We start from the raw sequence: 110,855 nt of genomic DNA, 5'->3' as shown, positions 1-110,855 counted from the left end.
TGAAGTTGGCATATTCGCGCTGGGCTTTTTTGACACGTGCAACTAGCTCGTTCAGTTCAGCGACATTTGTTACAGCCATAATGCTCTCCTGATAATGTTAAACTCTTTCAGTAAATCAGCCGTGCGAGCAACTAGTATAGACAGATCGGTGGAAAATGCTGTTTTAAAAACAAAGGTTTCCCATCTTTTTGTGCTGCATGTTGCTGATTTGCTTAAAGAGCTTTACCCGATGCTTCAGCAGGAGAAGACAGCGGGCCGAACAGAGATGCCACTTTTTCCTTAACCTGTTCTACTCCCTGACTACGACTAAGAGCTTAACTACTCTTGGGTAGTGATTATGTGATTTAAATCAAAAAAATCGCATGCTGACACCATTCAGCTATGGTTTTTGAGAATCATTCTTAATAACTGCGATGTCAGGCACTTTTTTCAACATAAAAAATCATAAACCGTACATTACGTTAACAATGGTGATTTGCTTTATCAATACGCGCATTAATAGATAAAAATCCTGCTGATGACCAATGGATAACCCGTGGCAATTCCATTACATTAGCGCGCGTAGGCAGTGTCACTTTTAAAGCTATTAAAGCGGAGTCATTTGTGGGCCAATCTCTGTTGGATTTTTCCGGCTACATTAAATTTTTTGTCGGCCTGTTTGCGCTGGTGAACCCGGTGGGCATTTTGCCGGTATTTATCAGCATGACCAGCTACCAGGCAGCTGCCGGGCGCAACAAAACCAACCTGACCGCCAATCTGTCGGTCGCCATTATCCTGTGGACCTCGCTATTTTTGGGGGAGGGGATTTTGCGCATGTTCGGCATCTCAATCGATTCCTTCCGCATTGCCGGCGGCATCCTGGTGGTTACCATTGCGATGTCGATGATCAGCGGCAAACTGGGGGAAGACAAACAGAACAAACAGGAAAAATCAGAAAGCGCGATCCGCGAAAGCATTGGCGTCGTGCCGCTGGCATTACCGCTTATGGCCGGGCCGGGTGCGATCAGCTCCACCATCGTTTGGAGTTCCCGCTACCATAGCTGGCAGAACCTGTTGGGCTTTACTCTCGCTATCGCGTTGTTTGCCTTTTGTTGTTGGCTGTTGTTCCGGGCCGCGCCTTTGTTGGTGCGTTTATTGGGGCAAACCGGCATTAACGTCATCACCCGAATCATGGGTTTATTGCTGATGGCTTTGGGTATCGAATTTATCGTTACCGGTATTAAGGCCATATTCCCGGGACTGTTGTAATCCGGCGACGGAGTCGTGAATAGGGCGATTCGCGACTCAAATTAATTTTAAAAATTAAAATCAATTATTGGTTCGCATTAATATAGTGCGCAATATGAATGAATTTTATTCACTTGCACCAGGATGTGGCATAAATCTCAATTTGTTGCTCAATAAAAACGCTAAGCGTTGTTTTTACCCCTTATCCTCCCCAGTTTTTGCCCTTTTTCTGCCTCCTAACATCAAATCCGCTGTTAATTTAATCACATCATTCTGTAGGGCTTGTCTCGCTTTCATCCAGGTGTTATTAGTGATTAACCGCACATAAGCAGGTGTTTGTTCTTTGAACGGCTGGTTTGTTAACTGAATGTTTCTTTGTCTGTTTTGCCAGTTTGCTTCGTGCCGTCAGGATAAAGCTTGCTTTATTTTATCTGATTAAAATCAATTGGTTATGTTGTGTAACTGTCACCCTCGTCCGGGGGGTACAGATCGGGCTTGATGCAATAAAAGAGAATTGCTTAACATTTCTGTAAAAATTATTGGCTATGGAATTTGCCTTCTGCTAATTTCCGAGCAACTTTCTACGCGCAATTAACGCGATTGCGTCGTCAAAGTGGGAATGATTTTTGCTGGTGTCTGTTTATTTAGAATTCTTATAAATACTTCACGAATATCGATAAGCAATGCTTGTTGGTGAAAAGGAGCCTCGACCATGCAGCAAACCCGAAAGCGTACTCCATTGGCTATGTTCATTGCCGGCTTGCTGAGTATCAGCGCCGTATATTCTGCTCAGGCGGCCGACGTTCCGGCCGGAGTGCAATTGGCTCAGCAGCAGAACATTGTAATTAACAACGGCACGGAAGTGGCTTCGTTGGATCCGCAAAAGGTCGAGGGGATACCGGAAAGTAATATTATTCTTAACCTGTTGGAAGGGCTGGTCAGCACCGATGCCAATGGGCATGTGGTACCGGCGGCGGCAGCCCAATGGGAAAATCAGGATTTCAAAACCTGGACTTTCCACCTGCGTCCGGACGCGGTGTGGAGCGACGGCTCCCCGGTTACCGCACAGGACTTCGTTTATAGCTGGCAGCGCCTGGCCGATCCGAAAACCGGCTCGCCTTACGCCAGCTATCTGCAGTACGCCAAAATTGAAAATATCGACGACATCCTGACCGGCAAGAAAGGGCCGCAAAGCCTGGGCATTAAAGCCATCGATGATAAAACGCTGCAGGTCACGCTCAGCGAACCGGTACCTTATTTCATCAGCATGCTGAGCCGTACGGCATTAATGCCGGTAAAACGCGCAGTAATCGAGAAGTTTGGCGAGAAATGGACGCTGCCGGCGAACTATGTCGGCAATGGAGCCTATCGCCTGAAAGAGTGGGTGGTGAATGAGCGCATTGTGCTTGAACGCAGCCCGAGCTATTGGAACAACAAGAAAACGGTGATCGATAAGGCGACGTTCTTGCCGATCGCCTCCGAGGTCAGCGACGTTAACCGCTTCCGCAGTGGTGAAATTGATATCACCAACAGCGCCATCCCGCCGAACCTGTTCGCGAAGATGAAGAAAGAGATCCCTGAGCAACTGCACGTTAACCCTTATCTGTGCACCTTTTATTACGAGATTAACAACCAGCGTGCGCCCTTTACCGATCCGCGAGTGCGCGCTGCCGTGAAACTTACGCTGGACCGCGACATTATCGCCAACAAAATCATGGGCCAGGGGCAGATCCCGGCGTTCAGTTTCACCCCAACCTTTACTGAGGGCGCCAAATTCACCGCGCCGGCGTGGGCGAGTTGGAGCCAGGAACAGCGCAATGCCGAGGCCAGGAAGCTGCTGGAACAAGCCGGTTTCAGCGCCGCCAAACCGCTTAAGTTCACGCTGCTGTACAACACTTCCGACCAAAATAAGCAGCAGGCCATCGCCGCCGCTTCGATGTGGAAGAAAAACCTTGGCGCTGAGGTGACACTGCGCAATCAAGAATGGAAAACCTCGCTTGAAAGCCGCCATCAGGGGCAGTACGACATAGCGCGTGCCACCTGGTGCGGTGACTACAACGAGCCGAGCGCATTCCTCAATCTGGTGCTTTCCAACAGCAGCATCAACACCATTTTTTACAAGAGCCCGGCGTTTGACGCCCTGATGGCCGGCACGCTAAAAGCGCCGGACGAGGCTGCACGCGCCGCCCTTTATCAGCAGGCAGAGGCTCAGTTAGATAAAGATTCGGCGTTGATTCCGGTGTATTACCGCGTCAGCGCCCGCCTGATCAGACCGTCGGTGGGGGGCTTTACCGGTAAAGATCCGCTGGACTACACCGATGTGAAAAATCTGTACATCATCAAGCAGTAACGAGGGGTATTACGCCACGCCATCAGCGGTGGAGTAATACAGGGAAGGCCGCCTGCCGTATTCGTTCAGCGGCAGCCGGTATAACAAGGTCCGCTCACGGGCAACGCAGGCTCCACGATGAGCCTGTGATAATAAAAACTGGAGTATACACATGACCAACATCACGAAAAAAACCATCCTTGCGGCCGGCATTATTGCCGCGCTGGGTATCACAGCAACCGGAAGTGCTTTTGCGGCCGACGTGCCGGCGGGCGTGCAACTGGCGGACAAACAAGAGATCGTTAAGAACAACGGTTCGGAAGTGCAATCGCTCGACCCGCATAAAATCGAGGGCGTGCCTGAAAACAACGTAACGCGCGATCTGATGGAAGGCCTGGCCAACAACGGCCTGGATGGTTCCATTGTCCCGGGCGTAGCGGAAAGCTGGGATAACAAAGATTTTAAAGTCTGGACCTTCCATCTGCGTAAAGACGCAAAATGGTCGAACGGCAAGCCGGTCACGGCGCAAGATTTCGTGTATAGCTGGCAGCGCGTGGTGGATCCAAAAACCGCATCACCTTATGCCAGCTACCTGCAATATGCCCACGTAGAAAACGTGGATGACGTCATCGCCGGCAAGAAAGATAAGTCTACCCTGGGCGTGAAAGCCATTGATGACCATACCTTCCAGGTGACTCTGACCGAGCCGGTGCCATACCTGGTTGAAATGACGCCGCACTATGCGATGAAGCCCGTATATAAAGAAGCCGTCGAGAAGTTTGGCGAGAAGTGGACCTTACCGGCCAACTACGTCAGCAACGGCGCTTACAAACTGAAAGATTGGGTGGTTAACGAACGTATTGTGCTGGAACGTAACCCGGAATATTGGGATAACGCGAAAACCATCATCAACAAAGTGACCTTCCTGCCAATTTCTTCGGAAGTGACCGACGTTAACCGTTACCGCACCGGCGAAATCGACATGACCTATAACAACATGCCGATCGAACTGTTCCAGAAGTTGAAAAAAGAGATCCCGAAAGAGGTTCACGTAGATCCTTATCTGTGTACCTACTACTACGAAATCAACAACCAGAAAGCGCCATTTACCGACGCACGCGTGCGTGAAGCGCTGAAATTGGGTCTGGATCGCGACATCATCACCAATAAAGTGAAAAACCAGGGCGATCTGCCGGCTTACAGCTTCACACCACCATACACCGACGGCGCCAAACTGACTCCGCCTGAGTGGTTCAGCTGGACGCAAGAAAAACGCAATGAAGTGGCGAAAAAGCTGCTGGCCGATGCAGGCTATGGCCCAGGCAAACCGCTGACCTTCTCCCTGTTGTACAACACTTCAGATCTGCATAAGAAGCTGGCGATTGCCGCAGCCTCCATCTGGAAGAAAAACCTGGGTGTGGATGTGAAGTTGGTGAACCAGGAGTGGAAAACCTTCCTGGATACCCGCCATCAGGGGACCTACGACGTTGCGCGTGCCGGCTGGTGTGCAGACTACAACGAACCTAGCTCGTTCCTGAACATGATGCTGTCTGACAGCAGCAGTAACACCCCGCACTATAAGAGCGCCGAATTCGATAAGCTGATGGCCAATGTGCTGACGGCGAAAACCAAAGAAGAACGTGCCGAGCTGTATCAGAAAGCCGAAGTTCAGCTGGATAAAGATTCTGCCATCGTTCCGGTTTATTACTACGTGAATGCCCGTCTGGTGAAACCTTATGTTGGGGGTTACACCGGTAAAGACCCGCTTGATAACGTGTACGATAAAAACCTGTACATCATCAAGCATTGATACGGTAAGTGCCGGCGGTGTTAACCGCCGGCCCATGTTGTGAATAATAAGCCGTTATCAGGCTGCAACACAGGGTTAGGGCAATGCTTAAATTTATATTTCGTCGCTTATTGGAAGCGATCCCGACGCTATTTATTCTGATCACCATCTCCTTCTTTATGATGCGCCTGGCGCCCGGCAGTCCATTTACCGGCGAACGCGCGTTGCCGCCGGAAGTGATGGCCAACATCGAAGCCAAATATCATTTGAACGATCCTATCTGGAAACAGTACGGCCATTATCTGGCCCAGCTGTCGCAGGGCGATTTTGGCCCTTCATTCAAATATAAAGATTATTCGGTCAACGATCTGGTGGCTGCTTCATTCCCGGTCTCTGCCAAACTGGGCCTGGCCGCATTTTTGCTGGCGGTGATCCTGGGGGTTAGCGCCGGTGTGGTGGCTGCGCTGAATCAAAATACCAAATGGGACTATACGGTGATGGGTTTTGCCATGACCGGGGTGGTGATCCCCAGTTTCGTGGTGGCGCCGTTACTGGTACTGATCTTTGCCATCACGCTGAAATGGCTGCCGGGAGGGGGCTGGAACGGCGGGGCACCGAAATTTATCATCCTGCCAATGGTGGCGCTGTCGTTGGCCTATATCGCCAGTATCGCCCGTATCACGCGTGGCTCGATGATTGAAGTGCTGCATTCAAACTTTATCCGTACCGCGCGCGCCAAGGGTTTGCCTATGCGCCGCATTATATTGCGCCATGCGTTGAAGCCTGCGTTATTGCCCGTGCTTTCCTATATGGGCCCGGCGTTTGTCGGCATCATCACGGGGTCAATGGTTATCGAAACCATTTACGGCCTGCCGGGTATCGGCCAGCTGTTTGTTAACGGCGCGCTTAACCGCGACTACTCTTTGGTATTGAGTCTGACCATTCTGGTTGGCGCTCTGACTATCCTGTTTAACGCGATCGTGGACGTGCTGTACGCCGTTATCGATCCAAAAATTCGTTATTAAGCTGGAGCACGCAAATGATGTTGACGAAAAAGAACAGCGAGGCTCTGGAGAACTTCAGCGAGAAGCTCGAAGTGGAAGGACGCAGCCTGTGGCAGGATGCCCGTCGCCGCTTTGTGCACAACCGGGCGGCGCTCAGCAGCCTGTTCGTATTGGCTTTGATTACTCTGTTTGTGATTGCGGCGCCGTGGCTGTCGCAGTTTGCCTATGACGATACCGATTGGGCGATGATGTCGGCCGCGCCAAGTCTTGAATCGGCTCACTACTTCGGTACGGACTCGTCGGGGCGCGATCTGCTGGTGCGCGTGGCAATTGGCGGGCGTATCTCGCTGATGGTTGGCGTGTCGGCTGCGCTGGTGGCGGTGATTGTCGGCACCCTGTACGGCGCAATGTCGGGTTACCTGGGCGGTAAAATCGACTCGGTGATGATGCGTCTGCTGGAGATCCTCAACTCCTTCCCGTTCATGTTCTTCGTGATCCTGCTGGTGACCTTCTTCGGGCAGAATATCCTGCTGATCTTTGTCGCTATCGGTATGGTGTCGTGGCTGGATATGGCGCGTATCGTGCGTGGCCAAACTCTGAGCCTGAAGCGTAAAGAATTTATCGAAGCGGCGTTGGTGTGCGGGGTTTCGAGCCGCAACATCGTGCTGCGCCATATCGTGCCGAACGTGCTGGGTGTGGTGGTGGTTTACGCCTCACTGCTGGTACCGAGCATGATCTTGTTCGAATCTTTCCTCAGCTTCCTGGGGCTGGGTACGCAAGAGCCGTTAAGCAGCTGGGGTGCATTGCTGAGCGATGGCGCCAACTCGATGGAAGTTTCACCGTGGTTGCTGCTGTTCCCGGCGGGTTTCCTGGTTGTCACTCTGTTTTGTTTCAACTTTATCGGCGATGGCCTGCGTGACGCCCTCGACCCGAAAGATCGTTAAGGAGTGCAATCATGAGCACCATTGAAAATCCGCAGTTGCAAACCGCCGGCAGCGTGAAGTCGTCGCTGTTGCTGGATGTAAAAGATCTGCGCGTGACCTTCGGCACCCCGGACGGTGACGTGACGGCAGTGAACGATCTGAATTTTGATCTGCGCGCCGGTGAAACGCTGGGCATCGTGGGCGAATCCGGTTCCGGCAAATCCCAGACCGCCTTCGCGTTGATGGGACTGCTGGCCAGCAATGGCCGCATTGGCGGTTCGGCCAAATTTAACGGTCGTGAAATCCTCAACCTGCCGGAAAAACAGCTCAACAAGCTGCGGGCAGAAGAAATTTCGATGATTTTCCAGGACCCGATGACCTCGCTCAACCCTTATATGCGCGTTGGTGAGCAGCTGATGGAAGTGCTGATGCTGCATAAAAACATGAGCAAAAGCGAAGCTTTCGAAGAGTCGGTTCGCATGTTAGATGCGGTCAAAATGCCGGAAGCGCGCAAGCGCATGCGCATGTACCCGCATGAGTTTTCCGGCGGCATGCGCCAGCGCGTGATGATCGCCATGGCACTGCTGTGCCGGCCCAAGCTGCTGATTGCCGATGAGCCGACCACCGCATTGGATGTGACGGTGCAGGCGCAGATCATGACGCTGCTGAACGAGCTGAAGCGCGAGTTCAATACCGCGATCATCATGATCACCCACGACCTGGGCGTTGTGGCCGGTATCTGTAATAAGGTCTTGGTGATGTATGCCGGGCGTACCATGGAATACGGTAGCGCACGGGATGTCTTCTATCACCCGAGCCATCCTTATTCCATTGGTTTGCTGAATGCGGTACCGCGTCTGGACGCCGAAGGCGAAGCGCTGATGACCATCCCCGGCAACCCGCCGAACCTGCTGCGCCTGCCGAAGGGCTGTCCGTTCCAACCGCGTTGTGCGTACGCGATGGCGCAATGTTCGAGCGCTCCGCCATTGGAGCAGTTTGGTGAAGGGCGCCTGCGCGCCTGCTTTAAACCGGTGGAGGCGTTGGTATGACTGCGGTAACCGACAAGAAAGTGCTGCTCGAAGTGGCCGATCTGAAAGTGCACTTCGACATTCATGATGACAAACAGTGGTTCTGGCAGCCGCCAAAAACGCTCAAGGCCGTTGATGGCGTGACGCTGCGCCTGTTTGAAGGGGAAACCCTGGGCGTGGTGGGCGAGTCAGGCTGTGGCAAATCGACGTTCGCCCGCGCCATTATCGGCCTGGTGAAGGCTACCAGCGGCCGCGTGGCCTGGTTGGGTAAAGACCTGCTTGGCATGAGCGACGTCGACTGGCGCAAAACCCGCAGTGATATCCAGATGATCTTCCAGGATCCACTGGCTTCGCTGAACCCACGCATGACCATCGGTGAAATTATCGCGGAACCGCTGCGCACCTATTACCCAAAAATGCCGCGTCAGGAAGTGAAAGACAAGGTAAAGGCGATGATGCTGAAGGTTGGTCTGTTGCCTAACCTGATCAACCGCTATCCGCATGAGTTCTCTGGCGGTCAGTGCCAGCGTATCGGCATTGCGCGCGCCTTGATCCTCGAACCTAAGTTGGTGATCTGCGATGAGCCGGTCTCGGCATTAGACGTGTCGATTCAGGCGCAGGTGGTGAACCTGCTGCAGCAGCTGCAGCGTGAAATGGGCCTGTCGCTGATCTTTATCGCCCACGATCTGGCGGTGGTCAAACACATCTCCGACCGTGTGTTGGTGATGTATCTGGGCCATGCGGTGGAGCTGGGTACGTATGATGAGGTGTACCACAATCCACAGCATCCTTACACCAAAGCGTTGATGTCGGCGGTGCCGATCCCGGATCCGGACAAGGAGAAGGAAAAGCAGATCCAGTTACTGGAAGGGGAACTGCCTTCGCCGATCAACCCGCCCTCTGGCTGCGTGTTCCGCACCCGCTGCCCGATCGCCGGGCCGGAATGTGCCAAGACGCGTCCGCTGCTGGAAGGCAGCTTCCGCCATGCCGTGTCCTGTCTGAAGGTCGATCCGCTGTAAACGGCCATTTCATTCCATTTTGTTGCCTGAAGGGTTCATGTTTGCATGAACCCTTTTTTTATGGCATTTCCTCCACAAGGAAAAACCAACAAAAACCACAAATAACGCACGCGGCTAAAAATGAAACTCAGCGTATTTATTTAAAATAATAAATACAATTCAATGGGTAATTCTGTTTTTCTATGATTTTTGCTTTCCTCTTTACGACTTTAATGTGTGGTTTTGGTGTTGTAATGGTGTGGTTTATGTGGTTTTATTATCACATGTTTCGTGGTGAGAAAACGCGTATGACACAGCTAAATGAAAATGTTGATGTGGTAGTTATCGGAGGCGGCGTAGTGGGATGCGCCGTTTTCCGACGTTTCACCCTGATGGGCGCGAAAACGTTATTGCTGGAGCGTGGCGGCGATATCTTGTCCGGCGCCAGCAAGGCCAACAGCGCGATCCTCCATACCGGTTTTGATGCGCCGACGGGAAGCCTGGAGCTGCAATGCATGCAGGCGGGTTACGACGAGTATTTGGCGATCAGAGAAAAGATGAACCTTCCGCTGTTGCAGACCACGGCCATCGTGGTGGCCTGGAACGAAGAACAGCTCGCGGCGCTGCCTGGCATAGTGAAACAGGCACATGAAAATGGGGTGACGGACGTGGCGCAGATTTCTGCCGCCGAAGTTTACCAGAGAGAGCCAAAATTAGCGGAGGGCGTGCTGGGTGGGGTATTAGTCCCCGGTGAATATGTCATCGATCCCTGGAGTGCGCCGCTCGCTTACGTTACGCAGGCCGTGATGCACGGTGGGGCTTACCGTTTTAACTGTGAAGTGACCAAGGCGACGCGCGATGAGCAAGGTTGGTTATTGCAGACTAGCCAAGGCAGCGTGCGTACTAAGTTGGTGATCAACTGTGCGGGTAACCATGGCGATTTGATCGATGGCCTGTGGCGGAAACCGGATTATGAAATCCGCCCAAGGAAAGGGCAGTTTCTGGTCTATGACAAAGCCGCCGCGGCGGATATCAATGCCATCATCCTGCCGGTTCCAACGCCCACCACCAAAGGCGTTCTGCTGTGTCGAACCATTTTCGGCAATATGATCCTGGGGCCGACGGCTGAAGAGCAAACCGACCGTAACCGGGCCGATGTCGATGAATCGGTGCTCAAAGGGCTGATTGAAAAAGGCAGCCGGATGTTGCCGACTTTGACGCAATACGGCGTGACCGCCACCTACGCCGGGCTACGGCCGGCAACGGAAAAGAAAGAGTACCGAATTTATCACTATCCGCAGGAAAATTGGATCAGCGTGGGCGGGATCCGTTCCACCGGGCTGACGGCTGCGTTGGGGATTGCCGCCCATGTAGAAACACTTTATCGCGACCATTTTAATCCGCTCTTTACCGATCAACCGCCTGCTGAGCTCCAGTGGCCGGTGATGCCGATGCTGTCTGATTATCAGCCGCGTGATTATGCCTGTTCGGGCAATGGCGGCATTGTCTGTCACTGCGAATTGGTCACGCGGCGTGAGCTGGAGGCGGCATTCCACTCGGCGGTACCGCCTGAATGTATCGGTGGTTTGCGTCGCCGTACCCGCGTCATGATGGGACGCTGCAACGGCTTTTTCTGCAGTAATCAGGTTGCCGAAATCGTGGGCGATCGTCTGGACAACACGCTGGTCGTTGGGAGGGTGGAATGAGTCAGTCATATGACGTGATTATTATTGGCGCCGGGCCGGCCGGTTTGGCCGCCGCCCGCGCTTTATGGGATGAAGGCGTAAATCGCGTTCTGCTGTTGGAAAGAGAAAAACAGGCGGGTGGCGTACCGCGCCATTGCCGTCATCCTACGTTCGGCATGCAGACGTTCTACCGGCCGATGAAAGGGCACCTCTGGGCCGAGCGCATTCTGAATCTGGTGCAAAACAATTGTGAAATCAGAACCGGTACCACGGTGGTAAATATCAAGCCCGGCGGTGAGGTAATCATCTCTGGCGATCGGGGCCTTGAAACCTTGCGTGCCAAACGCGTGATTATTGCCACGGGCGTGCGCGAAACGCCACGCCATGCCAGGCTGGTCAGCGGCGTAAGGCCGCAGGGGGTTCTGACCGCAGGGGCGTTACAGCAGTTTATCTATCTGAAAAAACTCAAGCCGGGCATTAAGCCGGTGATCGTCGGGTCTGAGCTGGTCAGCTTTTCCACTATCTGGACGCTGCGCAATGCGGGCATCAAGGCGCTGGCTCTGATTGATGAAAACCCCCGGCCAACGGCGTTCCGCGTGGCCGCGTTATATGCCCGTATTATGGGCGTTAAGCTCCATCTGGGTGCGCACATCACTCAAATCAATGGCGGCGAGCGGGTGGAAAGTATCGAATTTACCGCCGCGGACGGCAGCTCACAACAATTGGCCTGCGACAGCATTATTTTTACCGGACGCTTTACCGGCGAGTATACGCTGATCCGTAACAGCCATTTGGCCTATGAGCCTGAGACTGGCCGCCCATGGTTCGACCAGCACGGTCGCTGTTCCGATCCGGCCTATTATGTTGCAGGTAATATGACGCACCCCGCCGATATGGGCGATCAGTGTTACCAGGAAGGGTTGCGCGTAGGTCGGCAAGTTGCCCGATCTCTGCAACAGGATGACGCCGTGCGATTTGAGATTCCTATTCAACTGGACGAGGTATTCCGTCTTGCTGCGCCAAATCGGGTTTCCGTGTCAGCACCGGCCGCCGATCGCGTCACGCTCAATGTCCGTGTTAACCGTTACCATAAAGGCGAAATCATCGTACGCGACGGTGAAAAAGAGCTTTACCGCGGAAAGCACCGCTGCTTGCCTGAACGTCGCATTCTTCTTAAAAATATCGATATTTCCGATCTCACACCGAACAGTCACTTGACCGTTATCGCCCGATAGCGATTTTCCCCACTCAGCACAATGAAAAAGCCTGCATATGCAGGCTTGGTTTATTCTGATGCCCAGAGAGCTATTTGAATTCGTGTTCAACCTCTGACCACAGACTTACGCGTTGATTACGCGATTGATAGAACTCAATTTCTCGTTTAATGCCTGCGCTTTGATCCCAACCGGGAAGATCCAAAATAATCAACTCTTCCATCATGGCTAAAAACAGCGCATCCACCGGCGCCCACATTTTGCCAATCTCTGCTTTATCGGTGTTTTGCAACTGCAAATTAATTGGGTGCGACATGGTGACCTGGCTGAAAACCGCATGACCGGCCTCGATGATGTTGGCTGCCACTTTATTGCAGGCGAGAAATCGCTCCTGCACCACGTTCTCATCGGCATGGCTGTAGGGGCAGGCAAGGAATATCTTACGCATGGTGAACCTCATAGGATTACATAAAGAAAGCAGTGCCTGGTTACCAGGCACTGCTGGGGAATTAAGCGGGAAATTAAACGGCCAGGGGAACGGTCGGCCGATCGTTTTGCGCTGCCGCCTCTTCGCGTGCGTCGCGCTGCTCCATCCGTTGCGCCTCCGGGACGGAAATAAAGATTGCGATGGTCACGGCAATGGCACCGGCAAGGAATTTACCGACCATAATCGGCAGGACCAGGGTGGGCTGGAAGTTGGCGGTAAAGGCCAAATGGTCGCCTAAGGTCGCTTGAGCACAGATGCCAAAGGCCACGCACAGCACTTTGTCACGGGCACGCATATCTTTGAACAGGTGATAAACGGCGATGATGTTGGCCAGCACCATGACCATGCCAATGGCCCCGGCATCCGTGAGCCGAAGTTGTCGGCCGATAAACTTCATCGGGCGCTGGCAGTACTTCTGGAACAGGTAGCAAATCGGGAAGGTGCCCGCCAGCATGATGCCGATATAGCCGGCAATCTCAATCGCCCGGTAAAGTTCTTTTTCGTCGGCGAAAAGAGGATCGAACACCCAACCGCCAAAAACTTTGCTAAAGACCCCGGTGAAGTGCTGAATAATACAGGCTGCCAGCACCATTTTGATAAAGGCATCCATAATCTTGCCAAAGAACAGAAAGCATTTGACCATCCATAGGGTTCGGTATTTCAGCCCAAACGCCAGCAGGATGCAAAAAACGAACAGGGGGGAAAGCAGTTGCAAGGCATTGAAGAAGTCGATGCTTAAATAGTGGTTGGCGGGGGACGCTGTAGAAATGATATCCCGTACCGGAATATTATTAAGCGTGATGATCATCAATGAAATCAGTACGCCAAACGGAATGCTGATTAAGCCTGCCATGGCGCCCAGCGCCAGATATTTGTGGTCTTTTTGCTGTAGCATGACCAGGCCGACCGGAATTAAATAGACGATACTGGCACCGGAGGTGTAGCCAACCAACATGGCTGTGATCCATTGATCACGATTAGCCGCGATCGCGTCTGCCAACTGATAGCCGCCCATATCAACGGCGATAATCGACAGGGCGGCAATGGATGCATCCGATCCCATTGATTGGAACAGAGGGCCGACGGTGTAGGTAATAGCGTAAGAAAGAATCGGGATCGCCGCCATAATACCGGCCTGGGCCAGAAATACCGGGCCAATGGAATGAATACCATTGACGAATTCTTTGCCCAATCCGCTTTCGGGTTTGATCACCGAAGCCATGGCGCCGAGCAGGGGCCCGGCCATAATGATATAGATAATGATGTTGCCAATCTCAGACATAATTGCCTCCGTTTTCTTATTATTTATTCGCCGCGCAGGTTGCGGGAACGGGAAATAATGTCCTTATATTTTGCAAAATAAGGAGACAGATCGCGTTCTGCAGGCTCAGTGGTGACGTGTTGTGTTCTGACGTTCATCGGGTGGGTGTTGCCTAAGCCCTTGCGAGCCAGCAAAGCGACACCCTGCGCGGTAATTTCCCGGTTGGCAGGGGTAACGATGCGTTTTTGGATCAGGCTGGCAAGGAACTGCTTAAAGTAGAGGTTGGCCGATAAGCCACCGTCCACCGAAATGGTGTCGCCAATGGGCCGAACTTTGTCCATGGCGTAGATCACCTCGGCCGAGCGCATGGCGATCCCTTCAAGAATGGACTGCAGCATGTCTTTGCGTTCGGTTTCCAGCGACAGCCCAGCCCATAATCCGGCTGCCGAGCGATCCCAATAGGGGCAACCCAAGCCGGAGAGTGCAGGGATAAAAGCCAAGCCGCGAGCGATGGCCGGTTGATCCGGGAAATCGGAGAACTCCTCGATATCGCTGTACAAGCCGATCTTTTTGGCCCAGTTAATGGCCGATGCCGCGTTATAGACGCCGCCATCCAGGCCGTAGAGCGGAGGCTCGCCCGGTAATTTCCAGCATAATGTCGGGAGCAGCCCTGAGCCTTGCGCGTCGGGAACCTTGGGTCCGGTAATCGATTGCAAAAACGCGCCGGTGCCGAAAGTGATTTTCATCTGACCGGGCTGCAGGCAGCCATGACCATAAGTGCCGGCAAACTGATCGACGATGCAGGCCGTCAGCGGCGTGGTATTGCCGGCATAGGTCACGTCGCCAAAATGGCCGGTATTGTCGCGAATGTTTGGCAATGCTTCGATTGGAACGCCAAATAACCGACACAGTTCTTCGTCCCATTGCAGGGTATGAATATTGAATAACGAGGTTCGGGAAGCCGAGTTGTAATCGGTGATATGTGTCCCGCACAGGTGGAACATGAAAAAACTGTCCATCGTACCGAGTCGCAAATGGCCGCGGCGTGAAAGCTCACGGGCACCGGGCACATTGCGCATGATCCATCCCAGCTTGCTTCCGGAAAAATACGTATCCAGTGGCAGGCCGGTCTTCGCCCTGATGGTCTCTTCAAAACCTTCATTGCGCAGTTGGCGGATAACGGATTCGGTACGCTGGTCTTGCCAAATAATGGCGTTATAGAGCGGCAGGCCGCTCTGGGCATCCCAGGCGACGACGCTTTCGCCCTGATGCGCCAGGCCAATGGCATCCACCACCCCACACTGGCTAAGACAGGTGCGAATATTGCGCAGGATCTCCATGGGATCATGTTCAACCCAACCAGGATTGGGCGTTAATTGTTTGTGCGCGATGGCGGCGGGGGAAAAATGTTTTCCGTCCTCGCCGAACACCACGACGCGTGTTCCTGTTGTTCCTTGGTCAATGGCTGCATAGCGTTGGTTCAGCATAAAGCCCTCAGGTCTATTTTGTGGTTTATATGTTGTCATTGTGCCCGTTTATATTATTTAGTATCATCACTACACATTAAATCAACATCAAACTCACAATTTTCGATTTAATTGTGACCAACATCTTGGTTTTGGCTTCTGGCAGTGTGGTTATGCTGTGGTTTTAGCCCTGTGAAAAGTGAAATGGGCAGTTGCTTCACGTGAGGAGTTGGTAAACAATTGTCGACCAAGCAATAAAATGCCCCGCAAACCCACACTTTTTATAATGTTAAAAACAGCATAATGGATCAGAAGATGGATTACTCAAACGCATTAGAACGAAGGAACATCATTCTCGATAAGTTGAAAAATAGTGGGCAGGTGTTCGTCAATGAATTGGCTGATGACTTTAATGTTTCTCAGGAAACCATTCGCAGAGATCTGAATAAGCTTGAAGAGCTGAAACACATCAAGAAAATCCATGGTGGGGCGGTTATCGCTCAGTTTGGGTTTGAGCTGGAATTTAATCAGCGGGCCAAATTGGCTGAAGACGACAAAAAGGCCATTGCCATTAAGGCGGCAGAATTGATCAAGCCCGGGGACTCGCTGTTTATCGACTTCGGGACTACGACGCTGGAGTTTGCCAAGCAGATTGCCGGTATTAATCAGCTTACCGTCATCACCAATTCTCCGGTGATCGCCAATCTGTTCCATGACAATTCAACGATTAACCTGATCCTGATTGGTGGCCAGTTTGGCCTGTCGAAAATGGAGTGCATTGGCCCGGTGGCATTGCAGGGGATCAGCGCTTTCTATGCGGATTACGCGGTCATCGGTGCCGGGGCGGTGAGCCCAAAGGCAGGGGTGATGGATCAGGATTTGAACGAGGCCGCCATTGCCCGTCAGATGATCAAAAACAGCAACAAAACCATTGTCCTTGCCGATGGGCACAAGTTGAATAACCATGCGACAGGGCTGGTGGCAGAGTTAAAAGATATCTCGTGGTTGGTGACCAGCGATCCGGAGAAGAAACTGAAGAATCTGGTTTTCCCGGCGAATCTTCAGGTGATTGTGGCCTGAGGAGGGTAAGCAACCCTGCCGGTCGCGATGACCGACAGGGTTATATGAGTATCAGAAGGTTACTCTTTCCACAGGATGTGGCAAAGCTTGTGGTCTTTCTCGCGGCACAGCAGCACGCGGGCAAAAACGTCGTTGATTGGCTCGCCATCGCTGTCTGCCAGACCAATCACTACCTCGGCAAAGAAGTCCGGGTTCAGGTCAAAATCCACATGTTCCGACCAGTCTTCCGCAGGGTCATACAGTTCTGCGCCACCGCGCTCCTCAAACTGCAGATTGAACAGCAGAATATCCGCCGGATCCAGATTGTCGCCGGCCAGTTCCAGAAAGATGTCGTAAGCCTGTTCCAGCGTTTCGTCTTCAGTAAGGCGGTTATTCAAATCCATAATTAAATCCCGATCACAAATGATTTGGCGTTATTAAACCATGCCCGCTACGGCATTTATAGCAGCGGGCTGAAAAAGTAGAACAGGCGCTCGACAATCCGATGCCAGAACGGCCGTTTCTGCCACTCCTGTGCGTTCAGCAACTGCGATCGGGCAATGTAATCATCCTGCACACAGGCCAGATCGCTGCCGAAACCGTCATCGTCGATCACCAGCGTGATTTCGAAGTTCAGCCACAGGCTGCGCATGTCCAGGTTCACCGTACCCACCAGGCTGAGCTGACCGTCGACCAGCACGCTCTTGGTATGCAGTAGACCACCTTCGAACTGATAGATTCGAACCCCTGCCTCCAGCAGTTCGGAGAAGAAGGAGCGGCTGGCCCAGCGTACCATCGTCGAGTCGTTGTCGCGTGGGACAATAATGCTGACCTCCACCCCGCGCAGGGCGGCGGTGCAGATAGCATGCAGCAGGTCATCGCTTGGCACAAAGTAAGGCGTGGTCATGATCAGCTGTTCGCGCGCAGAGTAAACGGCCGTCAGCAGCGCCTGGTGGATCATCTCTTCAGGGAAGCCGGGACCGGAGGCGATAACCTGGATCGTGTGGCCGCTTTCCTGTTCGAACGGCATGATATTGACGTCCGGCGGCGGCGGCAGGATGCGTTTACCGGTTTCAATCTCCCAATCACAGGCATAAACGATCCCCATGGTGCTGGCGACCGGGCCCTCCATGCGCGCCATCAAATCGATCCATTGGCCGACGCCGGCATCCTGTTTGAAATAGCGCGGGTCCACCATGTTCATGCTGCCGGTGTAGGCAATATAGTTGTCGATCAGTACCACTTTACGGTGTTGACGCAAATCCATTCGACGAAGGAACACACGGAACAGGTTGACCTTGAGTGCTTCCACGACTTCGATACCGGCATTACGCATCATGCCGGGATAGGGACTACGGAAGAATTGCAGGCTACCGGCAGAATCCAGCATCAGGCGGCAGTGTACGCCCCGGCGCGCAGCGGCCATCAGCGACTCGGCGACCTGATCCACCAATCCACCCGGCTGCCAGATATAAAACACCATCTCTATATTATGGCGAGCCAGCTCAATATCGCGGATAAGCGCTTCCAGCGTTGAATCCGTCGTGGTCAGCAGCTGAAGTTGGTTGCCTTTGACACCATCAATCCCCTGACGGCGATCGCACAGTTGAAACAGCGGTCTGGCAACCTCGCTGTACTCCGTAGCGAAGATCCGCTGGCTCTCTTTTAATTCGCTCAGCCAGCGTGCGGTAGAGGGCCACATGGCCTTGGCGCGTTCGGCCCGGCGTTTGCCCAGGTGCAATTCGCCAAAAGATAAATAAGCCACAATACCAAACAGCGGCAGAATGTAGATAACCAGCAGCCAGGCCATCGCTGACGGTACGGCACGGCGTTTCATCAGAATACGCAGGGTCACACCGGCGATAAGCAGCCAGTAACCAAACACCATGAGCCAACTGATTACGGTATAAAATGTTGTCATAAAGGCGAAAAATCCCGTTCGCAAACCACCAACGATGAGTGTACGCACAGAATGGTAAAGGGGAAACCTTTTCTCCGCGCTTATGTTGCAAAAATATGATTGTCTTAAGGCACTTGCTGTAAACGAAAAGGACATTTTGGGCTAACTACCGCGTTGTCGGGCCAGAGTAAAATACGAAAAACTGAGGCTTGGATCGCACGGTGAAAGGGCTATAATGCCCGCCGTTGGCTTTTGACGAATGAGTGACGAAACGATGAGACGCAGTAGAAACGAAGTGGGCCGCTGGCGGATGTTGAGGCAGAGCCAGCGCCGCAGGCATCGCTGGTTGGAACGCCAGTCATGCAGCAATCGGCATATCATTCGGGTGCGGCGTCGCCTGGACGATCAGCACCGACGTTCGTTGCTGTTTGTGGTGTCATACGAGTGGTAAAACGAAAACAGTCCCTGAGGGGACTGTTTTGTTAGCGGAGACTGGGGGTTATTTACCCAGATAGGCGTTAAGCATCCACACCTGTTTTTCCTGCTCTTTGATGTAGTCGCTCATCAGGGAAGCAGTCCCTTCATCACCGGCATCTGCGGCCAGCGTCAGCAGTTCACGCTGTTGTTGCAGCAGCACCGAATAGCCGTGCAGCAACCCGCTTAGCGTTCCTTTATCGTCGGTGACGTTGGTGTCTTCCTTGATGTCGGAAGTTTTCAGATAATCGCTAAAAGCATGACGCGGTTGTGAACCCAGGGTCAAAATACGCTCCGCCAATTCATCGACTTTGGTCAGCAGGTCGTTATAGGTTTCTTCAAATTTGACGTGCAGCTCGAAGAAGTGCGGGCCTGAAATGTTCCAGTGGTAGCCGCGTACGTTCATATACAGCACCTGATAATTCGCCAGCAGCGCATTCAAGGCTTCCGAGAGCTTCGCCGATTGTTTGCTGTCCAGGCCGATATGGTTTTTTGCTGCTTTCTTCGTCGTTGCCATAATAATCTTCTCCTGATTATTTGATTCGATGATTTACACAATATCCATAACAAACACAGTAACCGGATTTATCGCAGGGTTAAAGACGTTCAAAAGCATCAATGCAATCGTCAAAACCAATATCGATAAATCCGCGAAGCAAATTGCCAAATCAGTTTAAGCAGAATGCGTTAACAACAACAGCAGCTTTCGACCATTACTTGCGCAATGCCATTTTTGCCACGCCGGCGCCCAGTGCCATCAGCGTAGCGGCTGCAATCAGCACGACGATAAATGCGCGGTCGAATGCCAGGCGCGCCAGCTGTTTAAGCTGTTCGGCCTGATCGGCTGCCAGATTGGCGGCCAGCCTCAATGCCTCGTCGATGCTGTCGTAGGCGATATCACTTACCGGCAGGCTGTCAGGCAGAGCCAGGCTGTGGCTATAGATGGCGGTCATCAATCCGCCAAGCAAGGTGATGCCCAGAACCCCGCCCAATTCATAGGAAACGTCTTCGATCGACGCTGCCATACCTGACTTCTCTTCCGGCGCGTTAAGCATGATGGCGGTTGAGGCTGCGGTGATCACGCCGCCAAGACCAAAACCGGCGATGAACAGGCAAATCAGCTGCAACACCAGGCTGCTTTGGTAAAGCAGAGCCAGGCCTGCGATACCCAAGCCGGTCAGAATAAATCCGCCGAGTATCATGCTGCGCTCACCGAAGCGCGGCAGCAGTAAGCCGGTTAACGGGCCTGCCAGCGCTGACGCCAGCGGGATCGGCAGAATAAACAGCGCGGCCTGCAAAGGGCTAAGTTCAAGCACCAGCTGCAGCCGTTGAGTCAGTACCAGTTCTACGCCGACTAACGCAATCATCGACACTAACGCTACCCCGACGCCACCGGCAAACAGCCGATTCTGGAACAACGAGAAGTCGATCATCGGATAGCGTGCCCGCCGTTGGCGGCGAACAAACAGCCAGAGCGATACAACGCCGATCGCGGCGGCAATCGCCAACGCGGTAAAGGAGGGGGCCGCTTTGCTTAGTTCCTTTAACGCATAGATACAACCAACCAGACCGGCCATGATCTGTACCGAGCCGATGATATCGTAAGGGCTTTTGTTTTCGCCGCCGCAGTGTGGAATTAAACGCCATGCAAACGGCAGTACTGCCAACACCACAGGGACGTTGATCAAAAACACCGAGCCCCACCAGAAATACTCCAGCAGCACGCCGCCAACTACTGGCCCAATAGCCGCGCCGCCAGAGGCCACCGCTGCCCAGATGCCTATGGCCAAGGCGCGTTCACGCTCATCAGTAAAGACATGGCGGACAATGGACAGGGTAGCCGGCATCATCATCGCGGCACCTACCGCAAGGAATACCCGGGCAGCGATCAGCCATTCGGCCGACGGGGAAAAGGCCGCGCAAAGCGAGGCGACGGCAAACACCGGCAACCCAGCTATAAACAATCGTTTATGGCCAATACGATCGCTCAACATGCCTGCACCAGGCAGTAAACCCGCTACCACCAGTGGATAGGCATTTACGATCCATAATTTTTGCGAAGCGCTGGCATCCAGCGCCAGGGTCAGCCGTGGCAAAGCGGTGTAAAGTACCGTCATGTCGATAATAATCAAAAATAGCGCGCTGGAAATCATTGCCAGGATCAACCAGCGGTTGTTTACGTGCATAATATTATTCCAAAAAAACAAGCTACGCGGGGGCGTAGCTATAAGATCGTCACCACTCAGGATTGCCGGGTGGTATACTGGCGTAATATATATCCATACGTATGTATTGAAAAGAGGGTTTCTCAATGGGACGTCAACGCAGCATCGATCGTGACAAGGTTCTGGACGTGGCGGAAGAGATTGTCGCCACGCAGGGTGCCGCCGGGCTGACCATTGATTCTGTTGCCAGAGCTATGGGGATTTCCAAAGGTGGCGTGCAATATTGCTTTGGCAGCAAAGACGCGATGATCGATGCGATGTTCGATCGCTGGGGTAAAGCTTATGAACGGGTATTCGACGAGATTGCCGGCGAAAACCCCTCGGCCACGACGAGTGTGCAAGCGCATCTGCAGGCGACCCGAAGCTCCGATCAGGCCTCCAGCGCCAAGGCTGCCGGGCTGATGGCGACCCTGATCCAAACCCCGGAGCATCTGGACAGTACGCGTGATTGGTACCGCAGCCGGATTGCCGGACTGGATTTAGCCACTGAGGAAGGCAAGCGTGCGCGGCTGGCGTTTTTGGCCACCGAAGGAGCATTTATGCTGCGCTACTTTGGCTTGATGGAGATTGATCCGGCGGAGTGGGATGCCATGTTTGCGGATATGCAGACATTGATTTTGCAAAATGTGCAGAGTCGCTGAAGATTATTAGTGGCTCAGGATTAACGCGGCCCGAGTCACCGCCGCGTTAATACGCCATTTGAGTATTCAGGCGTTATTTGTAGGCCACGGCATTGATGGTTTCGAAGGAGGTTTTCCCTTCGCGACCGATAATCACATAGTATTTCCCGCCTTTTTCATCGACCGCTTTAGACAATCTTGCGTGATCGATGCCCACGGTATCATCGCCATCTTGTGAGATGGTCACCGGACCAATTTCGGTGTGTTTTGCGGCTTCTTCCTTGGTGATTTCAATGGCGGCCATGGAAGAGAAGGAGGCGAATGCCAGTACAGCCAACAGATATTTAGTTGCTTTCATCACTATTCCTTTTACGTAGAGAACGAATGGATAAGTTCGAACATGACTACGGCTTAAGTGTAGGTCGCAGCTGTAGGTTTTCCATGCAGTGGTAAAAATAAGCGGTACAGGCGGTGCCTATCGCACCGATAGATAGCGAATTCAGCGGGGAAGGGAGTATGTTTATCGAACAAGATATTCCCTCGAAGAACCCTTTAGCCAGCCACTCCGTGCTGGCTTTTTTTTGTCCGCAACGAAAAGCCGCGATCCTCCGCGGCTGTAGTCAATGTTAAATTCTTTATACTTGGCGCATATAAACATCGGTGATGCGCAAGTCGAAGTTACTTTTCATTTTTGACACATCAATCAGCAGAAAAGCATGAGTTGCCCAGTCAGGGGCTCTATCGACCATAGGTGTTTGGGTATCTGAGCCTTGCATTTGCCCTGGAATAATCGCGGTCTTAAGTTGCGATTCGCTACCACTGAAGTTGTAGGTATAAGTGTGTCCAGTCGCCTGCATTAGGATCTTAGGCTCTATATCCTGAGCCGCACCATATTGCAACAGTTTGGCCCAGACGATTTTTACCTGGCAACTTTGCCCGTCGCCTGCATAAGTGGCAGCCTGAAAATTATGTATCACGCTGCCATAGCCTTTCAAGGCGATAGTGCCGAGTACGGCTTGGTAAACACCTTCACCTGCGGCAGCATTACGCCCAATAGAGACCAACCCTGGTTGGCGGATCATGCTGAAATTGGTGCTATTTACCGTTCCCCATCCGTAGCGGGATTTACGCACGGAGTTAATCCCCCCTGGCGGCAATACCCAGGCCTCTTCGGTCCATTTATCATTGCTGCCGCCACTGGTATAGGTTGTGCTGTCGAGCCAGTTATCCTGTACATTGGGGGCCGTACGTACCTTAGTCAGCAAATATGGCCAGTTCATCGGCAATTGCATGTCGCGAAATGAGACCGAACCGGTGCCATCAATCCAGCCACTGACGCCAACATCACCTGCCTGTTGTAGTTTCCCGAGATTAACGGCTTGAAATACTACGCGTGCCTGATCACCAAAGTAGAACGGATTACAAATGGTGGCTTGGTCCGCAAGTGCAGGATTGCCGGCCTTAAAGGTAAATAAGCCACCGATAAAATTGATTTTGCATTTCTTGGCATCAGGGACGTTAACGATATAATTCCGCGGGCCAAAGCCTTCAATGTGGCAATCGCGGAAAATGTGCTGACCACCTTCAATATGAATATATTTTCCCAGGCTTACCTGAGGGTCCTGAGTGCCGTTATCACCGTATATATAATCGAAGGAACAATTGAAGAAATAACTGTAACCTCCCTGCAGGTTAACGCCGCAGTTGCTCTGCGCAAAGACACAGCTATGGAAATTCATCTCCTCCCCGGAGTTCGTCGCGGTGTTGGGGAAGTAATAGCAGGTATGGCAGTGGTTAAACATAAAACTGTACATGCGGAGGAAGTAAAAGTTGTTATTACCGGTAACACCGTAAGCGAAGTTTTCGAGGCCACCATCAATAAATGTTAGAGAGTTACGTGAATACGTGGTCTTAGCATCGGTTGCGGGCTTGGTCTCGGTGGCAGGAATGATATCGTTGCGGAAAGTCATGCCGTCAACAAATCTATCTGCCCCAGGGCCAATCATCCGCAAATTTTTCACGGTCATATTGCCTTGTGGATAGCCATCGGTATTCATCCAATGGATCGCGGTTGCGTGTGCAACTGCTGTGCCGCTGGCAAAGGAGCGGAAGTCCAGTAAGGCTCCAGAGAAATCATAATCGACGGTTTTTGTATCAAACTTTAGTGTTTTTGTGCACTTAAAGCGACCATTCCCAAAAGTCAGGATACCGTTTTTCAATACTTGCTCGATGGTCGTATAAACAACGCCATCAACAATATATTGTTTAGTAGTGTGTTCATGCAGCGAACTCGCGTAGTCATGCGCTTTTTGGATCGCATCCGTATCGTCAGCAAGACCATCGCCTTTAGCACCGTACAGATAAGGTGAAACTGTACCTGCCACCTCCAATATACGCAGCCAAACCCACGACGAGTTAGGGCGAATAAACATGCCACCGTCGTCTGCCGGTGTCGATTGTGCTTTAGCGACAAAGATGCCACCGCCTGCAGGTTGGCCGTTACTGCTGCTCCAGCTTGAATCATAGGCGGTTACTGCGATCAGCTCACCGGCAAGGGTAGGTACGGTGCTTCTCAATGTGGCAATATCAGGGCAGGTGTTCATCATTTGATCCTCATAGGGAAAATTGGAATTACTGTATTTATATACAGCAACCAGAGTCTATGAGCGCATCGCATCATGCACAATAGCGTGAAAGGTGAAGGTCGTTGTGCCAGTCAAGGCTAAACCAAGAAGGAGATATATACGTAAGCCAATCGTCGGCGTAACCGGCCATGCTTTGTGGTCACAACCCACTGAGGGGGAGTTCAGTGGGTTGTCTTCGCGCTAGAACACCTGTTTGAAGGGTTTTACCGTTACGTCACCATAAACGCCGGCGGCGACGTAGGGATCTTGTTCCGCCCAGGCTTGTGCGTCCGCCAGCGAGGCGAACTCCGCAATAACGGTGGAGCCGCTGAAACCGGCGCTGCCCGGATCGTTACTGTCGATGGCGGGGTTGGGGCCGGCAACCACCAAACGGCCAGCATCACGCAGTGCCTGCAGGCGCGCCAGGTGCGCGGGGCGTACCGACAGGCGGTTTTCCAATGAGTTGGGGACGTCTTGCGCGTAGATCAGATAAAGCATGTTTCACCTTTAAAATCATTGCTATAGAACGGTAAATTTAAAGTAGCGCAAAAGACGAGACAAGGGAATGCCCGCCCGCTGGAATTTAGCCACGGCTGGCGCTTATGCCTTGAAGCCGCTAGTGTTTATTCGTATAGTGCGGCCGCGCGATTCACCGGACAAGGTTTATGAGGTAGAGAAATGACGGAACTGGTTAGAGAGAAACTCAACTTGCCTGAGGGCAAAAGCAAACTGCTGCTGCACTCCTGCTGTGCTCCCTGTTCCGGTGAGGTGATGGAAGCCATTCAGGCCTCCGGCATCGAGTACGCCATTTTCTTCTATAACCCGAACATCCATCCGCAAAAGGAATACCTGCTGCGTAAAGACGAGAACATCCGTTTTGCCGAGCAGCATGGCGTACCCATTATTGACGCCGATTACGATACCGATAACTGGTTTGCTCGCGCCAAAGGGATGGAGCATGAACCTGAGCGCGGCATCCGTTGCACCATGTGCTTCGACATGCGTTTCGAACGTACCGCGCTGTATGCGCACGAAAATGGCTACGATACCATTTCCAGTTCGCTGGGCATCTCCCGCTGGAAGAACATGCAGCAAATCACCGACTGCGGCGTGCGTGCGGCAGAAAAATACCCGGATCTTGAGTATTGGGATTACAACTGGCGTAAAAAAGGCGGTGCCTCGCGGATGATCGACATCAGCAAGCGCGAGCGCTTCTATCAACAGGAGTATTGCGGTTGCGTTTATTCACTTCGTGACACCAACCTGCACCGCAAAGCACAGGGCCGGCCGCTGATCAAACTGGGCGTGCTGTATTACGGCGATGAAGAATAACGCCGCATTGATAACTAATAACCCGCTACGGCGGGTTTTTTGCTTCTTGGCGGCGGTAAATCAGGTTAATGAAGCGTGTAAAAGCCTCGGTGAAAAGGCAAATGAAAGGTTAATATCCCCATGAGTTTGCAGGTTTTAGCGATGAATAACGACGATTAGAGCGATAGTTTGCCATTCGTTATTGAATATGATTGCTATTTGCATTTAAACTTGGCGAACCAGAGGAAACAGAATCATTATGCCGCTAAAAAAGATGTTCCTTAATCGCCGTTTGTCCGTGCCGATTGTCCTGTCCGTTGGCTTACATAGCGCCCTGGTGGCGGGTCTGCTCTATGCTTCTGTCAAAGAAGTGATGGAGTTGCCGAAACCTGAAGATGCGCCAATCAGCGTCATGATGGTCAATACCGCCGCGATGGCGGAGCCGCCACCTCCTGCGCCGTCCGAGCCGGAGCCAGAACCGCAGGTGGAGCCTGAACCCGAGCCGGAACCAGAACCGATCCCGGAGCCGCCGCCGAAGGCGATATTGAAGCCTGAGCCGGTAAAACCCAAACCGAAGCCAAAACCTAAGCCGAAGGTCGAAAAAACGGTCAAGCGTGAACCGCAGAAAACTGAGCCGCGTGAGCCTTCGCCGTTTGAAAATAACCAGCCGGCCAAGCCTATCGACAAAGCGCCAGTTAAGCAGGCACCGTCAGCCCCGGTTGCGGGTAATTCGCGTGATGTGGCACCGAGGGCGCTCAGCCGTGTCGATCCGATTTATCCGCCGCGTGCCAGAGCATTGCAGATTGAAGGCAATGTACGGGTACAGTTCGATATCGACAGCGACGGCCGTGTGAGCAACGTGCGTATTCTGTCTGCGGAACCGCGCAATATGTTCGAACGTGAAGTGAAGCAGGCAATGCGTAAGTGGCGTTATGAAGCCAAAGAAGCGAAAGATCGTACCGTGAATATTCGCTTTAAAATTAACGGCACCACGGAAATGAACTGACCGACAGGTTAGGGTTAATTAAAGACAAGGGTCGCTTCGGCGGCCCTTTTTGCTGCCTGAAATTCGCTATGCGTTGCCTTAATCCTGCAATACGTCTTATTGAAGCTAAATGGTGTAACGATAAACCTTTATTAAGTCCTGCTATAGAAAACCTGCCTCACTGCGCCTGACAGTGAAACACGCACCTCAACCTAATTTATTGAACAAAAGCCGATCTCTCTCTCACTTCACGCAACATTAACGCTCATTTAACTTAATTGTGAACCCGATCACTTCAACTTCTCGGCACATAAAACAAAATGAAATGGTGTAACGTTAAACCTTTTCGGGGAAAACCATGAGTTCTTACCAAGCCAGCTTACTGTCTATCTCATTTATGACCTATATGGTGATGGCGGGTCTCCTCACTCAGATAGGCATTGTTATTAAACCGATGTCTGTTTATCTGGGTATGGGCATCACGGACGCCGCGGCGATGTTTTCTTACCTGACCGGTGGCACGCTTTTGGGAACGTTCATCTCGATGGCGGTGTATTCTCGATTTGAAATCCGTCACATCCTGCGTGTCACCTATGCCATTTTCCTGGTTGTTCTGGCCGCATTGGTGTTTCTGGATGTCAGAAATCCGTTCGTTGTTTCGTTCTATCTTTTTGTTTTGGGCACCTGCTGCGGCACCGGTTTGTCGGGCGGCGCAGTGCTTATCTCCAAAGTTTTCAACGAAAACAAACGTGCTTCCGCCTTTATAGCCACTGATTGTGCCTTTAGCGCTTCCGGTTTTATCTTTCCCTCGATGGCGACAATGATCATTGCGGCCAATATGCAATGGACTGCCGCCTACGGACTGGCGGGCGTGATTGCCGCGCTGGTGTTTATCAGCACCTTTATATTGAAATATCCGAAAGGGGATTTGGCCGAAGCCGATAAAGCAAACACCCCAGGCGCCAGGTTTAACTGGAAAGAGGTGATGACCCCCAGAGTGGTTTTAATGGGGTTTGCGCTCGGTGTTTACCTGTTTGCTCAGAGTACTTTCCTGACCTGGTCGCCCAGTTACTTGCAGCAGACGTTTGGTTTGTCCGCGGCGGAGTCCGGGGCGGCAGTGGGCAACTATTGGGGGCCATCCGTGTTTGGTTTAATCACCGCAGCCATACTGGTGAATAAAATCCCCGCACGGGTCATGTTAGTGGCGGTCTCTATCATTGCGATCCTGGTGACCTTTTACTTGAGCATAACTCACAACCCAAGGGTATTCCTGACTCTCACACTCGGCTTCGGTTTTCTGACCTCGTGCGTCTATAAATTAGGCATTTCCGTTGGCTCTCAACAGGTGAAAAATTCTCCGGCCGTGCTGGTTACCTTTTTACTGACGTGCGGAACCGTGGGCAGCACGATCTCTCCGGCTTTGTCTGCCGCCATCGTTGATCGGTTCGGGGTGGCCAGCGCGATGGTCATGACCGTCCTGGGCTTTACCGCCGTCTGTATCGCCATTGTTGCCTGTCTGATACTCGAGAAGATTGAAAACACCAAATCCACAAAGGAAATATATTCATGAAGAGAAAAGTCATTTTTGATACGGATCCCGGCATTGACGACAGCATGGCGATGCTGCTGGCACATGCCAGTTCAGAGATAGAGCTGATGGGGATTACCACCGTTTTTGGCAATGCGACTATCGAGAATGCCACCAGAAATGCGCTGTATATCAAGCAGCGGTTTGGTCTGACTGCGGATGTTGCGATGGGTGCAGATACCCCGCTGGTCGTCGCGGCGGGTGAGCCAACCACTTTTGTCCATGGGTTAAATGGATTGGGAGATATAGATATTCCTGCGGCGGAGTATCACGGCATCGATAAGCGAGCGGCTCATGACTACATTATCGATAGCGTAAAAGCCCATCCGGGCGAGATTACCTTAATCGCCGTCGGCAGGTTAACCAATCTGGCTTTGGCGGTTGAAAAGGATCCCAGCATTGCCGGCCTGGTCAAAGAGGTGATTGTGATGGGCGGAGCATTTGGCCATAACGGCCATACGGGCAATGTGACTCCCTTCGCGGAAGCCAATATCATCGGCGACCCGCATGCGGCCGACAGGGTGATGACCACTGACTGGCCGGTGACTGTCGTTGGGCTGGACGTTACTCAGCAAACGGTAATGACTGGCGAATATATTGATCGACTACGTCTGGATTCAGCCCGATACGGTGAGTTCATTTATCGCATAACGCGTTTTTATGCGGACTTTCATCAACGGGAAATGGGTATGGAAGGGTTTTATGTGCACGACTCTTCGGCCATTGTCTATGCGATTGCCCCTGAGCTGTTCGACGTCAAAGTCGGCGCTATACGGGTGATTACTGAAGGGCCGGCCATCGGGCATACCCTGCTTAAAGAGGGGGGGAAACGTTACCCGATTGATGAGTGGAGCAGGAAACCGAAGCAACGTGTTTGCGTTCAGGTTGATCACCAGGGGGTGCTTGATCTCTATATGGCGACCATGGTGGAAAAGGCGACGGTTTAGTTTCTGAACGTCATTTTCCAAAATCGACGGGTTCACTGACCGATCCCCGGACGACCAGGCTAGGTGTTATTGATATTATGGCTTTACTCCCTGGATGAGACATTTTCATGGTCAGGCCTTCCAGGGCTTGGTAAGCAATGTCGTCCAAAGGAATTCTAACCGTGGAGAGTGACGGGAAAGACAATTTGGACATTTCTATATCATCGTAACCGATGACTGAAAGCTCCCTGGGGATCTTCAAGCCCAGTTCATTCGCCGCATTCTGCACGCCAATGGCCATTAAATCGTTATGACAGATAATGGCCGTTGGTAACGCTGCGGAGGAAAAAAGTTGATACATGGCGTCAACGCCGCTCTGATAGGTGTAGTTTCCTTCGATATAGTCGACGGCGTCTTCAGGCAGGTTAAATTCCCCCAGTGCTTTTTTCAGACCCGCGATACGGTTTGTTGTTGTCTTTAACGCTTTGGGCCCGGTCACACAGGCAATTTTTTTGTGCCCTTTGGACAGCAAGAACCGTCCTGCTATATAGCCGCCAGTCTCATTATGTAAATTGAACTCTGTACCCCCGCACAAACTCATCACATCACCGATATCGAAAGCGATAGCCACCACCGGCACCGCATGGATCTGTTTGATTACGGTATCAATTTTGTCGCGCTTCAACGATATGAGGATGATGCCGTCCACGCGGCCCGACATTAAATTAATGTAGGTGTGCAAATCCTCTTTATCGGCATGGCGGAAGCAGGAGATCACGGTAAAGTCCTGCTTGAAGCATTCATTTTCCAGCTTGAAAAACAGCTCGGAGAAAAAGGGGTTTTGGTCGACGATCGAAATGATGCCAATGCTTTTTAAACTGGCAGAGTTTTTCTTGAGTGAGGCGGCCAAGGCATTGTGTCGGTAGCCGGTAGCCTGAATGGCTTCCAGAATGCTCTGCCGGGTATCATCTTTTAGCTTTTTTTTATTATTAATAAAGTTAGATACGGTTGTTACAGAGACACCGGCATGGCGTGCAACGTCTTTAAGGGTAGCCATTCTCTACTTATAACCTCAGTTTTATGCCACAAGATGAATTGATAGGCGGAGCACTGACCAAGATAGCGATAGGCCGACTCTGGCGTCCCACGTCGTGAGGGTACCCGGTTGATTATACACAAGCAAAATCAAGATACAGGCCTTTAACCGCCAAAAGGCGTTATTGAAACGCGTTGATTAATCAGCAGCAATAAAAAAGCCCGATGGGATGCATCGGGCTAATTGAAAACGAATTTTGTCGCTACGGCTTATTCATCGAAACCTACACGGAAATTCATTTTTCCGTCGGGCAGGGCCCGTGAGTTGCCCTCATCGTCCACCGCGACATAGGTAAATACTGCCTCGGTTGCGCGATAACGCTGGCCTATCGGGGCGGAGGACACTTTCTTGACCCACACTTCGATATTGATGGTGATAGAACTGCGCCCGGTACGGATACAGTGCGCATAGCAACATACCACATCACCCACGGCGACAGGTTTCAGGAAGGTCATACCATCGACGCGTACTGTTACTACGCGTCCCTCGGCAATTTCTTTTGCCTGAATAGCGCCGCCGATGTCCATCTGCGACATCAGCCAGCCGCCAAAAATATCACCGTTGGCGTTGGTATCAGCCGGCATCGCCAGCGTGCGCAGCACCATTTCGCCACTGGGTAAAGGTCGTTGTTGAGTCATAGCTGTCTGCTTATCAAAGAAGGGATTTCACTATACTGCCCGTAGCAAAGGCTACGGGCATTAACAATTTTGTAACTATTTTTTCTGTTCTTCCGGCATGTGCCGATAAATATAAATACCGCTTAACAGGGTAAATACCAGCGTCAGCGCGGTCAGGCCGAACACCTTAAAATTGACCCAAACGCTTTGAGGCAGCCAGAACGCGACGTAGATGTTCGCCAGACCGCAGACCAGGAAGAACACCGCCCAGGCCAGATTGAGGTTGTTCCAGACTTTATCCGGCAGCGTCAGCTCTTTCCCCAGCATGCGCTGCACCAACGGCTTCTTGAGCACCAGTTGGCTGATCAGCAGCGCCAGCGCGAACAGCGTGTAGATGATGGTCACTTTCCATTTGATAAACAAATCGTTATGGAACACCAACGTCAGGGTGCCGAACACCAGCACCATCAGGAAGGTGATCAGCGTCATCTTCTCGATTTTGCGGTACTTGAACCAGGTGAACACCAGTGCCAGGGCGGTGGCGACAATCAGCGCGCCAGAGGCCACGTAGATATCGTAGAGCTTATAAAAGGCGAAAAAGACAATTAGCGGGAGGAAATCAAGAAACTGCTTCATAAATCAATCCATCATCTGTTCATCGGCCGACTATACCGGATTTGGCGGGTTCTGTGTACCGCTGGGAAGCGCTGATTATCGGCGTTTGGCCAACGGATTTCCGCCATGAAAGCAGGAATTTGCATAAACTTACGATTGAAGTCGCGAGTTCGCGGCGTGTGGATTGCCAGCGCGGCATTGGCATCGCATGATACGCCCAATAATAGCCGGATAATTTATAACGGAAAACAGGTTATGCAGTGGAAATCTCTCCAGGCGCTAACGCCCGGTTTGACGCATTTATTAGGGTATCAACGCAGTTGGCTTAAACCGGACATTCGCGCCGGGCTTTCCGTGGCTGCCGTTGCCTTGCCGGTGGCAATTGCCTATGCCGAATTGGCCGGGGTTAGTCCGGTGGTGGGGCTTTATTCCTGTATTTTGCCGATGGTTGCCTATGCCTTCTTCGGTTCCTCACGCCAGCTCATTGTCGGGCCGGATGCTGCAACCTGTGCGGTCATTGCCGCCGTGGTGACGCCGCTGGCGGCGGGCAACATGGAGCGCCACTGGCAGCTCACCATCATGATGACGGCGATGATGGGCGCCTGGTGTCTGTTAGCCAGCCGTTTCAAGCTGGGCGCACTTGCTGACTTGCTCTCCAGACCGATACTCAGCGGGCTGCTCAACGGGGTGGCTATTACCATCATGGTCGATCAGATTGGCAAGGTACTGGGTTTCGGCGTGCATCCGGCGCAGTTGATCGAGCGAATCTACGCTTTACCGGGCAATCTGATGCACAGCGATGTATTGACCATGGTGGTTTCGCTGCTGACCCTGGTTACGCTGATCGGGTTCAAAAAATGGCGGCCTTACTGGCCAGCTCCGCTGTTTGCCATCGTTTTGGCGGCCTTTGTTACCTGGGCCGGTGGGCTGCAGCAGCACGGCGTAGTGACGGTAGGCGGTTTTAGCGACGTATTGCCGATCGTGCAGTGGCCGGATTTTCAGCCAGGCTTGCTGCGCGATATGGTGATCCCGGCGCTTAACCTGGCGGTCGTGAGCTTCGTCAGCATGATGCTGACCGCCCGCAGCTTTGCGGCCAAGAACGGCTATGAGGTCAATGCGGACGCGGAGTTTCGCGCACTGGGGCTGGTGAACATCGTCTCGGCGTTATCGCAGGGTTTCGCCATCAGCGGGGCGGATTCGCGCACGGCTGTCAATGACGCCAACGGTGGCAAGAGCCAACTGGTGTCGATCATTGCGGCAGGGGTGATTGCCTTCGTGTTGCTGTTTCTGATGGCTCCGTTGCAGTTTATTCCGGTGGCAGGACTGGGGGTAGTACTGATGTATGCCGCCTGGTCGCTGTTGGATATACGCGGTATCTGGATCATGCGGCGCCGAAATGCGCAGGCCTTCAGGTTGGCGATGTTTACCTTCCTTTGTGTACTGCTGGTGGGGGTAATCAGCGGTATTGGCCTGGCGGTATTACTGGGGTTGATGCAGTTCTTGCGCACGGTATTCCGCCCGACGGAGCAGCTGTTGGGCGTCAATGACGAAGGCATGATCCACTCGATGGGCAACAATAACGGCATTAAGCCGGTGCCTGGAGTGATGATGTATCGCTTCAACTCGCCGTTGACCTATTTCAACGTGGCGTATTTCAAACGACGGATCCTGAACCTGGTGGATAGCACGCCGTTTCAACCGCGCTGGGTGGTGGTGGACGCCGTGGCCAGCTTTACCCATGCCGATATCAGCGTCCTGGCGGCAATTGATGAGTTGAAACGTGATTTGTTACAGCGTAACGTTAAATTGGTGTTGGCAGGGCGACGCACCGAATTGACGCGCTGGTTCCGCATCAACCGGGTAGGACGCGATCGGGAATTAATACTGGTACCGGATTTGTACCTGGCACTGAAGCTGATTCAAAGCAAGGAGCAGGCAGAACCAGCCGCGGCCCCATAAACAAAAAGGCACGCAGAAGCGTGCCTTATTTGGAGCCTGTCGCTAGATCAGCTGCGCAGCAGCATATACAGGCGGAACAGGTAAATCAGCAACAGGGCGGAAACCAGGTTGCTCAGAGCCGTCAGCACCACGCTGGCGACGTTCGGGGTCAGCACCGACAGGTGGCTCACCATAAACAGCACCAGCAGCTTGGCTGCCAGCCACAGCATCATTGCTGGAACAATCACGCGCGCATTGGCGAAAGCCAGTTTGCAGCTCAGTTTGATCGACGCGAACACGCCTTTCTTGTCGGCGGTGGTGATTACCGGGGCCAGCGAGAAGGCGATCGCCATAATCACACCCGGCACGACAAACAGCGTCAGCCCCAGTTGGATCAGCAGCGTGCAAATAAACAGCAGCAGCAGCAAACGCGGCAGTTCCGGCGCCGAAGCCCCGATAGCGCGCAGGGCGCTCAGGCGTTGCCCCTGAGAAACCAGGCGAACCAGCGTCAACATCCCGCCTACCAGCAGCACGTTACCCACTAACGCAGAGAAAGTGGCGGCGGCTGAGACCTTCAATAACACCATCTGCTGCTCAGGCGTCATTTGTTGAATGATTTCCTGGATCCCCATACCGGCGGACGCAGCAAAGTCACCTTCCGTTGCGCTCAGGATCTTCAACTGCTCGATGTCAGGGCTGAAAACCTGATTGAGCAGCACAGAAATGAACGCGGTCAACAACGCCAGTATCAGAATACTGGCCAGTTGGTTACGGAAAAAATTAAAACTGTCACGGTACAACGTGTTGGCCGTGATAGGCATGCAGACTCCTTGGCATCGAGAAACAGAGATAAATCAAAATCAGTGGGCGATTGTACCCTGTTCCACGTCGCTGTGGCACCCCGCGAATTGCACTACGGCTATTTCTTCGTCGATCTTGGCGATCGGTAAAGAAAGTGGCAACGGAACCGGCAATGGCGGCAGGCCATAACGTTCGCGAGCGCGGTCGCACGCTTCGTTACGCAGGCCATTCTCTCCCGACTGATCGAACTCACGGCAGGGGCTGGGGCGATTAAGATAAATAGAACAGGAAACCGCTTTGCCGATTTCGCCGTCGAGTGCGGTGCAGCGTGGGGACTTGCTGTTGGTCCCCTGCATACAGCGCAGGAAGGGGGTTAACGGCTCTGTTAGGGATAAAGGAACCACGCCGCCGCCATCTTCCGCTTCGGCCCAATAGAATGACACTCGAAAATAGCCGCAGCATGCGCCGCAACTGACACAGGGATTTTGAATTTCGCTCATCTTGATTGCCCGCCGACTCCTTACGACACCAACCAAAACCAACACGGAAGATGAAATTACGCAGCGGCGTTTTTTTTAGCAACTGAAATTTGAACATGTAAATAATTTGCAACAAAAAGCGTTTTTTGATTCAGATCAATTCTCGATTTATTAGTCTCTTAGGTAACCTTGTTTTTAGTAGGAATTAAAATTTTTACACATAAGATGTGATCTCGATGGGATCATAAATACCCGTAAGTAGGTATATTCCCCTTGGATGATAACCACACAAATGGAATGGATAATGAAAAAGACAACTCTGGTGGTATTGGCGGCGATGATGGCCCCTATGTTGGCAAGTGCGCATCAGGCAGGCGATTTTCTTTTCCGTGCAGGTTCTGCGACCGTACGACCAAATGCCGGATCGGATGATGTACTTGGGCAGGGCTCATTCAGCGCCAATAATAACACCCAGCTTGGCCTGACCTTCGGCTATATGGTTACGGACAATATTGGTGTCGAACTGCTGGCTGCAACGCCGTTTCGCCACAAGGTGGGCTTGAACGGTTCCGCCGTGAACGGTGATATCGCTACGGTGCACGACTTGCCGCCGAGCCTGATGGCGCAGTATTACTTTGGCGACAAGCAAGACAAACTGCGTCCGTATCTGGGCGTGGGCGTGAACTACACGACCTTCTTCGATGAAAAATTCAACGACAACGGCAAAGATGCCGGGTTGAGCAACCTGAGTTTGAAAGACTCCTGGGGTGTGGCCGCGCAGGCGGGCCTGGATTACAACCTGGATGAGCACTGGATGCTGAACATGTCAGTCTGGTGGATGAATATCGAAACCAAAACACGCTTTGACGATGCGGCCGGTAATCATCACAGCATAGATACGCGTTTGGATCCGTGGGTATTTATGTTCGGGGCAGGTTATCGTTTCTGATAGCGGTGAAACAGGGAGGCGCATACAGCGCCTCCGTTTTATTTTTACTTGATCTGCATGACGTTCTCGACGGATTTCACACCCGCTACGCCACGAGTTACCTGCACTGCACGGTTGGCATCGGCGCTCGAAGTGACAAAGCCGCTCAATTGCACACGACCTTTAAAGGTCTCGACGCTGATTTCGGTAGATTTGATGGTTTTATCCGCCAGCAGCGCTGACTTCACCTTGGTCGTCACTACCGTGTCATCAATATAACCGCCAGTCCCTTCAGATTTCGCTGTTGGCGCGCAGGCACTCACTGCGAATGCCACAACGGCAGCCATGCACAAGACCGAAAGGGTTTTAAATAGCTTCATAAATTACTCTCCATGCAATGTTATTGTTGAAACTACATTCGGGTTTTCACCTGAAGACGTAGTGCACCCCTAAAAAATAAAGAAATGCCCGACGCGCAACGCTAAGTGTGAGACAAGAATTGGGTTTGTTCAAACTTTAGATGTAAAAAAAATTGCACAACTTTGAGGGTAAACAAGATGTTATCGGCGGGCGCAATCTGCTGCGCCCACCGTTGAAGCCTTATGCCCGGGTAGCCGCTTTCATTTCACGCGTAAAATTCGCCAGTTTCGTCAGCATTTCTGTCGGATTAGCTTGATTCTGCTCGATAATTTTAACGATAGCCGAACCGGATATCGCCCCGGCAGCACCGGCCTGCAGCGCATCGCGAACCTGTGCCGGTTCGGAAATGCCAAACCCTTGCAGCGGCGGTGCCGCATGGTATTCGCGCAATTTATTCACCAGGTGATGAAGTGGCAATTCAGCGCGACTTTCGGTGCCGGTGACGCCCGCACGGGACAACAGGTAGGTGTAGCCGCGGCCGTGTGAGGATATTTCACGCAGTAAATCGTCGTCTGCATTGGGTGGGCAGATAAAGATAGGTGCAATGCCATGGCGCGTTGCCGCAGCACGGAAGGGCGCGGACTCTTCATACGGCACGTCGGCAATCAGCACCGAATCAACGCCGACTTCGGCACAGCGTTGGTAAAACGCATCGATGCCTTTATGGAATACCAGGTTGGCGTACATTAGCAGGCCGATAGGAATGTTCGGGTGTTTCTGGCGGATCGCCGCCAGCATCTCGAAGCACTGGGTTGGCGTCACGCCTGAGGCGAAGGCGCGTAGCGCAGCACTTTGAATCGTTGGGCCATCGGCCAGCGGATCGGAGAACGGAATGCCCAGTTCCAGCGCGTCGGCACCGGCTTCAACCAGGGTATCGACGATCTGCAACGAAAGCGCCGGGTTCGGATCGCCGAGGGTAACGAACGGGACGAACGCGCCTTCTTTCTTATCTGCCAGGCGGTTGAACAGTTGTTGATAACGTTCCATCAGATTTCTCCCCGAGCTTTCAGAATGTCGTGAACGGTAAATATGTCTTTGTCGCCGCGGCCGGACAGGTTAACCACCAGAATCTGTTCTTTTTGCGGCGTTTCACGGATCATTTTCAGCGCGTGCGCCAGAGCATGGGAAGACTCCAGCGCCGGGATAATCCCTTCGCTACGCGACAGCGCTTTGAAAGCGTCCAACGCTTCGTCATCGGTAATAGACACGTATTCAGCCCGACCGATGCTGTTCAGATAGGCGTGTTGCGGCCCGACTGAAGGGAAGTCCAAGCCGGCGGAAATCGAGTAGGACTCCTCGATCTGGCCTTCGGAAGTCTGCATCATCGGCGCTTTCATGCCGAAATAGATGCCCACGTGGCCGTGTTTGAGCGGTGCGCCGTGCTGGCCGGTTTCAATCCCTAAACCTGCAGGTTCAACGCCGATCAACCCAACGCTGGTATCGTCGATAAAGTCGGCAAACATACCGATGGCGTTCGAGCCACCGCCAACGCAGGCCAGTACGGCATCCGGCAAGCGGCCTTCACGTTCCAGCATTTGTGCTTTGGTTTCTTCGCCGATCATGCGCTGGAATTCACGCACAATCGTCGGATACGGGTGCGGACCTGCAGCGGTACCCAGCATATAGTGGGCGGTTTTGTAGCTGCCAGACCAGTCGCGCAGCGCTTCGTTACAGGCATCTTTCAGCGTGGAGGAACCGCTGTGCACCGGGATCACTTCCGCTCCCATCAGGCGCATGCGGAAGACGTTGGGTGACTGGCGCTCGATATCTTTGGCGCCCATATAAATGCGGCACTTCAGGCCGAGCAGGGCACAGGCCAGTGCGGAGGCAACGCCGTGTTGACCGGCACCGGTCTCGGCGATGATTTCGGTTTTGCCCATGCGCTTGGCCAACAGCGCCTGACCCAATACCTGGTTAGTTTTGTGCGCGCCACCGTGCAGCAGATCTTCACGCTTCAGATACAGCTTGGTTTTGGTACCGGCAGTGAGGTTTTTGCACAGTGTCAAAGCCGTCGGGCGACCGGCGTAGTTTTTCAGCAGGTCGATAAATTCAGCCTGGAATTCCGGATCGCGCTGGGCGCTGACAAAGGCTTCTTCCAGTTGTTTTAAGGCCGGCATCAGAATCTGCGGCACATATTGGCCACCAAATTCGCCGAAGTAGGGGTTAAGCAGCGTCATTTTAGTTCCCGTTATTATCCGTTAATCATAATTAGTAAGCGCGCAGGGTCTGGAACACCGCCGCCAGGCGGGCAGGATCCTTAATGCCGGGCTGGCTCTCTACGCCGGAGTTAAAGTCCAACCCGGCACAGCCGAGTTTGGCTGCGTCAACGCAGTTGTCTGCGCTCAGGCCACCGGCCAGCATCACGTTTTCCAGGTTTTCGCCGTGCAGTACCGACCAGTCGAAACGCTGCCCGGTGCCACCCGCGCCGTTATCCAGCAGATAACGATCAACGTGCTGCAAATCGCGCTGCGGTAAATGGTCTTTTACGCTCAATGCTTTCCAAATCTGGCACTTGGCAGGCAGTTCGGCGCGCAGGGCGCTGATATAGGCCTGATCTTCCGAGCCGTGCAGTTGCACCGCTTTCAGCCCCAGGCGTTCGACGGTTTTAACCAGGGTCTCTACCTGCGCGTCGCAGAATACGCCGACATATTTCAGGGGGGCACCCGAGATAACTTCACGGGCGCGGTTGATATCAACATAGCGGGGTGAACGCCCGACGAAAATCAGTCCACCATACACCGCACCTGCCTGATAGGCCGCGCTGGCATCCTGCGGACGGGTCAGCCCGCAGACTTTGTTGTCGCCCAGGATCACCCGGCGCACGGCGGCACGGAGATCGGTTTCCGACATTAATGCGCTGCCAATCAGGAAACCGTTGGCAAAGTGGCTCAGTTCGCGGATCTGACCGTAATTGTTGATGCCGGACTCGCTGATCACCGTCACCCCGTGTGGGACGCGAGGCGCCAACTGGCGAGTGCGATCCAGATCGATACTCAGGTCGCGCAGATCGCGGTTATTGATACCGACCACGCGCGCTTCCAAAGCAATGGCCCGTTGCAGCTCTTCTTCGCTGATCACTTCGGTCAGCACCCCCATGTTCAGGCTGTGCGCAACCGCAGCCAATTGACGGTACTGATCGTCGTTCAGCACGGACAGCATCAGCAGAATGGCGTCGGCCTGATAGAAGCGCGCCAGATAGATCTGATACGGGTCGATAATAAAGTCTTTGCACAGCACCGGCTGTGTCACCGTCTTGCTGACCAGCGGCAGAAAGTCGAAGCTGCCCTGGAAGTATTTTTCATCGGTCAACACCGAGATCGCCGAGGCGAAATCTTTGTAGACCGAAGCAATTTCCACGGGATCGAAATTCTCGCGGATTAGCCCTTTGGAAGGGGATGCCTTTTTACATTCAAGAATAAACGCCGTTCTGGCACCCTGCAGCGCGTGATAAAAGCCACGCTCGCTGGGGACGATTTCATTTTGAAAACTGGCCAGTGGCTGTTGTTGCTGTCGTGCTGCGACCCATTGCGCTTTATCACGAACAATCTTGTTGAGCACGGTTTCCTGCATCATTTATCCTCTTGCTGCCAGTGCGGTTACGCGCTCGTAAGCTTTCCCGCTGTGAATCATGTCCAGTGCCTGCTGCGCGTTTTGGCGCAGGTCTTCATGCCCGAATAACTTCAGCAGCAGCGCCACGTTAGCGGCCACCGCAGCGGCGTGCGCCGGGTCACCTTTACCTTGTAACAACCTTGCCAGAATGTCACGGTTTTCTTCCGGCGAACCGCCCAGCAGGGCCTCCAGCGGGTAGCGTTGCAGCCCGAAGGATTCTGGCGTCAGCTGATAGCTTTCAATTTCGCCGTTGTTCAGCTCGGCCACGTGGGTCGCGGTGTGGATCGCCACTTCATCCATGCCACCGCCGTGCACAACAGCGGCTCGTTGGTAACCCAGCACGCGCAGGGTTTCGGCAATCGGCAGCACCAATTCCGGGCTATAAACGCCGATCAGCGCCAGTGGCGGACGCGCCGGGTTGATTAGCGGGCCGAGTACGTTGAATACCGTACGGGTTTTCAACTGCTGACGTACCGGCATCGCATGGCGGAAACCGGTGTGATACTGCGGCGCGAACAGGAAGCATACGCCCAGGTCATCCAGCGCTTGGCGCGCCTGTTCCGCCGGCAGATCCAGACGAATGCCGAACGCCGCCAGCAGATCGGATGATCCTGACCGACTGGAAACGCTGCGGTTACCGTGTTTTGCCACTTTGGCGCCGCACGCGGCCGCCACAAAGGCGCTGGCGGTGGAAATATTAATGCTGTTGGTGCCGTCACCGCCGGTGCCGACGATATCGGCAAACGGGTAGTCCGGGCGCGGGAACGGCAGGGCATCGGCCAGCAGCGCTTTCGCCGCGCCGGCGATCTCTTCCGGACGTTCGCCGCGAATTTTCATGCTGATCAGCGCCGCGGCCAACTGGCTTGGCTCCAGCTCACCGCGAACAATGGCGCTGAACAACTGCTGGCTTTCCTGCTGGTTCATCGACTCTGAGCGGTACAGTTTTTCAAGAATAGTTTGCATCGTCGTTTCCTCTCGTTATTTCGCCAGCGCCCAGGCCAGAGTTTGCTCAAGCAAACGCGCGCCGTGAGTGGTCAGGATAGATTCCGGATGGAACTGGAAACCGCATACGCGATGCTTGTCATGTCGAACTGCCATCACCATGTCGCCGAAGTGGGCGTTAACGGTGAGTTCGGCCGGGATATTGCTGCCAACCAGGGAATGATAACGGGCCACCGGCAGTGGGTTCACCATACCGGCAAACATCCCTTCGCCATCGTGGCTGATGGCCGACGCCTTGCCATGCAGGATTTCCCCGGCCTGGCCGACGTGCCCGCCATAGGCTTCGACGATTGCCTGATGGCCGAGACAGATGCCGATAATGGGTAACTGGCCGCGCAGGCGCTGCAACAGTTCCGGCATGCAGCCGGCTTCGGCCGGTGTACCCGGGCCTGGAGACAGCATCAGCACCGGCTGGGTCAGCTGCTGCAGGCGCTCGATAATCACCTCGGCAGAAATTTGGTTGCGATAGATCACCACCTGATGGCCGCTGGCGCGCAGCTGATCGACCAGGTTGTAGGTAAAGGAATCAACGTTATCGAGCAGTAAGATATCGGCCATCAGAACACCTCCTTGGCCTGGTGCGCACTGGCAATGGCGCGCAGCACGGCACGTGCCTTATTACGGGTTTCATCGGCTTCCGCCTGTGGTACAGAATCCAGCACTACGCCGGCACCGGCTTGCACGGTGGCAATGCCGTCTTCAACATACGCGGAACGGATGACAATACAGGTATCCAAATCACCGGTGGCGGTGAAGTAACCCACTGCGCCGCCGTAGCTGCCACGACGGGTGCCTTCGGAAGCGGCGATCAGCTGCATGGCGCGCACTTTAGGTGCACCGCTCAGCGTGCCCATGTTCATACAGGCCTGATAGGCGTGCAGCACGTCAAGGTCGGCGCGCAAGGTGCCGATCACACGGGAAACCAGGTGCATTACGAAAGAGTAGCGGTCCACTTTGGTCAGATCGGCCACGTAGCGGCTGCCGGCCTGGCAGATGCGCGCCAGATCGTTTCGCGCCAGATCGACCAGCATCAGGTGCTCGGCCAGCTCTTTATGGTCAGTACGCATTTCCAGCTCGATACGGCTGTCCAGATCCAGGTCCAGTGAACCGTCGGCACGACGACCGCGTGGGCGGGTACCGGCAATCGGGTAGATTTCAATCTGGCGGTTGTTGGCGTCGTATTTCAAGGCACTTTCCGGCGACGCGCCGAACAGGGTGAACTCGTCATCCTGCATAAAGAACATATAGGGGCTTGGGTTGTTGTCTTTCAGCGTCTGATACGCGGCCAGCGGGGTCGGGCAGGGCAGCGAGAAACGACGCGACGGTACCACCTGGAAAATTTCACCCTGACGAATGGCCTGTTGCAGCTCGCTGACCACGGCACCGTATTCTTCATCGGTCTGGTTGCAGCTCAGCTGCATGTTTTCCAGCTTCTGGTGAGGAATGGGCTGCGGCGTCTGTTTCAATTGAACCTGCAGCTGTTCCAGGCGCAGTTGCAGGCGTTGCTCCTCGGCCGGGTCGGCCGTGAATACGCTGGCCTGCAGACGGGCGACGCCGCGTTGGTGATCCAGCACCAACAGGGTTTCCGCCAAATAGAAGCAGAAGTCCGGGCAGCGCTGATCCTGACGCAGTGCTGGCAGGTCTTCGAAGCCGGCGACCAAATCGTAAGCAAACAGGCCACCAAGCATGACGGCTTCACGTTCGTCGGCGGGAGAATCCACCAATGTTAGCAGGGTGCGCAGCGCGTCAAATACCGACAGCGACCGCAGGCGAGCGTCTTCATCCTGGATAGCGTCAATCGGCGGGAAAGTCAGTTCCCGGCCGTTAGGGCGCACCTGAATCTGTACTTCGGGCGGCAGCGCCTCATCCAGCAGCGGCAGCATTGCCGCACCGTTGGCGGTCAGCGCCTGCAGGGTGACGATACGACCCAGTGCGGTGATACGCAGGGCACTGTCGATCACCAGCAGGCTTTGCAGGTTTTGCTTGCTGTTGATTTCAGCGGATTCCAACAGCAGGGTCGCCGGACGCGCGCCACACAACTGGTGGAAAATAGTGGTCGGATCGCCCCGGTAACTGGCCTCCGCCTTCAGTAATTTAAGCTGTGGTTTGATGTTCATCTTGGGTCTTCCAGTTAAAATTTGTCCATAAAAAAGCCCGCGTTACCAGCGGGCTTAGGGAATCTGCAGTGTCAGATGACAGGTATGCGTGATTACACCGCCCGCGAAAGGGAGGTACGCCACCAACGAAGAAGAGAAGTTTGCTTATTCATTTCTGTGCTCTCTTGTTTATCATCCAACCAGGGTATCGCCCTGAACTTGTGTACTAGTTAACTGGTTCGAGAGAATAAAGTCAACCCTCTTTTCACACAATGTTTTAGCCGCAAGCGTGAATAATTTTCATCGAGAGGAACAGGCCGTCGGCCAGAATAGATTTCCGTCCTGCGGGCGAACGCGGGTATGATAGAAGGCCAAACCTTTGACGGATATTTCTTTTGACAGACAGCAGCCCCCAGCCTTCCGCCTTTACCCTGTACGATCTCCACAGCCATACCACCGCCTCTGACGGCTATTTGACGCCGGCGCAGTTGGTGCAGCGGGCCGTCGAGATGCGGGTAGGCGTATTGGCGATTACCGACCACGACACCACCGAAGGTTTAGCCGCCGCAGCCGCAACCATTGCCGAGCTGTCGTTACCGCTGCAGTTGGTGAACGGGGTGGAGATCTCCACGCTGTGGGAAAATCATGAGATTCATATCGTGGGTCTGGGGATTGAAACTGCACATCCGGCGATGGTGCAATTGTTGGCCGAGCAGACTGAGCGCCGCAACCTGCGCGCACAGGAAATTGGCGTCCGGCTGGCGAAAGCGCGTATTGACGGTGCATTTGAAGGCGCGCAAAAGTTGGCGGACGGTGGGGCGGTGACGCGTGGTCACTTCGCCCGTTATCTGGTGCAGATTGGCATCGCTGACAATATGGCTCAGGTGTTCAAGAAATACCTGGCCAAAGGCAAAACCGGCTACGTTCCGCCACAGTGGTGTACAATAAAACAAGCCATTGATGTGATTCATCAATCCGGCGGTCAGGCGGTGATAGCGCACCCGGGCCGTTACGACCTGACGGCCAAATGGCTGAAACGGTTGTTGGCGCACTTTGCCGAACAAGGGGGGGATGCCATGGAGGTTGCCCAGTGTCAGCAGGCACCGCATGAGCGTTCGCAACTGGCAAAGTATGCGCAGGAATATCAATTATTGGCGTCGCAGGGCTCTGACTTTCATCAGCCCTGCTCGTGGATCGAACTGGGCCGCAAACTGTGGTTACCCGGCGGGGTTGAACCCGTGTGGCGTGACTGGCCACAACCGCAGCAGGGCAAGGTCAGTTGATTTAACGTGGGCGATGCCGCCCGCGTGCATCATTTTTAGGAGCAAGTCATGAGTCAGCTTTTTTATATCCATCCAGATAACCCGCAACCGCGCCTGATCAACCAGGCGGTGGATGTGCTGCGTAAAGGTGGGGTGATCGTCTATCCTACCGATTCCGGCTACGCGTTGGGTTGCAAGCTGGAAGACAAGACGGCCATGGAACGCATCTGCCGTATCCGTCAATTGGACAGCAATCATAATTTTACCTTGATGTGCCGCGATCTGTCCGAGCTGTCTACTTACGCTTATGTCGACAATACCGCGTTTCGACTGATCAAGAACAACACCCCCGGCAACTACACGTTCATTTTGAAAGCGACCAAAGAAGTCCCGCGTCGCCTGATGAACGACAAGCGCAAAACCATCGGTCTGCGCGTGCCGTCTAACCCGATTGCGTTGGCGTTGCTGGAAGTGCTGAATGAGCCGATGATGTCGACCACGTTGATGCTGCCAGGCAATGATTTTGCCGAATCCGATCCGGAAGAGATCAACGATCATCTGGGCAAGCAGGTGGATCTGGTGATCCACGGCGGCTTCCTGGGCCAGCAACCGACCACGGTGATTGATCTGACCGAGTCCGCGCCGGAAGTGGTGCGTGAAGGGGCAGGCGACGCAACGCCTTTCCGTTGATGCATAATTACGCTGCCGCTTTTGCTCATTTTCTGAAAAGTGGCGGTAACGGCGTCATTTGCCGGTAAAGCCGCTATTCTACAATATCAAAAACTGATAATAGGCAGGATGCGTAGCAATGATTAAGCGGATTTCTCTTTTGGTGGCCATATTGTTTTCCTCTGCGGCCAGCGCGGGGTTTTATTCCGGCAGCTCCTTGCTGTCGGAAACCAGCGGCTATGTGAAAAATAAGAACGGAGCGGCTACCGTCGCCGAAGCGCTCGACGGCGGGATGTTTATGGGCTATGTGGCCGGCGTATTCGATACCTTCTCAATGCAGGGCAATCGTAGCATTTGTCCGGATGCCGGGATGAGCGTGGGGATGGCGGCGGACGCGGTGATGCAGTATTTAAATGAACACCCGGAACAGCTTCACTATTCCGCGCCTTCGGTGATTATGCTGGCATTAACCGCCGCTTATCCCTGTGAACGGCATTAATCGCGTTTTTTTAGTGCGTATTTTTTCATTCGGTGCGAAGCCCCTTATTTAGCATCTATTCCAATAGATGAAACTGACGAAGGCTGTCATTTTACTGCTAATGCACAAATCCCCTTATCGTGGGGGATATGACGTTTAGGAGACAAAATGACAGCGTTTCGCCATGGCACCCTTTCTCTCGATTATCATGATTCCGGTTCAGGCCCGCTGACGTTGGTCCTGCTGCCCGGTTGGTGTGAACCAAAAACCGTATTTGCCCCCTTTACCGCACTGGCGTCGCAAAAGTATCGGGTGATCAGCCTCGACTGGCGGGGGCACGCCCTGTCTGATCGCGATGCCGGACTCTCCCTTGGCGCACAGGATCTGCTGGCAGATCTCCAGCAATTGCTGCTTGAGTTGCAAGTGGAGCGGTTTGTGACGCTGTCGGTAGCGCACGCCAGTTGGATAGCGGTGGCGTTGGCCGAGAACATGCCGCAGCAGATGCAGGGAATGGTGTTTCTCGATTGGATCATGACCCAGCCTGAGCCTGCATTTTTCGATTCCGTTCAGCAAATGCAGCGGCCTGAACACTGGCTGGCGGCGCGTGATGATTTATTCACATTCTGGCAGGGCGGTATTGAACACCCACAGGTAAAACAGCATTTGACCGTTGAAATGGCGCAGGAGGATTATCGCGTTTGGCAGGCCGCCGGCGTGGCGATTGAGCAAGCCTACAGACAATACGGTTCGCCGCTAAACCGGCTGGGGGAATTGACCTCACCGCCTGCTTGCCGGCATATTTACTCACTGGATCGTGGCGAAGACTATTTGCGGCAACAGCAGAGCTTTGCCGCCAACCATCCATTTTTCTCGGTCGTGCGGCTGGAGAATGCCCGAACTCACCTTGGTATTCTTGAGCAGCCAGCGGCAGTGTATCGGGCGGTAGTCGATTTCCTCGATGATTAATCCCTTTTCCGAGTAGGTTATAAAGCGGGGGCAGACCCGCTTTTCAGCGAGTTCTCACGCAATCGATAGCTTTCGATAATCGACCAGACAACAAAGTGGGTTTCAACCCTATTGAAAGCCTGTATAATGCGCGGTTCGATCCAAGTAAACGTATTGTTACCGCTGTGGTGCCTGACGCCGCGACGGTCATCCCCCCGACGCCTGTGAAGGCGACACTAGAGGTTGCTCAATGAGCGAAAAGTTACAGAAAGTTTTAGCGCGCGCCGGTCATGGCTCGCGTCGTGAAATCGAAACCATTATTGAGGCCGGGCGCGTCAGCGTCGACGGTAAAATTGCCAAACTGGGTGATCGCGTTGAAGTAACCCCTTCAATGAAAATCCGTCTGGATGGTCACGTCGTTTCGGTTAAAGAATCTGAAGAAGCGGTTTGCCGCGTGCTGGCTTATTACAAGCCGGAAGGTGAATTGTGTACTCGCAGCGACCCAGAAGGTCGCCCGACGGTCTTCGATCGCTTGCCCAAGCTGCGTGGTTCGCGCTGGGTAGCGGTAGGGCGCCTGGACGTCAATACCTCAGGCCTGCTGTTGTTCACCACCGACGGTGAACTGGCTAACCGCCTGATGCACCCAAGTCGTGAAGTTGAGCGTGAATATGCCGTGCGCGTATTTGGCCAGATTGACGACGAAAAAGTGAAGCAACTGAGCAAAGGCGTTCAACTGGAAGATGGCCCGGCGGCTTTCCGCACCATCACTTTCCAGGGTGGCGAAGGCATAAACCAGTGGTACAACGTAACCCTGACCGAAGGGCGTAACCGCGAGGTTCGTCGTCTGTGGGAAGCCGTTGGCGTCCAGGTTAGCCGCCTGATCCGTGTGCGTTACGGCGATATCGACCTGCCAAAAGGCATTCCTCGTGGCGGTTGGACCGAACTGGAATTGCCGGCGATCAACTACCTGCGCGAACTGGTTGACCTCAAGCCTGAAACCGTCAGCAAGATGCCTGTTGAGCGCGAGCGTCGCCGTGTGAAGGCTAACCAGATCCGTCGTGCCGTTAAGCGTCACACCCAGGTGGCTGGAAGCGGTCGCCGCAGTGCTGCGGGCAGCAAGCCGGGCAAACCAAGCAAACGCAGCTGATTATCACGCCGTAGCCCATTCGGGCTGCGGCGTTTTTCTTTTCGTTACCAGTCAATCCCCTGTTGTGCCTTGATACCCGCGTCAAACGCGTGCTTCACCGGCCGCATCTCGGTCACCGTATCCGCCAGCTCCAACAAATCACGATGGCAGCCACGCCCGGTGATGATCACCGTCTGGTGCGCAGGACGTTGTCGTAGCGCTTCCAGTAGCTCATCCAGTTCAAGGTAGCCGTAGCTGACCATATAGGTCAGTTCGTCCAGCAGCACCAGATCCAGGCTGCTGTCTGCCAGCATGCGCTTGCCGTGTTGCCATACGGCCTGACAGGCGGCGGTATCGCTGGCCTTATCCTGTGTTTCCCAGGTAAAGCCGGTTGCCATCACCTGAAACTCGACGCCGTGCTGTTGCAGCAGATTTTTCTCACCGTTCGGCCATTCACCCTTGATGAACTGAATGACGCCAACTTTCATCCCGTGGCCAACGGCCCGGGTCACGGTGCCAAACGCCGCAGTGGTTTTACCTTTACCGTTGCCGGTGAATACCAGCAGCAGCCCCCGCGCTTCCTGAGCAGCAGCAATGCGCGCATCCACCTGCTCTTTAAGGCGTTGTTGACGTTGTTGGTGGCGATCATCAGCCATGATAAAGCCCCTTTTATTCGGCCGCGCCGGGTTTACGGTTAGGTTGAGCGTCGAAACTCATACCGGTTTTACGGCGGCTGTCATCCCCCATCAAATAGAGGTAAAGCGGCATGATGTCCGCCGGGGTTTTCAGCTTGCTTTTGTCTTCGTCAGGAAACGCAGATGCGCGCATTTGGGTGCGAGTTCCGCCCGGATTGATGCAATTTACCCGCAGATTGCGATTTTTGTATTCATCGGCCAGCACCTGCATCATGCCTTCGGTGGCGAATTTTGACACGGCGTAGGCGCCCCAGTTGGCACGCCCGGTGCGGCCAACGCTGGAACTGGTAAACACCAGCGATCCGGCGGGGGATTTCAACAGCAGAGGCAGCAGCGCCTGGGTGAGCATAAAGGTCGCATTGACGTTCACTTGCATCACCTCGTTCCACATCGTCATTGACAGCTCGGCCATCGGGGCGATGTCACCCAGCAGGCCGGCATTGTGCAACACGCCGTCGAGACGCGGGACGCGGGTTGCCAGCTCATTCGCCACCTGTTGGCACTGCTCTTGCGTAGTATGCAGCAGGTCCAGCGTGATGGTGTAAGTGGGGGCGTCACTGAGTTTGGCGATTTCGGCCTGTACCGCCTTTAGTTTGCTTTCGGTGCGGCCCAACAGCACTAATTGTGCGCCAAATTTGGCATAGGTGAGTGCGGCTTCGCGGCCGATGCCGTCACCGGCGCCGGTGACCAGAATAATACGTTGTTGCAACAGATCCTGCTTGGGTTGGTAATGCACAATAATTCCTCGCGCCTTGGTGGCTGGTCTCCCGCTTGCATCGGGGAGGGGGTGGATTGAGGGGCCATGACAGGAGCAAAGGCTCGACCGCATGCAGGCCCCGCAGCGAATTTGGATCATCATCTTGATGAATAATCCGTGTTATATGCCTTAAATGGATCGTATTTTCAATGATTAGGCGGCAGAAACGGCATTCTTTTGTAACAAAAATGGCAGGGGGCTGGCTTGGTTAAGCCAAAATCCGCCCACATAGTAAAGAGGCCGCACAAGGAATTTTTATTTAGTCGCGACAGCCACCGCTTCGGTTGGCTAGAATGAATGAGATAGTACTAACAACCTGTTAATAAAGGCGGAATCTGTGGAGTTTATATCTGTTTACGGCCTGTTTCTGGCCAAAGTCGCGACGGTTGTGATTGCCATCGCCGCGCTGGCGTTGCTGGCGGTCAGCCTTGGGCAACGCAAAGCCCGACACAAAGGGGAACTGCAGCTTACCGACCTCGGAGAACAATACCGGGACATGCAGCGCGATATGCGTTTGGCGCGGATGGGCGAGGCGGAACAAAAGGCCTGGAGCAAGCAGTTTAAAAAGCAGACCAAAGCCGACGATAAACTGAAGAAGCAACGTGCCAAAGCCGGGGCGGTGGAAGCCACCAAACCTTGTCTTTACGTGCTGGATTTCAAAGGCAGCATGGATGCCCATGAAGTGACTTCACTGCGCGAGGAAGTTTCCGCGGTGCTGGCCGTGGCGACGCCGCAAGATGAAGTTCTGCTGCGGTTGGAAAGCCCGGGCGGGGTGGTTCATGGCTACGGGCTGGCTTCATCGCAGTTGGCCCGTTTGCGTGCCGGCGGCATTCGCCTGACGGTCGCGGTAGACAAAGTCGCCGCCAGCGGCGGTTACATGATGGCCTGCGTGGCGGATCGCATTGTGGCCGCGCCCTTTGCCATCATTGGTTCGATCGGCGTCGTGGCGCAAATCCCGAACTTCCACCGCTTGCTGAAAAAGAATGATATTGATGTGGAGTTGCACACCGCCGGCGAGTTCAAACGCACATTGACGCTGTTTGGTGAAAACACCGAGCAGGGGCGTGAGAAGTTCCGTGAAGATCTGAACGAAACCCACGAACTGTTTAAAGAGTTTGTGCATCAGCAGCGCCCATCGCTGGATATCGACAGCGTGGCGACCGGTGAACACTGGTTCGGGACCCAGGCGAAAGAAAAAGGGTTGGTTGATGCAATTGGCACCAGTGACGATCTGCTGATTGCTGAAATGGAAAATCACGAGGTGGTGGGGGTGCGCTATGCACGTCGTAAACGCCTGATGGACCGTTTTACCGGCAGCGCGGCCGAAAGTGTCGATCGTCTGCTGTTACGTTGGTGGCAGCGCGGGGAAAAACCGCTGCTTTAAGCGTAGCGATTAAATAGCAGGGGGGCTTAGCCCCCCTTTTTTATGCTTAATCGACCAAATGGTATTTCTCAGAAAACACGTGAGCCAGGTGTTTAAACATATTAAATACTGCGGTCGTTTTTGCCGTTGGCAATCCATCCGGATCTAAAAAGAATTCTCCGCGAAAAACTAAAACGCTGCCTTTTTGTTCAACTTCGGTGGCAACCATGCCATGCAGATAATCATCGTGCTGGCGAATCAGGTTATTTGCTTCTTGCAGTAAGGTTTCACGATCAATGGGTAAGGTATTAGCGCGCATTTATTACACTCCAAACATAAATTCTGCTCATATTCTAACGTCAGTTCGCATTTATCCGCAAACAGACTAAGGTTTATTTGCCGTCTGGATGGCTAGCGGTATCTGCCGATTGGCGAAATCTGCCTTTCCGTGCTAATTAGGTTGCGTGACGCTTTTTATCAGGTACAGTGTGGGATTTTGCGGCGTCGGGTGGAAGGTTTTGTTTACGCCATAAATGAGTCTCACACAGCCATACTTCTGGGGCATGGGTGAATAGCAGGCAGGATCAACAACTTGCGTTCAGGTTGAGCAGTTAAGCAGCCAACAGAAAAAAACATGTTGATCTCTTGCCAGACTGCCGCAATATAAAAAAGAGATATGAATCGCTGCGGCACGGCGAGATAAAAGACTTCTTTTTAGAAGAAATAAAATTAGGTAAAGGTAAATATGGGTAAAGCTCTCGTAATAGTTGAGTCCCCGGCAAAAGCCAAAACTATTAATAAATACTTAGGTAATGACTACGTGGTGAAGTCCAGCGTCGGTCATATCCGTGATTTGCCGACCAGTGGCTCAGCCAGCAAAAAGAGCGCTGACTCAACCGAAAACAAAGCCAAGAAGAAAGTTAAAAAAGATGAGAAGACGGCGCTGGTAAATCGGATGGGCGTCGATCCTTACCATGGCTGGGAAGCGCAATATGAAATTCTGCCGGGTAAAGAAAAAGTTGTCGCCGAGTTAAAGTCGTTAGCGGAAAACGCTGACCACATTTATCTCGCAACCGACCTTGACCGCGAAGGGGAAGCCATTGCCTGGCACCTGCGGGAAGTGATTGGGGGTGACGACAAACGCTTTAGCCGCGTGGTGTTTAACGAAATTACCAAGAACGCGATCCAAAATGCGTTCAAACAGCCGGGTGAGCTGAATATTGATCGTGTTAACGCACAGCAGGCGCGTCGTTTTATGGACCGCGTTGTGGGTTACATGGTTTCGCCACTGCTGTGGAAGAAAATTGCCCGTGGCCTGTCGGCTGGGCGTGTGCAATCCGTTGCGGTACGGCTGGTGGTAGAGCGTGAACGCGATATCAAAGCCTTCGTGCCGGAAGAATATTGGGAATTGCACGCCGATTTGTTAGCGAAGGGCGATACCGCGCTGCAAATGGAAGTTACGCATGCCCACGACAAACCTTTCAAGCCGGTTAACCGCGAGCAGACTCACGCCGCGCTTAAACTGCTGGAAAAAGCCCGCTATACGGTACTGGATCGCGAAGACAAACCGACCAGCAGCAAACCGGGTGCGCCTTACATTACTTCCACGTTGCAGCAGGCAGCCAGTACCCGTCTGAGCTTTGGCGTGAAGAAAACTATGATGATGGCCCAGCGTCTGTATGAAGCCGGTCACATTACCTATATGCGTACCGACTCCACCAACCTGAGCCAGGATGCGCTCAACATGGTGCGTGGTTACATCGGCGAAAACTTCGGTGATAAGTACCTGCCGAAAGCGCCGAACCAGTACAGCAGCAAAGAAAACTCGCAGGAAGCGCATGAAGCTATCCGACCTTCGGATGTGAACGTGTTGGCCGAACAGTTGAAAGACATGGAAGCGGATGCGCAGAAACTGTATCAGCTGATTTGGCGCCAGTTCGTCGCCTGCCAGATGACGCCGGCGCAGTACGACTCCACCACGCTGTCGGTTAAAGCCGCTGATTACCTGTTGCGCGCCAAAGGCCGTACGCTGCGTTTCGATGGCTGGACCAAAGTGATGCCTGCGCTGCGCAAGGGCGATGAAGACCGCACCTTGCCGTATGTAGAAGTGGGCAGCGAGCTGGAACTGCAAAAGCTGATCCCAAGCCAGCACTTTACCAAACCACCTGCACGTTACAGTGAAGCCTCGTTGGTAAAAGAGCTGGAAAAACGCGGTATCGGCCGCCCATCTACCTACGCTTCGATTATCTCAACCATTCAGGATCGTGGCTATGTGCGGGTCGAAAGCCGCCGTTTCTACGCCGAAAAAATGGGCGAGATCGTTACTGACCGTCTGGAAGAAAACTTCCGCGAGCTGATGAACTATGACTTCACCGCCCGCATGGAAGATGGTCTGGACCAGGTAGCGAACAACCACGCCGAGTGGAAAGCGGTGCTGGATGAATTCTTTGCCGAATTCAGCGAACAGCTGGAAACGGCGGAAAAAGATCCTGAAGAAGGCGGTATGCGCCCGAATCAGATGGTGATGACCAGCATTGACTGCCCGACCTGCGGTCGCAAGATGGGCATTCGTACCGCCAGCACCGGCGTGTTCCTGGGCTGTTCCGGCTATGCGCTGACGCCGAAAGAACGCTGCAAAACCACCATTAACCTGGTGCCGGAAACGGAAGTGCTGAACGTTCTCGAAGGGGATGATGCGGAAACCAACGCATTGCGTGCCCGCCGTCGTTGCCAGAAATGCGGCACGGCGATGGACAGCTACCTGATCGATAACCAGCGCAAGCTGCACGTGTGCGGTAATAACCCGGCGTGTGACGGCTACGAGATCGAAGAGGGCGAATTCCGCCTGAAAGGCTATGACGGCCCGGTGGTGGAGTGCGATAAATGTGGTTCCGAAATGCACCTGAAAATGGGGCGCTTCGGCAAGTACATGGGATGCACCAACGAGAACTGCAAAAACACCCGCAAGATCCTGCGTAACGGTGATGTTGCACCACCGAAGGAAGATCCGGTTCCATTGCCGGAACTGCCGTGCGAAAAGTCGGATGCTTACTTTGTTCTGCGTGACGGCGCAGCCGGGGTGTTCCTGGCGGCCAATACCTTCCCTAAATCGCGCGAAACCCGTGCGCCATTGGTGGAAGAACTGGCTCGCTTCAAGGATCGCCTGCCTGAAAAACTGCGTTATCTGGCAGATGCGCCGGTAACGGATGCGGAAGGCAACAAAACCATGGTGCGTTTCAGCCGTAAAACCAAACAGCAGTATGTCTCTTCGGAGAAAGACGGCAAAGCCACCGGATGGTCCGCTTTCTACATCGATGGCAAGTGGGTTGAAGGCAAAAAGTAAATTTACAGCCTGAATGCAACATGAAAAAACCAGCCCCCGTGGCTGGTTTTTTATTGGCTAAAGCCGGTGAACAGATCTATTCTTTGCTGTTTTTTCCATCCTGGCGCTGGGGTTTCGCGTTGATCGCAATGCAAAATAATCGTTACCATAGTGTGACGCGGATCTATACTTGAAGCTGTAGCGTGATATAGTGGTTATATAAAAAGTTTTTTTATGATTAAAGCTTATTAGCAACGGCGGTTTCTTCAGCATCTGAGTGAAACACTGTGTTCATGGCTTATTCGTTTTCAGCATACCGGGGCGACACCGATATACCTGGCTGCGGCTCAACGCAGTGTTTAACCTAGGATGGTATAAGATATGAAATTGCAGCAGCTTCGTTACATCGTGGAAGTGGTTAACCACAACCTGAATGTCTCCTCGACGGCAGAAGGGCTTTACACCTCACAGCCCGGCATCAGTAAGCAGGTACGGATGCTGGAAGATGAGCTGGGTATCCAGATTTTCGCCCGCAGTGGCAAGCACCTGACTCAGGTAACGCCAGCAGGATTGGAAATCATCCGTATTGCGCGTGAAGTTTTGTCCAAAGTGGATGCGATCAAAGCCGTCGCCGGCGAGCATACCTACCCGGACAAAGGCTCGTTGTACGTAGCGACCACCCACACCCAGGCGCGCTACGCGCTGCCCAACGTCATTAAAGGCTTTATTGAGCGCTATCCGCGAGTCTCTCTGCACATGCATCAGGGATCGCCGACGCAAATTGCGGAAGCCGTCTCTAAAGGCACGGCAGATTTCGCCATTGCCACTGAAGCGCTGCACCTCTACGACGATTTAATCATGCTGCCGTGCTACCACTGGAACCGCGCGGTAGTGGTGAAACCCGATCATCCTTTAGCCGGTAAAAGCCACATTACCATTGAAGAACTGGCGGCTTACCCGATCGTGACCTATACCTTCGGCTTCACCGGCCGCTCTGAGTTGGATACGGCATTCAACCGTGCCGGACTGACACCGCGCATCGTATTTACGGCTACCGATGCCGACGTGATTAAAACATACGTGCGTCTGGGCCTTGGGGTGGGTGTGATCGCCAGCATGGCGGTGGACCCGATACAAGACCCGGATCTGGTGACGGTGGATGCTCGTGATATCTTCACCTACAGCACCACCAAAATCGGCTTCCGTCGCAGCACCTTCCTGCGCAGCTATATGTACGATTTTATCCAGCGTTTTGCGCCACACCTGACGCGTGACGTGGTCGACAACGCGGTTGCACTGCGTTCCAACGAAGAGATCGAAGCGATGTTCAAGGACATCAAGCTGCCGGAAAAATAAGCCGGTAATCTAACGACTAGCAAAAAGATTTATGCAGCAGGAGAGGCACGTTCTCTCCTGCTTTCCTCTCTTACTGACTTTCTCCATTCAGGCTTTAGCGCTCAGTTAACCGCCTTTTGCCAGTTTACGCTGTACTGAAAGCAGGGTGCGCCGTCGGATCCACCCGCTGGCAGGACGGATCATCGCCCAATAGCCGGCAAGCCGCGCTTTAACCTGCGATGTCGGGCACCAGATAAAGGTTTCGGTACGCAGCATAGCGAGCCCGGAAGCCTCCGGGATAACCTTAAAACGCAGCACCAGTTTTGCGGCTTTCGGGTCGTTAAATTGGTGAAAATCCTCTGCAGTTGCCAGTTTATTGACGCCCAACATAGGCCGCCAAAAACGCCCGGCCAGCCCCAGCGAGACTTCATGGCTGTCCTGATGGAGCAGGGTAAAGGTATCGAAGCCAAAGGCCGCTGGCGGCGTGGTGAGCTCGGTTTTGAAGAGCCGTTGGCGCACCGTACCCGGCAGTTGGCGTAGCATCAGCAGCCTGCGGATGATCGGGTCTTCCGCCATATCCAGTGATAACACCGCTTGAATAATGGCTTCGGGTGCAGCGTCGATAGGTTCTGACTGGTGTTTTTCATAAAAACTGAACGCGGGAAGATAAGCCGAAGCATCTTGCCAGCCTCGACACTCTTGTTCACTGACGAATCCCAAAAATGCCACTGCGTCTCCTTAAGCTTAAATTATGCCTCCACCACCGTCGAAAAGTGTAGACCTGGACGCGGGAGTATTGCCGTTGGATCTCGGCCGGCAAACAGTTTGCATTTTATGCCATGTCCCGACGAGATTTAAACCTGCTGAATATTAAGCCTTTTCCAGTGTTGGTACGAGCGCCATATTGAGGTGGAAATGCCTGGCATGAGATTTCCCTGATATGGCCGTCGTTCAATGTGATCCATAATCCCCCTCTGTTTGTTTGGATACAGGGATGTTGGTGTGAACGATAAGGACATTAGACGTAAAGCTTGGCAAGCCGTGTTCATGATCAGTGGTTTGTTCTGGCTGTTGGTGGGTTCATTGGTCTGCTGGTTGATCTAAGCCCCTGGCCTAAATAAATCCCAACCCGTAGAAACCTTCATTTTTTGACCTTTTCCTGACTGGCCGTGTTTGCCAAGACGGGAGGGTAATCCCTTCCTTTGGCCTTGCCTGTGCCACATATCCGACCAGTTTAGCGTCGTTTCCGTGCTAATCCGCTGCCCGAACAAGTACTTACCTCCGTTGATTGTTCTTGCCTATCGTTATGATCAAAACGTGTTGTTATCAAAACGTTACGTCATCTTTGTGTTATCTTTAAATAAGACCTCAGTGATTACCCTGTTTTAGACATAATAAGAAATGGAGGAGCTATGTCGTCCGATCTTCGTGAAACGAGTATGGATAAGCTGGTGGCGCTCAATACTGAGTATGGCTATTTCAGCCTGCCATTGGCGGCAAAACAGTTGGGCAACATCGACCGACTGCCAAAATCAATGAAAGTACTGTTGGAAAACTTGCTGCGCCATGTGGATGGCGACACCGTGCAGGTTGACGATCTGAAAGCTATTGTTGGCTGGTTGCAAACGGGCCATGCCGATCGTGAGATTGCCTACCGTCCGGCCCGCGTGCTGATGCAGGATTTTACCGGAGTGCCTGCGGTCGTGGATTTGGCTGCGATGCGTGAAGCGGTGCAGCGGTTAGGCGGGAACGTTGACCAGGTCAACCCGCTGTCACCGGTCGATTTGGTGATTGACCACTCGGTCACCGTTGATGAGTTCGGCGATGACGACGCTTTTGAAGAAAACGTGCGCATTGAAATGGAGCGCAACCACGAGCGTTACACCTTCCTGCGTTGGGGGCAAAAAGCCTTTAACCGCTTCCGCGTTGTGCCGCCGGGCACCGGTATCTGCCACCAGGTCAACCTGGAGTATCTCGGCCAAACCGTATGGCACACGGACGAGAGCGGGCAGCGTATCGCTTACCCGGATACCCTGGTCGGTACCGATTCTCACACCACCATGATCAACGGTCTGGGCATTCTGGGCTGGGGTGTGGGCGGTATTGAAGCCGAAGCGGCGATGTTGGGTCAACCGGTGTCTATGCTGATCCCTGACGTGGTGGGCTTTAAACTGACCGGTAAGCTGAGCGAAGGCATTACCGCCACCGATCTGGTGTTGACCGTGACCCAAATGCTGCGAAAACACGGCGTGGTGGGGAAATTTGTCGAGTTTTACGGTGACGGCCTGGCAGACCTGCCGTTGGCCGACCGGGCAACCATTGCCAACATGTCGCCAGAGTTTGGCGCGACCTGCGGCTTCTTCCCGGTGGACGAAGTGACGCTGGGTTACATGAAACTCAGTGGCCGTAGCGACGAGCAAATCGCACTGGTAGAAGCCTATGCCAAAGCGCAAGGCATGTGGCGTAACCCGGGCGATGAACCGGTGTTTACCAGCACGTTGGCGTTGGATATGTCGACGGTGGTCGCCAGCCTGGCAGGGCCGAAGCGCCCTCAGGATCGCGTGGCGCTGCCGGACGTGCCTAAGGCGTTCAACGCCGCGACCGAACTCGAGATCGGCAATCAGCATCGCAAGTCCGAATTCAAAACCTTCACTTTGAACCAACAGCAGCATGAGCTGCATAACGGCGCGGTGGTTATCGCGGCCATTACTTCTTGCACCAACACCTCGAACCCCAGCGTAATGATGGCAGCCGGCCTGTTGGCGAAGAACGCGGTTAACAAAGGTTTGCGAACCAAGCCTTGGGTGAAAACCTCGTTGGCACCGGGGTCCAAAGTGGTGACTGACTATTTTGACAGCGCCAAACTGACCTCCTACCTGGAGGAACTCGGTTTTAATCTGGTCGGTTACGGCTGTACCACCTGTATCGGTAACTCCGGGCCATTGCCTGATCCGATCGAGCAGGCGATTAAAGAGGGTGATTTGACCGTAGGGGCGGTGCTATCCGGCAACCGTAACTTTGAAGGCCGTATCCATCCACTGGTTAAAACCAACTGGTTGGCTTCACCGCCGCTGGTGGTCGCTTATGCGCTGGCTGGCAGCATGAAGATTGATCTGACCAAAGAGCCTCTGGGCGAAGGTCACGACGGGCAGCCGGTCTATCTGAAGGATATCTGGCCGAGCAGCAAAGATATTGCCCAGGCGGTGGAAGAAGTTCGCACTGAGATGTTCCATAAGGAATACGGCGCGGTATTTGACGGTGACGCCAACTGGCAGTCGATTCAGGTTGCCGGCTCGGCCACCTACCAATGGCAGGGCGATTCTACCTATATTCGGCATCCGCCATTCTTCAGCACCATGAAGGTGAAGCCGGATCCGGTGCAGGATATCAAGGATGCGCGCATTCTGGCGATCCTGGCCGACTCGGTGACCACCGACCATATCTCTCCAGCGGGGAATATCAAGCGTGACAGCCCGGCGGGACGTTATCTGAGCGATCATGGCGTTGCGGCGCAGGATTTTAACTCCTACGGCTCTCGCCGTGGTAACCATGAAGTGATGATGCGTGGCACCTTTGCCAATATTCGTATCCGTAACGAAATGGTGCCGGGTGTCGAAGGGGGCTACACGCGCCATATTCCGTCGCAGAATCAGTTGTCGATCTATGACGCCGCCATGCAGTATCAACAAGAAGGCGTGCCGTTGGCGGTGATTGCCGGTAAAGAATACGGTTCAGGCTCCAGCCGTGACTGGGCGGCGAAGGGGCCACGGTTGCTGGGTGTTCGGGTGGTTATTGCCGAATCCTTTGAACGTATTCACCGTTCTAACCTGATTGGGATGGGCATTCTGCCGCTGGAATTCCCGGCAGGCGTGACGCGCAAAACGCTGGGGCTGAGCGGTGACGAGCAGATCAGCGTCAGCGGGCTGCAAACGCTGCAGCCGGGGCAGACGGTGCCGGTACATATCACCTATGCCGACGGGCGCAAGGAAGTGGTGAATACCCGTTGTCGTATCGATACTGGCAACGAGCTCACTTACTATGAAAACGACGGTATCCTGCACTATGTGATCAGGAAAATGCTGTAATAAAAAAGGGCGCCTTATTCGGCGCCCTGATTTTTTCCCGCAGGGAAATTACTTCTGGTCCAGCAAATGGCCCATTTTGGCTGCCTTGGTGGCCAGGTAACGTTCGTTCTTCGGATTGCGGCCAACGATCAGCGGCACGCGCTCGGTGATGTTGATGCCGGCTTCCGTCAGGATCTCAACCTTTTTCGGGTTGTTGGTCAGCAAGCGTACCGCATCCACGCCCAACAGCTTGAACATGTCGGCGCACAGGGTGAAGTCGCGCTCATCGGCGGCAAAGCCCAACTGATGATTGGCCTCTACCGTATCAGCGCCTTTGTCCTGCAATGCATAAGCGCGGATTTTATTCAGCAAACCGATATTGCGACCTTCCTGACGATGGTAGAGCAGGATACCGCGACCTTCTTCTGCGATATGCTCCAGCGCAGCTTCCAACTGAAAACCGCAGTCGCAGCGCAGGCTGAATAATGCATCACCGGTCAGACACTCAGAATGTACGCGTGAGAGTACCGGCGTCGCGCCAGAAATATCACCGAACACCAGCGCCAAATGGTCGTGTCCGGTAGCCAGTTCTTCGAATCCTACCATCAGGAAATCGCCCCAAGGTGTTGGCAATTTGGCCTCTGCCACCCGTTTAAGCTGCATGTTGCTCTCCACAAATACATCCGATTCAATCATGGTTGCGCATCCTACTTCCGGTACGGTGAACTGACCAGTATTAAAATGCGCAACGACGATCGGCATTTCGTTAATTATCGGCTATTTTGCCATAACTTCTTGCCCTGCGGTGCTCAGCAAACCAGCATCCGGTGTTTTCAGCCAACTATTATTGCGATAGGTTTTTTATCTGTTTAATTTTTAGAGTGTTATCGATATTACAAGATTGTTACACTGCAAATTGGCTTAAGCAAAGGACGATAGGAATGTTTGAGATAGCAAAACGCACGGCGGCAGGGGCAATAGTTCTGTTGCTGATGCCTTTGGCGGTGTGGCTTTCCGGCTGGCAATGGCAACCGGGGGGCGACGGACGCCTTCTGAAAGGCCTGTATTGGTTGACCGAAACGGTCACTTCGCCATGGGGCATTATCACCAACATCATTCTCTGCGCCTGGTTCCTGTGGTGCCTGCGCTTTCGCATCAAGCCGGCCATTGGCCTGCTGGTGCTGCTCAGCGCGTCGATAATGATTGGCCAGGGCGTGAAGTCCTTTATCAAGGACCGGGTACAAGAGCCACGGCCTTTCGTGCTGTGGCTGGAATCAGCCCATCAGATTGATGAAAAGTACTTCTACTCACTCAAGCGCAAAGAGCGGGGGACGTTGGTCAAAGAGCAACTGCAGGACCAGCCGCTGGTGCCCGTATGGTTGCGCGAACATTGGCAGTTTGAGACCGGTTTTGCGTTTCCTTCGGGCCATACCATGTTTGCCGCCAGTTGGGCGCTGCTGGGCGTGGGGTTGCTGTGGCCGCGTAGGCATTACAAGACCGTGGCGATACTGATGGTTTGGGCAGTAGGGGTGATGGGGAGCCGTTTGTTGCTGGGGATGCATTGGCCGCGTGATCTGGCGGTGGCGACCTTGATTAGCTGGTTGCTGGTCACCTTGGCCTGTTGGCTGGTGCAACGCTGGTTCGGGCCTTTGACACCGCCTCCGCAGGAGCAACAGGAAATTGCGGAAAGAACCCTGACCCATAAGCATTAGGTGACCTCGTCACTTTTAACGGCGTCGGGATGACGCCGTATTAACCGCTTACATAAGACCTTCATTGCAATTCGCACTAATGCCCCCATATCTTGATTAATCTATTATTTTGAGACGCTCTCTCATAAATTTGTCCGGGAGTGCCGTTTACTGTCGAATATGCCAGCATATATATGGTTTTATCGTGCCTCAGGGTTTCCCTGCTACGACGGGAAATGCTAACTTATTAGTTAGGGACGCCACGTATTGGCATAGTTCATCCGATTAACTCGGCATCGCGGGAAAGAATGTGAAATATTTGCTGATTTTTTTGTTAGTTCTGGTGATCTTCGTGATTTCTGTCACGTTGGGCGCGCATAACGATCAGGTGGTGAGTTTTAACTATCTGGTTGCGCAGGGCGACTATCGCGTATCGACCCTGTTGGCGGCGTTATTTGGCGCCGGTTTTGTTCTCGGTTGGGTCATTTGCGGCCTGTTTTATCTGCGTACCCGTATTGCGCTGGGGCGTGCCGAACGCAAAATCAAAAGGCTGGAACTGCAGCTTGAACAACCTGCTGAGCCGGCAGCTCAGTCCGTTGTCAGCAAGGAATAATCTTCTATGTTAGAGCTGCTGTTTCTGTTGCTGCCCGTGGCTGCCGCGTACGGATGGTACATGGGGCGCAGAAGTGCTCAACAGGATAAACAACAGGAAGCCAACCGTCTGTCGCGCGAGTACGTGGCCGGGGTTAACTTCCTGCTCTCCAACCAGCAGGATAAAGCGGTCGATCTGTTCCTTGATATGTTGAAAGAGGACAGCAACACCGTTGAAGCCCACCTAACGCTGGGTAACCTGTTCCGCTCGCGTGGTGAAGTCGACCGCGCTATCCGCATCCATCAGGCGCTGATGGAAAGCGCTTCCCTGACCTTCGAACAACGTTTGCTGGCCGTGCAACAGCTGGGTCGAGACTACATGGCCGCCGGCATGTACGATCGTGCCGAAGACATGTTTGGCCAACTGGTTGGCGAAGAAGATTTCCGTCTTTCTGCGCTACAGCAGCTGTTGGCGATCCATCAGGCCACCAGCGACTGGCTGAAAGCCATCGACGTGGCGGAAAAACTGGTCAAATTAGGCAAAGACAAACAGCGCGTCGAGATCGCACATTTCTATTGCGAACTGGCCTTGCAGGCGATGGGCAGCGACGATCTCGATAAGGCGATGGGATTGCTGAAACGCGCGGCTTCCGCCGACAATCAGTGTGCCCGGGTGTCGATCATGGTGGGGCGTATTTATATGGCCCAGGGGGAGTACGCCAAGGCGGTTGAGTCGCTACAGCGCGTACTGAATCAGGATAAAGAACTGGTCAGCGAAACCCTGCCGATGCTGCAAGAGTGTTACCAGCATCTGGAACAGCAGCAGGGTTGGGCGGACTTTCTCAAGCGCTGCGTGGAAGAGAATACCGGCGCTACTGCGGAACTGATGCTGGCGGAAATAATTGAGCAGCATGAAGGGCGTGACGTGGTGCAGGTGTATATCAACCGCCAGCTACAGCGCCACCCGACCATGCGAGTATTTTACCGCCTGATGGATTACCACCTGGCGGACGCAGAGGACGGCCGTGCGAAGGAGAGCCTGTTATTGCTGCGCGATATGGTCGGTGAGCAAATTCGGACCAAGCCGCGTTATCGCTGTCATAAATGCGGTTTTACCGCTCACTCTCTGTATTGGCATTGCCCGTCATGCCGGGCCTGGTCATCGGTTAAGCCGATCCGCGGGCTGGATGGACAATAGCGACAATAAAAAACGGGGCCTAATCAGGCCCCGTTTTCTTATGATCACTAAACCGACTTATTTTTTCTTGCCGGCCTTCGCGCTACCTTTCAACAGCTGACGCAGCTTCTTCAACTCTTTCTGATTCAGCGGTTGCTCAACTTCTTCTTCAATCCCCTGATTATCGATTTCGCCATGATGCAACTCGGCTGCTTTTTTAGCCGGTTTTTCCGCTTTGGTCGGAAGATCGAAGCTGCTTTCTAGACGCTGGCAAACCTCGGCACTCAGAGAGAGTTGATTATCGGCAGCAATGGCACGAATTTTTTCTTTGAGTTCCAGAGGAATTTTAATGGTTAATGTAGATATCTCGCTCATTTTGAAGCCTTTCTGCGGGAGGATTGCCTTCAAGCTAAGCCACTATGGGGAGAGAGTCTAGTGTGTAATAAAAATTTAATATTTTTGTAACATTACGGTGCGGGAATAGCGAACGATCTGGCGGGGGAAATAAAGTAAAGCCCGGCGTGCCGGGCCCTATACCTAATAGCTTATTTGTAGATAACTGCGGTACCACTCAGCATGTTGTTACCACCGGCAGAAATGATGCGGTAGCTGCTGGCGCCTTGGGCGTCGGCTTTAGCGGCCAGTTTGGCTTCCAGGCCACTCAGGGTAGTGGCATGACCGGCGGAAACGACGCCTGAAGCGGTCAGGCTGCTGGCCTGTTGCTGATCCACCGGTTCAGCGGCGAAGGTAGCGAAAGAGGTCATGGCGATAACGGCTGCTGCTGCAAAATATTTGATGCTTTTCATGAGAGACTCCAGTCTGTTTGTTTAGGTTGGAAGGCGTATGCTTCCGATGTGTTGAATAATAAAGCATCCGCAGGGATTTAAAATCTGATAATGCTGAGTATGTTGTTCAAATTATTTGATTTATAATTTACGCATCTTTACGGCGGTTTACGCAGGCTGGGTTAAGGGCGGTCAGGGGTTATTGACGCTTGATGACGTACGAGGGGATAACATTACTTAAGCGCAGAGCGCGCTGCGGCTGGGATTTCTGTCGGCCGGCATGTAGAATGCGGCGGTCAGTTTGGCGGGTTATTACCTATTTATGTCCATTTTACAGAAGGTAGAAGAAATGAAGTCTGAAAACAACATCAATAACAATGACTTAAAATCATCTCCGATCATCGTTGCGCTGGATTACGCAGATATTGGCGCGGCACTGGCATTTGCCGATCGTATTGATCCGCAGGACTGCCGGTTAAAAGTGGGCAAGGAAATGTTCACCCTGTTTGGGCCGCAGCTGGTGCGCGATTTACACTCGCGTGGTTTCGACGTGTTCCTGGATTTGAAATTCCATGACATTCCCAACACCACCGCCCGTGCCGTTGCTGCTGCGGCCGAGTTGGGTGTATGGATGGTGAACGTGCATGCCAGCGGTGGTGCACGCATGATGACCGCAGCGAAAGAAGCATTGCAGCCCTATGGCGCTCAGGCCCCGTTGCTGATCGCCGTCACCGTGCTGACCAGCATGGAAGCAGAAGATCTGCGTGGCATCGGTATCGAGCTTTCTCCGGCCGAGCATGCAGAGCGCTTGGCACGTCTGACCCGCGATTGTGGGTTGGATGGCGTAGTTTGTTCAGCGCACGAAGCCGAGCGTCTCAAAGCTGCCTGTGGCCAACAATTCCAACTGGTGACGCCGGGTATCCGTCCTGAAGGCAGCGACGCCGGCGATCAGCGACGCATCATGACGCCGGTACAGGCGCAAGCGGCTGGCGTTGATTATATGGTGATTGGGCGCCCGATCACCCAATCCGCCGATCCGGCCGCTACGTTAAGTGCGATCCGCGCTTCTCTGGCTTAAGGAGACGACAATGAACAACGATAACAGCCGGCTGGTGTATTCCACCGATAGCGGGCGTATCAAGCAGGAAGACGTCAAACCGCCGCGTGAAAAGGGCGACGGTATCGTGCGTATTCAGCGCCAGACCAGCGGGCGCAAGGGAAAGGGCGTTTGCCTGATCACCGGCGTTGATCTGGATGATGCCGCATTGGACAAGCTGGCGGCAGAGCTCAAGAAAAAATGCGGCTGCGGCGGTTCGGTGAAAGAGGGCGTGATCGAGATCCAGGGCGATAAGCGGGATCTGCTTAAACAGCTGTTGGAAGCCAAAGGGATGAAGGTCAAGCTGGCGGGCGGCTAATCGAATCGCCTGAGCGAATGGCCATGCCGCGGTGCAATACTGCGGCATGGCTGGGATACTGCTGCCGGGCGTTAACCCGTTGATGGCAACCCGCCATCGATGAAAGGTAAAACAGACCTGAAATAATCTTTATTATGCGTAATACGTCAAAGCGATATCGCTTTTGCCAGCCTGTCGGCAGAGGTATCTGAATACTGGCCGAACAGGTTATTTACCTACCTGATGACCAATGATGCCCCCCACCGCAGCCCCGCCGAGCGTACCCAGTGCGCTACCATCGGTCAGCACCGCGCCGCCTACGGCCCCCGCACCGGCACCAATGGCGGTGTTACGGTCACGTTTGGACATGTTTGAACAAGCGCTGAGTGAAAACGCCAGAGTAAGCGCCAGAGCGGCGGTGGCAAAACGTTTATTGATAATCATCATAATGACTTCTCCTTAGCATTGGCTATCTGGGAGTGCCTATTAAGTATAGGCATGAACCCGAATTTCGGCCTGCTAGTGGCTCCCAGTAAGTATCGCTATAAAAAATGGCATTTTTTGTTAAAGGCAGAATAATTGAAACGCCAAGAGCGCTCCCTCCGCCAATATTCACTATAAGCTTCTGCTGAACGATAAACAGGTAAATAATCTTAAAGTCCATTGCGCGCTATTTAATCCCCAACGCGCAAATTGCCGTTTCCAGCAGAAGACTACGCGGTCTTTAGCGATTTACGCCATACCGTCCCCAAGCCTGCCTGCCGACAATATTCCCAACAGGGTTAACCGGGAAAGAAACATGCTTAACGATCTCAAGCAGCAGGTATTGGAGGCCAATCTGGCGCTGCCACGCCATCATCTGGTGACCTTCACCTGGGGCAATGTCAGCGCTGTCGATCGGCGTGAGGGATTGATGGTGATCAAACCCTCGGGGGTGGAATACGGGGTGATGACCCGTGACGATATGGTGGTGCTGGAACTGGAAAGCGGCAAGGTGGTGGAGGGGGACAAAAAGCCCTCTTCAGACAGCGATACCCACCGCGTGTTGTACCTGGCATTTGGCGATGCCGGGGGTATAGTGCACACCCATTCGCGGCATGCCACCATTTGGGCGCAGGCAGGGTTGGATATTCCGGCCTGGGGCACAACGCACGCCGACTATTTCTACGGCGACATTCCCTGTACCCGACGGATGCAGGATGAGGAAATTAATGGCCGCTATGAATGGGAGACCGGCAGAGTGATTGTCGAAACCTTTGGTCAGCGTCGGTTAAATCCGGCGGCGGTGCCGGGCGTGCTGGTGCATTCTCATGGCCCCTTTACCTGGGGGGAAAACGCAGAAACCGCGGTTCATAATGCGGTGGTACTGGAAGAAATTGCCTATATGGGGATTTTTTCGCGCCAGTTGTCGCCGGGCCTGGCGAATATGCAGCAAACCCTGCTGGACAAACATTACCTGCGCAAGCACGGTAAAAACGCCTACTACGGCCAGTGAGCATCAGGAGGTCCGCCTGTCGGCGGCTCTCCCGTTGTTTCGTCTGAAGGCTAGTCGTTCACCATATCCAACTGTATTCCCTGGCGCTTCAACAGGTGTTGATACTCCAACGACAGCCGCGAATCGGTGATTACCCGCTGAACCTTGCCCTGCTGGGCCAGCGGATTGGGCTGAATTTGACCGAATTTTGACGAGTCGGTCAGGACAATATTTTCTACGCCCTTCGCCAGCACGGCGTTGACCACGTCGGCGCGCATCATATCGCGGCCGGTGAAGCCAGTATCCGCATGATAGCCATCGATGCCAATAAACGCCTTGCTGAAATGCACTTGCTGAATGCATTGGCGGGTTAATGGCCCGACCACGGTCTCGCTCTTTTTCTGGTACATGCCGCCCAGCACGATCACTTCGCAATCCGTTTCTTTTAGCAGATGGGCGATATAGTGGCTGACGGTGATCAGCGTGATGCGTTTACGCTCGGCGATATAACGCGCCAGCAGCGCGTTGGCGCTGCCGCTTTCGATAAAAATGGTCTCATCGTCGTTAACCAGCGAGGCGGCATACTGCGCCAGCTTTTGCTTGAGGGTGAAGTTGGACATCATGCGCGCATCGACGTCGTCGCTTTCTAATGCCAGCGCGGAACCGTGCACCCGTTTCAGGTAGCTGCGTTTCTCCAGCAGGTTCAAATCCTGGCGGATCGTCACTTCTGAAACGCCGGTGGCCGCGGCCAAATCGCTGACGCTGATACGCCGGCGATCGTTTACCAATTGAAGTATTGTCTGTTGTCTTGAATTCATATCAACCTGATGTGCGGCCACCAATGTGCGGCCGCTAATATTTATTGTTTAAATAGTATGTTCTGTTCGCGCAATAATATCATCCTGCGCGTCAGGGGATAATGCGGTAAAGAAAGCGGAATATCCAGCAACGCGGACCACTAAATCACGATATTGGTCAGGATGTTGCTTCGCTTTCAGCAGCGTTTCCCGCGACACGATGTTGTATTGCACGTGCCAACCTTGGTAGTCCTCAAAGAAGGTGCGCAGCATCAACATCAGTTTTTCTCGATCCCGCGGATCCTCCAACGTCGCCGGGTTCAGTTTCTGATTCAGCAACACGCCGCCGAGGATCGACGCGGTGGGCAGTTTGGACAGCGAATTGAACACGGCGGTCGGTCCCAGATGATCGGTACCGGAGGCCGGGCTGGCACCTTCCGCCAACGGCGTATGCGCTTTACGGCCGTCTGGCGTGGCCAGGGTAGCCGCGCCAAAGGGCACGTTAGCTGAAATCGACGACGTTCCGGCGTAGTAGGTGCCGCCTATCGGGCCACGACCAAAGCGGGTGTTGTGGTACTGCTTCAGTTCGTCGATATAAGTCTGATAAGCACGCACCAGCAGTTGATCGACCTCATCCTCGTCGTTACCGTATTTTGGAGCGGCGTTGAGCAGACGCTGGCGTAACTGTTCGCCGCTCAATCCGTCGAAGTCATTTTCCAGCGCTGCCGCCAATTGCCGTTGGCCAATAACCCCTTGTTCGAAGACCAGCTTGCGCACCGCCGCCAGGCTGTTGCCCAGGTTGGCTATGCCGACCTGCAGACCAGAAACCCAATCGTATTTTGCGCCACCTTGCTTGATACTTTTGCCGCGTTCGATGCAGTCATCCACCAGCGCTGAGCAGAGGATATCGTGAGCGTTTTCTTCTAATACGGTATCGACCACGCATTCAATTTCAATCGACTTGCGCGTGTAATAGCGGATCTGGCTGTCCCAGGCACCCAGCACCTGCTCAAAGTCGGCGAAGTTTTCCTTCGAGAGCGCCTCTGCTTGTGGCAGGAAAACTTTGCCGGAGGTCGCATCGCGCCCTTGTTCCAATGCCGCCAGCATGACACGAGCGAAGTTGATAAAGCTCATGCCGGTGCAGCGGTAACCCCATTTCCCGCCCACGGCGGTTTCGATACAGCCGATCGCCGCGTAGTCATAGGCATCCTGCGGCTCCACGCCCAGTTTGATAAACTCAGGGATAACGATTTCATCGTTGTTAAAGGCTGGCATGCCAAACCCACAGCGGATCACCTGCACGCAGGCGTCGAGGAAGTCGTTACTCATTCCTGCATGGTAACGCACGCTGAGATTAGGCTGGGTGGAGCGTAAGCGCCCGCAGGACTCCAGAATGGCATAGGACAAGGGGTTAACCGCATCGCAAGGTTTGCCGTTGATCAGTTGCTGTCCGCCAATAGTGACGTTCTGATACAGCGGGCTGCCTGCCGAGGCCTTGGAATGTGAGCCGGAACGGATCTTGTTGATCTCCAACAGCTTCAACCAACAACTGTGCAGCATTTCAATCGCACGCTCGCGTGACAACGTCTGTTCCAACTCTACGTCACGACGGTACCAGGGGTAGAGATATTGGTCGAGGCGGCCAAAAGACACCGAATGGCCGTTGGATTCAATCTGTAGCGTCAGTTGAATGAAGTAGCACAGTTGCAGGGCCTGCCAGAAGGTCTGCGGTGGCCGATGGGCAATCAGCTCACAGTTTTCCGCGATGGTCTGAAGCTCTTCACGCCGCCACAAACGGTTTTCCGTCTGCGCCATGTCGCGCGCCAACTGGGCAAAGCGCAAGATATGCGCGCTTAGCGCTTCCAGGGTCAGATCGATTGCCTTAAGGAATTGCTCCTGATGCAACTCTTCCCAGTCGGTAAGCCGGATACGACTGCGACGTTCATCGACCTTCTCGCGCAGCCCGTCGAGGCCTTTTTCCAACAGTAGTGGGAAATTCACCGCGAGATGGGCATCCCCTGAGGTCATATTGCCTTCAGCCTTGATGATACCGGTGGCCAGCAGGGCCTTTTGTTCGTCGGTAAACATGCCGTAGCAGCGATCTTGCACCGTCTGGCCGCGCCACCACGGGCATAGCCGATGCAAAATGGCCTTGTTCTCTTCGCTGACCGAGAAACCGGCGCCCGGACGGTCGGCCAGTTGGTCAATCTCGTCTTCGATCCAACTGACGGTATATTCGGGGAAAATCGGCGCAGCGCGTAATTCGCTGGCCTGGTTGCCGATAATCAACTCGTCGTTATCGATTCGCAAAGTTCGCTTAGCCAAATGGTTAGCCAATGCCAGTGCCCGACGAACCGGCAAGGGTTTGTCCTGATGCTGCTGATAGGCTTCGGTGTAGTGCTGGGCGCGTTCGGTGCAAACCGGCGGTTTGACGATATGGATCAGCGCGTTCTTGTGAGCCTGGGTGCGTTCGGACAGGGTGGTCAGATCCAGCTTAGTCATGGTGTTATCCTCGCAAAATGGCAGTCAGCCCTTTGGCCTCGGCGTACTGTTCGGCATAGGCCAGCAGTTCAGGGGCATCTAGTGGGGTGCGGGCCGCGTGATAAGGCTCGCCGAGCAGGTTATATTTGTTGATACCCAACGTGTGGTATGGCAAGAAATGAATCTCTGTAACGCCGGCCTCATCGGCGGCGAAATCGACAATCGCGCGAATTGAGCGGCGATCGGCGTTAAAGTCGGGGATCAGCGGGACGCGCACGGTCGTTCGGGTACCGTGCGCGGCCAGGCGGCGGAAGTTTTCCATTACCCGTTTGGCGGAGCCGCCGGTCCACTGCTTGAAACGTTTTTCATCGACGTGTTTCAAATCCGCCAGCATCAGATCGAGCCAAGGCAGCGAAGGTGCTATGTGCGACCAGGGCGTATGCAGGCAAGATTCCACCGCGGTATGAATGCCGGCCTCACGGCCGCGCTTCAGCAGTTCTGCCGCCATGGCAGGCTGCATGAAGGGTTCACCGCCGGAGAGTGTCAGGCCGCCACCGGTGCGCAGATAAAAAGGCCGATCGCGCAGCACCTCGGTCATGATATCGTCGATATTTACTGCGCTGCCGCACAGGCTGAGTGCGTCGGTTGGGCAACGGGCGGCTAATGCGGCATACTCTTCGTGGCTGAGTAACTCGCGCTGGATCAGCAGGTTGTCGTCTATTCGTTGAATCGCCTGAGGATGGCCTTCGGCGCACAGGGTACAGCCGCTGAGGCATAAACGCGGATCGAACAGCAAATTCGCTTTTCGCGAGCGGCTTTCCGGATTCTGGCACCAGAGACAGCCCAACGAGCAGCCCTTCAGGAACACTACGCTGCGGATGCCTGGACCATCATGGGTGGAATAGCGCTGCAGATTGAAGATCACGAGTCACCTGTCATTCGGTTGCTTTTCTTTTGCCATTAAAGTTGTTTCGAATGAAAGTTGATTTGATTTCGATCAAATATAAATGCGTTGCATGTTCCTACTATGATGAGAGTTTGAATTCGTCCACAAAAGATTCAGGAGTCCGTAATGGAGCTTTATCTCGATACCGCCGATGTGAACGCAGTAAAACGACTGGCGCGCATCCTGCCTCTGCACGGTGTGACAACCAATCCGAGCATTGTTGCCAAAGAGGGAAAACCGATTTGGGAAGTGTTACCGGCGCTGCGCGATGCGCTGGGGGGCACCGGCAAACTCTTTGCTCAGGTGATGGCTAACGACGCCGAGCGCATGGTGGCGGAAGCGGCGTTGCTTCATCAGCGAGTGCCTGGGCTGGTGGTTAAGGTACCGGCGACCGCAGAAGGCCTGGCAGCGATTAAAAAACTGAAGTCGATGTCGATTCCTACGCTGGGGACGGCGGTTTATGGTGCGGGTCAGGGACTGCTGGCGGCGCTGGCGGGAGCTGAGTATGTGGCCCCATACGTGAACCGCCTGGACGCGCAGGGCGGTGACGGCATTGAAATGGTTCACGAGCTGCAGCAATTGCTGACGCTGCACGCGCCGGGAGCCCGTGTGCTGGCGGCCAGTTTCAAAACGCCGCGTCAGGCGCTGGAATGCTTGCTGGCGGGTTGTCAGGCCATCACTCTGCCGGTCGACGTGGCTGAGCAGTTCCTCGCGGCACCGGCGGTTCAGGCCGCGGTAGAGAAATTCGAGCAAGATTGGCAGGGGGCATTCGGCACTAATCTGCTGAACTGAGAACCACATAAGCAAAGAAAAGGGCGCCCGTTGACAAAGTGCTCTGTTGTTTAATGGTAGGGGCGCTGCATGCTGTGCCCAATAGCATAATCAATGGGTTAAATCGGGTCGAACATGTTCGACCCCTAGCGGTTTAGCCTTTTCGCAGGTTTGTCAGCAGTCTGAGGGCGCCGCAGCGCCCTGATTATAACAACCTGAATTTATACATTTTCACGCAGGACGATCGGCGACTCCTGCGCCGTGGGCTGGCTGGCATTCAGCGCGCGACGGATCACAAAGAAGGCGGAGACCAGCATGGTTACCGCCACCAGCATAAAGAAAGCGCACAGTGCGGCGTTAATCTGGTTACTGAAAACGATGGTCTCCATATCCTTCAGCGTCTTGGCTGGCGCGATCAGCGTGCCTTGTTCAATACCGGCAGAGAATTTCTTCGCCTGCGCCAGGAAGCCGATGCTCGGTTTCTCGTGGAATATTTTCTGCCAGCCGGCGGTCATTGAGGTAATAAACAACCAGACGGTCGGCAAAATGGTCACCCAGGCATAGCGCTGTTTTTTCATTTTGAACAGCACCACGGTACCGAGGATCAAGGCCATCGAGGCCAGCATCTGGTTGCCGATACCGAACAGCGGCCACAGCGTATTGATGCCGCCGAGCGGATCGACCACCCCCTGATAGACAAAGAAGCCCCAGCCAGCGACGGCCACGGTGGTTCCCGCCAGATTACCGAACCAAGAACGGTTGTTAGCTAACCGTGGGATCGCTACACCGACCAGATCCTGCACCATAAAGCGACAGGCACGGGTCCCGGCATCGACGGCGGTCAGAATAAACAGCGCCTCGAACAGAATGGCGAAGTGGTACCAGAAGGCCATCATTGCGCGGCTGTTAAACACCTCGGTAATGATGTGTGCCATGCCCACGGCGAAGGTCGGGGCGCCGCCGGCGCGCGACAGGATGGAATGTTCCCCGACGTCTTTGGCAATCATCGTCAGGGTTTCCGGGGTGATCATAAAGCCCCAGCTGTTAATCACCTGAGAGGCATTTTCCACCGTGGTGCCGATCAGCGCCGCTGGCGAGTTCATGGCGAAGTAAACGCCTGGGTCGATCACCGACGCGCAAATCAACGCCATGATAGCCACGAAGGACTCCATCAGCATGGCGCCATAACCGATAAAGCGAATATGGCTCTCGCGCTCCACCAGTTTCGGCGTGGTACCGCTGGAAACCAGCGCATGGAAACCGGAAATCGAACCACAGGCGATGGTGATAAACAGGAACGGGAACAGCGAGCCGGCGAACACCGGGCCGCTGCCGTCGATAAAGCGCGATACCGCCGGCATTTTCATTTCCGGCATGGCGAAGACGATACCTACAGCCAACCCGATAATGACGCCAATCTTCATAAAGGTGGACAAATAGTCACGCGGTGCCAACAGCAGCCACACCGGCAACACCGAAGCGACAAAGCCGTAAACCACCAACACCCAGGTCAGCGTGGTGCCGTGCAGCGTGAAGAAGGGCCCCCAGTAGGGGTCTTGCGCCACGTTGCCGCCGTAGATGATCGCCAGCAGCATCAGCGCAAAACCGATCACCGAGATTTCAGCGATTTTACCCGGCCGGATAAAACGCATATACACGCCCATAAACAGGGCGATTGGGATGGTTGCAGCGATGGTGAACAAGCCCCAGGGGCTGTCGGCCAGGGCTTTAACCACCACCAGCGCCAGCGCGGACAGAATGATAATCATCACCCCCAGCGCGCCCAGCATGGTGATCACTCCGGCGAAGGCACCCAGTTCCTGCTTGGCCATTTCACCCAGCGAACGACCGTCACGACGGGTAGAGATGAACAGGATCAGGAAGTCCTGCACGGCGCCGGCCAGCATTACCCCGACCAGGATCCAGATAGTGCCGGGCAGAAAGCCCATTTGCGCTGCCAGAATAGGGCCAACCAGCGGCCCGGCCCCGGCGATGGCAGCAAAGTGGTGGCCAAACAACACCCACTTGTTGGTAGGGACATAGTCCAACCCGTCGTTGCGACGTTCGGCCGGGGTCATGCGGCGGTCGTCGAGCTCAAAGACTTTTTTGGCGATAAACAGGCTGTAGAAGCGATAAGCGATGCTGTAACAGGCGACCGCCGCTACCACCAGCCAAACCGCATTGACGTGTTCACCGCGGCTTAGCGCCAGCATGGCGAAGGCGAATGCACCGACCAACGCCACCACCAGCCAGATGATCCCGGACTTGACGTTTTTCATGTTCAACAACTCCTTGGTGTGCAGAAAAAAGAAAGAAGTGTTCTTAGGGAGAATGGCTACAAATTAAAAGTAGGAGTTTTGCAGGCGAAGAGAAGCAGGTCGGATGAGAAATGTGAAGCCGGTTGAGTAATAGCGTAAAAACAAGGTGATGAGGATGTTACTGGGAATAAAAAAACACCGGAGGGAGACCCGTCCGGTGTTTGTCTGGCATAACGTTTATGTTGCGGGTTAAGCTGCCGGTCTGGCGATCACGCTGCGGGTTTCCATACGCACTTCGGCGATGGTGACCTGCAGGGTATCCCCCTGGCGATAAACGACTTCGCCTTTGATCTGCACCGTGCCGGTATCCTGGCTGCATACCATTTCATCACGTACCGCGTGAATGAAGGGCGCCGGGATAAAGGCCACTGCGCCATTGTCCAGCAGACGAACGCGCAGGCCGCCGCGGGTTACGTCGATGATTTCCGCGTTGAAGCGTTCATCGGTGCCTGCTTTATCCTTGAGGTAGCGCGCGTAGAGCCAATCGCCGACGTCACGTTCCGCCATCCGGTTCAGGCGACGACGTTCGGCCAGTTGGATTGTCACTTCGTCCAGCGGTTTCTCTGCGGACTGCCCGGTGATAACGGCTTTCAGCAAGCGGTGGTTGACCATATCGCCGTATTTCCGGATCGGAGAGGTCCAGGTGGCGTAAGCCTCCAGGCCCAGACCGAAATGTGGCCCCGGCGTAGTGCTGATTTCGGCATACGTCTGAGAGCGGCGAATACGGCTGTCGAGGAACTGGGTCGGTTGCGAATCCAGGTGACGACGCAGTTCGCAGAAACCTTCCAGCGTCAGCAGCTTCTCGGCTTCGGCTTCAACGCCGTTGGCTTGCAGCACGGTTACGGCTTGCTCAACCAGCAGTGGATCGAAACCGGTGTGCACGTTGTAAATGCCAAAGCCCAGACGGTCGCGCAGCACAATGGCGGCGCAGACGTTGGAAGCAATCATGCACTCTTCGACGATGCGGTTGGCGGTGCGACGTTGTTCGGTGATGATCTCCAGCACTTCGCCTTTTTCACCCAGCACAAAGCGGTAGTCTGGGCGATCTTTGAATACCAGAGCATGCTGGTGGCGCCAGGCGTTACGTGCATCGCACACGCGCTTGAGCAGGGTGATTTGCTGTGCGATTTCATCGCTCGGCGGCTGCCAGCCGGTAATGCCTTCCAGCCAGTCGGAGACTTCGTCATAAACCAGTTTGGCTTTTGATTCGATCTCGGCGCCGAAGAAGCGAATATCGTCACCCAATGCGCCGTCTGCACCGATGGTCACGCGGCAAGCCAGCACCGGACGGCGTTGGTTCGGACGCAGTGAACACAGGTTGTCTGACAGATCGCGCGGCAACATAGGGATGTTGAAACCTGGCAGGTAGTTGGTAAAGGCGCGCTTGCGGGCGATTTCATCCAGCGCGCTGCCTTGCGCGACGTAGGCGGTCGGATCGGCAATGGCGATGGTCAATTGCAGCGAGCCGTCGCCGTTGTCCTGCACAAACAGCGCATCGTCCATATCTTCGGTGCTGGCGCTGTCGATGGTGACAAAATTCAGAGCGGTCAGATCTTCACGCGGCACGGAAGCATCCGGCTCATCGATAGCGATCATCTCCGGCGCTTCTTTTTCCAGGCTGTGACGGGCCAGCGTGACCCACCACGGCGCAAGGTGATCTTCACCGTCGGTAATAAATTGGGTCAGGTCGGCATTGAAGCCGCGATCGCCTTTCAGCGGGTGGCGGCACATTTCCGCTACCGCCCAGTCACCGGCCTGGAAGTTATGCTTCAGTTCACGCACCGGACGGCAAGGGATCGCGTCTTTCAGCAACGGATGATCGGGTACGATGGACAGACGGTCATCACGCTTTTGCACACGGCCGACAAAGCGCGACAGGAAGGGCTCGATCAGGGTTTCCGGCTCGGCGATTTCACGTTCTTTCTCGGTATGCAGGGTTGCGGTCACTCGGTCCCCGTGCATGACTTTCTTCATGTACGGTGGCGGAATGAAATAGCTTTTTTGACCGTCGACCTCAAGAAAGCCAAAGCCTTTCTCAGTCCCTTTTACTACGCCTTCAACGCGCGGGGTCTGAGAGTGAAGTTGCTGTTTAAGCTGCGCCAGCAGCGGGTTATCTTGAAACATATCGTCCAGTGAATGGGTTGTGAGTGGCAAGATTTGCGGCTGACAGTTTTACGCGAATCACCCGCTGCGGGCAAGCCAAACGTCACGGTTTTCCCGCGTTGGGGCGCGATTTTATGGAATATTGGGCGTTCAAAAGGCGGGAAGAAAACCCCGGCTCGAAACGCCGGGGGGAAACGGGGAGTAAATCAGTTCTGTAGCGGCGTAGGCTGCAGGATTTCAATCCAGTAGTCGTCGGGATCCTTGATAAAGGCCACGTAATTCATGCGACCTTCATGCAGACGTTTCTGGAAGTTCACGCCAAGGCGCTCAAAACGCTCGCAGGCAGCGTGCACGTCAGGCACCGTCACACAGAGGTGGCCAAAGCCACGCGGCTCACTGTTGCCGTTGTGGTAATGAAAATCGGCCTGATGCTCGGTGCCGTGGTTATGGGTGAGCTCCAAAATACCCGGTTGACTCAGGACCCAGCGTTTACGGGCATCGTCATCCTGTGGGATCTGGTCGCGCGGGCTGCGGGTCAGGTAGCAAATGGTAAACGCGGCTTCATTGAAGGTTTCCAGATACACCGGGGTAAAGCCGAGCACGCGGGTATAAAAGTCCAGCGCTTGGGTTAAGTCCTTCACGCGGATCATGGTGTGATTGAACACGTAGCCGTCGGTGACGGTTTCCGGCTGCGCGGTTACGCCCGGCAGGTTCAGTAAATCATTCAGTGGCATAGGGATCCCTCTTAGGTTGTCGATACGACTCTAGGGCAAATAAATGCTAATCTAAAGTGATTGTTTCTAACTAAAACACTAACTAAAAGTGAATGAAGCATGAAGCTGAGTCAGCTTAGATTTTTCTGCGCCGTGGTGGAGTATAAAACCATTGCCGCCGCCGCGCGGGAATTGCACTGTGTCCCCTCCAACGTCACGTTGCGCATCAAAGAGTTAGAAGACTCACTTGGCGGCGAGTTGTTTTTTCGCGATAAAAACCGGCTCTATGTCACGCCGAAAGGCCGACAGTTCTATCAACAGGCCGTCGACATCCTGACGCTGGCAGACCGCAGCCAACAATTGTTCGCCGGTCGTCAACCGCAGGGCCTGCTGAATCTTGGGGCGCTGGATTTTTCTCTGATCAGTCACCTGCCGTCACGCATCGCTCACTTGCGCCGCAGCCAGCCCCACATGCAGGTCAACGTGCTGAGTCGAGACTCGCTGGTGCTGGAACGGATGCTGATTGACAGCGAGATCGATCTGGCGTTGACCGACGGGCCGATAGAGCACCCGCTGCTGGCCAGTCGCGCGGCGTTTGATGAGCGCCTGGTGCTGTTGATGCCGGCCTCGGTGCCGCAGCTGGACGCCGCAACCCTGGCACAGTTAGAGTTTTATACTTTCAGCCGCGAGTGTTCTTTCCGCCTGAAAATCGATCGCTGGTTGGCCTCACGCCAGCTAAAGCCGCGGATGACGCTGGAGATGGAGTCGTACACGGCGATGGCAGCCTGCGTAAAAGCGGGTTGTGGCGTCGCCTGTGTTCCGGGGTCTTTGCTGCCGATGATCCTGCCTGAGCAGGCGTTAAAAGTGGTGGAAATGGGGGCGGAAGGGGTCAGCAATTTGTACTTCGTGTGGCGCCGCCATCAGCTCTCTGACGAGTTGCAGACGGCGCTCGATCTGTTAATGCACCCGGCGTGAACCGGGTGCATCCATTCAGGCAATACGCAGCGTCGGTTGCGCCGCACAACGGCGGATCTCCACCGGTATCGACTTCGACGTTGGCGTGCCGGTGCCGTCACCAAAGCTGGCCAACGGAACCAACGGGTTAGTCTCTGGGTAGTAAGCCGCCAGATTACCACGTGGGATATCGTAGCTTACCAGTTTGAAGCCACTGACCTTACGTGTAATGCCGTCATTCCACAGCGTTTCAATCTCTACCAGCTCACCGTCTTGCATATCCAACGCCGCCAGATCTTCAGGGTGTATAAACAGCACTTCTCGTTGGCCGTAGACGCCGCGGTAACGGTCATCCAGTCCGTAGATAGTGGTGTTGTACTGATCGTGCGAACGCAGTGTTTGCAGCGTGAAGGGCGCCTGTCGGCCATCCAACTGCGGGAACAGGCTGGTTGGCAGAGGCGCAGCGCTAAATTCGGCCTTGCCGCTTGGGGTGTCAAAGCGCAGTTCTGCGGCGGCATTACCCAGGTAGAAACCACCTGGCTGGTCGCAGCGCCGGTTGAAATCTTCGAAACCGGGAATGGTGGCGGCGATATGGTCGCGGATCAACGAATAATCGTCTGCCAGCTCCAGCCAGTCGAGCTGCTGGTTGCCCAACACCGCATCGGCGATGCCGCACACGATGGCGGTTTCAGAACGCTGGGTCTCCGCCAGTGGTTTACCGACGCCTTCCGACGCGTGCACCATGCTGAAAGAGTCTTCAACCGTAATGTACTGTGGGCCGCTGGCCTGCATATCCTGTTCGGTACGGCCCAGGGTCGGCAGGATCAGCGCGTCTTTGCCGGTGACCAGATGACTGCGGTTGAGCTTGGTGCTGATATGCACCGTAAGATCACAACGGCGCAAGGCGCGGGCAGTGCGTTCGGTGTCCGGCGCAGCCGCGGCCAGATTGCCGCCCAAAGCCAGCAAGACCTTAACCTCACCACGCAGCATCGCCTCAATGGCCTCTACGGTGTTATGGCCCGGTTCGCGTCGCGGCGAGAAGTTAAAGTGCTGCTCCAGGCTGTCGAGCAGTGCCTTGGGCGACTTCTCATCAATGCCCATGGTGCGGTTGCCTTGCACGTTGCTGTGGCCGCGTACCGGACACAGGCCGGCGCCCGGTTTACCCAACTGACCGAACAGCAACTGCAGGTTGGTGATCTCACGTACCGTTGGCACAGAATGCTTATGCTGGGTGACGCCCATCGCCCAGGTGCAGATCACGCGTTCGGCACCCTGATAAATCGCCGCCGCCTGACGCAATTGTTCCTCGCTGAGGCCGGACTGCTGGGTGATTTGTTGCCAGGTCGTAGCATCGACCTGCGCCAGATACACCTCGACGCCGACGCTGTGTTGACTGATGAATGCCTGATCGAACAGGCCGGGTTCACCGGCCGCCAGGCGCTCACGATGACTTTCCAGCAGCGCTTTCACCATGCCGCGCACGGCCGCCATATCCCCGCCGAGGTTGGGTTGGTAATAGGATGAACTGATCGGCGACGACTTGGGCGTCAGCATTTGAATCGGGCTTTGCGGATCGGCAAAACGCTCGAGGCCACGTTCGCGCAGGGTGTTAAAACTGACGATGCGCGCACCGCGGTTGGCGGCATTTTTCAGGCTATGCAGCATGCGCGGGTGGTTGGTGCCGGGGTTCTGGCCAAACACGAAGATGGCATCGGCTTTTTCAAAGTCGTCCATGCGAATGGTGCCTTTCCCTACGCCGATACTTTGTTTCAGGCCCACGCCGCTGGCTTCGTGGCACATATTGGAGCAGTCAGGGAAATTGCTGGTGCCGAGCATACGACCAAACAATTGATACAGATAAGAAGCTTCATTGCTGGCGCGGCCCGAAGTATACAACTCGATCTGGTTCGGGTTATCCATCTGGTTAATGTGCTGGGCGATTAACGCCAGCGCATCCGGCCAACTGATCGGCTGGTAGTGGTCGGTTTCGGCGTTATAGCGCATGGGGTGGGTGAGACGGCCCTGGTATTCCAGGAAATAATCACTTTGCTGCAGCAGGGTGCTGACGCTGTGAGTCGCGAAAAACTCCGGCTCGACCGCGTTACGCGTGGCTTCCCAACTGACCGCCTTGGCGCCGTTTTCGCAGAAACTGAAGGTGCTGTGGTTGTCGTCGCCCCAGGCACAACCTGGGCAGTCGAAGCCGCGAGCCTTGTTCACGCGCATCAGGTTACGCAGGTTTTGCAGCGTCTGTTTACTGTCGAGCACATAGCGGGTAGTGGCTTCGAGTGAACCCCAGCCGCCCGCCGCGCCGGTATACGGCTTTATTGACGGTTTAAATTTCATATTGTTCTTCGCAGGTGATGTAGCTAATAAGTGAACGCTTTTTTAAGCGCTTTCAGTGTTTATGTCACAAGTTTAGGTTGGGGCGGTGTGAGCGTCTAATCGAATGGGACAATGGCGGCATAGAGCAGATTTATCGCGTAGCGGTACCGGGCAAACAAATCGTTGCATTATGACACCTGCTGAAAAAGAGTAACGATTCCGCTTTCCCGATAATTAATGCAGTCTATATCACGGATTATATTGGCATTTTATTTAGCCCAAGGGCCTGAGGAACAGTGATTGAAGCGTTTAGTATGGGTGATGATCGCCGGCATGTTAGTGCCGCTGGCGGTACAGGCAGCAGATGTTCCCTCCAGTATTGCGCAAAACACACCGCCGGCGATAGACGCCGCCTCTTACGTATTGATGGATTACACCACTGGACAGGTGTTGGCGCAGGCAAACGCAGATCAGCGCCGCAACCCAGCCAGCCTGACGAAGCTGATGACCGGATTGGTGATTGATCACGCGCTCGATCAGCACAAAATTGGCCTGGATGACGTGGTGACGGTGGGCAATGACGCCTGGGCGCAGGGCAACCCGGTGTTTAAGGGATCATCATTGATGTTCTTAAAGCCAGGTGACAGGGTCACGGTTCGCGATCTCAGCCGCGGTATCATCATTGATTCGGGCAACGATGCCTGTGTCGCGATGGCGGATTATGTGGCAGGTAGCCAGGCGGCATTCGTTAAGTTGATGAATGAAAAGAGTGCCCAGCTTGGCCTGCAGAATACCCATTTCGAAACCGTGCATGGGCTGGATGCGCCGGGGCAATTCACTACGGCGGGCGATTTGGCGGTGATTTCACGCGCTATCATCATGAGCGAACCGGCGGAGTATCACATGTACAGCGAGAAATCGCTGACCTGGAACGGCATCACCCAGCAAAATCGCAATGGGCTGCTGTGGGATAAAAACCTGCACGTCGACGGGTTGAAAACCGGCCATACCGCCTCGGCCGGCTTTAACATTATTGCCTCTGCTACCGAAGGAGACCGGCGGCTGATTGCGGTGGTGATGGGCGGTAAAAGTTCGAAAGGGCGTGAAGAGCAGGCGCGCAAATTGCTGACCTGGGGCCTGCGTGATTTCACCACCGTGCATCTGTTCAGCGCCGGGCAAAATCTGGGGCAGGAAAAAGTGTGGTATGGCGACCGTCATGAGGTCGCGGTGGGCAGTGCAAAAGAGGAATATCTCAGCCTGCCGAAAAGTGAAGCCGACAAACTGAAGGCGCAGTATGTGGTCAGCGTTCCGCGCCTGGATGCCCCGTTGACCCAAGGGCAGACGATTGGCGAAATCCGTATCAGCGATAACGGCAAGCTGCTCAAAACCTTGCCGCTGGTGGCATTGCAACCGGTCCAGCAAGGCGGCGCGTTCTCACGATTGATGGACTACGTAAAACTGAAGATTTGACCCCTCCGGGCGTAGCCAGCTGCGCCCGAAACCCTACAGCGATGGTATACTCAGGTCAGTCATGACTTATTGAGCCGTTTTATGGATATTAAGCAACTGATCTACCTGTGACATCAAGCACTAGCTCACTGTTGTTTTGTTAATCTCCCTCCACTTCACTAAATCCCCTTTATAAATCAGGAGAAGTAAGCGCTTCTCCTCATTTCATCCCTCTAGTTTTACCCAATTCTCACGATTCCTACCACATTTTCATGTACACACAGTAGTACATAATTTACTGTTACTCCTATTGTTGACACATGTGTGTACTAGATGGGGTTCTTATGGCACTTACTGACAGTTTTTTGCGGTCTGTAGCAGGGAAAGAGTCTGATGCAGTTAGAGAAAAATCTGATAGAGATGGCTTATCAGTTCGGATCAGCAAAAAAGGTAAGTTAGTTTTCCAGATGCGCTATATGCGTGCTGGAAAGCAGCGCCGGTTAGATATTGGAACCTATCCGGGCATGACGCTGAAAGATGCCCGCGATGAGACAGTCACTCTGCGACGTGTACTTGAGGAAGGGAAAGACCCAGCTGGACACATAGCGAACCGTATTGCAGACAATCAAAAAGCCATGACGGTAGAAGAGGTCGTGCGTGACTGGGATCGGGTATATGCGACGGTAAATATAAAGCGGCACAGTATACTTTTGCGCTCTTTCGAAATTCACGTTTTCCCCAGTATTGGTCAAATGAAGCACGATAGCGTTAGCCCGCATGTGTGGATGGACTTAATAGACTCAATTACCAAAAAATCACCTTCAATCGCCAGGCGGATTTTATCAACAGGGATCCAGGCGCATTCATGGGCGCTCCGTAGAAGTATGGTAAAAACTACCCCCTTGGAAGGTGTGTCGGCCAAGGATATGGGGATTAAGCGTAATGTGATTGATCGCGTTCTTGATGATAGTGAGATTCGATTGCTATTTGAAGTGCTGGAACATTCTAGAATGACTCAGAAAAATAAACTTTTCATGATGTTAGTTCTTTTGTTCGGTTGTCGGTCGGGAGAGTTAATAGCTGCAAAAGTGTCACATTTTGATTTTGAAAGGGATATCTGGACTGTTCCGCCAGAAAATCATAAAGGAGGGAAAAGTGGAAAGCCGCTCTTAAGGCCAATTACGCCAGCAGCAAAAGTGATGATTAAGGAGGCGATGAAGTTTAACGGCGGCTCAGAGTTTCTTTTTGAAAGGGCATTGAAAGGTAATTTCCCAGATCGTCCTATGGATAGCGCTTCAGCACTTTCATTGCCTAAAACAGTAAAATCATGGGTTTTGACCCATAAAGGCCTTGTGATGAAGCATTGGACAATGCATGACTTGCGTAGAACAGCGCGGACGCGGTGGGCAGTCCTTGCACCACCGCATGTATGCGAAATTATGCTGGGCCATAAGCTCCCAGGGATCTGGTCTGTTTATGACCACAATGATTATCTGGAAGAGCAAAGAAAAGCCTATGTAGCTTGGTGGGATGAGGTTTGCAGGATAGTAGGGCGTTCAATCTTGTTTTGATAGCCTTCCAAACTCCTCTATTTCAGAGCGAAGAAAGAAACCGTGTATCACCGGATCGGGAAATCCTTTCTTCGCTTTCTCTCCTGTTTTTTTGTTGCGGCTATTCCAGTTGTGAATGGTGGTTCTTGATCTGCGAAACAGATCGGCAACTTCTTGCGTACTCATATATGGAGAGTTCATGATTACCTCTGCTATTTTCCTTCTCGCACTCTGTGAACCTCGCAATTTAGTCGCAGCCATGCCGGTGGATGCTTAGGCCAATAGGGAGCGATTTTCACTGCGTGTTTGTCGAGTAGCTGTCGGAAGGTGAATTTGTTGGTAGGGGATTCGAATTCGTTCAGTAGTTCTCTTGCTGTGCTGCGGAGAAGATTTTTCTGGATGCTGCCGGTATCAGCGACAGGTTGCATTTTATCTACCCCAATTGCGCGACGCGGCGTTGACGCAAAAATCGATGCGGATTTGTACCCACATCACATCGACCGCCCGAGCCACTTCGAATGCTTTAAGCCAAATACTGGCCGCATCGCCATATTGGGCACGGCGTTCCGCCTCAGCGGCCTGGTGCGCTAAGTTTTTATATCCAAATGTCATGATGATGCTCCGGTATTAGTAGGCGCGCTGGTGGGTTACTGGTGCGAGTAACTTGTTGAATTGCTGGACGAGAAGAATGTGACGGACAACTTCTGGCGGCTCGCTTCGTAGATAGCTATCAGTGATTTTCTGGAAGCTTTCTTTTGGTCTGGCTCTGGCATAGGTTTGGTACTGAGGATCTACGGCTAAAACCTTCAAGGCGCGGATATTAGATTTGATATAGACGATTTCAGCGGTGACGTACTTGGACTGGGTTATTGAGCAGCGCAAAGCCGATATTCTGGATGGCGTGATATTTTCGTCAGGAAAGGCTTTTCTGAGTGAGGTTATGTGCTCATCCCGGATGTAAAAACCACCGTCAGCAATCAGGTACTGCAAGATTTCATAATTGGTCATGCTCTGATCCTTATCTGTGTGTTGTACCGCTCATGACTCATAACTACCCATGAATGGCCGTTGTCTTTTGAAAGCAAACGCCAGCAGCGGGCCACTGGCAGTGTTAAGTGGTTATGCTGGTATGTTCGTGTGGGTGTCTTTTTGCCAGCCTTATAGGCGCATAGAACCCCCTCAGCTTTGATGCTGATTCGTTGTGGAATTCGAGGTTTCATTTTGTCCGGTGGGGAAGCGTTATTTGGTGGTTGGCGCCCAGCAGATTTTTTTGATGTCTGGGCGGCGAACGCGCTCAACAGCCTTTTCTTTTTCCAGCCTGATTAGCCGTCTGCGTATGGCTATGCCGGTCATACCTTTGTAACCAGCACAGCGGAGAAGGTTTGCAACTGAATCAGGGGTGGAGCCGGTAGCGCTGAGCCGTTCGAGAATTTCGTTATCGTCTGGCATTAAGAGCAATGTATTGCCTCCAAAGTTGATAATAAAAAAACCTCGGCTGAGCGAGGTCATTTGGGTTAATGCTTTCTTCTGTTGACTTCGAAGGCGCTAGAAGTGGTTGGAGGCATCTTCTTTTTGGCTTTCTTTCCTGTGATTCTTTTTGAGGACTTGCAGTCTAGGCAGGCAATAATTACAGAACCGTCATCCATTGATATCCTTCTGCATTCCAACCGATCTTTGTTGCACCTTTCACATCTAGATATGCCCTTTATGACTCTGTAGCTCTTTGCCTTAGGGCGATTAGCTCTATCTAAGCTCTTAGGCAATTGTTACTCATCCTTTGGATAAAATGCAGGGTCAGGAAACTGGCGAGGTACGCCTCGGTAATGATGCAGTCGCGGCTTGAAATATTCCCGAAGACTAGGCAGTTGATCGCCTTTCACCTGTGCCGGCATCACTGGTATGTTCATACGCTCCTTGTATGCCACACCTGACGCAGCCAAATCTACGTTAACCTTCTCACGTTCTTCTGGCGACTTGTCGCCTAAGTTGTATGACATAGCCAAATCCTATGTGAGGGTAAAGTCATCATCGAATGCAGTGTAGCCTCGCTCGACTCTCTTCATTTCGAAAATGAACAATATCCCGTCGTAGAGTGAAGTTGGTCGATCATACTCCAGAATGAATACATCGTGATAGGTTCGCCCGAGCCAGTAGCCGCCGCCATACTCTTTCAGGCGTTGGAAGAACACCCAGCCACCCTCTACAAAATGTGGGAGAGTTTCGCCGCGATAGACGACTTGATAGCCGAGTTCTTTTGAAGCCATAACTCACACCGCAGAGTACTGTTTGTATATACAGTATAATTGAGACCGCGGGCTAGTCAATCAAACAGCTCTCCACCACATCCTTTCGGTTATCAGCAATGGTGTAGCCCATACCGAAAGTTTTATAGAACTTAACTGTTGATCCCGTTCCATTTGGGGTGATATCGGCGAACATGGTGTCTTTCCATGTAAAGACCGTGATTTTATTACTCGACTTCTCAACATGTGTCGTGTTGTCTCGTTCAAGCATGACACGGGTATTAGTCCATCGTTCATAGATGCATTCGCTAAGAGCTTCAGGTGATTTGCTGCTCTCCCTGCTCAGTAATGGTGTTTCGTTTCTAGCCTCATTAGGCGTTGATAAGCATCCCGACAGAAGCGCTGATGATGCTAAAATAAGTGCTATTCCTTTCCTCACGATTTTTCCTTCCGCTTGCCCTACATTTTTGATTGCAAGTATAGCTACAACTTGATGTGTTTTCTGCGTCCATTTCTCAATGCCGTCAGCACCATAAAACGGTATAATCATTCTCAGAATCTAATGCTAACAGAGTGTTAGAATATCTGACTAAACCAATTACCAGCATGGTAAAGTTACATTTTAGTGGCTTCTGTCAATGACTGAATTTACTCAGGGTGATGAACACAATGTTAAGTCTTAGTCCTGGCATGCAGGGATTTTTGGCTGGTGCTGCTGCGATAGGTATTCCGCTGATGTTCAATCTTGGTAAAGAACTTTACTTTGATTGGAGGAAGAGAAAAGAAGAACGTGCATACATTAGTGTCCAGCTCATTTTCTTACTGGATAAGTTCGTTGCCCGCTGTGCGGATGTTGCTTGGGATGTAGGTTACGATCAAACCGAACAGAAGCCTGATGATTCAGAATTATCAGACCAAGCACCAGTTCCTGTTTTCGATATGAGTAGCGTTAAAGGCGAGCACAAATATCTAGAACCTGACATGCTAAGTAGATTGCATTCCATCGAAATAAAGCTAAATCAAGCGAATGAAGCCCTTTATCATGAAGATGAGCCTTGGCTTTATGGTGACGGACTTTGGATGTATTACGAAAAACGCCGTGCGCTTTATGGTCAAGTTGGCGCTTACGCAGCATCCATTGCTGATGATTTGCGTACTGAGTTCAATATCGAAACCATTCACGGGTGGAAACCTAGCGAAAGAATTACGCGAAGTGTTCGGGATTTGAAGAAGATTAAAGCCAAGCGAGACAAACGAGCAAAGCAGCGGAAGCAAAGAAAAGCCGCAGAAGCTCAAGTACAGAACTGAAATCTGACAACTTTTGCACCGGAGCTAAGCTAGGTTTGTTTTACGTTGCTCCATGTAGCGAATCATTTCAGCACCAACCCAAGCGCCCACCGGAATACTCACCCCGTTGCCAATCTGCTTGTAAGCTGCGGTATCTGACACGGGAAAACTGAACCAGTCAGGTACACCCTGCAGGCGAGCATATTCACGCACTGAATACGGGCGAACTCCGTCAGGGAATCGCTTATCGACAACAAGTCGAGTGCTCTTATCCTTCGCATAATGCGCCACACACGTTGGGGCGATATCTCCGCGTGCTGGGTCACTGATAATCGGTAAATCCCTGTAAGAGCCACTGAGTCTCGCCTTGATGGCTTTAGGTAAAGTTACCTGTGGGTCTTCTTCCAATACCGCACTCAAGGGCAGCGGTTTGAATTTCTCGGGAGGCCTGATGGAAAACGCACGCCGAGTACCGATGATGATTAGGCGGTTACGCCGCTGTGGAAGCCACGTTTCGGACTGGATAGGGCAAAACACCTGGATGAAGTAATCAGGCATGCGGGTCATCGCTTCCATCACAACCGGGAAGGCTCGCATTCCTGGCACATTCTCGATCACATAGAATTCTGGCTGAGCCAGAGCGAAGTGACGCAGAGCATGCAGGAACAAGTCATCGCCGGTTCGCACCCCGTGAATGTCGCCAATGGTGCTGTACTTGGTGCATGGGTAGGTGAACACCATCCCATCACTGGCGTCTTGTTCAAATACCAGTTCTTGGCTGATATCGCATTGCTTTACGTGATCGCCGAGGTTGTGCCGGTAAGTCTTGCAAGCGTCAGAATCAAGTTCGAAAGCCTGATTAATCGTGATGCCTGCGCTCAGTAGGCCGACATCCATCAGGCCAGCACCGCAGAAGTATGAATTTACAGTTACCGTCATTTGACCTCCTGTTGTTCAGCATCGAATGTCTGCATGTGCTGTTGTCGGTACTCGTTGAGGATTTTGTTTATTTCCTCCCTCGTTCCTGGCATGAGCAGTAATACATCACCTTCTTCACGCAGCATTGGCGAGGCGTCATAGAGCAGCTCGCATAATCTGCGTGCGCGGGTGGCGCTGAATAGGGGAGTGATAAAGGACTTGGTAACCTTCTTCTTGCCTGCCTTCTTGGCCTTTTCGACGTCACCGGCAAGCACTCTTCCCGCAGCTTCGCCGTGCTCTTTTACGCGGTCTACCGCGGCGTCAACGGCAACAGAACCTTCTCTAACGAGCGTCTGAACGTCGTGGTTTGCCTGGCTGAATGTCAGTAGCTTATCGACCGTTGCGCGGCTCTTACCGACCAACGCGGCGATTTCATCAGGGGAAAGATTGAACCCGGCCAGCTCTTTTACAACGAGTGACTGCTCGTAAGGGGATAGGGGAAGTTGGGTGTTACTGTTCATGATGCGTGCGACGCGCTCCACATCATTCCCAGTGAATTGAATTATATGTATAGGCTTTACTGGTTTTCCCGCGTCACGACAGCGGCTATAAGCGTGTCGGCGGCGATGCCCCTCGACAACCCAAACACCGCCATCATCGCGCGGCCTGACTTCTAATGGCGGAACTGGCTTACCACGCATTAGGTGCTGAAAGAGTTTTTCATCTTCTGCCAGGGAGTGTTCGCTCTCCACGCGTTTATTGAAGCCTTCCTGAACATGAATGTCGTCCAGTTGGATGGTCATACGGCCATCAGGACGCTTGATAGTGCCGTTGTTGAACATTTGCTTAAATGAGTTAGCCATCGGTTATTCAACCTCTCCGTGGATTGTGCTTTCGCTATGGTGCTGTAGGCGACTGCTTGAAGGGTGGGTAATGGCATACGTCAGGACATACGCCGAACCGTCTTTAAAACCCGTCCAACGTGCGCATGCGCTGACTATCTGGCCCTGAACATCCTTACCCCGGTGATCTGAGTAATTCACGATGGTGCCAATGTGGTAACGCGGTTCGCACAGGCTCGGCGGGAGAGGTTTCTTTTCCATGATTAACTCCAAACAGCGCCAGCAGTGAGCAGGCACAAGGTAAAAATAAGCAGATAGAAGAGGTGTTTGCCGTGGTGGCGTTTAGGGGCAAAATCGCCCCCGGTGAGGTCGTACTTATGCTGGATGCGAGCGTTGAGCGTTACCATGCTGGCCTCCGCTGCATTGTGTGCAGGCGGCGCTGCAGGGTTTTAATGTTGTTGCGGGTGACGTAGAAGCTGGAGCAGGTGTCGGCGCAGACGAGGATTCTCACGGTCTTATATCTGCCGTCTTCGTAGCGTTGAATGCTTACGCCTTTCTTCTCTACATCGCGTGTCTTACCGCAGTGTTCACAGCATTGTGTGGTGGTTTGCATGACATGTCCTCTCAATGAAAATTACATGGATAAAGGCACTGCCTGAGTTGATGCGCGCGCTCGGTTTCCCTACGTTTCCAGCACTCTGGAGCGGTGGGCAGCGCCTTTATTGATGTAAAAAAGAGCCCCGGCTAGCGGGGCAAAGGATGACAAGGGAGGTGTTACGGAGCAGGCTTGTGATGACTCACGCACCTGGTGGCGCATCGAACCGGGGATTTATACTGTGTAGGTTAAAATTAGAACCGGAATGATGCGCCACCAGATAAGTGAGAAGCCGGTATTACCCGGCGATGAGAATGCCAATTACCGACCAGAACGCGACGCAGAAGACAACCACGCCAGTCCAGACGATTTGATTAAAGGTCATGATTGCCTCAGTGCGCCCCGTAGGGCGCGGTGGGTATTAGTTGAGTAGGTGACGGTTAGTACCGATGAACTAGACCATTTCGCGGAGCTTCTTCTCGGTAGTGATCAGCGCTGGTAACTCTGCCTTAAGGTCATCTGGTAGGTAAACGTTACCCCTCCATTGCAGGCCTGCGCCGGTCAGCGTGTAGCTGAACAGCCATTCCATATCGTTGTTGGACTCCCAAACGCAGAGGCAATGCTCGCTATCCAGTTTTTCAACGGTCAGCGTTAACCCGCGTTTCTGTGCCATGTTGAAAGTGGTTTTTGTAATGTCGAACATCGTTTAGCTCCTCAGTGGTCTTAATGAAGCGCCCCACAGGACGCTTTATAAGTTCACTTCACCCAGCGCTGTCCGCCGCATGCCTGCTGTGCCATACCCCCGTAAGGGCTGGGGACTGCCGGGTACTGAGTTATGCAGATCTCTCTGCTCAACGCTGGGTGACTAAACCTGATTGTTAAAGAGCGTCCCGGTGGTTTGGGGTGACGTTGTTGCTGTCGATGGAATGAATAATAGCCATGAGTATTTTTAATAGCAATAGGTATTGATCATGATTCAATAGCAATGGGTATAATTCGTTGTTTCGAAAGTGAATTTAGTTGATAAAAATTGGTATTGAGGATTTGTATGCGATGTTTTGTGGGGAGGGTTGCAGGGCAAAATGGATTGATTTTCTTTTAAAAAGAGTTAATTATAAAAATAACTGTATATATAAACAGTATTTTAAGGCTTAACAGCTATTTTTGATCCCGGGGGAAGTATGGTTGAGATGTTGGTTCGTATTTCTGCGGGGGTCTATAAAGCAGAAACCCTGCCTGAGCAGGGTCTTAGTGGTTACATCCTGAAGTCACGGAGTAGTAAAACCACGACTCCTATCAATGAATCTGGCGTTAATTCGATGAGCGGTACGCGAGAATCATCCACGGATAAGAAGCCGAAAGCACCACCATCCAGGAAGCGATAGGCTGATACCGAGTTATTTACTTTGGCTAGAACTAAATCACCTGTACCTGGAGCGATGTTGGCGTCAGCAATAACAATAGAGCCTGCTGGAGCTTCAGAACACCCACTGTTTCGCTTGAGAATATAAGCCTTCCACGACGGGAGTGGTTTCCCTTTTGGCGAGATAACAAAGTCATCCGTTTCACCATTTTCATCCCATACCGGTATCTGGCTAGAACGATCAAGCCTTGGCGAAGGAGGGCTATCAGTGCCTGTCATCTCACCAACGCCGTTAGCCAGCCAATCGACATTTACGCCAAGAGCGTTCGCAATGTCTACCAGCTTACCTGATGTTTTTGCCTTCCCTTTCGTCAATCGCCAAATCGTAGGTTGTGCAACGCCAGATGCCTCAGCAAGTGCTGCCTGAGTCATGTTGTCACGAAAGGCCATCGCCTGGTTAAGGCGTTCTGCAAGTGTCGTTTTCATACCAGCGAATTTATAGCCGTGCGTATTAAGCGTCAAATTCGAATTGCTATTGCTAATTAAAATACTCATTGCTATTATCCATGATGATTAATACGTTTAAGGATTAAGTAATGAACGAAGCTATTCAAAAGGCAGTAAGCATCGTTGGAAGCCAACAAAAACTCGCATCTCTTTGTGGCGTGAAACAGCCAACAGTTTGGCGCTGGCTCCACGGTGGCGGCATTGATGCTCGTTACGTAAAGCCAATAGTTAATGCCACTGGTGGACAGGTTAAAGCTCTTGAAATTCGTCCTGACTTGGCCGATCTGCTGGATGCAAACTGATGAGGGAATTATCAATGGAAAACAATGCAATAGCACGAAAGTTAGAACCGCCAATTATCAACGCAGTTGAGATTGAAGGCGTATTGCTCAACCGGCTTGCATCGGTAGGGCAAAAGGCTTACGCGGAGCACTTAGGGATTAGTGAGTCGACTGCAAGTCGCCGTAAAGGAGAGGGGCATTTTGCAGCGATGGCCAAGGAGCTGGCATTCCTGGGAATTCAGGCTGCACCTCCTGAAGCGGTTTTGGTTTCTCGGGATTATTTGGCGTCGGTCGAAACATTGGCTGATATCGGATTGAAAGCTGAGCGCAGCCGACCAGGGCCGCTGGGATGGGACTAAATGGCCTGGGACACTTTTGTTTACGACAACATCAAGCGGCAGCTGGTGGCTGAAGGGTTCAGCGAGGCAGTCGCTCAGGGGGGGGCAAATTATGGTGCTGATCACTATCGCCGTATGTCGCAGGCGAGCCGCAAGGGGATGGCATTCGACGACTGTCTCACACGTGCCAGGCAGTTTGCGCTTGCGAGTTGTACGAAGGAAGAAAAGCCAGAGAAGGCGGGTAGGAAAGAAAAAAGCCGAGCAGTTGCAGCTGCGCGGCCATCACTAATCTGATTTGGAGTTCTGCTATGAACAACCTGATTGTGATTGAAAAGACCGCCATTCGTCAAGATGCCGTAGGGCGTTACTGCCTGAATGACTTGCATCGTGCTGCTGGTGGCGAGGAAAGACACAAACCGAAATATTGGTTTGCAACGCAGCAAACGCAGGAGTTGGTGCGCCTTTTGACCGAGGGGGGAATTCCTCCCTCGATTGAAAATCAGCCAATTAACGTTATTCGTGGCGGGTTAGAGCAGGGCAGTTATGCCTGCAAAGAGCTCGTTTATTCGTACGCCATGTGGATTAGCGCGACTTTCAACCTGAAGGTGATCCGCACGTTTGACGCAGTGCAAGCCCCATCGGCTCTATCTGAAATGGAAATGATAGCCGCCATGGCTACGAACGCTGCGCAACAGCAACGCCAGATGCAGGCGCTGCAGCAACAGGTTAATGGCGTAACTCAGCAGATAGAAGAAATTTCAACCGGCGCTATACCACCTGGCTGGCAGACGGTTCGCAACTTGGTGGCTTTGTCTGGGCTGTCTGACAACAAAGTTAGGGCCCTGATCTGTTCGTTTCATGTCCCCAGCAAGAAAATCCCTTTTAACGCTCCAGGCGGCATCCTGACGAACGCGACGGTAGCCAAAGAGGATGACTTTCTTACTGCACTCAGTGAGGTGCGGAAGACGTCCACGCGGGCCTGCAGAAGCAAATACTGGTATCACCCGCGCCTCGGTCGTTTCGAGATGAAAGAACTCCATGACAACTAATCACTCTGTGCCTTTAAACCGGAAATACCTTGATGACCACGGTAAACGCGTGACCGTCATTCGGTGGGATCGGGCTGAGCAACAGGTGATTTTTATGCGAGAGGGCTACCCGTATGAATGCATGCAGCCACTTGAGCGATTTAAAGAGAAATTTAAGCGAGTCGAAGTATGAGCATGAACCTGATGGCGCAGGCTATGAGCATCAAAGTGGGTAACCCACTGCGCAAGCTGGTGCTGATCAAGATAGCCGACAACGCTAACGACAAGGGCGAGTGCTGGCCTTCCTATCAGCATGTCGCTGACCACTGCGAGTGCAGCAAAAGCGCTGTGAGGGCGCACATTGAGGCGTTGATTAAGATGGGATTAATCACCAAAGAGAACCGTTTGGGCGTGAACAACGGCAAGGGAAATACCTCGAACCTTTACTACCTGACATTGGATACCCCTGTGTCGTCAGAAAGCATAGCCCCCTGTGCCGTCAAAAAGCATAGCCCTATGCCGCCAAAAAGCACAGGGCTATGTCAGCAGGTGGCACCCCTTGTGCCGTCAGAAAGCACACCCCCTATGTCACCTGATGGCACCAGAACCAGTCACTCTTTTGAACCAGTCATTGAACCAAAAGAAAAACCCCCTATAGCCCCCCAGAGCGAACAACCTGCGGCAGATACATCGGGCATGGCTGGGGAAGTGCTGGATTTTTTGAATGAGAAAATCAACGGCAAGACACCGAAGCGGGTTAACACCCTGAGAGAAATCACAGAGCGCCTAGCTGAGGGAAACACCGTGGATGAGTTGAAGCTGGTAGCAGAACACCGCGCTAGCCTGCTGCTGAGCAATCCTGCAATGGGGCACATGCTGAGTGCAAAGATGATTTTTGACCCAGTTCGTTTCAGCGGCTACCTGGCTGCGGCCAACACCTGGAATGTACAGCGCACTCGCAAAGCGGCTATGGCCGATGCAGTAGAACAACAACGCCAGGATCCCCCGGCTGGCGATACTCCAGAAATAGATTTTGATGAGTCCTTTGACCGCTTAATCCGAGATGCCGCGATGCCAGCTAACGCTGCAGAAAAACGAGCTCAGCAGCAGGTACGCAAAACCGGCTTTGGCAATGTTGACGAAAGCAAAGCCCGCCAGATGTGGCGTCCAATTTTAACCCGAGCATACGCAATGGCAGGAGCGCAGGCATGAGAGCAATAGTGAAATCTAACGTACAGCGCGATCTGGGAATCGCGATGATCAAGGCTGGTGGCGAGCTGCTCTCACACCTGACGGGCCGAGTGCTGGTATCAACACTGCCGGACGAGATGAAAGACCTCCCAGACGGAATTTTGCCGAAGGTAGAGCATGAGATAGCGAACGATCCGCGCCTGCAGCCATTCTTTCAACATGAACGGGTTATCAACGCTGCTGGTGGTATCAACTCGATGGAAGCCTGGGCAACGCGTTTCACCAAATGCCAATACGCCAGCGAAAGCCACTCCTCCAATCTGACCACGCGTCGTTATGGTCATGCTGCCATGCGTATCTGCTGGAGCTGTGACAACAGGACTGACGGGCATACATCGCCAAAGCTTGATGCAATAGCGAACGTAAACATGGCGCGCTGGGTTGTTGAAACCGCTAAATGGCGGCTCAAGTCAGAAGGGCAACTAACGATCCCTGAGCTTGTTCTGTGGGCGACCATTTCCGATGTAGTTGATCTGATCCCCAATGAGATATCAGCGCAGCTCTTGGCGTTACCGAACCCGGTAAGGGTATCTGGAGCACGGAAGGTATCCGAAATGGCTGTTGGGCCTGCACCTACAGAGATCCTGGCAAAGACCGCAATGAAAGTTTTCAAGGTCGATGCAGAAGTCCCAGGAGCCTTTATGCTGCGTCCAAAAAGGACCCGAGCCGAGGATAGCAAGTACACCCGATGGGTGAAGACAAGGCCATGCTGCGGCTGCGGTGCTCGTTCTGATGATCCTCACCACATCATCGGGCACGGGCAAGGTGGAATGGGAACCAAGGCCCACGATTTTTTCACTATCCCGTTATGCCGGAAATGTCACGACGCACTGCATGACGATGTTGCTGCTTGGGAAGCTGAGCACGGCAGCCAGATTGAACTGTTATTCGAGTTCCTCGACTTCTCTTTTGGCGTAGGGGCAATTGCATGAAACAGGTCACTATCACCCGGCAACAGTACAGAAAAGTCTGCGACGCGCTGATCAATATCACCAATTTGAATGAGCAGCTTTTGCTGCTCTCAACATCCGACAAGAAATCAGAACGCATCCGCAACCAAGCTAGTGAAATTTTGAAAAGCATTCAGCAGCAATTGGCGGAAGCCGTGGGAGAAAAAGAATGAGAATAGAGCACGCACTTTTAGCCAGCAGCCCAAAGTCTCCTTCAATTATGAGCATGGCACCGGAAACCAAACCCCAATCAAAATTGACGACTGATCAGGACGGCGTACAGCAGGAACGGCGTGTGGTTCGCGCATCACAATGCCAGGCTGGCGGGCAAGGAGGCTATACCGATGTCATGGTAGCGCTGGGGATCACGCAGTCAAGGGAGGCTCAGGGGCTTTGCCTTCTCTATGCAAAATTTAATAAAGACAAATCAGAGAGAGAAAAAGCGATAGAGAGATTGGCACAGCATGCAATTAAGCATGCCCCAAAGCTGGTGGGAAAGGCCGCGGGTAGACAAATGGCACGATGCATGGTGCTGCTTTCGAAACTGGCTGTTGATGATTTCTGCAGAACGGCAGACATAGAGCGGGCACGGTGTAGATGTGGCGGTAGTGGAAAGGTATATGACATAGCGGCCACAAAGGCAGGAGGAAAGGCCGTTGAAAAAACCTGCAGTAGATGCCACGGAACAGGATTGAAGCCAACCACGACAGCCCCGGCTTACAAAGTGGTGAAGGGATTAATACCTGGCCTGAGCCAGCCGACATGGAATAGGAACTGGCAGCGCTTCTATCAGATGCTGATCAGTAAGTGTTACCAGGACACTGAAGCCGCAGAAAGAGTACTTAGTAGAGTGACTTCAAATTAACTCGATTGTGTATTATGGCTACAAGTTTATAAATTTTATCAACTAAGTCTTGCATTATTGAGTAATTTTGGCTAGATTTAGTCTTAATGATGGGATTTCAATGCCTACGGGCTGATAAATCACCACTGCCGCATTAAGTAGAACCCGCCAATGTGCGGGTTTTTCTGTTTTCTAGCAGGTGAGTTTTCGCAGCAACAGATATACAAATTTATCTTTTTGATTATCCGCATTAATTGTATGCTTTATTTTTCGGAATATTCCTTTAGGTCCATAAAATGAAGAATAAATTACTGGCTTTGATTGGTTGCATGTTGCTTGCTGGGTGCGCCTCAAACGATATTGAAGACATGCCTCGAGATGCACGAGTAAAGTTTGCAAACATGGAAGGTTATTCAAATAATCCATATCCGCAAGCGAAGATTATCGGTGAGGTTGCGGGTGTAAGTTGCGTTCGACGCGCCAGCGCTACAACAACGGTTACAAATATTGGTGGGAACATTTTTGCTACGACGTCAGGCCCGGACGTTTCTACAGGATCAGAGGCTCTACAAGACATGCGATATAAAGCTGCAATCATGGGAGGCGATGCTGTCGTGAATGCCGTATGCAAATCAGGTGGCGTGGATATGATTCATAACTGCTGGTCTACCGTTAAATGCGTAGGGGACGTTGTTAAAAAGTAGTTCAAGCCACCTCTCAAAATAACCACCAAACATAATAAGGCTCGCTTCGGCGGGCCTTTTTCGTATTTAGCGCCCAATGCCTCACTCAATGACGTATGTCGCCTCGCATTCGCGGCGCTAATCCATTCCTTTCACCCGGTACCGGGACAGATCCCCGGAAGGGGGAGGTATGAAAATCATGCCGGAGAAAATCACCACATTCATTTCTTATTGCACCTCTGCAACGCTGGTGTGTGGAGGCAGCATTTTGCAATGGTTACATGACCTCGACTGGAACCAGGTTGCTGTAGTGGGCGGCTTCGTGATCGGTGCGATCACTGCCGTGATGAACTTCTACTTCAAGAGCCGCCAGACGAAAGCCTATGAGAAAGCCCTGAAAGCTGGGTATGTAACGCCGCCGCCTGCAGAGGATTAATAATGGCTTCTACGAAGAGTAAGCTCAGCGCCGCTATGCTGGCACTAATAGCCGCTGGCGCATCTGCTCCGGTGATGATGGCGCAGTTTCAGGAAGAGAAAGAAGGGCAGCGGAATATAGCGTATCAGGATGCGGGCGGCATCTGGACAATCTGCGGTGGCGTGACCACAGTCGACGGACGGAAGGTGATTAAAGGAATGCGCTTGACTGCTGATCAATGCAAGCGAATTGATGCAGACGAGCAGAAAAAGGCCCTCACCTGGGTAGACCGCAACATCAAGGTGACACTGACTGATCCTCAGAAAGTCGGTATTGCCTCATTCTGTCCGTGGAACATTGGCCCCAGCAAATGCTTCACTTCGACGTTCTACAAAAAACTGAATGCCGGTGATCGGCTGGGAGCCTGTACAGAGATGAAGCGCTGGATTTTTGATGGCGGTCGGGACTGTCGGATCCGGTCTAATAACTGTTTCGGGCAGCTTATACGCCGCGATCAGGAGTCGGAGCTGGCTTGCTGGGGGCTGGATAAATGAACCGCTACTGGATATTGGTGAGTATATTCGTTGCCTGTCTTGCTGGTGGCCTTATTTGGAACGCTAATCACTACAACAGCAAGTACCTAGAGGCTCAAAGGAAGGTTGAAGAACAAAAAAACAAGCTGGCGCAGCAGTCAGGACTAATCTCAACCCTGCAAGAACAAGACCGGAAGAACAGAGCCTTAGCAGCAGAACAACAGCAAAGAGAGCAGCAACTGCGCCAGCAGGGTGAACGCTACCAGAGGGCATTACGTGAAGCACTTAAAAACAATAAATGTGGGAATAGTCCTATGCCTGCCGCTGTTATTGACCTCCTGCAGCAAAACGCCGCCACCGGCACCACAGCAGGTCATACTGTTACCCCCTGAATCGGTATTCACTCCATGTGAGCAACCAGAACTGCACGGAGTCACCTGGGGTGATGCCCTGAGCTATACGCTTGCACTGCAAACCACACTGAAAATCTGTGCTGGACAGGTTGATGCGCTGAACAAATGGAAAAGAATGATGAGCAACTAGTTGAAAACCAATAGGCATAAATTGCCTATTGGCGATTCTGTTAGAATAAATTCCAGAGGTTTTTTATTCCTACATATGCAGCTCCAAGTACTTTAACGTGCTTGTCTGCTAGGTTTATCAATGACTTGTATTTCTCGAATAGAGAAGTTTTATCTTTCGTTATTTTAAGCTCATCCATTTTTTGAATAATTTCAACTTTAACTGACTCATCCATTTGGATATTTGCTAGTTCAACCTTAGTTGATTCAATGGCGGAGGCTAAATTGCTATTCCCTACTGAAAAATCAGTTACCTTATTACTATGAGCCTCGCCTTCAAAAACAACGCCATCACCGCCCATGTGGCCGACACGGACATTACTAACAACGTTATTATTAGCACCTTCAGTAAATCTTACTACAGCACTTTTTTTCTTTTCCATTCCAGCACCTTTATTTTATCCAGTAAATTGAAGTTATTGATCATACCAAACATGCTATTAACGTAAACAAATAGCCAGTTTTATAGGTAGAGAATTGGTTGCCCCTCACAAAGCATCTATTTAGGTGTTGCGTAATGAGCAAAACAAAGCCACTGCATTTACAAAACTGTCTGATGCAATAGGTGATCAGTCTTGCAAGCCGGAAAGGCAAAAGTGGCGAGGCAACCCCGAGAGGTGTGGCTAATGCTGCGATGAGGGAGTTACTTCTGGGAAGGAAATTTTCTGCGGATGACGTGAAGTAAGATCTTAGCTAGTTGGGTTAACAGCCTTAGGCTGTGTACGACGATTTGTATTAATTCATGATCATTCATAAAGCCTCCAAGGCTCGTCAGTTCGTTGAGTAGCTATCTAGTGTCCCGAATCAGCTTTCATGGCTTCTGAGCGCTGTTCGTAATCTATTCTGTCGGCTATTGCCTACAGTCGGGGTTTATCCGCTGTTAGGCACTTTCCCGTTAGTGAGTCGTAATGGCTTACATACCGCTGGAGGCTGGCGTATCATCCTCTGAACTAGGGGGATCTCATGACATACAATCTCGGCAATCTGCCAAAAGAAGAAATGGACAAGGTGAACGTAGACCTTGCCGCGTCAGGCGTAGCCTATAAAGAGCGCATGAACCAGCCAGTGATAGCTGAGCAGGTAGAGCGAGAGCAGCCCGAGCATTTACGTGAATACTTCCGTGAGCGAGTAGCGCACTACTGAGGGGTAAGCAAAACACTCCCCAACGGCTCCTCCGCCGTCTATCTGCAAATGGCTGAGGCCAACGGTAAGAAGTAACAGAACATCGATAACGACCCGCTTCGGCGGGTTTTTTTATGCCCGCAAAACTGGAGGCTTTAATGTCTGAAACGGTAGAAATCACACAGGGGCAGAGTATCCGCCTCCGATTGTTAATGCTTGTGGGTTACGACACAGCAGCGGCAGCGCTGGCCATTGAGTTCGTGGCTGACAGTCCTTTCAAAGCGAACTTGTTCGAGCAGCAGTTTAACCGCACGACTGAGTTCCCTGACATTATTTCCCGAACCATGAAGTCGATCCAAGAGAGCAAAGAGGCATTACCTCTGTTTGAGTCGGTTGGTTCATAGGCATCGCAGCAGCCATTCAGTGAGTGGCTGATTCAATGCTACTGATAACCAGCAGGAGATAGCCATGGCGAAGCAAGTACCGGATGAAAGCCATGAGCGGCGTCCATCCCCGCCACTGCAATTCATAGAGTCACATCAACTGATGCCATACATCGGCCTTGTTCCAGCAAACGAAGTGAAAGAGTGGCTTATTAGCCAAATCCTGAGCGACACCGGCAGCCTGCACAATCCTGACCACTCTCACCTTTTGGATGCAGATATCCAGTTCATGTGGGCATCATCTGCTTTCGAAAAGAAAGGGCGGTACGTGCTCGGACAGGCCGAAGAGGTAGCGATGCGTGCAGGTGGCTGGCAGAAGGCCAGAATGGAACAGCAGATGCATGAATGGTTCGGCGAGATTCCGAAGTTCATCATCACACTGGCTGCGGATTACTGCTCACAGTGTTCTGATCTGGAGTTCTGCGCATTGGTTGAGCATGAGCTCTACCACATCGCCCAGGCTACTGATGATTTTGGCTCGCCGAAGTTCAACAAAGAAGGCCAGCCGGTGCTCAAGCTGCGCGGCCACGATGTTGAAGAGTTTGTAGGTGTGGTAAGGCGATACGGTGCAAGCGTGGAAGTTCAGGAAATGGTTGATGCGGCTAACAAGCCTGCGGAGGTAGTACAACTAAACATTGCCAGGGCATGCGGTAACTGCATGTTGCGGCTGGCGTAAATTTTGGAATGCTTTGGAAGAATGGTGATTTATGGCTGCATTAAAACCAGATGTAAAAGCCTTCATCATTCAATCGCTTGCGTGCTTCGATACCCTATCTATTGTTGTGGAGTCCGTCCAAAAAGAGTTTGGCATCAAAATTACTCCGCAACAGGCCGAGTCGCATGATCCGACTAAGGCTAGCGGGAAGGGGCTCGCAAAGAAATGGGTAGGGCTGTTCTATGAAACCCGGACGCGCTTTCAGAATGAAATAGCCGACATACCCATAGCCAATAAAGCTTATCGCTTGCGTGTCCTTGACCGGATGGCCGCCAATACTGAGAAATCCAAAAACTATGGGATGACTGCTCAGCTAATGGAACAGGCGGCTAAAGAGGTGGGTGACGCCTATAGCAATAAACAAAAAGTGGAGCACACCAGCCCTGACGGGAGTATGACGCCAAAGCCGACCGTTATTCAGCTTCTACCCATTGAGCCAAAATCATGAGTGAAGTCGTACAACTACCGATCCCAGCAAAACTAGCTCCATTGTTCATTGCCATTAATAAGCGTTATCGCTGCTCTCATGGTGGCCGTGGAAGTGCAAAAACGCGTACGTTCGCCCTCATGACAGCGGTGAAAGCCTACCAGTCGATGATGAACGGTGAGAGCGGTGTTGTGCTTTGCGCACGTGAATTCATGAACTCACTGGAAGAGTCCAGCATGCAGGAAGTGAAGCAAGCGATCCTATCTGTTCCATGGCTGGCTGCTAACTTCGATATCGGAGAGAAGTACATTCGTACCATCGACAAGAGCGTGAACTACGTATTCTGCGGCCTGCGTCATAACCTCGACAGCATCAAGTCTAAGGCGCGGATCCTGCTCTGTTGGGTTGATGAGGCTGAGTCAGTCAGTGAAATAGCCTGGCAGAAGCTCAGCCCTACTGTGCGCGAGGAAGGTTCAGAGATTTGGGTGACCTGGAACCCTGAACGCGACGGTAGTGCAACGGATAAGCGGTTTCGGAAAGAGGCCGGTGATGACTGCATAACAGTCGAAATGAACTACACAGACAACCCGTGGTTTCCTGACGTGTTAGAGGGGGAGCGCATTAATGACCAGCGCCGACTCGACGCTGCAACATATGCATGGGTATGGGAGGGTGCTTACCTCGAAAACTCAGATAAGCAGGTGCTGGCTGGCAAATACCGAGTCGCAGAGTTCTCAGACAGCCTATGGAAAGAAGCGGAACGGCTGCATCTCGGTGCGGACTTTGGCTTTGCTAAAGACCCAAACACTCTGATCCGCTCGTTCATTCTGCACAATCGTCTCTATATCGAATATGAGGCATATGGTGTTCATACCGAACTGGATCATATGCCGGAGCTCTACGACACCATACCCGGCGTACGGGATTGGCCCATTAAAGCTGACTCAGCGCGACCAGAAACAATCAGCTACCTAAAACGGCAAGGATTTAACATTTCCTCCGCCGAAAAATGGCAGGGTAGTGTGGAAGATGGCATAGCCTACCTGCGCGGTTTCGATGAAATAATTATTCACCCCCGCTGTAAGAATGTGGCGCGTGAAGCGCGTCTGTGGTCTTACAAAACAGATCGCATTACTGGCGAAGTATTGCCAAAGCTTGCAGATGGCTATGAGCACTGCTGGGATGGAATTCGATACAGTTTGGACGCGTATATCAAACGCAAACCTCAATCCATGGGAGTAATGCTCCCTAAACGGCTACAAGGAAGGTAAGTGCTAGATGAATAACTTTTAAAATGGCAAGCTACTCACTTCGGTTGATAGAGGATAAATTATGGGTGGCGAACCACTTAAAGCTATATGTCTGGAAGCGAGGCGTTTACGAGATGAGACTGAATTACTGGAAGATCAGTTTTACTGCAAAGAAGTAAGCTTGGCGATTTGCTATAAAGCTTCTGAGGCGGGGATAAGAACCAGTCTCTGCATAGGAACATTCAAAGATTTAGATGGGCATCCAAGAGATCATTATTGGGTTAGGCATGAAAAAACAATTTATGATGCGACAGCCGATCAGTTCGACCCAAAACTTGCGGAAATACACATCGTTAGCGAACTTGATGCTGTTCAGTATGATGAACATAATTTTGTGATATTCAATCCAGAAATTGCCCGCATCATAAAAAAAATGAAATAGGTCGCTACGGCGGCCTTTTTTATTACCTGAAAAATATCAGACGGAATCGACATGAATAAAAATCTCCAACTGGCCGTCAACCACGCGTTGAACGACGCCAGGATTGAGCGTGCCCGTATGGGGATGCTGGGGCCATCGATGGGCCTGGACAATAAGCGCGGCTCAGCATGGTGTGAATACGGCTTCCCTGACCAGATTACTTACGACAATCTCTACTCGTTGTATCGCCGCGGTGGTATTGCTCATGGTGCTGTCGAAAAGCTGGTGGGTAAATGCTGGCAGACCAACCCGGAAATCATTGAGGGTGATAAGTCGGACGAAAAGCGCGAGGAAACAGCCTGGGAGAAAAAAACCAAACAGGCGTTCACTAACCGGTTATGGCGTGCCTTTTCGGATGCTGACCGTAGACGCCTCGTAGGTCGATACTCAGGTATCCTGTTGCACATTCGCGACGACAAAGCCTGGAACCTCGAAGCCACGAAAGGACGCGGGCTGGAAAAAGTGACGGTGGCCTGGGCGGGTTCGCTGAATGTTAGCGAATGGGATGGTGGGCTTAATTCGAAAACCTATGGCAAGCCGAAGATGTGGCAGTACACCGAACGCCTGTCGAATGGTTCGACCCGCCGTGTTGATATTCATCCTGACCGAATATTTATCCTCGGCGACTACACCGACGATGCTATTGGCTTCCTGGAGCCTGCGTATAACGCCTTTGTCAGCTTGGAGAAGGTAGAGGGCGGCTCTGGCGAGTCATTTCTGAAGAACGCGGCACGCCAGCTCGCGCTCAGCTTCGACAAAGAGATCGACTTTGGCAGTCTCGCGTCAATGTACGGTGTAAGCGTTGACGAGTTGCAGGACAAGTTCAACGAGGCGGCCCGCGAGATGAACCGCGGTAACGACGTGCTGATGAGTCTCCAGGGGGCCAATGTAACCTCGCTGGTTTCGCCTGTATCAGATCCCAGCCCGACCTATAACGTAAACCTGCAGACGGCTTCTGCTGGCGTTGATATCCCGACGCGGATACTGGTTGGCAACCAACAGGCTGAACGTTCGAGCACCGAAGACCAGAAGTACATGAACGGTCGCTGCCAGAGCCGTCGCGGCGATCTATCGTTCGAAATAGAGGACTTCTGCGACAAGCTGATTGACCTGAAAATTATCGATTCAGTAGGAAAGAAGACGGTTATTTGGGATGACCTCAATCAGCAGACGCGAGCTGAACGATTGGCTGACTCCAAAACTATGGCTGAGGTGAACAAAGCCATGGTCGAAAGTGGAGACGTGGCCCCATTCAGTGGTGATGAAATTCGAACTGCTGCAGGATTCGAGACCGAAGGCGGTGACCTACTTGGAGAAACAGGGGATGACGAGGAAACCTAAGCCTCCAATACTGCCGAGTAACATCAAAGACCCCACCGGAGTCGATAAGCTTGAGCGAGGTGCCATGCGTGAGTTTGCAAAACGCATGAAGCTGATAACGAAAGGCTACATCGATATTCTTAACCGGATCCCCTCAGAACCTGTAGTCAACGAACGTTATACCTTCCGACTTGATCAGGGCTTTCTCTCAATGTTGCTACAGAACGGGGAGGCGCTGGTGGATGAGATTTTGCTGGAGGGTGGGGAGTTCAATTTGTGGTTCTTCGGGCGCTATGTGTCTGTGGCTTACCAACGCGGAACGGCACAGGAGTATTACAACCTATCTCAGCAATCTTCTGCTTATGCTGCCGGTCAGCAGGATGTACCCAGCATCCTGTTAAGCGAGCCGTATCAGCTTCGCATTATTTTGGTTAGAGCCCGTGAATTCGAAATGATGAAAGGGCTCAGCGCGCAAGTAAAAAACGATATGGCGCGCATTCTGACAGACGGTATTGCCAGGGGGCTCAATCCGCTGGACGTGGCTAAAAACTTGAACGAGCAAACCGGCATTGAAACCCGGCGTGCTAATCGCATAGCCAGAACCGAAATCACCACCGCTCTCCGGCGCGCTCGCTGGGACGAAGCACAAGACGCACAAGACCGCTACGGCATCAAAACAAAGCTGCTGCATATCTCTGCACTAAGCCCCACAACCCGCGCCACACACGCCGTCAGGCATGCGCATCTGTACACACAAGATGAGGTTAGGGAGTGGTACACCAAAAGCGGCAACGCCATCAACTGTAAGTGCTCTCAGCTTTCCGTGCTGGTGGGTGACAAAGGAAACCCTCTCATCCCTTCGATCATCGATAAAGCTAAGCAGACGCTAAGTGACATGAAGGAGAGAGGCTACAAATGGGCAGAGGGTTAATCAATGAAAGTTCAAGTTAACGTAACCACGAAGGTAAATAGTCAGGCTATTCGCCGTGAGACGTACAACGGGCGCGAACATCTTATTTTGCCAAGCTACACGCTACCGGCAAACGTCGTCATGAATGACGGACTTTATACAGCCAGCGAAATCGATGCGCATTATGCAGGGCTGGAAGGCACCCTGGCACCATTAGGGCATCCGCAACTCAACGGCGCATTCATCTCCGCCTTTTCTCCTGAAGGCATCAATCAGGGCCATATCGGCGCTTGGAACCGGAACGTCAAGAAGTCAGGGAACCGAATTTACCTGGAAAAATGGGTTGATACCCTGACCGCCAATCAAAGCGAAGGCGGAAGGGAACTGATCGAACGTGTCGCCGCAATTGAGCGCGGTGAAGATGTTCCGCCGATTCATACAAGCGTAGCGGTATTCCTTGACCAGTTAGAGCCAAACGAGCAGCAGAAGTCTACCGGTGCCAAATGGGTAGCGAAGATTCACGGCATGGATCACGACGCCATTCTGCTGCATGAGGTAGGCGCAGCGACACCGGAGCAGGGTGTTGGACTAATGGTTAACGCCGACCTTGCGATGCCGCTCAAGGCAAATTCCGGTGCACTGGTGGGCGAGTCTTATCGTGATCGGGAGTTGCGACTTGATAGGGCTGCAAAAGCCAAATTTGCGCCAGGTGAAAATGAATACGCGTGGGTTGCTGACTTTACCGATTCGCAAGTCGTAATCATGCGTAATGGCGGAACCGCACAGGTCTACGGTTATTCCTCTGACGGCGGGAAGATCACCTTTGACGATACCGGCACACCGGTAGCGCGCCAAGAGTCCTGGGTGACGGTAGTCGCCAACAAAGTTAAATCCTTATTCACTCCGCAGGGACAACCTGCACAAAACCACCAAACGGAGGGCGACATGCCTTTAACCACTGAAGAGAAACAAGAGCTGATCACCGAAATCGGCAAAGGCCTGGCTGCCAACTTCGCCGATGCACTCAAACCGATCACTGAAAAAGTTGATGCATTGCAGGCCAACCATACTCAACTGGCCGAAACACTGACCGCCAACTCTCGCGCTGAAGAACAAACCAAGCGTGAGGCTGTTGCGAAGGTTCATGGCGATATCGTAGCCAACGCGCTCAAAGGTGACGCTCTGGACGTAATGTTCAAGTCTCTGGGAGAAGCCGCTCCTCTGGCAGGTAACTCCGGCCAGCATCAGCAAGAAACCGGCGCGCCTGTTGCCGATGCATATTTCAAATAAGGGGGCCAGCCAATGCCACGTTATCGTCGCGTAAATATCGACGGTCAGTCTCTGTACAAGACCGAAACCCGCACCACTGCCGCAGCACTTCTGCCAGGCACTGCTGCTGTCATCAACGCCAGCGATGAGTTTGCTCAGGCAGCCGCGCTTAAAGGCCGTATTTACATCATCGATGTTGCTTACCATCAGGGACTGAAAATCACTGAAGCTGTCCCTGCCGGTGACTCTGCAGTAGGTAACTACGTGGAAGAAGGCCGTGAACTGGCTCTGCTGTGCGTACCTGGTGCGTATAAAAAGGACAGCCCTATCAAGCTCGGCGCAAATGGTCAATTCACGCTGGCAACCGCTGATACTGACTCGGTAATCGGCTATAGCCAGGATGAAGCAACCATTGCGGCCAGCACTACCGATTTCATTCGCGTGCGTATGCGCGTAGGCACCGTCGCAGCAGCGCCTGCACCGTAAAAGGAAAATATATGTATTTCTCCAAAGAGACATTGGCTGCAAACAGCCGCCTCGGTGGTCACTGGAATGAGCTGTGGGCTAACCGAAACATCTGGAATTCTCAGCACAATGCCATGATTGCTGCAAACCGTGCGCATATGACGCAGGAAATGTTGGCGTGTAATGCGGTCGGTGGCTTCGCTCGCGAATTCTGGGCTGAGATCGATAACCAGATCTTGCAGTTGCGCGACCAGGAAGACGGCATGGAAATCATCAACGACTTGATGGGTATCCAGACGGTTCTTTCTGTTGGTAAAACTGCAAAGCTTTATAACGTTGTCGGCGATATTGCTGATGATGTATCAGTAAGCATTGACGGTCAGGCTCCGTTCTCATTCGATCATACTGACTACGATAGCGACGGCGACCCAATTCCTGTGTTCACTTCCGGTTACGGGGTAAACTGGAGACATGCTGCAGGTCTTAATTCTGTAGGTGTCGATCTGGTGCTAGATTCTCAGTCGGCTAAGTTGCGTAAAGTTAATAAACGCCGGGTTGCCTACTACCTGAGCGGCGATGAAAAAATCCAAGTTCAGGGCTACAAGGCCCAGGGTATGAAGAACCATCGCAACACCAAGAAGATTAACCTTGGTGCAGGGGCAGGTGGAGCCAATATCGACCTCACCTCGGCTAATGCTGTGCAATGGATTGAATTCTTTGGTAAAGGCGCGTTTGGTTCCAACGCACGTGCGAACAAGGTTTCCAAGTATGACGTTATGTGGGTTAGTGACGAAATCTGGGCAAATCTTGCACAACCTTATGTCGTCAACGGCGTGATTAGCGGCAACGTTTTGCAAGCTGCTCTACCGTTTGCGTCAGTAAAAGAAATCCGTCCTACGTTTGCACTTAAAGGTAATGAGTTCATCGCCTATGTCCGCCGAAAAGACGTGATATCACCTCTGGTTGGTATGGCTCAGGGGGTTATTCCTTTGCCGCGTCCACTGCCGAACGTTAACTACAACTTCCAGATCATGTCCGCCGAAGGTCTGCAAATCACCGCAGATGATCAGGGCCTGTCCGGTGTTGTCTACGGTGCCGATCTGGCGTAAGAGGTGAGCATGGCTAAGTACGAAGTAATTCGCCCCTGGAATGGCGTGAAAGTCGGTGATGTGTTGGAGCTGGAAAAACTGCACCCAGCATTGAAATCCAACGTTCGTCCGATGCTTGGTGAGGCTGGTGGTGAATTGACACCGGCAACCCCTGATGCAGGTAACGAAACCAAGTCTCGGAAAGAGACTATTGCGACCCGGCTGACTGAGTTGGGTATCGAATTCAAGGGTAACCTTGGTGCGGATCGGCTTGCCGAGTTGCTGCCTGATGGTGAACTTGAAAAATTGTTCCCTGCTGAATAACAGCCGCCGCTAAAGGCGGTTTTTTTATGCCCCGTTTCGGCGGGGTAACTCTTTCCAGGAATCAGCCATGGTGACTATCGAAAGGGCCAAAGAATACTTGCAGTCACAGGGTATCACTCTGCCTGATTTCGTCCTGTCCGCGCTGGTGGATCAGGCTAACAGCATTCAGGCGTGTCTGGATGAGCATTATCCTGAATCGACAGCGTTGCTCATTCAACTTTATCTATTAGCGCTGATGGGGTTGGGCCAGGGTGATAAATACATCAGCTCGCAAACAGCGCCAAGTGGAGCGTCACGTTCATTCCGTTATCAAGCATTCTCCGACCGCTGGAAGGGAGCGCTGAACCTACTGCGCGGGCTCGACAAATACGGTTGCGCTGCATCGATAACTCCACCTGACCCAACAAATAAAGCCTTTGCTGGACTCTGGATTGGGAAGGGCGGCTGTATGTGTGGGGGCAAGTGATGATGTGGGTTCCGGTAGCCGAACGTTTACCAAAGCCGTTTGAACGAGTCTGGATAAAAACCGACACCAATAAGCAAGCCACTGGCTTCGTGAGCAGTAGCGGTGAATGGACAATCAATTGCCCTCGAATCGCAACTGAACGGCCATCAGTGGTTAGTTGGAGGGAGTGACATGTCTTCTGTAGCTGATTGGTCGTATACAGCAGAGGCCACTTTCTGGCGTAACCTTGGCAACAGTGAAGCGGGCGATCCACTTGGATGGGCAATGCCTGAAATCATCATGTGCGATTACGAAGGTGGGTTATCGAAAAAACTGAGCAATATCGGTTCTGAGATAACGGTAAAAAATACCGTCTGGACTGAGTTCACGGGGGCTAAGGCTGGCGACTACCTATTAATTGGAAAGTCTACAGCTGTAGACCCGATCGCTGCAGGTGCTGATGAAGTAATGCAAGTAGTACGGTATGCCGATACGCTTGAGCGCCTCGCTGAAGACATCGCCATCCTGACGGGAGCGTAACCATGGGCGTAATGATAAAGGGCGTCAAGGCAGCACAGCGACGCTTGGATGCTGTCGTAGAGGATGTTCGGACACGTAAAGCGGTTAGGGCAATCAAATCCGCAATGTTCATTATCGGCGCAGAGTCAGCACTTATGACACCGATGGATACCGGCACCCTGGTGAACTCACAGTTCCAAGAAACCATGATTAACGGCACGCGCATTACTGGCCGCATTGGGTACTCCGCTAACTACGCCGTCTACGTTCACAACGCCAGTGGCATCATGAAGGGACTGCCTCGGCCAAACAACCGAGGTAATTACTGGGATCCGTCTGGCGAACCCAAATTCCTGACAAAAGCGGCCGAGAAAACTCGACGCCAGGTGGATGACATAATCCGGAAGGAGATGAAGCTGTGACCCCTCCAGTGTATCGCCGACTCCGCGACCACTTCGAAGATGCAGGGCTGACTGCTGGTTTCACCATCCAAATTCTGATGTGGAATGACACAGGCAAGCCATCCGATGCCTTCATTGTGTTCCGCCCAGGCGGTGGATCTGACGTTCAGCATGACCGTGGTGGTGATTTTTTCGTGATGGTCGATGTAGTTGGCGCGAAGGGCAAGAACGCTGAAGCTGATGCTGCAGCGAACAGAATTGCTGATTTCATCAGTGACCAGGAAGGCGCTGATAGTTGCGTTGGGGCCATGAGGTTACTTGGTGGGCTTCCTGCACCTATTGTGTCGGTAGAAGGCCGTATCATTTACCGACTGCTGGTCTGCTGCACCTACGGCGAATAACCGCACATATCTATCCATCAGGCTGCCTACGGGCGGCCTTTTTTATTTGAAGAGGTAACACATGCAAGGTTGTCCAAATGACACCGGCAAGCTGATCGGTAAAGTTGCCGTTCTTCGTGCTGCATTCGGCTGTGCTGATGCACTGCCTGCTCTAAGCGACTGGAAGCGCCTCGGTGCGCTGACAACTAAAGGGTTCGACTTCTCCCCGAATACGGTGACGTCGGAGGCTGACGACACCAAAGGGCTCGTTGAGAGCCTTGTCACGAACATGGATTTCACCATTTCAGGGGAAGGTGAGTTCCGTAAGAAGGACAAAACCACCGAGATCGGCGCGATTCATATCTCCAAATACATCTTTGATGAAGTGCAAGCAGGCCGCCAGCCAACTTTATGGCTTCGTTTCGACTTCGTTGGCGAAGATTCTGGCACCTACATTATGGGGTACTTCAACACTACATCCTGGTCTGGTGATTTCGGCGGCACTGACATTTCCACTTTCTCTGGTGAGTGGAAAGTTGCCGACGCAGATACCGTGGTGTTTGAAGTTGGCGATGATATTCCGGTTACCGGCGTCACTATAGCTCCGGCAACAGCAAGCATTGCTGTCGGGGCGACTCAGCAACTCACCACTACCTTTGCGCCAGTTGATGCCAGTGATAAAACCGGTACCTGGTCATCTTCTGCAACCGGCAAGGCCACGGTTAACCAATCAGGTCTGGTCACTGGGGTTTCCGCTGGTTCGGCGATTATCACTTTCACCTCTAGCGATGGTGCTAAGACATCGACCAGCGCGATCACCGTCACCGCGTAACTATCACAAAGGGCATGCATGTGCCCTTGATGATAATTATTCGAGGTTTAATCAATGATACCGTTCACCGAAATTGGCGAGATGCTTATCTCCGATACAGACCGCGATTACTTCTTTAGGCCGTCGTTCGCCAACATCTCCCGCATAGGCTCGCCAGCGGCGATTGTGGAGCGTTTTGCCGAACTTCATACCAGCGATGCCCCGAGGTTACTTGAAGCCGCCATGGAAGCATATGGCGCGATCCCTGCGTGGTTACTGGAGCACATCAATGCACCTTCATTCAGTAGCGATGCCATCTATGCGGGAATGATCGTCATGCAGGCATGCTGTGATGAAGATATCAGCGCGTTGGTGGGTGAACTTAAGCCGAGTAAAAGAGGTAAGAGAGCATTTGTGTTTCGCCAGGGCAAGATGCCAATAAGTGATATCATCGTGCTTGGGCAGGCGCTCATCACTCACGGCATTATCGGTAAGGCGAAGGTGCGAAAGCTGCAACGGCATGAGTCGAACAGCTACGTGAACGAGTTCAACGCCTTCGAGTACATCAGCGCAGCACGGAATCACTTCAACATGCCTCGCGCCGAAGCAGAGCTCCTTTCGATGACCGAGTTTCAGTTGCTGCTGGCGGCAAAGTACCCAGAGCAGAAAGGCTTCACGCGCGAAGAGTACGATCAGGTGATGGAAGAAGATGAGAAGCGCTGGCAGGCGATGATGGAGAAGAAAAGATAGTCCTCTGCTTCTGGTGATCAAAAGATCAGTAACATAGCCGAATGGCTACATGGTAAATTTACAATAAAGTGATAAAGAGTAACTACCATGAACAATGAAGCTGACCACAATAGACAAAATCGGCTTTTACTTGAGAGTAGACTTGAAAAAGTTAGCCCAAAACATCTTTCTGAGTTTCTTTACAAGCGTGGCGTGCCTGTTTTTCAGTGTCTTCTTTGTGGTAGCGAAGACATAGGAATTCCAGAAGTTGGACTTACAACTGTCGGGCCTGATGGGGGTGAGTCCATAACATACGTTAGCTATGTTAAGCTTGATGCTCCTGGTCCACCGTTTTCGATAATGGACTATCAGTATCGTGTGATTTGCAGAAACTGCGGCTTTACACACCATATAGCTGTATGGCCAGTTTTAAAATGGGTTGAAGAGGGATGTGGGAATGGCCAATGATGCGAAGGATTACGGAGTAACATCGTTGGCTGATTATCCTAAATATACCTGGCATGGAGGCGGTGGTGATGGAGGTGATGGTATGATAGAAGCCAGAGTTGCCAAGCTTGAGGCTGACGTTGAGCATATCAAATCGGACGTGTCTGAACTCAAGCTGACCATGCTGAAGGTAGAAGGGACAGTGGGATCCATTGATAAAAGTCTAGCCGTTTTGGTTGAGAAGTTCTCAGGTCTCAAGGAGTCGGTTGATAAAAAACCGTCTTCCGATTCGATGGATATGAATAGACCCGGGTTTCGTAGACACTTTTTTGCCTCATAATGGAGGCCTAATGAAGGAGTGTTTATGTCAGTCAAAACGTTCACTGAAGAATTC

The 110,855-nt window shown here is 52.9% G+C and carries 122 protein-coding genes, 2 pseudogenes and 1 other annotated feature (1 of these 125 running past the window's edge); of the genes and pseudogenes, 73 read left to right on the top strand and 51 right to left on the bottom strand.

What is annotated here, in order from left to right; translation table 11 throughout:
* Positions 1-79 carry the beginning of a bifunctional acetaldehyde-CoA/alcohol dehydrogenase gene (adhE, locus tag M2407_RS07505; RefSeq protein WP_259217483.1) on the bottom strand. Its footprint begins 2,594 nt before the window's first position, so the window shows 79 of its 2,673 coding nt (coding positions 1-79); it begins with the start codon at positions 77-79; the stop codon falls past the left edge of the window.
* A 524-nt stretch (positions 80-603) separates the two neighbouring features.
* Here adhE and M2407_RS07500 point away from each other — a divergent pair.
* The 9 genes from M2407_RS07500 to M2407_RS07460 all read left to right on the top strand — a co-directional run bounded on the left by M2407_RS07500 (position 604) and on the right by M2407_RS07460 (position 12,218).
* Positions 604-1,248, top strand: a complete 645-nt coding sequence (locus tag M2407_RS07500) for a YchE family NAAT transporter (protein ID WP_020827188.1) — start codon at positions 604-606, stop codon at positions 1,246-1,248.
* Between the two features lie 691 nt (positions 1,249-1,939).
* Entirely contained in the window at positions 1,940-3,577 is a 1,638-nt protein-coding gene (locus M2407_RS07495; RefSeq protein ID WP_217331331.1) for an ABC transporter substrate-binding protein, read from the top strand.
* A gap of 151 nt (positions 3,578-3,728) precedes the next feature.
* The gene (gene oppA / locus M2407_RS07490) at positions 3,729-5,366 is read left to right on the top strand and encodes an oligopeptide ABC transporter substrate-binding protein OppA (protein WP_020827186.1); all 1,638 of its coding nucleotides are present in this window, start codon (positions 3,729-3,731) and stop codon (positions 5,364-5,366) included.
* 83 nt (positions 5,367-5,449) lie between these two features.
* Positions 5,450-6,370: an oligopeptide ABC transporter permease OppB gene (gene oppB / locus M2407_RS07485; RefSeq protein ID WP_020827185.1), complete on the top strand. Its 921-nt coding sequence runs from the start codon at positions 5,450-5,452 to the stop codon at positions 6,368-6,370.
* A gap of 14 nt (positions 6,371-6,384) precedes the next feature.
* Entirely contained in the window at positions 6,385-7,293 is a 909-nt protein-coding gene (oppC, locus tag M2407_RS07480; protein ID WP_020827184.1) for an oligopeptide ABC transporter permease OppC, read from the top strand.
* An 11-nt stretch (positions 7,294-7,304) separates the two neighbouring features.
* Positions 7,305-8,321, top strand: a complete 1,017-nt coding sequence (locus M2407_RS07475) for an ABC transporter ATP-binding protein (RefSeq protein WP_020827183.1) — start codon at positions 7,305-7,307, stop codon at positions 8,319-8,321.
* Positions 8,318-9,319 carry a murein tripeptide/oligopeptide ABC transporter ATP binding protein OppF gene (oppF, locus tag M2407_RS07470; RefSeq protein ID WP_020827182.1) on the top strand — a complete coding sequence of 334 codons (1,002 nt, stop codon included), beginning with the start codon at positions 8,318-8,320 and terminating at the stop codon, positions 9,317-9,319. Before M2407_RS07475 ends, oppF begins: the two co-directional genes overlap by 4 nt.
* Positions 9,320-9,606: 287 nt before the next feature.
* Positions 9,607-11,004 carry an NAD(P)/FAD-dependent oxidoreductase gene (locus M2407_RS07465; RefSeq protein WP_128864686.1) on the top strand — a complete coding sequence of 466 codons (1,398 nt, stop codon included), beginning with the start codon at positions 9,607-9,609 and terminating at the stop codon, positions 11,002-11,004.
* Positions 11,001-12,218 (top strand): NAD(P)/FAD-dependent oxidoreductase, encoded by a 1,218-nt coding sequence (locus M2407_RS07460; RefSeq protein WP_259217476.1) that lies wholly within the window; start codon positions 11,001-11,003, stop codon positions 12,216-12,218. Before M2407_RS07465 ends, M2407_RS07460 begins: the two co-directional genes overlap by 4 nt.
* Before the next feature lie 70 nt (positions 12,219-12,288).
* Here the strand turns inward: M2407_RS07460 and M2407_RS07455 are convergent, their stop codons facing one another.
* The 3 genes from M2407_RS07455 to M2407_RS07445 form a co-directional block, all read right to left on the bottom strand.
* The gene (locus tag M2407_RS07455; RefSeq protein WP_128864684.1) at positions 12,289-12,645 is read right to left on the bottom strand and encodes a DUF1937 family protein; all 357 of its coding nucleotides are present in this window, start codon (positions 12,643-12,645) and stop codon (positions 12,289-12,291) included.
* A 73-nt stretch (positions 12,646-12,718) separates the two neighbouring features.
* Positions 12,719-13,966, bottom strand: a complete 1,248-nt coding sequence (gene eutH / locus M2407_RS07450) for an ethanolamine utilization protein EutH (protein ID WP_259217475.1) — start codon at positions 13,964-13,966, stop codon at positions 12,719-12,721.
* Between the two features lie 23 nt (positions 13,967-13,989).
* A complete protein-coding gene (locus M2407_RS07445; protein ID WP_128864682.1) occupies positions 13,990-15,432 on the bottom strand; it encodes a glycerol kinase in 1,443 nt (480 codons plus the stop codon).
* A gap of 294 nt (positions 15,433-15,726) precedes the next feature.
* On the opposite strand from M2407_RS07445, the gene M2407_RS07440 reads away from it, so the two are divergent.
* Complete coding sequence (locus M2407_RS07440; RefSeq protein WP_020827176.1) at positions 15,727-16,491, top strand: DeoR/GlpR family DNA-binding transcription regulator; 765 nt, start codon at positions 15,727-15,729, stop codon at positions 16,489-16,491.
* Positions 16,492-16,550: 59 nt separating this feature from the next.
* On the opposite strand, the gene M2407_RS07435 is transcribed toward M2407_RS07440, so the two are convergent.
* Entirely contained in the window at positions 16,551-16,874 is a 324-nt protein-coding gene (locus M2407_RS07435; RefSeq protein WP_004945300.1) for an HI1450 family dsDNA-mimic protein, read from the bottom strand.
* A gap of 56 nt (positions 16,875-16,930) precedes the next feature.
* On the bottom strand, positions 16,931-18,391 hold the full coding sequence (gene cls, locus M2407_RS07430) for a cardiolipin synthase (protein WP_041414608.1): 1,461 nt from the start codon (positions 18,389-18,391) through the stop codon (positions 16,931-16,933).
* A 253-nt stretch (positions 18,392-18,644) separates the two neighbouring features.
* On the opposite strand from cls, the gene M2407_RS07425 reads away from it, so the two are divergent.
* Positions 18,645-18,821, top strand: a complete 177-nt coding sequence (locus tag M2407_RS07425; RefSeq protein WP_071827036.1) for a YciY family protein — start codon at positions 18,645-18,647, stop codon at positions 18,819-18,821.
* 48 nt (positions 18,822-18,869) lie between these two features.
* Here M2407_RS07425 and M2407_RS07420 read toward each other — a convergent pair whose 3' ends face one another.
* Both M2407_RS07420 and M2407_RS07415 read right to left on the bottom strand, forming a co-directional pair.
* Complete coding sequence (locus M2407_RS07420; protein WP_020827174.1) at positions 18,870-19,361, bottom strand: Dps family protein; 492 nt, start codon at positions 19,359-19,361, stop codon at positions 18,870-18,872.
* 196 nt (positions 19,362-19,557) lie between these two features.
* Positions 19,558-21,030, bottom strand: coding sequence for an MFS transporter (locus M2407_RS07415; RefSeq protein WP_122079512.1), 1,473 nt, complete (start codon positions 21,028-21,030; stop codon positions 19,558-19,560).
* A gap of 125 nt (positions 21,031-21,155) precedes the next feature.
* Between M2407_RS07415 and M2407_RS07410 the strand changes: the two genes are divergently transcribed.
* Positions 21,156-21,710, top strand: coding sequence for a TetR/AcrR family transcriptional regulator (locus tag M2407_RS07410; RefSeq protein ID WP_259217469.1), 555 nt, complete (start codon positions 21,156-21,158; stop codon positions 21,708-21,710).
* A gap of 73 nt (positions 21,711-21,783) precedes the next feature.
* Here the strand turns inward: M2407_RS07410 and M2407_RS07405 are convergent, their stop codons facing one another.
* The 3 genes from M2407_RS07405 to M2407_RS07395 all read right to left on the bottom strand — a co-directional run bounded on the left by M2407_RS07405 (position 21,784) and on the right by M2407_RS07395 (position 24,811).
* On the bottom strand, positions 21,784-22,047 hold the full coding sequence (locus M2407_RS07405) for a DUF1471 domain-containing protein (RefSeq protein WP_048758642.1): 264 nt from the start codon (positions 22,045-22,047) through the stop codon (positions 21,784-21,786).
* A 277-nt stretch (positions 22,048-22,324) separates the two neighbouring features.
* Positions 22,325-24,295, bottom strand: a complete 1,971-nt coding sequence (locus M2407_RS07400) for a hypothetical protein (RefSeq protein ID WP_238387464.1) — start codon at positions 24,293-24,295, stop codon at positions 22,325-22,327.
* Between the two features lie 219 nt (positions 24,296-24,514).
* Positions 24,515-24,811: a YciI family protein gene (locus M2407_RS07395; RefSeq protein ID WP_020827169.1), complete on the bottom strand. Its 297-nt coding sequence runs from the start codon at positions 24,809-24,811 to the stop codon at positions 24,515-24,517.
* A 180-nt stretch (positions 24,812-24,991) separates the two neighbouring features.
* Between M2407_RS07395 and M2407_RS07390 the strand changes: the two genes are divergently transcribed.
* The 4 genes from M2407_RS07390 to M2407_RS07375 all read left to right on the top strand — a co-directional run bounded on the left by M2407_RS07390 (position 24,992) and on the right by M2407_RS07375 (position 29,144).
* Complete coding sequence (locus tag M2407_RS07390) at positions 24,992-25,645, top strand: epoxyqueuosine reductase QueH (protein WP_020827168.1); 654 nt, start codon at positions 24,992-24,994, stop codon at positions 25,643-25,645.
* A 238-nt stretch (positions 25,646-25,883) separates the two neighbouring features.
* Positions 25,884-26,630 carry a TonB system transport protein TonB gene (gene tonB, locus M2407_RS07385; RefSeq protein WP_142815109.1) on the top strand — a complete coding sequence of 249 codons (747 nt, stop codon included), beginning with the start codon at positions 25,884-25,886 and terminating at the stop codon, positions 26,628-26,630.
* A gap of 337 nt (positions 26,631-26,967) precedes the next feature.
* Positions 26,968-28,179, top strand: a complete 1,212-nt coding sequence (tsgA, locus tag M2407_RS07380; RefSeq protein ID WP_259217462.1) for an MFS transporter TsgA — start codon at positions 26,968-26,970, stop codon at positions 28,177-28,179.
* Positions 28,176-29,144, top strand: coding sequence for a nucleoside hydrolase (locus tag M2407_RS07375; RefSeq protein WP_128864677.1), 969 nt, complete (start codon positions 28,176-28,178; stop codon positions 29,142-29,144). Before tsgA ends, M2407_RS07375 begins: the two co-directional genes overlap by 4 nt.
* Before the next feature lie 10 nt (positions 29,145-29,154).
* Here the strand turns inward: M2407_RS07375 and M2407_RS07370 are convergent, their stop codons facing one another.
* The 3 genes from M2407_RS07370 to M2407_RS07360 form a co-directional block, all read right to left on the bottom strand.
* Positions 29,155-30,180 (bottom strand): LacI family DNA-binding transcriptional regulator, encoded by a 1,026-nt coding sequence (locus M2407_RS07370; RefSeq protein WP_259217460.1) that lies wholly within the window; start codon positions 30,178-30,180, stop codon positions 29,155-29,157.
* A gap of 248 nt (positions 30,181-30,428) precedes the next feature.
* A complete protein-coding gene (gene yciA / locus M2407_RS07365) occupies positions 30,429-30,857 on the bottom strand; it encodes an acyl-CoA thioester hydrolase YciA (protein ID WP_020827163.1) in 429 nt (142 codons plus the stop codon).
* A gap of 75 nt (positions 30,858-30,932) precedes the next feature.
* Positions 30,933-31,472 carry a septation protein A gene (locus M2407_RS07360; RefSeq protein ID WP_020827162.1) on the bottom strand — a complete coding sequence of 180 codons (540 nt, stop codon included), beginning with the start codon at positions 31,470-31,472 and terminating at the stop codon, positions 30,933-30,935.
* Between the two features lie 234 nt (positions 31,473-31,706).
* Between M2407_RS07360 and M2407_RS07355 the strand changes: the two genes are divergently transcribed.
* Complete coding sequence (locus tag M2407_RS07355) at positions 31,707-33,410, top strand: SulP family inorganic anion transporter (RefSeq protein ID WP_259217456.1); 1,704 nt, start codon at positions 31,707-31,709, stop codon at positions 33,408-33,410.
* Between the two features lie 47 nt (positions 33,411-33,457).
* On the opposite strand, the gene M2407_RS07350 is transcribed toward M2407_RS07355, so the two are convergent.
* On the bottom strand, positions 33,458-34,210 hold the full coding sequence (locus M2407_RS07350; RefSeq protein WP_044551674.1) for a YciC family protein: 753 nt from the start codon (positions 34,208-34,210) through the stop codon (positions 33,458-33,460).
* A gap of 39 nt (positions 34,211-34,249) precedes the next feature.
* A complete protein-coding gene (locus tag M2407_RS07345) occupies positions 34,250-34,690 on the bottom strand; it encodes a YkgJ family cysteine cluster protein (protein ID WP_020827159.1) in 441 nt (146 codons plus the stop codon).
* 283 nt (positions 34,691-34,973) lie between these two features.
* Here M2407_RS07345 and ompW point away from each other — a divergent pair, with 283 nt between their 5' ends.
* Positions 34,974-35,618, top strand: coding sequence for an outer membrane protein OmpW (ompW, locus tag M2407_RS07340; protein ID WP_020827158.1), 645 nt, complete (start codon positions 34,974-34,976; stop codon positions 35,616-35,618).
* Between the two features lie 44 nt (positions 35,619-35,662).
* On the opposite strand, the gene M2407_RS07335 is transcribed toward ompW, so the two are convergent.
* The 6 genes and pseudogenes from M2407_RS07335 to M2407_RS07310 all read right to left on the bottom strand — a co-directional run bounded on the left by M2407_RS07335 (position 35,663) and on the right by M2407_RS07310 (position 42,745).
* A complete protein-coding gene (locus M2407_RS07335; RefSeq protein ID WP_020827157.1) occupies positions 35,663-35,977 on the bottom strand; it encodes a BON domain-containing protein in 315 nt (104 codons plus the stop codon).
* A 220-nt stretch (positions 35,978-36,197) separates the two neighbouring features.
* Positions 36,198-37,004 (bottom strand): tryptophan synthase subunit alpha, encoded by an 807-nt coding sequence (gene trpA / locus M2407_RS07330; RefSeq protein ID WP_128864675.1) that lies wholly within the window; start codon positions 37,002-37,004, stop codon positions 36,198-36,200.
* Positions 37,004-38,194, bottom strand: coding sequence for a tryptophan synthase subunit beta (trpB, locus tag M2407_RS07325; RefSeq protein WP_020827155.1), 1,191 nt, complete (start codon positions 38,192-38,194; stop codon positions 37,004-37,006). The genes trpA and trpB overlap by 1 nt, the downstream gene beginning before the upstream one ends.
* Before the next feature lie 31 nt (positions 38,195-38,225).
* Positions 38,226-39,587 carry a bifunctional indole-3-glycerol-phosphate synthase TrpC/phosphoribosylanthranilate isomerase TrpF gene (trpCF, locus tag M2407_RS07320; protein WP_259218360.1) on the bottom strand — a complete coding sequence of 454 codons (1,362 nt, stop codon included), beginning with the start codon at positions 39,585-39,587 and terminating at the stop codon, positions 38,226-38,228.
* A gap of 3 nt (positions 39,588-39,590) precedes the next feature.
* Positions 39,591-41,186 (bottom strand): annotated as a pseudogene (gene trpD / locus M2407_RS07315) (bifunctional anthranilate synthase glutamate amidotransferase component TrpG/anthranilate phosphoribosyltransferase TrpD).
* The gene (locus M2407_RS07310; protein WP_259217446.1) at positions 41,186-42,745 is read right to left on the bottom strand and encodes an anthranilate synthase component 1; all 1,560 of its coding nucleotides are present in this window, start codon (positions 42,743-42,745) and stop codon (positions 41,186-41,188) included. The pseudogene trpD and the gene M2407_RS07310 overlap by 1 nt, the downstream one beginning before the upstream one ends.
* A gap of 27 nt (positions 42,746-42,772) precedes the next feature.
* Positions 42,773-42,876, bottom strand: a sequence feature (Trp leader region).
* 243 nt (positions 42,877-43,119) lie between these two features.
* On the opposite strand from M2407_RS07310, the gene rnm reads away from it, so the two are divergent.
* From rnm to rluB, 5 genes are all read left to right on the top strand, one after another.
* Entirely contained in the window at positions 43,120-44,007 is an 888-nt protein-coding gene (gene rnm / locus M2407_RS07305; RefSeq protein WP_046373391.1) for an RNase RNM, read from the top strand.
* Between the two features lie 48 nt (positions 44,008-44,055).
* The gene (locus tag M2407_RS07300) at positions 44,056-44,676 is read left to right on the top strand and encodes an L-threonylcarbamoyladenylate synthase (RefSeq protein WP_020827149.1); all 621 of its coding nucleotides are present in this window, start codon (positions 44,056-44,058) and stop codon (positions 44,674-44,676) included.
* A gap of 118 nt (positions 44,677-44,794) precedes the next feature.
* The gene (locus M2407_RS07295; protein ID WP_259217442.1) at positions 44,795-45,154 is read left to right on the top strand and encodes a Rap1a/Tai family immunity protein; all 360 of its coding nucleotides are present in this window, start codon (positions 44,795-44,797) and stop codon (positions 45,152-45,154) included.
* A 147-nt stretch (positions 45,155-45,301) separates the two neighbouring features.
* Positions 45,302-46,099, top strand: coding sequence for an alpha/beta fold hydrolase (locus M2407_RS07290; RefSeq protein WP_020827147.1), 798 nt, complete (start codon positions 45,302-45,304; stop codon positions 46,097-46,099).
* A 229-nt stretch (positions 46,100-46,328) separates the two neighbouring features.
* On the top strand, positions 46,329-47,225 hold the full coding sequence (rluB, locus tag M2407_RS07285) for a 23S rRNA pseudouridine(2605) synthase RluB (RefSeq protein WP_020827138.1): 897 nt from the start codon (positions 46,329-46,331) through the stop codon (positions 47,223-47,225).
* 44 nt (positions 47,226-47,269) lie between these two features.
* Here rluB and cobO read toward each other — a convergent pair whose 3' ends face one another.
* A complete protein-coding gene (gene cobO, locus M2407_RS07280; RefSeq protein WP_259217440.1) occupies positions 47,270-47,860 on the bottom strand; it encodes a cob(I)yrinic acid a,c-diamide adenosyltransferase in 591 nt (196 codons plus the stop codon).
* Between the two features lie 13 nt (positions 47,861-47,873).
* Positions 47,874-48,635, bottom strand: a complete 762-nt coding sequence (locus M2407_RS07275; RefSeq protein ID WP_020827136.1) for a YciK family oxidoreductase — start codon at positions 48,633-48,635, stop codon at positions 47,874-47,876.
* Positions 48,636-48,993: 358 nt separating this feature from the next.
* On the opposite strand from M2407_RS07275, the gene sohB reads away from it, so the two are divergent.
* Positions 48,994-50,040: a protease SohB gene (gene sohB / locus M2407_RS07270; RefSeq protein ID WP_020827135.1), complete on the top strand. Its 1,047-nt coding sequence runs from the start codon at positions 48,994-48,996 to the stop codon at positions 50,038-50,040.
* A 46-nt stretch (positions 50,041-50,086) separates the two neighbouring features.
* Here sohB and M2407_RS07265 read toward each other — a convergent pair whose 3' ends face one another.
* Entirely contained in the window at positions 50,087-50,338 is a 252-nt protein-coding gene (locus M2407_RS07265) for a YciN family protein (RefSeq protein ID WP_128865179.1), read from the bottom strand.
* A gap of 426 nt (positions 50,339-50,764) precedes the next feature.
* Here M2407_RS07265 and topA point away from each other — a divergent pair, with 426 nt between their 5' ends.
* Both topA and cysB read left to right on the top strand, forming a co-directional pair.
* Positions 50,765-53,362, top strand: coding sequence for a type I DNA topoisomerase (topA, locus tag M2407_RS07260; protein ID WP_020827133.1), 2,598 nt, complete (start codon positions 50,765-50,767; stop codon positions 53,360-53,362).
* A 360-nt stretch (positions 53,363-53,722) separates the two neighbouring features.
* Complete coding sequence (gene cysB / locus M2407_RS07255) at positions 53,723-54,697, top strand: HTH-type transcriptional regulator CysB (protein WP_020827132.1); 975 nt, start codon at positions 53,723-53,725, stop codon at positions 54,695-54,697.
* Positions 54,698-54,802: 105 nt separating this feature from the next.
* On the opposite strand, the gene M2407_RS07250 is transcribed toward cysB, so the two are convergent.
* Positions 54,803-55,405: a hypothetical protein gene (locus M2407_RS07250; RefSeq protein WP_259217436.1), complete on the bottom strand. Its 603-nt coding sequence runs from the start codon at positions 55,403-55,405 to the stop codon at positions 54,803-54,805.
* 273 nt (positions 55,406-55,678) lie between these two features.
* Here M2407_RS07250 and M2407_RS07245 point away from each other — a divergent pair, with 273 nt between their 5' ends.
* Together M2407_RS07245 and acnA are read left to right on the top strand one after the other, a co-directional pair.
* The gene (locus M2407_RS07245; RefSeq protein WP_236591409.1) at positions 55,679-55,780 is read left to right on the top strand and encodes a YmiA family putative membrane protein; all 102 of its coding nucleotides are present in this window, start codon (positions 55,679-55,681) and stop codon (positions 55,778-55,780) included.
* Between the two features lie 308 nt (positions 55,781-56,088).
* A complete protein-coding gene (gene acnA / locus M2407_RS07240; RefSeq protein WP_128865181.1) occupies positions 56,089-58,761 on the top strand; it encodes an aconitate hydratase AcnA in 2,673 nt (890 codons plus the stop codon).
* A gap of 48 nt (positions 58,762-58,809) precedes the next feature.
* Here acnA and ribA read toward each other — a convergent pair whose 3' ends face one another.
* The gene (gene ribA, locus M2407_RS07235; RefSeq protein ID WP_041415420.1) at positions 58,810-59,403 is read right to left on the bottom strand and encodes a GTP cyclohydrolase II; all 594 of its coding nucleotides are present in this window, start codon (positions 59,401-59,403) and stop codon (positions 58,810-58,812) included.
* Between the two features lie 278 nt (positions 59,404-59,681).
* Here ribA and pgpB point away from each other — a divergent pair, with 278 nt between their 5' ends.
* The 3 genes from pgpB to lapB all read left to right on the top strand — a co-directional run bounded on the left by pgpB (position 59,682) and on the right by lapB (position 62,220).
* A complete protein-coding gene (pgpB, locus tag M2407_RS07230) occupies positions 59,682-60,452 on the top strand; it encodes a phosphatidylglycerophosphatase B (protein ID WP_259217431.1) in 771 nt (256 codons plus the stop codon).
* A gap of 289 nt (positions 60,453-60,741) precedes the next feature.
* Complete coding sequence (locus M2407_RS07225; protein ID WP_020827127.1) at positions 60,742-61,044, top strand: LapA family protein; 303 nt, start codon at positions 60,742-60,744, stop codon at positions 61,042-61,044.
* A gap of 6 nt (positions 61,045-61,050) precedes the next feature.
* Entirely contained in the window at positions 61,051-62,220 is a 1,170-nt protein-coding gene (gene lapB / locus M2407_RS07220) for a lipopolysaccharide assembly protein LapB (RefSeq protein WP_020827126.1), read from the top strand.
* Between the two features lie 57 nt (positions 62,221-62,277).
* Here lapB and M2407_RS07215 read toward each other — a convergent pair whose 3' ends face one another.
* Entirely contained in the window at positions 62,278-62,574 is a 297-nt protein-coding gene (locus M2407_RS07215) for an Arc family DNA-binding protein (RefSeq protein WP_122079493.1), read from the bottom strand.
* A gap of 170 nt (positions 62,575-62,744) precedes the next feature.
* Positions 62,745-63,005 (bottom strand): multiple stress resistance protein BhsA, encoded by a 261-nt coding sequence (gene bhsA / locus M2407_RS07210; RefSeq protein WP_048758666.1) that lies wholly within the window; start codon positions 63,003-63,005, stop codon positions 62,745-62,747.
* Positions 63,006-63,333: 328 nt separating this feature from the next.
* Here bhsA and pyrF point away from each other — a divergent pair, with 328 nt between their 5' ends.
* Together pyrF and yciH are read left to right on the top strand one after the other, a co-directional pair.
* The gene (pyrF, locus tag M2407_RS07205) at positions 63,334-64,062 is read left to right on the top strand and encodes an orotidine-5'-phosphate decarboxylase (RefSeq protein WP_187961439.1); all 729 of its coding nucleotides are present in this window, start codon (positions 63,334-63,336) and stop codon (positions 64,060-64,062) included.
* 10 nt (positions 64,063-64,072) lie between these two features.
* Entirely contained in the window at positions 64,073-64,399 is a 327-nt protein-coding gene (gene yciH / locus M2407_RS07200) for a stress response translation initiation inhibitor YciH (RefSeq protein ID WP_020827122.1), read from the top strand.
* 207 nt (positions 64,400-64,606) lie between these two features.
* Here the strand turns inward: yciH and osmB are convergent, their stop codons facing one another.
* Positions 64,607-64,825 (bottom strand): osmotically-inducible lipoprotein OsmB, encoded by a 219-nt coding sequence (osmB, locus tag M2407_RS07195; RefSeq protein ID WP_004945176.1) that lies wholly within the window; start codon positions 64,823-64,825, stop codon positions 64,607-64,609.
* A 352-nt stretch (positions 64,826-65,177) separates the two neighbouring features.
* On the opposite strand from osmB, the gene araD reads away from it, so the two are divergent.
* On the top strand, positions 65,178-65,873 hold the full coding sequence (gene araD, locus M2407_RS07190; RefSeq protein WP_128865182.1) for an L-ribulose-5-phosphate 4-epimerase: 696 nt from the start codon (positions 65,178-65,180) through the stop codon (positions 65,871-65,873).
* Positions 65,874-65,923: 50 nt separating this feature from the next.
* Here the strand turns inward: araD and M2407_RS07185 are convergent, their stop codons facing one another.
* From M2407_RS07185 to M2407_RS07175, 3 genes are read right to left on the bottom strand one after another with little or no spacing between them, the layout of a single operon-like run.
* Complete coding sequence (locus M2407_RS07185) at positions 65,924-66,670, bottom strand: DNA-binding transcriptional regulator YciT (protein ID WP_115058708.1); 747 nt, start codon at positions 66,668-66,670, stop codon at positions 65,924-65,926.
* Positions 66,671-66,718: 48 nt separating this feature from the next.
* Positions 66,719-69,151 (bottom strand): formate C-acetyltransferase/glycerol dehydratase family glycyl radical enzyme, encoded by a 2,433-nt coding sequence (locus M2407_RS07180; protein WP_259217422.1) that lies wholly within the window; start codon positions 69,149-69,151, stop codon positions 66,719-66,721.
* 4 nt (positions 69,152-69,155) lie between these two features.
* Positions 69,156-70,055: a glycyl-radical enzyme activating protein gene (locus tag M2407_RS07175; protein ID WP_259217421.1), complete on the bottom strand. Its 900-nt coding sequence runs from the start codon at positions 70,053-70,055 to the stop codon at positions 69,156-69,158.
* 147 nt (positions 70,056-70,202) lie between these two features.
* Between M2407_RS07175 and fsa the strand changes: the two genes are divergently transcribed.
* Positions 70,203-70,868: a fructose-6-phosphate aldolase gene (gene fsa, locus M2407_RS07170; protein ID WP_020827117.1), complete on the top strand. Its 666-nt coding sequence runs from the start codon at positions 70,203-70,205 to the stop codon at positions 70,866-70,868.
* 200 nt (positions 70,869-71,068) lie between these two features.
* On the opposite strand, the gene M2407_RS07165 is transcribed toward fsa, so the two are convergent.
* The 3 genes from M2407_RS07165 to gloA form a co-directional block, all read right to left on the bottom strand.
* Positions 71,069-73,126 carry a carbon starvation CstA family protein gene (locus tag M2407_RS07165; RefSeq protein ID WP_116690360.1) on the bottom strand — a complete coding sequence of 686 codons (2,058 nt, stop codon included), beginning with the start codon at positions 73,124-73,126 and terminating at the stop codon, positions 71,069-71,071.
* A 228-nt stretch (positions 73,127-73,354) separates the two neighbouring features.
* Positions 73,355-75,289, bottom strand: coding sequence for an exoribonuclease II (locus tag M2407_RS07160; protein ID WP_130016730.1), 1,935 nt, complete (start codon positions 75,287-75,289; stop codon positions 73,355-73,357).
* Between the two features lie 185 nt (positions 75,290-75,474).
* Positions 75,475-76,002 (bottom strand): lactoylglutathione lyase, encoded by a 528-nt coding sequence (gloA, locus tag M2407_RS07155; protein ID WP_259217412.1) that lies wholly within the window; start codon positions 76,000-76,002, stop codon positions 75,475-75,477.
* A 99-nt stretch (positions 76,003-76,101) separates the two neighbouring features.
* Between gloA and M2407_RS07150 the strand changes: the two genes are divergently transcribed.
* Positions 76,102-76,956, top strand: coding sequence for a LysR family transcriptional regulator (locus tag M2407_RS07150; RefSeq protein ID WP_122079488.1), 855 nt, complete (start codon positions 76,102-76,104; stop codon positions 76,954-76,956).
* A gap of 15 nt (positions 76,957-76,971) precedes the next feature.
* Here the strand turns inward: M2407_RS07150 and M2407_RS07145 are convergent, their stop codons facing one another.
* Positions 76,972-79,278 carry an FdhF/YdeP family oxidoreductase gene (locus tag M2407_RS07145; RefSeq protein WP_259217409.1) on the bottom strand — a complete coding sequence of 769 codons (2,307 nt, stop codon included), beginning with the start codon at positions 79,276-79,278 and terminating at the stop codon, positions 76,972-76,974.
* 279 nt (positions 79,279-79,557) lie between these two features.
* Here M2407_RS07145 and dacD point away from each other — a divergent pair, with 279 nt between their 5' ends.
* Positions 79,558-80,727 carry a serine-type D-Ala-D-Ala carboxypeptidase DacD gene (dacD, locus tag M2407_RS07140; protein WP_259217408.1) on the top strand — a complete coding sequence of 390 codons (1,170 nt, stop codon included), beginning with the start codon at positions 79,558-79,560 and terminating at the stop codon, positions 80,725-80,727.
* A gap of 323 nt (positions 80,728-81,050) precedes the next feature.
* Entirely contained in the window at positions 81,051-82,277 is a 1,227-nt protein-coding gene (locus M2407_RS07135) for a site-specific integrase (protein WP_187961431.1), read from the top strand.
* On the opposite strand, the gene M2407_RS07130 is transcribed toward M2407_RS07135, so the two are convergent.
* The 7 genes from M2407_RS07130 to M2407_RS07100 form a co-directional block, all read right to left on the bottom strand.
* Complete coding sequence (locus tag M2407_RS07130) at positions 82,263-82,442, bottom strand: helix-turn-helix domain-containing protein (RefSeq protein ID WP_187961430.1); 180 nt, start codon at positions 82,440-82,442, stop codon at positions 82,263-82,265. The two genes, M2407_RS07135 and M2407_RS07130, sit on opposite strands and share 15 nt — an antisense overlap.
* A gap of 243 nt (positions 82,443-82,685) precedes the next feature.
* The gene (locus M2407_RS07125) at positions 82,686-82,868 is read right to left on the bottom strand and encodes an ANR family transcriptional regulator (protein ID WP_259217404.1); all 183 of its coding nucleotides are present in this window, start codon (positions 82,866-82,868) and stop codon (positions 82,686-82,688) included.
* A gap of 15 nt (positions 82,869-82,883) precedes the next feature.
* On the bottom strand, positions 82,884-83,264 hold the full coding sequence (locus M2407_RS07120; protein WP_259217403.1) for a hypothetical protein: 381 nt from the start codon (positions 83,262-83,264) through the stop codon (positions 82,884-82,886).
* A gap of 231 nt (positions 83,265-83,495) precedes the next feature.
* Positions 83,496-83,765, bottom strand: a complete 270-nt coding sequence (locus M2407_RS07115; RefSeq protein ID WP_259217402.1) for a hypothetical protein — start codon at positions 83,763-83,765, stop codon at positions 83,496-83,498.
* Between the two features lie 257 nt (positions 83,766-84,022).
* The gene (locus M2407_RS07110; RefSeq protein ID WP_259217401.1) at positions 84,023-84,253 is read right to left on the bottom strand and encodes a DNA polymerase III subunit theta; all 231 of its coding nucleotides are present in this window, start codon (positions 84,251-84,253) and stop codon (positions 84,023-84,025) included.
* 9 nt (positions 84,254-84,262) lie between these two features.
* Positions 84,263-84,520 (bottom strand): hypothetical protein, encoded by a 258-nt coding sequence (locus M2407_RS07105; protein ID WP_259217400.1) that lies wholly within the window; start codon positions 84,518-84,520, stop codon positions 84,263-84,265.
* Positions 84,521-84,572: 52 nt separating this feature from the next.
* Positions 84,573-85,049, bottom strand: coding sequence for a hypothetical protein (locus M2407_RS07100; RefSeq protein WP_259217399.1), 477 nt, complete (start codon positions 85,047-85,049; stop codon positions 84,573-84,575).
* Between the two features lie 119 nt (positions 85,050-85,168).
* On the opposite strand from M2407_RS07100, the gene M2407_RS07095 reads away from it, so the two are divergent.
* Entirely contained in the window at positions 85,169-85,807 is a 639-nt protein-coding gene (locus M2407_RS07095) for a hypothetical protein (RefSeq protein WP_259217398.1), read from the top strand.
* A gap of 24 nt (positions 85,808-85,831) precedes the next feature.
* Here M2407_RS07095 and M2407_RS07090 read toward each other — a convergent pair whose 3' ends face one another.
* The 6 genes from M2407_RS07090 to M2407_RS07065 all read right to left on the bottom strand — a co-directional run bounded on the left by M2407_RS07090 (position 85,832) and on the right by M2407_RS07065 (position 90,059).
* The gene (locus tag M2407_RS07090) at positions 85,832-86,725 is read right to left on the bottom strand and encodes a DNA cytosine methyltransferase (RefSeq protein ID WP_259217397.1); all 894 of its coding nucleotides are present in this window, start codon (positions 86,723-86,725) and stop codon (positions 85,832-85,834) included.
* Positions 86,722-87,567: a chromosome partitioning protein ParB gene (locus tag M2407_RS07085; protein WP_259217395.1), complete on the bottom strand. Its 846-nt coding sequence runs from the start codon at positions 87,565-87,567 to the stop codon at positions 86,722-86,724. Before M2407_RS07085 ends, M2407_RS07090 begins: the two co-directional genes overlap by 4 nt.
* A 242-nt stretch (positions 87,568-87,809) precedes the next feature.
* Positions 87,810-87,953 (bottom strand): hypothetical protein, encoded by a 144-nt coding sequence (locus M2407_RS07080; protein ID WP_020826587.1) that lies wholly within the window; start codon positions 87,951-87,953, stop codon positions 87,810-87,812.
* The gene (locus tag M2407_RS07075; protein WP_259217394.1) at positions 87,947-88,159 is read right to left on the bottom strand and encodes a hypothetical protein; all 213 of its coding nucleotides are present in this window, start codon (positions 88,157-88,159) and stop codon (positions 87,947-87,949) included. The genes M2407_RS07080 and M2407_RS07075 overlap by 7 nt, the downstream gene beginning before the upstream one ends.
* Before the next feature lie 436 nt (positions 88,160-88,595).
* Positions 88,596-88,844 (bottom strand): hypothetical protein, encoded by a 249-nt coding sequence (locus M2407_RS07070; RefSeq protein WP_259217393.1) that lies wholly within the window; start codon positions 88,842-88,844, stop codon positions 88,596-88,598.
* 552 nt (positions 88,845-89,396) lie between these two features.
* Positions 89,397-90,059: a helix-turn-helix domain-containing protein gene (locus tag M2407_RS07065; protein ID WP_259217392.1), complete on the bottom strand. Its 663-nt coding sequence runs from the start codon at positions 90,057-90,059 to the stop codon at positions 89,397-89,399.
* Between the two features lie 41 nt (positions 90,060-90,100).
* On the opposite strand from M2407_RS07065, the gene M2407_RS07060 reads away from it, so the two are divergent.
* The 14 genes from M2407_RS07060 to lysC all read left to right on the top strand — a co-directional run bounded on the left by M2407_RS07060 (position 90,101) and on the right by lysC (position 96,877).
* A complete protein-coding gene (locus tag M2407_RS07060; RefSeq protein WP_115059005.1) occupies positions 90,101-90,313 on the top strand; it encodes a helix-turn-helix domain-containing protein in 213 nt (70 codons plus the stop codon).
* On the top strand, positions 90,313-90,651 hold the full coding sequence (locus tag M2407_RS07055) for a CII family transcriptional regulator (protein ID WP_373417521.1): 339 nt from the start codon (positions 90,313-90,315) through the stop codon (positions 90,649-90,651). Before M2407_RS07060 ends, M2407_RS07055 begins: the two co-directional genes overlap by 1 nt.
* Positions 90,652-90,924: a hypothetical protein gene (locus M2407_RS07050; RefSeq protein WP_259217389.1), complete on the top strand. Its 273-nt coding sequence runs from the start codon at positions 90,652-90,654 to the stop codon at positions 90,922-90,924.
* Between the two features lie 14 nt (positions 90,925-90,938).
* Positions 90,939-91,679: a KilA-N domain-containing protein gene (locus M2407_RS07045; protein ID WP_116690625.1), complete on the top strand. Its 741-nt coding sequence runs from the start codon at positions 90,939-90,941 to the stop codon at positions 91,677-91,679.
* Positions 91,669-91,851 carry a DUF4222 domain-containing protein gene (locus M2407_RS07040; RefSeq protein WP_195869453.1) on the top strand — a complete coding sequence of 61 codons (183 nt, stop codon included), beginning with the start codon at positions 91,669-91,671 and terminating at the stop codon, positions 91,849-91,851. Before M2407_RS07045 ends, M2407_RS07040 begins: the two co-directional genes overlap by 11 nt.
* On the top strand, positions 91,848-92,870 hold the full coding sequence (locus tag M2407_RS07035) for a helix-turn-helix domain-containing protein (protein ID WP_259217387.1): 1,023 nt from the start codon (positions 91,848-91,850) through the stop codon (positions 92,868-92,870). The genes M2407_RS07040 and M2407_RS07035 overlap by 4 nt, the downstream gene beginning before the upstream one ends.
* Positions 92,867-93,841 carry a DUF968 domain-containing protein gene (locus tag M2407_RS07030; RefSeq protein WP_259217386.1) on the top strand — a complete coding sequence of 325 codons (975 nt, stop codon included), beginning with the start codon at positions 92,867-92,869 and terminating at the stop codon, positions 93,839-93,841. Before M2407_RS07035 ends, M2407_RS07030 begins: the two co-directional genes overlap by 4 nt.
* Complete coding sequence (locus M2407_RS07025; RefSeq protein ID WP_259217385.1) at positions 93,838-94,032, top strand: hypothetical protein; 195 nt, start codon at positions 93,838-93,840, stop codon at positions 94,030-94,032. The genes M2407_RS07030 and M2407_RS07025 overlap by 4 nt, the downstream gene beginning before the upstream one ends.
* A complete protein-coding gene (locus tag M2407_RS07020) occupies positions 94,029-94,724 on the top strand; it encodes an antitermination protein (RefSeq protein WP_259217384.1) in 696 nt (231 codons plus the stop codon). The genes M2407_RS07025 and M2407_RS07020 overlap by 4 nt, the downstream gene beginning before the upstream one ends.
* Positions 94,725-94,999: 275 nt before the next feature.
* On the top strand, positions 95,000-95,407 hold the full coding sequence (locus M2407_RS07015) for a hypothetical protein (protein ID WP_259217382.1): 408 nt from the start codon (positions 95,000-95,002) through the stop codon (positions 95,405-95,407).
* Between the two features lie 169 nt (positions 95,408-95,576).
* Positions 95,577-95,822, top strand: coding sequence for a phage holin (locus M2407_RS07010; protein ID WP_037419444.1), 246 nt, complete (start codon positions 95,577-95,579; stop codon positions 95,820-95,822).
* Positions 95,823-95,824: 2 nt separating this feature from the next.
* Positions 95,825-96,355, top strand: coding sequence for a lysozyme (locus M2407_RS07005; protein WP_259217380.1), 531 nt, complete (start codon positions 95,825-95,827; stop codon positions 96,353-96,355).
* Positions 96,352-96,726, top strand: coding sequence for a hypothetical protein (locus M2407_RS07000; protein WP_259217378.1), 375 nt, complete (start codon positions 96,352-96,354; stop codon positions 96,724-96,726). Before M2407_RS07005 ends, M2407_RS07000 begins: the two co-directional genes overlap by 4 nt.
* Positions 96,611-96,877 carry an Rz1-like lysis system protein LysC gene (gene lysC, locus M2407_RS06995; RefSeq protein WP_310445618.1) on the top strand — a complete coding sequence of 89 codons (267 nt, stop codon included), beginning with the start codon at positions 96,611-96,613 and terminating at the stop codon, positions 96,875-96,877. The genes M2407_RS07000 and lysC overlap by 116 nt, the downstream gene beginning before the upstream one ends.
* Before the next feature lie 40 nt (positions 96,878-96,917).
* Here lysC and M2407_RS06990 read toward each other — a convergent pair whose 3' ends face one another.
* On the bottom strand, positions 96,918-97,298 hold the full coding sequence (locus M2407_RS06990) for a hypothetical protein (protein WP_259217374.1): 381 nt from the start codon (positions 97,296-97,298) through the stop codon (positions 96,918-96,920).
* Positions 97,299-97,878: 580 nt separating this feature from the next.
* Between M2407_RS06990 and M2407_RS06985 the strand changes: the two are divergent.
* From M2407_RS06985 to M2407_RS06890, 20 genes and pseudogenes are all read left to right on the top strand, one after another.
* A pseudogene (locus tag M2407_RS06985) lies at positions 97,879-98,055 on the top strand (DNA polymerase III subunit theta); the annotation flags it as partial.
* Positions 98,056-98,195: 140 nt separating this feature from the next.
* Positions 98,196-98,441 carry a DUF2560 family protein gene (locus M2407_RS06980; protein WP_259217370.1) on the top strand — a complete coding sequence of 82 codons (246 nt, stop codon included), beginning with the start codon at positions 98,196-98,198 and terminating at the stop codon, positions 98,439-98,441.
* A gap of 64 nt (positions 98,442-98,505) precedes the next feature.
* Entirely contained in the window at positions 98,506-99,156 is a 651-nt protein-coding gene (locus M2407_RS06975; RefSeq protein WP_259217368.1) for a putative metallopeptidase, read from the top strand.
* A gap of 31 nt (positions 99,157-99,187) precedes the next feature.
* Positions 99,188-99,643, top strand: a complete 456-nt coding sequence (locus M2407_RS06970; protein ID WP_115058988.1) for a DUF2280 domain-containing protein — start codon at positions 99,188-99,190, stop codon at positions 99,641-99,643.
* The gene (locus tag M2407_RS06965; protein ID WP_259217365.1) at positions 99,640-100,893 is read left to right on the top strand and encodes a PBSX family phage terminase large subunit; all 1,254 of its coding nucleotides are present in this window, start codon (positions 99,640-99,642) and stop codon (positions 100,891-100,893) included. Before M2407_RS06970 ends, M2407_RS06965 begins: the two co-directional genes overlap by 4 nt.
* A 61-nt stretch (positions 100,894-100,954) precedes the next feature.
* Positions 100,955-101,314, top strand: coding sequence for a hypothetical protein (locus M2407_RS06960; RefSeq protein ID WP_259217364.1), 360 nt, complete (start codon positions 100,955-100,957; stop codon positions 101,312-101,314).
* A gap of 51 nt (positions 101,315-101,365) precedes the next feature.
* Positions 101,366-102,694, top strand: a complete 1,329-nt coding sequence (locus M2407_RS06955; RefSeq protein ID WP_259217362.1) for an anti-CBASS protein Acb1 family protein — start codon at positions 101,366-101,368, stop codon at positions 102,692-102,694.
* Complete coding sequence (locus M2407_RS06950) at positions 102,678-103,604, top strand: phage head morphogenesis protein (RefSeq protein WP_259217360.1); 927 nt, start codon at positions 102,678-102,680, stop codon at positions 103,602-103,604. Before M2407_RS06955 ends, M2407_RS06950 begins: the two co-directional genes overlap by 17 nt.
* Positions 103,605-103,607: 3 nt before the next feature.
* A complete protein-coding gene (locus M2407_RS06945) occupies positions 103,608-104,873 on the top strand; it encodes a hypothetical protein (protein WP_259217359.1) in 1,266 nt (421 codons plus the stop codon).
* Between the two features lie 12 nt (positions 104,874-104,885).
* On the top strand, positions 104,886-105,338 hold the full coding sequence (locus tag M2407_RS06940; RefSeq protein ID WP_187961397.1) for a hypothetical protein: 453 nt from the start codon (positions 104,886-104,888) through the stop codon (positions 105,336-105,338).
* An 11-nt stretch (positions 105,339-105,349) separates the two neighbouring features.
* Complete coding sequence (locus M2407_RS06935) at positions 105,350-106,426, top strand: major capsid protein (protein WP_259217357.1); 1,077 nt, start codon at positions 105,350-105,352, stop codon at positions 106,424-106,426.
* Positions 106,427-106,435: 9 nt separating this feature from the next.
* Complete coding sequence (locus M2407_RS06930; protein WP_115058980.1) at positions 106,436-106,729, top strand: hypothetical protein; 294 nt, start codon at positions 106,436-106,438, stop codon at positions 106,727-106,729.
* 67 nt (positions 106,730-106,796) lie between these two features.
* Complete coding sequence (locus M2407_RS06925; RefSeq protein ID WP_187961395.1) at positions 106,797-107,195, top strand: hypothetical protein; 399 nt, start codon at positions 106,797-106,799, stop codon at positions 107,193-107,195.
* A 171-nt stretch (positions 107,196-107,366) separates the two neighbouring features.
* Entirely contained in the window at positions 107,367-107,714 is a 348-nt protein-coding gene (locus M2407_RS06920) for a hypothetical protein (protein WP_259217354.1), read from the top strand.
* A gap of 2 nt (positions 107,715-107,716) precedes the next feature.
* Positions 107,717-108,115 carry an HK97 gp10 family phage protein gene (locus tag M2407_RS06915; RefSeq protein WP_259217352.1) on the top strand — a complete coding sequence of 133 codons (399 nt, stop codon included), beginning with the start codon at positions 107,717-107,719 and terminating at the stop codon, positions 108,113-108,115.
* Positions 108,112-108,495: a hypothetical protein gene (locus M2407_RS06910; protein WP_259217351.1), complete on the top strand. Its 384-nt coding sequence runs from the start codon at positions 108,112-108,114 to the stop codon at positions 108,493-108,495. Before M2407_RS06915 ends, M2407_RS06910 begins: the two co-directional genes overlap by 4 nt.
* Positions 108,496-108,556: 61 nt before the next feature.
* On the top strand, positions 108,557-109,306 hold the full coding sequence (locus M2407_RS06905) for an Ig-like domain-containing protein (RefSeq protein WP_259217349.1): 750 nt from the start codon (positions 108,557-108,559) through the stop codon (positions 109,304-109,306).
* Positions 109,307-109,360: 54 nt separating this feature from the next.
* A complete protein-coding gene (locus tag M2407_RS06900) occupies positions 109,361-110,035 on the top strand; it encodes a DUF6246 family protein (protein ID WP_259217348.1) in 675 nt (224 codons plus the stop codon).
* A gap of 87 nt (positions 110,036-110,122) precedes the next feature.
* Positions 110,123-110,482, top strand: a complete 360-nt coding sequence (locus M2407_RS06895; protein WP_116690604.1) for a hypothetical protein — start codon at positions 110,123-110,125, stop codon at positions 110,480-110,482.
* Positions 110,472-110,801 (top strand): hypothetical protein, encoded by a 330-nt coding sequence (locus tag M2407_RS06890; RefSeq protein ID WP_259217347.1) that lies wholly within the window; start codon positions 110,472-110,474, stop codon positions 110,799-110,801. Before M2407_RS06895 ends, M2407_RS06890 begins: the two co-directional genes overlap by 11 nt.
* The last annotated feature ends 54 nt before the right edge of the window (positions 110,802-110,855 follow it).

The sequence above is a fragment of the Serratia sp. BIGb0234 genome (assembly GCF_024809915.1).
Lineage (GTDB): Bacteria > Pseudomonadota > Gammaproteobacteria > Enterobacterales > Enterobacteriaceae > Serratia > Serratia liquefaciens.
This window is presented reverse-complemented; position numbering and strand designations above follow the sequence as displayed.

What these genes read in the sequence shown, in the direction of transcription:
- M2407_RS07495 (WP_217331331.1), top strand. Translation starts at nt 1,940, where the DNA reads ATGCAGCAAACCCGAAAGCGTACTCCATTGGCTATGTTCATTGCCGGC.
- oppA (WP_020827186.1), top strand. Translation starts at nt 3,729, where the DNA reads ATGACCAACATCACGAAAAAAACCATCCTTGCGGCCGGCATTATTGCC.
- oppB (WP_020827185.1), top strand. Translation starts at nt 5,450, where the DNA reads ATGCTTAAATTTATATTTCGTCGCTTATTGGAAGCGATCCCGACGCTA.
- oppC (WP_020827184.1), top strand. Translation starts at nt 6,385, where the DNA reads ATGATGTTGACGAAAAAGAACAGCGAGGCTCTGGAGAACTTCAGCGAG.
- M2407_RS07475 (WP_020827183.1), top strand. Translation starts at nt 7,305, where the DNA reads ATGAGCACCATTGAAAATCCGCAGTTGCAAACCGCCGGCAGCGTGAAG.
- oppF (WP_020827182.1), top strand. Translation starts at nt 8,318, where the DNA reads ATGACTGCGGTAACCGACAAGAAAGTGCTGCTCGAAGTGGCCGATCTG.
- M2407_RS07465 (WP_128864686.1), top strand. Translation starts at nt 9,607, where the DNA reads ATGACACAGCTAAATGAAAATGTTGATGTGGTAGTTATCGGAGGCGGC.
- M2407_RS07460 (WP_259217476.1), top strand. Translation starts at nt 11,001, where the DNA reads ATGAGTCAGTCATATGACGTGATTATTATTGGCGCCGGGCCGGCCGGT.
- M2407_RS07455 (WP_128864684.1), bottom strand. Translation starts at nt 12,645, where the DNA reads ATGCGTAAGATATTCCTTGCCTGCCCCTACAGCCATGCCGATGAGAAC.
- eutH (WP_259217475.1), bottom strand. Translation starts at nt 13,966, where the DNA reads ATGTCTGAGATTGGCAACATCATTATCTATATCATTATGGCCGGGCCC.
- M2407_RS07445 (WP_128864682.1), bottom strand. Translation starts at nt 15,432, where the DNA reads ATGCTGAACCAACGCTATGCAGCCATTGACCAAGGAACAACAGGAACA.
- M2407_RS07440 (WP_020827176.1), top strand. Translation starts at nt 15,727, where the DNA reads ATGGATTACTCAAACGCATTAGAACGAAGGAACATCATTCTCGATAAG.
- M2407_RS07435 (WP_004945300.1), bottom strand. Translation starts at nt 16,874, where the DNA reads ATGGATTTGAATAACCGCCTTACTGAAGACGAAACGCTGGAACAGGCT.
- cls (WP_041414608.1), bottom strand. Translation starts at nt 18,391, where the DNA reads ATGACAACATTTTATACCGTAATCAGTTGGCTCATGGTGTTTGGTTAC.
- M2407_RS07425 (WP_071827036.1), top strand. Translation starts at nt 18,645, where the DNA reads ATGAGACGCAGTAGAAACGAAGTGGGCCGCTGGCGGATGTTGAGGCAG.
- M2407_RS07420 (WP_020827174.1), bottom strand. Translation starts at nt 19,361, where the DNA reads ATGGCAACGACGAAGAAAGCAGCAAAAAACCATATCGGCCTGGACAGC.
- M2407_RS07415 (WP_122079512.1), bottom strand. Translation starts at nt 21,030, where the DNA reads ATGCACGTAAACAACCGCTGGTTGATCCTGGCAATGATTTCCAGCGCG.
- M2407_RS07410 (WP_259217469.1), top strand. Translation starts at nt 21,156, where the DNA reads ATGGGACGTCAACGCAGCATCGATCGTGACAAGGTTCTGGACGTGGCG.
- M2407_RS07405 (WP_048758642.1), bottom strand. Translation starts at nt 22,047, where the DNA reads ATGAAAGCAACTAAATATCTGTTGGCTGTACTGGCATTCGCCTCCTTC.
- M2407_RS07400 (WP_238387464.1), bottom strand. Translation starts at nt 24,295, where the DNA reads ATGATGAACACCTGCCCTGATATTGCCACATTGAGAAGCACCGTACCT.
- M2407_RS07395 (WP_020827169.1), bottom strand. Translation starts at nt 24,811, where the DNA reads ATGCTTTATCTGATCTACGCGCAAGACGTCCCCAACTCATTGGAAAAC.
- M2407_RS07390 (WP_020827168.1), top strand. Translation starts at nt 24,992, where the DNA reads ATGACGGAACTGGTTAGAGAGAAACTCAACTTGCCTGAGGGCAAAAGC.
- tonB (WP_142815109.1), top strand. Translation starts at nt 25,884, where the DNA reads ATGCCGCTAAAAAAGATGTTCCTTAATCGCCGTTTGTCCGTGCCGATT.
- tsgA (WP_259217462.1), top strand. Translation starts at nt 26,968, where the DNA reads ATGAGTTCTTACCAAGCCAGCTTACTGTCTATCTCATTTATGACCTAT.
- M2407_RS07375 (WP_128864677.1), top strand. Translation starts at nt 28,176, where the DNA reads ATGAAGAGAAAAGTCATTTTTGATACGGATCCCGGCATTGACGACAGC.
- M2407_RS07370 (WP_259217460.1), bottom strand. Translation starts at nt 30,180, where the DNA reads ATGGCTACCCTTAAAGACGTTGCACGCCATGCCGGTGTCTCTGTAACA.
- yciA (WP_020827163.1), bottom strand. Translation starts at nt 30,857, where the DNA reads ATGACTCAACAACGACCTTTACCCAGTGGCGAAATGGTGCTGCGCACG.
- M2407_RS07360 (WP_020827162.1), bottom strand. Translation starts at nt 31,472, where the DNA reads ATGAAGCAGTTTCTTGATTTCCTCCCGCTAATTGTCTTTTTCGCCTTT.
- M2407_RS07355 (WP_259217456.1), top strand. Translation starts at nt 31,707, where the DNA reads ATGCAGTGGAAATCTCTCCAGGCGCTAACGCCCGGTTTGACGCATTTA.
- M2407_RS07350 (WP_044551674.1), bottom strand. Translation starts at nt 34,210, where the DNA reads ATGCCTATCACGGCCAACACGTTGTACCGTGACAGTTTTAATTTTTTC.
- M2407_RS07345 (WP_020827159.1), bottom strand. Translation starts at nt 34,690, where the DNA reads ATGAGCGAAATTCAAAATCCCTGTGTCAGTTGCGGCGCATGCTGCGGC.
- ompW (WP_020827158.1), top strand. Translation starts at nt 34,974, where the DNA reads ATGAAAAAGACAACTCTGGTGGTATTGGCGGCGATGATGGCCCCTATG.
- M2407_RS07335 (WP_020827157.1), bottom strand. Translation starts at nt 35,977, where the DNA reads ATGAAGCTATTTAAAACCCTTTCGGTCTTGTGCATGGCTGCCGTTGTG.
- trpA (WP_128864675.1), bottom strand. Translation starts at nt 37,004, where the DNA reads ATGGAACGTTATCAACAACTGTTCAACCGCCTGGCAGATAAGAAAGAA.
- trpB (WP_020827155.1), bottom strand. Translation starts at nt 38,194, where the DNA reads ATGACGCTGCTTAACCCCTACTTCGGCGAATTTGGTGGCCAATATGTG.
- trpCF (WP_259218360.1), bottom strand. Translation starts at nt 39,587, where the DNA reads ATGCAGGAAACCGTGCTCAACAAGATTGTTCGTGATAAAGCGCAATGG.
- M2407_RS07310 (WP_259217446.1), bottom strand. Translation starts at nt 42,745, where the DNA reads ATGAACATCAAACCACAGCTTAAATTACTGAAGGCGGAGGCCAGTTAC.
- M2407_RS07300 (WP_020827149.1), top strand. Translation starts at nt 44,056, where the DNA reads ATGAGTCAGCTTTTTTATATCCATCCAGATAACCCGCAACCGCGCCTG.
- M2407_RS07295 (WP_259217442.1), top strand. Translation starts at nt 44,795, where the DNA reads ATGATTAAGCGGATTTCTCTTTTGGTGGCCATATTGTTTTCCTCTGCG.
- M2407_RS07290 (WP_020827147.1), top strand. Translation starts at nt 45,302, where the DNA reads ATGACAGCGTTTCGCCATGGCACCCTTTCTCTCGATTATCATGATTCC.
- rluB (WP_020827138.1), top strand. Translation starts at nt 46,329, where the DNA reads ATGAGCGAAAAGTTACAGAAAGTTTTAGCGCGCGCCGGTCATGGCTCG.
- cobO (WP_259217440.1), bottom strand. Translation starts at nt 47,860, where the DNA reads ATGGCTGATGATCGCCACCAACAACGTCAACAACGCCTTAAAGAGCAG.
- M2407_RS07265 (WP_128865179.1), bottom strand. Translation starts at nt 50,338, where the DNA reads ATGCGCGCTAATACCTTACCCATTGATCGTGAAACCTTACTGCAAGAA.
- topA (WP_020827133.1), top strand. Translation starts at nt 50,765, where the DNA reads ATGGGTAAAGCTCTCGTAATAGTTGAGTCCCCGGCAAAAGCCAAAACT.
- cysB (WP_020827132.1), top strand. Translation starts at nt 53,723, where the DNA reads ATGAAATTGCAGCAGCTTCGTTACATCGTGGAAGTGGTTAACCACAAC.
- acnA (WP_128865181.1), top strand. Translation starts at nt 56,089, where the DNA reads ATGTCGTCCGATCTTCGTGAAACGAGTATGGATAAGCTGGTGGCGCTC.
- ribA (WP_041415420.1), bottom strand. Translation starts at nt 59,403, where the DNA reads ATGCAGCTTAAACGGGTGGCAGAGGCCAAATTGCCAACACCTTGGGGC.
- pgpB (WP_259217431.1), top strand. Translation starts at nt 59,682, where the DNA reads ATGTTTGAGATAGCAAAACGCACGGCGGCAGGGGCAATAGTTCTGTTG.
- lapB (WP_020827126.1), top strand. Translation starts at nt 61,051, where the DNA reads ATGTTAGAGCTGCTGTTTCTGTTGCTGCCCGTGGCTGCCGCGTACGGA.
- M2407_RS07215 (WP_122079493.1), bottom strand. Translation starts at nt 62,574, where the DNA reads ATGAGCGAGATATCTACATTAACCATTAAAATTCCTCTGGAACTCAAA.
- bhsA (WP_048758666.1), bottom strand. Translation starts at nt 63,005, where the DNA reads ATGAAAAGCATCAAATATTTTGCAGCAGCAGCCGTTATCGCCATGACC.
- pyrF (WP_187961439.1), top strand. Translation starts at nt 63,334, where the DNA reads ATGAAGTCTGAAAACAACATCAATAACAATGACTTAAAATCATCTCCG.
- yciH (WP_020827122.1), top strand. Translation starts at nt 64,073, where the DNA reads ATGAACAACGATAACAGCCGGCTGGTGTATTCCACCGATAGCGGGCGT.
- osmB (WP_004945176.1), bottom strand. Translation starts at nt 64,825, where the DNA reads ATGATGATTATCAATAAACGTTTTGCCACCGCCGCTCTGGCGCTTACT.
- araD (WP_128865182.1), top strand. Translation starts at nt 65,178, where the DNA reads ATGCTTAACGATCTCAAGCAGCAGGTATTGGAGGCCAATCTGGCGCTG.
- M2407_RS07185 (WP_115058708.1), bottom strand. Translation starts at nt 66,670, where the DNA reads ATGAATTCAAGACAACAGACAATACTTCAATTGGTAAACGATCGCCGG.
- M2407_RS07180 (WP_259217422.1), bottom strand. Translation starts at nt 69,151, where the DNA reads ATGACTAAGCTGGATCTGACCACCCTGTCCGAACGCACCCAGGCTCAC.
- fsa (WP_020827117.1), top strand. Translation starts at nt 70,203, where the DNA reads ATGGAGCTTTATCTCGATACCGCCGATGTGAACGCAGTAAAACGACTG.
- M2407_RS07165 (WP_116690360.1), bottom strand. Translation starts at nt 73,126, where the DNA reads ATGAAAAACGTCAAGTCCGGGATCATCTGGCTGGTGGTGGCGTTGGTC.
- M2407_RS07160 (WP_130016730.1), bottom strand. Translation starts at nt 75,289, where the DNA reads ATGTTTCAAGATAACCCGCTGCTGGCGCAGCTTAAACAGCAACTTCAC.
- gloA (WP_259217412.1), bottom strand. Translation starts at nt 76,002, where the DNA reads ATGCCACTGAATGATTTACTGAACCTGCCGGGCGTAACCGCGCAGCCG.
- M2407_RS07150 (WP_122079488.1), top strand. Translation starts at nt 76,102, where the DNA reads ATGAAGCTGAGTCAGCTTAGATTTTTCTGCGCCGTGGTGGAGTATAAA.
- M2407_RS07145 (WP_259217409.1), bottom strand. Translation starts at nt 79,278, where the DNA reads ATGAAATTTAAACCGTCAATAAAGCCGTATACCGGCGCGGCGGGCGGC.
- M2407_RS07135 (WP_187961431.1), top strand. Translation starts at nt 81,051, where the DNA reads ATGGCACTTACTGACAGTTTTTTGCGGTCTGTAGCAGGGAAAGAGTCT.
- M2407_RS07130 (WP_187961430.1), bottom strand. Translation starts at nt 82,442, where the DNA reads ATGAGTACGCAAGAAGTTGCCGATCTGTTTCGCAGATCAAGAACCACC.
- M2407_RS07125 (WP_259217404.1), bottom strand. Translation starts at nt 82,868, where the DNA reads ATGACATTTGGATATAAAAACTTAGCGCACCAGGCCGCTGAGGCGGAA.
- M2407_RS07120 (WP_259217403.1), bottom strand. Translation starts at nt 83,264, where the DNA reads ATGACCAATTATGAAATCTTGCAGTACCTGATTGCTGACGGTGGTTTT.
- M2407_RS07115 (WP_259217402.1), bottom strand. Translation starts at nt 83,765, where the DNA reads ATGACCTCGCTCAGCCGAGGTTTTTTTATTATCAACTTTGGAGGCAAT.
- M2407_RS07110 (WP_259217401.1), bottom strand. Translation starts at nt 84,253, where the DNA reads ATGTCATACAACTTAGGCGACAAGTCGCCAGAAGAACGTGAGAAGGTT.
- M2407_RS07105 (WP_259217400.1), bottom strand. Translation starts at nt 84,520, where the DNA reads ATGGCTTCAAAAGAACTCGGCTATCAAGTCGTCTATCGCGGCGAAACT.
- M2407_RS07100 (WP_259217399.1), bottom strand. Translation starts at nt 85,049, where the DNA reads ATGATTATACCGTTTTATGGTGCTGACGGCATTGAGAAATGGACGCAG.
- M2407_RS07095 (WP_259217398.1), top strand. Translation starts at nt 85,169, where the DNA reads ATGTTAAGTCTTAGTCCTGGCATGCAGGGATTTTTGGCTGGTGCTGCT.
- M2407_RS07090 (WP_259217397.1), bottom strand. Translation starts at nt 86,725, where the DNA reads ATGACGGTAACTGTAAATTCATACTTCTGCGGTGCTGGCCTGATGGAT.
- M2407_RS07085 (WP_259217395.1), bottom strand. Translation starts at nt 87,567, where the DNA reads ATGGCTAACTCATTTAAGCAAATGTTCAACAACGGCACTATCAAGCGT.
- M2407_RS07080 (WP_020826587.1), bottom strand. Translation starts at nt 87,953, where the DNA reads ATGGTAACGCTCAACGCTCGCATCCAGCATAAGTACGACCTCACCGGG.
- M2407_RS07075 (WP_259217394.1), bottom strand. Translation starts at nt 88,159, where the DNA reads ATGCAAACCACCACACAATGCTGTGAACACTGCGGTAAGACACGCGAT.
- M2407_RS07070 (WP_259217393.1), bottom strand. Translation starts at nt 88,844, where the DNA reads ATGTTCGACATTACAAAAACCACTTTCAACATGGCACAGAAACGCGGG.
- M2407_RS07065 (WP_259217392.1), bottom strand. Translation starts at nt 90,059, where the DNA reads ATGAGTATTTTAATTAGCAATAGCAATTCGAATTTGACGCTTAATACG.
- M2407_RS07060 (WP_115059005.1), top strand. Translation starts at nt 90,101, where the DNA reads ATGAACGAAGCTATTCAAAAGGCAGTAAGCATCGTTGGAAGCCAACAA.
- M2407_RS07055 (WP_373417521.1), top strand. Translation starts at nt 90,313, where the DNA reads ATGAGGGAATTATCAATGGAAAACAATGCAATAGCACGAAAGTTAGAA.
- M2407_RS07050 (WP_259217389.1), top strand. Translation starts at nt 90,652, where the DNA reads ATGGCCTGGGACACTTTTGTTTACGACAACATCAAGCGGCAGCTGGTG.
- M2407_RS07045 (WP_116690625.1), top strand. Translation starts at nt 90,939, where the DNA reads ATGAACAACCTGATTGTGATTGAAAAGACCGCCATTCGTCAAGATGCC.
- M2407_RS07040 (WP_195869453.1), top strand. Translation starts at nt 91,669, where the DNA reads ATGACAACTAATCACTCTGTGCCTTTAAACCGGAAATACCTTGATGAC.
- M2407_RS07035 (WP_259217387.1), top strand. Translation starts at nt 91,848, where the DNA reads ATGAGCATGAACCTGATGGCGCAGGCTATGAGCATCAAAGTGGGTAAC.
- M2407_RS07030 (WP_259217386.1), top strand. Translation starts at nt 92,867, where the DNA reads ATGAGAGCAATAGTGAAATCTAACGTACAGCGCGATCTGGGAATCGCG.
- M2407_RS07025 (WP_259217385.1), top strand. Translation starts at nt 93,838, where the DNA reads ATGAAACAGGTCACTATCACCCGGCAACAGTACAGAAAAGTCTGCGAC.
- M2407_RS07020 (WP_259217384.1), top strand. Translation starts at nt 94,029, where the DNA reads ATGAGAATAGAGCACGCACTTTTAGCCAGCAGCCCAAAGTCTCCTTCA.
- M2407_RS07015 (WP_259217382.1), top strand. Translation starts at nt 95,000, where the DNA reads ATGAAGAATAAATTACTGGCTTTGATTGGTTGCATGTTGCTTGCTGGG.
- M2407_RS07010 (WP_037419444.1), top strand. Translation starts at nt 95,577, where the DNA reads ATGAAAATCATGCCGGAGAAAATCACCACATTCATTTCTTATTGCACC.
- M2407_RS07005 (WP_259217380.1), top strand. Translation starts at nt 95,825, where the DNA reads ATGGCTTCTACGAAGAGTAAGCTCAGCGCCGCTATGCTGGCACTAATA.
- M2407_RS07000 (WP_259217378.1), top strand. Translation starts at nt 96,352, where the DNA reads ATGAACCGCTACTGGATATTGGTGAGTATATTCGTTGCCTGTCTTGCT.
- M2407_RS06990 (WP_259217374.1), bottom strand. Translation starts at nt 97,298, where the DNA reads ATGGAAAAGAAAAAAAGTGCTGTAGTAAGATTTACTGAAGGTGCTAAT.
- M2407_RS06980 (WP_259217370.1), top strand. Translation starts at nt 98,196, where the DNA reads ATGTCTGAAACGGTAGAAATCACACAGGGGCAGAGTATCCGCCTCCGA.
- M2407_RS06975 (WP_259217368.1), top strand. Translation starts at nt 98,506, where the DNA reads ATGGCGAAGCAAGTACCGGATGAAAGCCATGAGCGGCGTCCATCCCCG.
- M2407_RS06970 (WP_115058988.1), top strand. Translation starts at nt 99,188, where the DNA reads ATGGCTGCATTAAAACCAGATGTAAAAGCCTTCATCATTCAATCGCTT.
- M2407_RS06965 (WP_259217365.1), top strand. Translation starts at nt 99,640, where the DNA reads ATGAGTGAAGTCGTACAACTACCGATCCCAGCAAAACTAGCTCCATTG.
- M2407_RS06960 (WP_259217364.1), top strand. Translation starts at nt 100,955, where the DNA reads ATGGGTGGCGAACCACTTAAAGCTATATGTCTGGAAGCGAGGCGTTTA.
- M2407_RS06955 (WP_259217362.1), top strand. Translation starts at nt 101,366, where the DNA reads ATGAATAAAAATCTCCAACTGGCCGTCAACCACGCGTTGAACGACGCC.
- M2407_RS06950 (WP_259217360.1), top strand. Translation starts at nt 102,678, where the DNA reads ATGACGAGGAAACCTAAGCCTCCAATACTGCCGAGTAACATCAAAGAC.
- M2407_RS06945 (WP_259217359.1), top strand. Translation starts at nt 103,608, where the DNA reads ATGAAAGTTCAAGTTAACGTAACCACGAAGGTAAATAGTCAGGCTATT.
- M2407_RS06940 (WP_187961397.1), top strand. Translation starts at nt 104,886, where the DNA reads ATGCCACGTTATCGTCGCGTAAATATCGACGGTCAGTCTCTGTACAAG.
- M2407_RS06935 (WP_259217357.1), top strand. Translation starts at nt 105,350, where the DNA reads ATGTATTTCTCCAAAGAGACATTGGCTGCAAACAGCCGCCTCGGTGGT.
- M2407_RS06930 (WP_115058980.1), top strand. Translation starts at nt 106,436, where the DNA reads ATGGCTAAGTACGAAGTAATTCGCCCCTGGAATGGCGTGAAAGTCGGT.
- M2407_RS06925 (WP_187961395.1), top strand. Translation starts at nt 106,797, where the DNA reads ATGGTGACTATCGAAAGGGCCAAAGAATACTTGCAGTCACAGGGTATC.
- M2407_RS06920 (WP_259217354.1), top strand. Translation starts at nt 107,367, where the DNA reads ATGTCTTCTGTAGCTGATTGGTCGTATACAGCAGAGGCCACTTTCTGG.
- M2407_RS06915 (WP_259217352.1), top strand. Translation starts at nt 107,717, where the DNA reads ATGGGCGTAATGATAAAGGGCGTCAAGGCAGCACAGCGACGCTTGGAT.
- M2407_RS06905 (WP_259217349.1), top strand. Translation starts at nt 108,557, where the DNA reads ATGCAAGGTTGTCCAAATGACACCGGCAAGCTGATCGGTAAAGTTGCC.
- M2407_RS06900 (WP_259217348.1), top strand. Translation starts at nt 109,361, where the DNA reads ATGATACCGTTCACCGAAATTGGCGAGATGCTTATCTCCGATACAGAC.
- M2407_RS06895 (WP_116690604.1), top strand. Translation starts at nt 110,123, where the DNA reads ATGAACAATGAAGCTGACCACAATAGACAAAATCGGCTTTTACTTGAG.
- M2407_RS06890 (WP_259217347.1), top strand. Translation starts at nt 110,472, where the DNA reads ATGGCCAATGATGCGAAGGATTACGGAGTAACATCGTTGGCTGATTAT.